The organism is Acinetobacter sp. 24-47-64 (assembly GCF_057737055.1).
Window position 1 is genome coordinate 2709594 of sequence record NZ_CM173215.1, and the last position, 115343, is coordinate 2824936.

General features: G+C 39.8%; 94 protein-coding genes, 1 tRNA gene and 5 pseudogenes (2 of these 100 cut by a window edge). 47 read left to right on the forward strand and 53 right to left on the reverse strand.

The window, feature by feature from the left end; genetic code table 11:
* Positions 1 to 419, reverse strand: the beginning of a protein-coding gene (dxs, locus tag AC1M85_RS12925; RefSeq protein WP_488213199.1) for a 1-deoxy-D-xylulose-5-phosphate synthase. The gene continues 1486 nt to the left of window position 1, outside the view; 419 of the gene's 1905 nt are visible here — the first part of the coding sequence; it begins with the start codon at positions 417 to 419; the stop codon falls past the left edge of the window.
* A gap of 317 nt (positions 420 to 736) precedes the next feature.
* Here dxs and ribA point away from each other — a divergent pair, with 317 nt between their 5' ends.
* Positions 737 to 1339: a GTP cyclohydrolase II gene (ribA, locus tag AC1M85_RS12930; protein WP_488213881.1), complete on the forward strand. Its 603-nt coding sequence runs from the start codon at positions 737 to 739 to the stop codon at positions 1337 to 1339.
* Between the two features lie 86 nt (positions 1340 to 1425).
* On the opposite strand, the gene hemN is transcribed toward ribA, so the two are convergent.
* Entirely contained in the window at positions 1426 to 2796 is a 1371-nt protein-coding gene (gene hemN / locus AC1M85_RS12935; RefSeq protein WP_488213200.1) for an oxygen-independent coproporphyrinogen III oxidase, read from the reverse strand.
* Between the two features lie 245 nt (positions 2797 to 3041).
* Between hemN and hemF the strand changes: the two genes are divergently transcribed.
* The 5 genes from hemF (at position 3042) to AC1M85_RS12960 (ending at position 8292) form a co-directional block, all read left to right on the forward strand.
* A complete protein-coding gene (gene hemF, locus AC1M85_RS12940) occupies positions 3042 to 3983 on the forward strand; it encodes an oxygen-dependent coproporphyrinogen oxidase (protein WP_179999238.1) in 942 nt (313 codons plus the stop codon).
* Positions 3984 to 4225: 242 nt separating this feature from the next.
* Positions 4226 to 4438: a hypothetical protein gene (locus AC1M85_RS12945; RefSeq protein WP_035265018.1), complete on the forward strand. Its 213-nt coding sequence runs from the start codon at positions 4226 to 4228 to the stop codon at positions 4436 to 4438.
* A gap of 84 nt (positions 4439 to 4522) precedes the next feature.
* Entirely contained in the window at positions 4523 to 5311 is a 789-nt protein-coding gene (gene aroE, locus AC1M85_RS12950; protein WP_481954805.1) for a shikimate dehydrogenase, read from the forward strand.
* A 380-nt stretch (positions 5312 to 5691) separates the two neighbouring features.
* A complete protein-coding gene (locus AC1M85_RS12955; RefSeq protein WP_488213201.1) occupies positions 5692 to 7515 on the forward strand; it encodes an acyl-CoA dehydrogenase C-terminal domain-containing protein in 1824 nt (607 codons plus the stop codon).
* A 171-nt stretch (positions 7516 to 7686) separates the two neighbouring features.
* Positions 7687 to 8292 (forward strand): SRPBCC family protein, encoded by a 606-nt coding sequence (locus AC1M85_RS12960; RefSeq protein ID WP_481610303.1) that lies wholly within the window; start codon positions 7687 to 7689, stop codon positions 8290 to 8292.
* Between the two features lie 59 nt (positions 8293 to 8351).
* Here the strand turns inward: AC1M85_RS12960 and AC1M85_RS12965 are convergent, their stop codons facing one another.
* The gene (locus AC1M85_RS12965) at positions 8352 to 8687 is read right to left on the reverse strand and encodes a hypothetical protein (protein ID WP_481586769.1); all 336 of its coding nucleotides are present in this window, start codon (positions 8685 to 8687) and stop codon (positions 8352 to 8354) included.
* Between the two features lie 205 nt (positions 8688 to 8892).
* On the reverse strand, positions 8893 to 10047 hold the full coding sequence (gene hemW / locus AC1M85_RS12970; protein ID WP_488213202.1) for a radical SAM family heme chaperone HemW: 1155 nt from the start codon (positions 10045 to 10047) through the stop codon (positions 8893 to 8895).
* 112 nt (positions 10048 to 10159) lie between these two features.
* Here hemW and AC1M85_RS12975 point away from each other — a divergent pair, with 112 nt between their 5' ends.
* The 4 genes from AC1M85_RS12975 to AC1M85_RS12990 all read left to right on the forward strand — a co-directional run bounded on the left by AC1M85_RS12975 (position 10160) and on the right by AC1M85_RS12990 (position 13792).
* Positions 10160 to 10621, forward strand: coding sequence for a DMT family transporter (locus AC1M85_RS12975; protein WP_035264998.1), 462 nt, complete (start codon positions 10160 to 10162; stop codon positions 10619 to 10621).
* A 99-nt stretch (positions 10622 to 10720) separates the two neighbouring features.
* A complete protein-coding gene (locus AC1M85_RS12980; protein ID WP_481609219.1) occupies positions 10721 to 12025 on the forward strand; it encodes an MATE family efflux transporter in 1305 nt (434 codons plus the stop codon).
* Positions 12026 to 12169: 144 nt separating this feature from the next.
* Positions 12170 to 13462, forward strand: a complete 1293-nt coding sequence (locus tag AC1M85_RS12985; RefSeq protein ID WP_481608175.1) for an ABC1 kinase family protein — start codon at positions 12170 to 12172, stop codon at positions 13460 to 13462.
* 78 nt (positions 13463 to 13540) lie between these two features.
* The gene (locus AC1M85_RS12990) at positions 13541 to 13792 is read left to right on the forward strand and encodes a type B 50S ribosomal protein L31 (protein WP_035264993.1); all 252 of its coding nucleotides are present in this window, start codon (positions 13541 to 13543) and stop codon (positions 13790 to 13792) included.
* A gap of 73 nt (positions 13793 to 13865) precedes the next feature.
* Here AC1M85_RS12990 and crcB read toward each other — a convergent pair whose 3' ends face one another.
* Positions 13866 to 14246: a fluoride efflux transporter CrcB gene (gene crcB / locus AC1M85_RS12995; RefSeq protein ID WP_488213203.1), complete on the reverse strand. Its 381-nt coding sequence runs from the start codon at positions 14244 to 14246 to the stop codon at positions 13866 to 13868.
* Between the two features lie 119 nt (positions 14247 to 14365).
* Between crcB and AC1M85_RS13000 the strand changes: the two genes are divergently transcribed.
* The gene (locus AC1M85_RS13000) at positions 14366 to 14698 is read left to right on the forward strand and encodes a HopJ type III effector protein (protein WP_035264987.1); all 333 of its coding nucleotides are present in this window, start codon (positions 14366 to 14368) and stop codon (positions 14696 to 14698) included.
* A gap of 24 nt (positions 14699 to 14722) precedes the next feature.
* Here AC1M85_RS13000 and AC1M85_RS13005 read toward each other — a convergent pair whose 3' ends face one another.
* Both AC1M85_RS13005 and AC1M85_RS13010 read right to left on the reverse strand, forming a co-directional pair.
* Positions 14723 to 15949: a TIGR03862 family flavoprotein gene (locus AC1M85_RS13005; protein WP_488213204.1), complete on the reverse strand. Its 1227-nt coding sequence runs from the start codon at positions 15947 to 15949 to the stop codon at positions 14723 to 14725.
* Entirely contained in the window at positions 15946 to 16611 is a 666-nt protein-coding gene (locus AC1M85_RS13010; RefSeq protein WP_488213882.1) for a class I SAM-dependent methyltransferase, read from the reverse strand. Before AC1M85_RS13010 ends, AC1M85_RS13005 begins: the two co-directional genes overlap by 4 nt.
* An 84-nt stretch (positions 16612 to 16695) precedes the next feature.
* Here AC1M85_RS13010 and AC1M85_RS13015 point away from each other — a divergent pair, with 84 nt between their 5' ends.
* Entirely contained in the window at positions 16696 to 16875 is a 180-nt protein-coding gene (locus AC1M85_RS13015) for a DNA gyrase inhibitor YacG (RefSeq protein ID WP_035264978.1), read from the forward strand.
* A gap of 362 nt (positions 16876 to 17237) precedes the next feature.
* Here AC1M85_RS13015 and AC1M85_RS13020 read toward each other — a convergent pair whose 3' ends face one another.
* The 5 genes from AC1M85_RS13020 to AC1M85_RS13040 all read right to left on the reverse strand — a co-directional run bounded on the left by AC1M85_RS13020 (position 17238) and on the right by AC1M85_RS13040 (position 21619).
* Positions 17238 to 17882 (reverse strand): MBL fold metallo-hydrolase, encoded by a 645-nt coding sequence (locus AC1M85_RS13020; RefSeq protein ID WP_481586765.1) that lies wholly within the window; start codon positions 17880 to 17882, stop codon positions 17238 to 17240.
* Between the two features lie 14 nt (positions 17883 to 17896).
* Positions 17897 to 18913 (reverse strand): ferrochelatase, encoded by a 1017-nt coding sequence (hemH, locus tag AC1M85_RS13025; protein WP_179999216.1) that lies wholly within the window; start codon positions 18911 to 18913, stop codon positions 17897 to 17899.
* Between the two features lie 125 nt (positions 18914 to 19038).
* On the reverse strand, positions 19039 to 20001 hold the full coding sequence (locus AC1M85_RS13030; protein WP_488213205.1) for a DUF4062 domain-containing protein: 963 nt from the start codon (positions 19999 to 20001) through the stop codon (positions 19039 to 19041).
* Positions 20002 to 20073: 72 nt separating this feature from the next.
* A complete protein-coding gene (gene murI / locus AC1M85_RS13035) occupies positions 20074 to 20958 on the reverse strand; it encodes a glutamate racemase (RefSeq protein ID WP_488213206.1) in 885 nt (294 codons plus the stop codon).
* 49 nt (positions 20959 to 21007) lie between these two features.
* The gene (locus AC1M85_RS13040) at positions 21008 to 21619 is read right to left on the reverse strand and encodes a DUF1285 domain-containing protein (RefSeq protein WP_092768147.1); all 612 of its coding nucleotides are present in this window, start codon (positions 21617 to 21619) and stop codon (positions 21008 to 21010) included.
* A gap of 183 nt (positions 21620 to 21802) precedes the next feature.
* Here AC1M85_RS13040 and AC1M85_RS13045 point away from each other — a divergent pair, with 183 nt between their 5' ends.
* A complete protein-coding gene (locus AC1M85_RS13045; RefSeq protein ID WP_481592064.1) occupies positions 21803 to 23515 on the forward strand; it encodes an electron transfer flavoprotein-ubiquinone oxidoreductase in 1713 nt (570 codons plus the stop codon).
* A gap of 289 nt (positions 23516 to 23804) precedes the next feature.
* On the opposite strand, the pseudogene AC1M85_RS13050 reads toward AC1M85_RS13045, so the two are convergent.
* The 7 genes and pseudogenes from AC1M85_RS13050 to tusA all read right to left on the reverse strand — a co-directional run.
* Positions 23805 to 24669 (reverse strand): annotated as a pseudogene (locus AC1M85_RS13050) (PoNe immunity protein domain-containing protein); the annotation flags it as partial.
* 28 nt (positions 24670 to 24697) lie between these two features.
* Positions 24698 to 25117 (reverse strand): annotated as a pseudogene (locus AC1M85_RS13055) (hypothetical protein); the annotation flags it as partial.
* A gap of 71 nt (positions 25118 to 25188) precedes the next feature.
* Positions 25189 to 25307, reverse strand: a pseudogene (locus AC1M85_RS13060) (IS5/IS1182 family transposase); the annotation flags it as partial.
* A 192-nt stretch (positions 25308 to 25499) separates the two neighbouring features.
* The gene (locus AC1M85_RS13065) at positions 25500 to 26288 is read right to left on the reverse strand and encodes a hypothetical protein (protein WP_488213207.1); all 789 of its coding nucleotides are present in this window, start codon (positions 26286 to 26288) and stop codon (positions 25500 to 25502) included.
* A 118-nt stretch (positions 26289 to 26406) separates the two neighbouring features.
* A complete protein-coding gene (locus AC1M85_RS13070) occupies positions 26407 to 27531 on the reverse strand; it encodes a DUF2515 family protein (RefSeq protein WP_488213208.1) in 1125 nt (374 codons plus the stop codon).
* A complete protein-coding gene (locus AC1M85_RS13075; protein ID WP_488213209.1) occupies positions 27531 to 30341 on the reverse strand; it encodes a type VI secretion system Vgr family protein in 2811 nt (936 codons plus the stop codon). Before AC1M85_RS13075 ends, AC1M85_RS13070 begins: the two co-directional genes overlap by 1 nt.
* A gap of 107 nt (positions 30342 to 30448) precedes the next feature.
* Positions 30449 to 30706, reverse strand: coding sequence for a sulfurtransferase TusA (gene tusA / locus AC1M85_RS13080; RefSeq protein ID WP_035264077.1), 258 nt, complete (start codon positions 30704 to 30706; stop codon positions 30449 to 30451).
* Positions 30707 to 30906: 200 nt separating this feature from the next.
* Between tusA and AC1M85_RS13085 the strand changes: the two genes are divergently transcribed.
* Together AC1M85_RS13085 and lnt are read left to right on the forward strand one after the other, a co-directional pair.
* On the forward strand, positions 30907 to 31746 hold the full coding sequence (locus tag AC1M85_RS13085) for a CorC family transporter (protein WP_035264074.1): 840 nt from the start codon (positions 30907 to 30909) through the stop codon (positions 31744 to 31746).
* Positions 31743 to 33302 carry an apolipoprotein N-acyltransferase gene (gene lnt, locus AC1M85_RS13090; RefSeq protein ID WP_488213210.1) on the forward strand — a complete coding sequence of 520 codons (1560 nt, stop codon included), beginning with the start codon at positions 31743 to 31745 and terminating at the stop codon, positions 33300 to 33302. The genes AC1M85_RS13085 and lnt overlap by 4 nt, the downstream gene beginning before the upstream one ends.
* Before the next feature lie 63 nt (positions 33303 to 33365).
* On the opposite strand, the gene AC1M85_RS13095 is transcribed toward lnt, so the two are convergent.
* The 3 genes from AC1M85_RS13095 to gspF all read right to left on the reverse strand — a co-directional run bounded on the left by AC1M85_RS13095 (position 33366) and on the right by gspF (position 35669).
* Positions 33366 to 33698, reverse strand: coding sequence for a hypothetical protein (locus tag AC1M85_RS13095; RefSeq protein ID WP_488213211.1), 333 nt, complete (start codon positions 33696 to 33698; stop codon positions 33366 to 33368).
* 281 nt (positions 33699 to 33979) lie between these two features.
* Positions 33980 to 34417, reverse strand: a complete 438-nt coding sequence (gene gspG / locus AC1M85_RS13100) for a type II secretion system major pseudopilin GspG (RefSeq protein WP_092767409.1) — start codon at positions 34415 to 34417, stop codon at positions 33980 to 33982.
* Positions 34418 to 34463: 46 nt separating this feature from the next.
* A complete protein-coding gene (gene gspF / locus AC1M85_RS13105; protein ID WP_179998831.1) occupies positions 34464 to 35669 on the reverse strand; it encodes a type II secretion system inner membrane protein GspF in 1206 nt (401 codons plus the stop codon).
* A 152-nt stretch (positions 35670 to 35821) separates the two neighbouring features.
* Between gspF and AC1M85_RS13110 the strand changes: the two genes are divergently transcribed.
* The 6 genes from AC1M85_RS13110 to AC1M85_RS13135 all read left to right on the forward strand — a co-directional run bounded on the left by AC1M85_RS13110 (position 35822) and on the right by AC1M85_RS13135 (position 42702).
* Positions 35822 to 38044: a primosomal protein N' gene (locus tag AC1M85_RS13110; RefSeq protein WP_481589131.1), complete on the forward strand. Its 2223-nt coding sequence runs from the start codon at positions 35822 to 35824 to the stop codon at positions 38042 to 38044.
* A 110-nt stretch (positions 38045 to 38154) separates the two neighbouring features.
* Entirely contained in the window at positions 38155 to 40035 is a 1881-nt protein-coding gene (locus AC1M85_RS13115) for a monovalent cation:proton antiporter-2 (CPA2) family protein (RefSeq protein ID WP_488213212.1), read from the forward strand.
* 50 nt (positions 40036 to 40085) lie between these two features.
* Complete coding sequence (gene hslO / locus AC1M85_RS13120; RefSeq protein WP_035264061.1) at positions 40086 to 40961, forward strand: Hsp33 family molecular chaperone HslO; 876 nt, start codon at positions 40086 to 40088, stop codon at positions 40959 to 40961.
* Between the two features lie 154 nt (positions 40962 to 41115).
* Entirely contained in the window at positions 41116 to 42039 is a 924-nt protein-coding gene (locus tag AC1M85_RS13125) for a DnaJ C-terminal domain-containing protein (protein WP_481593266.1), read from the forward strand.
* On the forward strand, positions 42036 to 42362 hold the full coding sequence (locus tag AC1M85_RS13130; protein WP_035264056.1) for a chaperone modulator CbpM: 327 nt from the start codon (positions 42036 to 42038) through the stop codon (positions 42360 to 42362). Before AC1M85_RS13125 ends, AC1M85_RS13130 begins: the two co-directional genes overlap by 4 nt.
* A 76-nt stretch (positions 42363 to 42438) precedes the next feature.
* Entirely contained in the window at positions 42439 to 42702 is a 264-nt protein-coding gene (locus AC1M85_RS13135) for an HP1242/YdcH family protein (RefSeq protein ID WP_481586754.1), read from the forward strand.
* A gap of 82 nt (positions 42703 to 42784) precedes the next feature.
* Here AC1M85_RS13135 and AC1M85_RS13140 read toward each other — a convergent pair whose 3' ends face one another.
* The 3 genes from AC1M85_RS13140 to rpsO all read right to left on the reverse strand — a co-directional run bounded on the left by AC1M85_RS13140 (position 42785) and on the right by rpsO (position 46723).
* Positions 42785 to 44017, reverse strand: a complete 1233-nt coding sequence (locus AC1M85_RS13140; RefSeq protein WP_488213213.1) for a magnesium transporter CorA family protein — start codon at positions 44015 to 44017, stop codon at positions 42785 to 42787.
* Positions 44018 to 44123: 106 nt separating this feature from the next.
* Positions 44124 to 46211, reverse strand: coding sequence for a polyribonucleotide nucleotidyltransferase (gene pnp / locus AC1M85_RS13145; RefSeq protein WP_488213883.1), 2088 nt, complete (start codon positions 46209 to 46211; stop codon positions 44124 to 44126).
* Positions 46212 to 46453: 242 nt separating this feature from the next.
* A complete protein-coding gene (gene rpsO / locus AC1M85_RS13150; protein WP_035264047.1) occupies positions 46454 to 46723 on the reverse strand; it encodes a 30S ribosomal protein S15 in 270 nt (89 codons plus the stop codon).
* Positions 46724 to 46972: 249 nt separating this feature from the next.
* Here rpsO and AC1M85_RS13155 point away from each other — a divergent pair, with 249 nt between their 5' ends.
* Positions 46973 to 48268 carry a serine hydrolase domain-containing protein gene (locus AC1M85_RS13155; protein WP_488213884.1) on the forward strand — a complete coding sequence of 432 codons (1296 nt, stop codon included), beginning with the start codon at positions 46973 to 46975 and terminating at the stop codon, positions 48266 to 48268.
* Between the two features lie 64 nt (positions 48269 to 48332).
* Here AC1M85_RS13155 and AC1M85_RS13160 read toward each other — a convergent pair whose 3' ends face one another.
* From AC1M85_RS13160 to AC1M85_RS13180, 5 genes are all read right to left on the reverse strand, one after another.
* Complete coding sequence (locus AC1M85_RS13160) at positions 48333 to 49793, reverse strand: S8 family peptidase (RefSeq protein WP_481613116.1); 1461 nt, start codon at positions 49791 to 49793, stop codon at positions 48333 to 48335.
* Positions 49794 to 49836: 43 nt separating this feature from the next.
* Positions 49837 to 50124 (reverse strand): hypothetical protein, encoded by a 288-nt coding sequence (locus AC1M85_RS13165; protein WP_035264045.1) that lies wholly within the window; start codon positions 50122 to 50124, stop codon positions 49837 to 49839.
* A gap of 606 nt (positions 50125 to 50730) precedes the next feature.
* On the reverse strand, positions 50731 to 52500 hold the full coding sequence (recD, locus tag AC1M85_RS13170) for an exodeoxyribonuclease V subunit alpha (RefSeq protein ID WP_488213214.1): 1770 nt from the start codon (positions 52498 to 52500) through the stop codon (positions 50731 to 50733).
* A gap of 87 nt (positions 52501 to 52587) precedes the next feature.
* Positions 52588 to 56307 (reverse strand): UvrD-helicase domain-containing protein, encoded by a 3720-nt coding sequence (locus tag AC1M85_RS13175; RefSeq protein WP_488213215.1) that lies wholly within the window; start codon positions 56305 to 56307, stop codon positions 52588 to 52590.
* Positions 56304 to 59972 (reverse strand): exodeoxyribonuclease V subunit gamma, encoded by a 3669-nt coding sequence (locus tag AC1M85_RS13180; protein WP_488213216.1) that lies wholly within the window; start codon positions 59970 to 59972, stop codon positions 56304 to 56306. The genes AC1M85_RS13175 and AC1M85_RS13180 overlap by 4 nt, the downstream gene beginning before the upstream one ends.
* A gap of 187 nt (positions 59973 to 60159) precedes the next feature.
* Between AC1M85_RS13180 and AC1M85_RS13185 the strand changes: the two genes are divergently transcribed.
* Complete coding sequence (locus tag AC1M85_RS13185) at positions 60160 to 60672, forward strand: hypothetical protein (RefSeq protein WP_035264037.1); 513 nt, start codon at positions 60160 to 60162, stop codon at positions 60670 to 60672.
* Positions 60673 to 60736: 64 nt separating this feature from the next.
* Here AC1M85_RS13185 and pap read toward each other — a convergent pair whose 3' ends face one another.
* Complete coding sequence (gene pap / locus AC1M85_RS13190) at positions 60737 to 62191, reverse strand: polyphosphate:AMP phosphotransferase (protein WP_488213217.1); 1455 nt, start codon at positions 62189 to 62191, stop codon at positions 60737 to 60739.
* A 195-nt stretch (positions 62192 to 62386) separates the two neighbouring features.
* Between pap and AC1M85_RS13195 the strand changes: the two genes are divergently transcribed.
* The 14 genes from AC1M85_RS13195 to AC1M85_RS13260 all read left to right on the forward strand — a co-directional run bounded on the left by AC1M85_RS13195 (position 62387) and on the right by AC1M85_RS13260 (position 78185).
* A complete protein-coding gene (locus AC1M85_RS13195; protein ID WP_035264035.1) occupies positions 62387 to 63097 on the forward strand; it encodes a DUF8198 family protein in 711 nt (236 codons plus the stop codon).
* A gap of 224 nt (positions 63098 to 63321) precedes the next feature.
* On the forward strand, positions 63322 to 64266 hold the full coding sequence (ubiE, locus tag AC1M85_RS13200) for a bifunctional demethylmenaquinone methyltransferase/2-methoxy-6-polyprenyl-1,4-benzoquinol methylase UbiE (RefSeq protein ID WP_488213218.1): 945 nt from the start codon (positions 63322 to 63324) through the stop codon (positions 64264 to 64266).
* 19 nt (positions 64267 to 64285) lie between these two features.
* Positions 64286 to 64942 carry a ubiquinone biosynthesis accessory factor UbiJ gene (locus tag AC1M85_RS13205; RefSeq protein ID WP_481589139.1) on the forward strand — a complete coding sequence of 219 codons (657 nt, stop codon included), beginning with the start codon at positions 64286 to 64288 and terminating at the stop codon, positions 64940 to 64942.
* 19 nt (positions 64943 to 64961) lie between these two features.
* Positions 64962 to 66581: an ABC1 kinase family protein gene (locus tag AC1M85_RS13210; protein ID WP_488213219.1), complete on the forward strand. Its 1620-nt coding sequence runs from the start codon at positions 64962 to 64964 to the stop codon at positions 66579 to 66581.
* A gap of 58 nt (positions 66582 to 66639) precedes the next feature.
* On the forward strand, positions 66640 to 67725 hold the full coding sequence (locus AC1M85_RS13215; protein ID WP_488213220.1) for a patatin-like phospholipase domain-containing protein: 1086 nt from the start codon (positions 66640 to 66642) through the stop codon (positions 67723 to 67725).
* A 91-nt stretch (positions 67726 to 67816) separates the two neighbouring features.
* Positions 67817 to 68599: a bifunctional phosphoribosyl-AMP cyclohydrolase/phosphoribosyl-ATP diphosphatase HisIE gene (gene hisIE / locus AC1M85_RS13220; protein WP_092767251.1), complete on the forward strand. Its 783-nt coding sequence runs from the start codon at positions 67817 to 67819 to the stop codon at positions 68597 to 68599.
* A gap of 163 nt (positions 68600 to 68762) precedes the next feature.
* On the forward strand, positions 68763 to 70256 hold the full coding sequence (locus tag AC1M85_RS13225; RefSeq protein WP_488213221.1) for a UvrD-helicase domain-containing protein: 1494 nt from the start codon (positions 68763 to 68765) through the stop codon (positions 70254 to 70256).
* A gap of 27 nt (positions 70257 to 70283) precedes the next feature.
* A complete protein-coding gene (locus AC1M85_RS13230; protein WP_488213222.1) occupies positions 70284 to 71651 on the forward strand; it encodes an AAA family ATPase in 1368 nt (455 codons plus the stop codon).
* Between the two features lie 314 nt (positions 71652 to 71965).
* Positions 71966 to 74803 carry a monovalent cation/H+ antiporter subunit A gene (locus AC1M85_RS13235; RefSeq protein ID WP_488213223.1) on the forward strand — a complete coding sequence of 946 codons (2838 nt, stop codon included), beginning with the start codon at positions 71966 to 71968 and terminating at the stop codon, positions 74801 to 74803.
* 3 nt (positions 74804 to 74806) lie between these two features.
* Positions 74807 to 75172, forward strand: coding sequence for a Na+/H+ antiporter subunit C (locus AC1M85_RS13240; RefSeq protein ID WP_092767259.1), 366 nt, complete (start codon positions 74807 to 74809; stop codon positions 75170 to 75172).
* Positions 75172 to 76983: a monovalent cation/H+ antiporter subunit D gene (locus AC1M85_RS13245; protein ID WP_488213224.1), complete on the forward strand. Its 1812-nt coding sequence runs from the start codon at positions 75172 to 75174 to the stop codon at positions 76981 to 76983. The genes AC1M85_RS13240 and AC1M85_RS13245 overlap by 1 nt, the downstream gene beginning before the upstream one ends.
* Before the next feature lie 3 nt (positions 76984 to 76986).
* Positions 76987 to 77511, forward strand: a complete 525-nt coding sequence (locus AC1M85_RS13250) for a Na+/H+ antiporter subunit E (RefSeq protein ID WP_416224323.1) — start codon at positions 76987 to 76989, stop codon at positions 77509 to 77511.
* Entirely contained in the window at positions 77508 to 77783 is a 276-nt protein-coding gene (locus AC1M85_RS13255) for a monovalent cation/H+ antiporter subunit F (protein ID WP_092767266.1), read from the forward strand. The genes AC1M85_RS13250 and AC1M85_RS13255 overlap by 4 nt, the downstream gene beginning before the upstream one ends.
* Before the next feature lie 15 nt (positions 77784 to 77798).
* Complete coding sequence (locus AC1M85_RS13260; RefSeq protein ID WP_092767413.1) at positions 77799 to 78185, forward strand: Na+/H+ antiporter subunit G; 387 nt, start codon at positions 77799 to 77801, stop codon at positions 78183 to 78185.
* 30 nt (positions 78186 to 78215) lie between these two features.
* On the opposite strand, the gene AC1M85_RS13265 is transcribed toward AC1M85_RS13260, so the two are convergent.
* The 12 genes and pseudogenes from AC1M85_RS13265 to AC1M85_RS13320 form a co-directional block, all read right to left on the reverse strand.
* Complete coding sequence (locus AC1M85_RS13265) at positions 78216 to 79106, reverse strand: metal-dependent hydrolase (protein WP_488213225.1); 891 nt, start codon at positions 79104 to 79106, stop codon at positions 78216 to 78218.
* A gap of 281 nt (positions 79107 to 79387) precedes the next feature.
* Positions 79388 to 80809: an FAD-dependent oxidoreductase gene (locus AC1M85_RS13270; RefSeq protein WP_035263992.1), complete on the reverse strand. Its 1422-nt coding sequence runs from the start codon at positions 80807 to 80809 to the stop codon at positions 79388 to 79390.
* Between the two features lie 72 nt (positions 80810 to 80881).
* Positions 80882 to 85357, reverse strand: a complete 4476-nt coding sequence (gltB, locus tag AC1M85_RS13275) for a glutamate synthase large subunit (protein ID WP_171076729.1) — start codon at positions 85355 to 85357, stop codon at positions 80882 to 80884.
* Between the two features lie 413 nt (positions 85358 to 85770).
* Complete coding sequence (locus tag AC1M85_RS13280) at positions 85771 to 86616, reverse strand: hypothetical protein (protein ID WP_035263987.1); 846 nt, start codon at positions 86614 to 86616, stop codon at positions 85771 to 85773.
* 14 nt (positions 86617 to 86630) lie between these two features.
* Positions 86631 to 87710 carry a 3-dehydroquinate synthase gene (gene aroB, locus AC1M85_RS13285; protein ID WP_035263978.1) on the reverse strand — a complete coding sequence of 360 codons (1080 nt, stop codon included), beginning with the start codon at positions 87708 to 87710 and terminating at the stop codon, positions 86631 to 86633.
* Positions 87711 to 87735: 25 nt separating this feature from the next.
* Positions 87736 to 88278, reverse strand: coding sequence for a shikimate kinase AroK (gene aroK, locus AC1M85_RS13290; protein WP_035263975.1), 543 nt, complete (start codon positions 88276 to 88278; stop codon positions 87736 to 87738).
* A 36-nt stretch (positions 88279 to 88314) separates the two neighbouring features.
* Positions 88315 to 90045 (reverse strand): annotated as a pseudogene (locus AC1M85_RS13295) (type IV pilus secretin PilQ); the annotation flags it as partial.
* A gap of 408 nt (positions 90046 to 90453) precedes the next feature.
* A pseudogene (locus AC1M85_RS13300) lies at positions 90454 to 90804 on the reverse strand (type IV pilus secretin PilQ); the annotation flags it as partial.
* Positions 90805 to 90823: 19 nt separating this feature from the next.
* Entirely contained in the window at positions 90824 to 91351 is a 528-nt protein-coding gene (locus tag AC1M85_RS13305) for a pilus assembly protein PilP (protein ID WP_035263973.1), read from the reverse strand.
* Complete coding sequence (locus AC1M85_RS13310; RefSeq protein ID WP_035263971.1) at positions 91351 to 92079, reverse strand: type IV pilus inner membrane component PilO; 729 nt, start codon at positions 92077 to 92079, stop codon at positions 91351 to 91353. The genes AC1M85_RS13305 and AC1M85_RS13310 overlap by 1 nt, the downstream gene beginning before the upstream one ends.
* Entirely contained in the window at positions 92076 to 92702 is a 627-nt protein-coding gene (locus AC1M85_RS13315; protein WP_035263969.1) for a PilN domain-containing protein, read from the reverse strand. Before AC1M85_RS13315 ends, AC1M85_RS13310 begins: the two co-directional genes overlap by 4 nt.
* Positions 92702 to 93760 (reverse strand): pilus assembly protein PilM, encoded by a 1059-nt coding sequence (locus AC1M85_RS13320; protein WP_035263966.1) that lies wholly within the window; start codon positions 93758 to 93760, stop codon positions 92702 to 92704. The genes AC1M85_RS13315 and AC1M85_RS13320 overlap by 1 nt, the downstream gene beginning before the upstream one ends.
* A gap of 168 nt (positions 93761 to 93928) precedes the next feature.
* On the opposite strand from AC1M85_RS13320, the gene ponA reads away from it, so the two are divergent.
* The gene (gene ponA, locus AC1M85_RS13325) at positions 93929 to 96454 is read left to right on the forward strand and encodes a penicillin-binding protein PBP1a (RefSeq protein WP_488213226.1); all 2526 of its coding nucleotides are present in this window, start codon (positions 93929 to 93931) and stop codon (positions 96452 to 96454) included.
* Between the two features lie 32 nt (positions 96455 to 96486).
* Here ponA and AC1M85_RS13330 read toward each other — a convergent pair whose 3' ends face one another.
* From AC1M85_RS13330 to AC1M85_RS13370, 9 genes are all read right to left on the reverse strand, one after another.
* Positions 96487 to 97293 (reverse strand): putative RNA methyltransferase, encoded by an 807-nt coding sequence (locus tag AC1M85_RS13330; protein WP_488213227.1) that lies wholly within the window; start codon positions 97291 to 97293, stop codon positions 96487 to 96489.
* 71 nt (positions 97294 to 97364) lie between these two features.
* Positions 97365 to 98483 (reverse strand): phospho-N-acetylmuramoyl-pentapeptide-transferase, encoded by a 1119-nt coding sequence (mraY, locus tag AC1M85_RS13335; protein ID WP_488213228.1) that lies wholly within the window; start codon positions 98481 to 98483, stop codon positions 97365 to 97367.
* Positions 98484 to 99887, reverse strand: coding sequence for a UDP-N-acetylmuramoyl-tripeptide--D-alanyl-D-alanine ligase (locus AC1M85_RS13340; RefSeq protein ID WP_488213229.1), 1404 nt, complete (start codon positions 99885 to 99887; stop codon positions 98484 to 98486).
* A 9-nt stretch (positions 99888 to 99896) separates the two neighbouring features.
* A complete protein-coding gene (locus AC1M85_RS13345; RefSeq protein WP_481590424.1) occupies positions 99897 to 101393 on the reverse strand; it encodes a UDP-N-acetylmuramoyl-L-alanyl-D-glutamate--2,6-diaminopimelate ligase in 1497 nt (498 codons plus the stop codon).
* Positions 101394 to 101400: 7 nt separating this feature from the next.
* Positions 101401 to 103230, reverse strand: a complete 1830-nt coding sequence (ftsI, locus tag AC1M85_RS13350) for a penicillin-binding protein PBP3 (RefSeq protein ID WP_035263956.1) — start codon at positions 103228 to 103230, stop codon at positions 101401 to 101403.
* Between the two features lie 9 nt (positions 103231 to 103239).
* Positions 103240 to 103584: a cell division protein FtsL gene (gene ftsL / locus AC1M85_RS13355; protein ID WP_035263955.1), complete on the reverse strand. Its 345-nt coding sequence runs from the start codon at positions 103582 to 103584 to the stop codon at positions 103240 to 103242.
* Complete coding sequence (rsmH, locus tag AC1M85_RS13360; protein WP_481590426.1) at positions 103584 to 104507, reverse strand: 16S rRNA (cytosine(1402)-N(4))-methyltransferase RsmH; 924 nt, start codon at positions 104505 to 104507, stop codon at positions 103584 to 103586. Before rsmH ends, ftsL begins: the two co-directional genes overlap by 1 nt.
* Before the next feature lie 184 nt (positions 104508 to 104691).
* Positions 104692 to 105708: a sulfate ABC transporter substrate-binding protein gene (locus tag AC1M85_RS13365; protein ID WP_481589159.1), complete on the reverse strand. Its 1017-nt coding sequence runs from the start codon at positions 105706 to 105708 to the stop codon at positions 104692 to 104694.
* A gap of 237 nt (positions 105709 to 105945) precedes the next feature.
* Complete coding sequence (locus AC1M85_RS13370; protein WP_488213885.1) at positions 105946 to 106920, reverse strand: sulfate ABC transporter substrate-binding protein; 975 nt, start codon at positions 106918 to 106920, stop codon at positions 105946 to 105948.
* A gap of 404 nt (positions 106921 to 107324) precedes the next feature.
* Here AC1M85_RS13370 and AC1M85_RS13375 point away from each other — a divergent pair, with 404 nt between their 5' ends.
* From AC1M85_RS13375 to AC1M85_RS13395, 5 genes are all read left to right on the forward strand, one after another.
* The gene (locus tag AC1M85_RS13375) at positions 107325 to 107639 is read left to right on the forward strand and encodes a hypothetical protein (RefSeq protein ID WP_092767291.1); all 315 of its coding nucleotides are present in this window, start codon (positions 107325 to 107327) and stop codon (positions 107637 to 107639) included.
* 127 nt (positions 107640 to 107766) lie between these two features.
* On the forward strand, positions 107767 to 109275 hold the full coding sequence (gene gltX / locus AC1M85_RS13380) for a glutamate--tRNA ligase (protein ID WP_481589160.1): 1509 nt from the start codon (positions 107767 to 107769) through the stop codon (positions 109273 to 109275).
* Positions 109276 to 109389: 114 nt separating this feature from the next.
* A tRNA-Glu gene (locus AC1M85_RS13385) sits at positions 109390 to 109465 on the forward strand.
* A 105-nt stretch (positions 109466 to 109570) separates the two neighbouring features.
* Positions 109571 to 109912: a zinc-ribbon domain-containing protein gene (locus AC1M85_RS13390; protein ID WP_035263946.1), complete on the forward strand. Its 342-nt coding sequence runs from the start codon at positions 109571 to 109573 to the stop codon at positions 109910 to 109912.
* 158 nt (positions 109913 to 110070) lie between these two features.
* Positions 110071 to 110376 (forward strand): SEL1-like repeat protein, encoded by a 306-nt coding sequence (locus AC1M85_RS13395; RefSeq protein ID WP_051586493.1) that lies wholly within the window; start codon positions 110071 to 110073, stop codon positions 110374 to 110376.
* A gap of 52 nt (positions 110377 to 110428) precedes the next feature.
* Here the strand turns inward: AC1M85_RS13395 and ettA are convergent, their stop codons facing one another.
* Positions 110429 to 112090 (reverse strand): energy-dependent translational throttle protein EttA, encoded by a 1662-nt coding sequence (ettA, locus tag AC1M85_RS13400; protein WP_035263944.1) that lies wholly within the window; start codon positions 112088 to 112090, stop codon positions 110429 to 110431.
* Positions 112091 to 112388: 298 nt separating this feature from the next.
* Between ettA and AC1M85_RS13405 the strand changes: the two genes are divergently transcribed.
* From AC1M85_RS13405 to AC1M85_RS13420, 4 genes are all read left to right on the forward strand, one after another.
* Positions 112389 to 113666, forward strand: coding sequence for an O-acetylhomoserine aminocarboxypropyltransferase/cysteine synthase family protein (locus AC1M85_RS13405; protein ID WP_035263942.1), 1278 nt, complete (start codon positions 112389 to 112391; stop codon positions 113664 to 113666).
* A gap of 241 nt (positions 113667 to 113907) precedes the next feature.
* The gene (locus tag AC1M85_RS13410) at positions 113908 to 114795 is read left to right on the forward strand and encodes an SDR family NAD(P)-dependent oxidoreductase (protein ID WP_092767298.1); all 888 of its coding nucleotides are present in this window, start codon (positions 113908 to 113910) and stop codon (positions 114793 to 114795) included.
* A 116-nt stretch (positions 114796 to 114911) separates the two neighbouring features.
* Entirely contained in the window at positions 114912 to 115211 is a 300-nt protein-coding gene (locus AC1M85_RS13415; protein WP_035263939.1) for a hypothetical protein, read from the forward strand.
* 113 nt (positions 115212 to 115324) lie between these two features.
* Positions 115325 to 115343 carry the 5' portion of a hypothetical protein gene (locus tag AC1M85_RS13420; protein ID WP_092767300.1) on the forward strand. Its footprint extends 299 nt past the window's final position, so 19 of the gene's 318 nt are visible here — the first part of the coding sequence; it begins with the start codon at positions 115325 to 115327; its stop codon lies off the right edge, out of view.

A 115343-nucleotide genomic window follows, 5' to 3' on the forward strand; every position in this document is an offset into this window, starting at 1 on the left:
AAAGCCATTCCCAAACCCGCTGAAATAGCAGTTGATGAGTGGCCCACACCAAAAGTATCAAACTCAGACTCTTCACGAGCGGGGAACGCCGCTAAGCCATTTTTTGCACGAATTGTTGTTAGTTGCTCACGACGTCCAGTCAAAGCTTTATGTGGATATGCTTGATGACCCACATCCCAAATAAGACGATCATGTGGTGTATTGAAACAATAATGCAAAGCAACAGTTAATTCGATTACACCCAGATTGGCACCGAAATGCCCACCACTTTGTCCAGCAGCATACAAAATAAATTGACGTAGCTCGTCCGACACTTGACTCAATTGTTCTTTGGCTAGTTGACGCAATTGCATTGGATGATCAATCGCATCCAACAAAGGCGTAACAGGACGTTGACTAGGTATTTCGGTATACAACATATGTGGCAATGCCTTCTAAAGCCTGGCAAATCCTAAGCTAGGTAAATGGGTTAGCTCGATTCTTCTTATTGATCGAGAAATCGAAAAAAAACACCTTAAATCAACCACATTTATATTGGTCCAGTGTTGAGCTTTCGCTAAACGGGCGTTGTTAGGTAGCTAGATTATCCTGAATATCGATGCTACTTATCAACTATTATCTTGTGCTTTGCAAAAAAAAGGAAATCTTCTGTGTAAATTTGCACAATGATACTCAACTATGGTCTGATCATTCAGCTATACTTTAGCCAAATTATGAACATGTAATGGAAGTCGCTGTGCCTATAGAGTTTGTTGCCACATCTAAATTACCCACTGCCTTTGGTGATTTTAAAATCACTGTTTTTCAAGATCCTAAAACAGGTGAAGAACACGTAGCATTGTCAAAAGGATTAGATACAGCACCCACCTCTCCTGTCTTGGTACGAATCCATTCCGAATGTTTAACAGGTGATGCTTTTGCTTCATTAAAATGTGATTGTGGCCCACAACTTCAAGCAACTCAAAAAATGATTAACGAAGCAGGACAAGGCGTAATTTTATATTTACGTCAAGAAGGTCGTGGTATTGGTTTAACCAATAAAATTCGTGCTTATGCCTTGCAAGATCAAGGACATGACACAGTGGATGCCAACCTGATGCTCAACTTACCCGCTGATGCGCGTAAATACGATATGTGCAGTATCATGCTGGATCACTTACAAGTGAAAAAAGTCAAACTGGTTACGAATAATCCTCTCAAAATTAAAGCTTTAACTGATTTAGGAATTGATGTGGTTGATCGTGTCCCGTTAACGGTCGGTTTGAATAAATTCAATGAAGAATACTTAAAAACCAAACATGAGCGCATGTCACATATGTATCAAAAGGATGATTTTTAACTACAGCATAATTTAATCGTTGTAAAAAATACCCCGATGCTTAGGGGTATTTTTTCACTTAGACTCAATCTAATTTGTGAAGATGACTATATCGTCATAGAAAATATCCGATTTTCAGGTTTGTTTCTTTTTAACCTTAAATCGAAAGCCATACAGATATTTCGTACAAATGGTTTTCCAGCTTCCGTTACCTTCAATCCATATTCACTCATCTTCACAAGTTGGTCATTTTGCATTTCAGCTAAATCTTCTAAAACTTGTGGTCGCTGTGCAAAATCCATGTCACCTTGCCAATTCGTCTCAAAGTGGCACATGAGATTTAAAATGTGTTTTCTGATTTTCAAATCTTCTTCTGTTAAAAGATGACCTTTAAAAACTGGAATTTCATTTTGTTCTAATCGAGCATAATAATTTTCAAGCGTCTTTTCATTTTGGGCAAAACCTTGCCAACAATCGCCAATAGCTGACATCCCTAAGCCAATCATCACTTCTGTTTTTGAAACGGTATATCCCATAAAATTACGATGTAACTGTTGGGCTTGAAATACCTGATACATATCATCATGCTCAAGTGCAAAATGATCCATTCCTATTTCATGATATCCAGCAGACAATAATTTTTGTTTTCCTTGCTCATAACACTGTCTTTTCTCTTCATCGCGCGGAACATCATGGTCTTTAAAACCACGTTGCCCATTGCCTTTGATCCATGGTACATGCGCATAACTGTAAAAGGCTAAACGATCTGGCTTAATTTGAATGGTTTGATCAATTGTGTTTAAAACATCATCTAAATATTGAAAGGGCAGCCCGTAGACCAAATCATGCGAAATAGAGGTATAACCAATTTCACGCGCCCATTCTGTAACCTGCTTTACGTGTTCAAAAGGTTGAATTCGGTGGATCGCTTTCTGCACGGTTTCATTATAATCCTGCACGCCAAAGCTAACGCGTCTAAAACCCAATTCAAACAGCGTCTTTAAATGATCGTAAGAAGTATTATTAGGATGTCCTTCAAAACTAAATTGATGATCTTCAGCTACTTGTGATAGCGCTAAAAGCCCATCAATCAACTGTTTAAGATGCTGAGGAGAAAAAAATGTAGGTGTCCCTCCCCCTAGATGTATCTCTTTAACCAAAGGACGCTCTACAAATAACTCACAATACAATTTCCATTCTTTTAACAAAGCCAAAATATAGGGCTGTTCCATTTCATGTTTTTTAGTGATTTTTTTATGACATCCACAAAAAGTACATAAGGACTCGCAAAAAGGTAAGTGAATATAAAGGCTAATACCACGTTGGCTATTCGATTTATCAAAACGTATTTTGAGTTTTTGCTGCCATAGTACTTGATCAAAAGTCGACTGCTCCCAATACGGAACTGTGGGATAGCTCGTATATCGAGGACCTGGAACATTATATTTTTGCACCAGTGAAACAACGTTTTCGAACATATCCCCACCTTTAAAATCACCACATATTAAAAGCTTAACTGCTTTCAGTCGTCCTATTTTGAGGAGCTTATTCTTTTAATTCAACCTAGTATCTTGGTCAGGATTCATAAGTAAATTCAAATCACAAAGTACGTTTACCCTGACTAAACTTAAATCTCGATCTGCTATATCGATAAAATCACCTTAATCTTTCATACAATTTATGTTTTGATGTAGCTAGTTTTTCATTGCCCAAGAGGCTTGGTATGTCACACCCGACTTCTGCAGATATCCAACGTGTCCGTGAATTTTTACTCGACTTACAAACTCGAATTTGTGCTGCGCTTGAACAACAAGAACAACAAGGTGGCGGTAATGCTCAATTTGAGATCGATGATTGGGAACGTCCCGAAGGTGGTGGTGGCAGATCACGCGTATTGCAAGATGGTACAGTGATCGAAAAAGGTGGTGTGATGTTCTCGCACATCAATATCTCAAAGTTACCAGCATCTGCTACCGAACGACATCCACATATAGCTGGCGCACGAGCACAAGCCATGGGGGTTTCTTTAGTGATCCATCCTAGAAATCCAAATGTGCCGACCTCACATGCCAACGTAAGACTATTTGTCGCAGAAAAAGAAGGACAAGATCCTATTTGGTGGTTTGGCGGCGGTTTTGATTTAACGCCATTTTATCCGAATGATGAAGATGTTAAATCATGGCATCAAACTGCGCACGATCTTTGTGCACCTTTTGGCGATCATGTCTACCAAGATCATAAAAAATGGTGTGATGATTATTTTTATTTGAAGCATCGTGATGAACAACGTGGTGTCGGTGGGTTATTTTTTGATGACTTAAATCAGTGGGATTTCGAAACTTGTTTTAAATACATGCAAGCTGTAGGCAATGGATATCTCAATGCGATTCTACCAATCTTCCAACGTAATCAAGATAAACCCTATAGTGAAGCTCAACGCGATTTCCAATTGTATCGTCGTGGGCGCTATGTGGAATATAACTTAGTTTACGATCGAGGGACGTTATTTGGATTACAAACTGGCGGTCGAATTGAGTCTATTTTAGTAAGTCTTCCTCCATTAACGGGTTGGAAATACAGACCTGAATGGGATGAAGGCTCTGCTGAAAAAAAATTAACCGACTACTATTTAAAACCGAGAGATTGGCTCGCTGAACTGCATTAAATGTAAATCACTCGCCCTGTTAAAACAGGGCTTTTTTGTTGAGCAATATATTCATCCCATTGTCTAACGAAATTGAATAATTCCATTACATTCTCTTAGAAAAAAAGGCACAATAGATAAAATTGATTAAATTTTGTCACACTTCTGACACAGCTCTTAAGTTTAATTTAAGCAAAGTACTGTACAATCAATTTTTACTTGTATTACTCATGGAAGTTTTTACTTCTGCATAAGGAATCGATATGCAACACAACTCTATTCGCGCACGTGTTGTCGTATTTTGGACACTGGTTATTGCTCTTTTGAGTGCAATCAGTACCACTATATTTTCAGAAACACTACTCAATGATAGCTTTGGTTTTAGCTTGATGGTGTTTGCAGCTGTTGGTCTACTGCTCAACATTGCGCATATTTTACTTCATACCCTATTTGAAATTTGTAACCCAAGTCATTAATACACTTCATTGAATATGTACATATTGGGAACTTTCTGCATTTGACGTATATTGTTTGCCACTTCTTCATCAGGAATTAGAGCAATGCGCAAACAATTTGCCGTAATTGGAAATCCCATTGAACAATCTCGATCTCCAGAGCTTCATCATGCGTTCGCACAAAAGACTGGGGTGCTCCTTGAATATAGCAAACGCCTTGCTCCTCTCGATGGTTTTACACAGAGTATCAATGAATTTTTTAAGACTGGTGGTATTGGTCTGAATGTCACGGTGCCATTTAAAGAACAAGCTTTTACACAATGTGATGTACTCACTGAACGTGCCAAAATTGCAAAAGCAGTAAATACACTATGGATGAAAGATGGTGTATTGCATGGCGACAATACCGATGGGCAAGGACTTGTTGCAGCCATTCAACATCTAAATTGGCCTCTTGAGCAAGCAAGCGTGCTTATTTTAGGCGCAGGTGGTGCAACACGTGGCGTGATTTATCCACTGCATAAAGCTGGTGTAAATAAAATCATGATTGCTAATCGAACGGTTGCTCGCGCAGAGCAATTGATTCAGGACTTACAACCTGCTGTCCCAGATCTAGAGCTAAACGCTTGTGGTCTTGATCACATAGCAGGTGAATTTGATATTGTTATTAATGCTACCTCGGCAAGCTTATCTGGCAATGCAATCAATCTACCTCAACAGTTAAAATTCAAATATGCCTATGAAATGGCCTATGGCAAACCTTCCACTTTCCTTGATCAAGCGAAACAGCGTGGAATTCCGACTGCAGAAGGATTTGGAATGCTCGTTGGACAAGCGATTGAATCTTTCGCGATTTGGAATGGTGTGCGTCCAGAATTAAAAGATTTTATTTAGTTTTTGCACACGTTTAGTGCCTTGTGAACCGTGCAATTTTTTAAATTGCACTTTTTTCTGTCTAGAATATCGATTAAATCTCTTCGAATTGATTTTAGTGACATATTTTTAGTGCATATTCAAATTGAATAAATTCAAATTAAACATATGGTCATCCATACAACAAAATCAACCTAAGCTTATGTATTAATAATATTATTTTTTCTAATAAACTTCTACTACAACAAATGAATTCAGTTTATATTCATTCAAGAGCCTAAACACTAATTCGCAATTCTGACATTTATTTCCGTGACTTACATCAATGTTTTTTTAGTGTTGTAGGTCAATAATCGGATCATCTAACAAGTATTTTCTCTATTCAAATTAGGAAAAGTTCAATGCCTGCATATAAAGCGCCCGTACGTGATATTCGTTTCTTAATGAACGAAGTTTTTGATTATCCTGCGCACTATAAAACTCTAAGCAACGGCGAAGCTGCTGACTCTGATACTGTCGATATGATTATCGAAGGTGCTGCAGATTTCTGTGAAAATGTATTATCTCCACTTAATCAGCCTGGAGATGAAGAAGGCTGTCATTTTAAAGATGGCGAAGTCAAAACGCCTAAAGGTTTCAAAGAAGCTTACGAGCAGTTTGTACAAGGTGGCTGGCAAGGTCTTTCGTATCCTGAAGAGTTTGGTGGTCAAGCACTGCCTATGTCGCTGAACCTGATCAAATCAGAAATGATGGGTACAGCAAACTGGTCTTTCACGATGTATCCGGGCTTAAGTATGGGTTGTATGAATACCATCATGCAATTTGGTACTGAAGAACAGAAAAACACCTACATGCCTCACCTCACTGCTGGTACATGGTCAGGCACAATGTGTTTAACTGAACCACAATGTGGTACAGACTTGGGGCAAGTTAAAACTAAAGCTGAGCCTAAAGGTGACGGTACTTATGCTATCACTGGTACTAAAATCTTTATTTCTGCGGGTGAGCACGATTTAACTGAAAATATCATTCATATTGTGTTGGCACGTCTTCCAGACTCTCCAGCTGGTACGCGTGGTATTTCTTTATTCATTGTTCCAAAGTTCATCCCAACTGCTGATGGTGGTATAGGCGAACGCAATCCTGTGACTTGCGGTTCTATTGAACACAAAATGGGGATCAGAGCATCTGCTACTGCCGTACTGAACTTTGATGCTGCAACGGGTTATCTGATTGGTGAAGTCAACAAAGGCTTACACGCAATGTTTACCTTCATGAATACGGCGCGTATCGGAACTGCTGTTCAAGGTTTAGCACATGCAGAACTTGCATTCCAAGGTGCATTACCTTATGCAAAAGAACGTATGTCAATGCGCGCACTCTCAGGTAAAAAAGAGCCTGAAAAAGTAGCTGACTCAATTATCCATCATGCTGATGTTCGCCGTATGCTTTTGACTCAAAAAGCGATTGCTGAAGGTGGCCGTGCAATGATCTATCATGCTGCACAGCTTGCTGACAAAATGACTGATGCTTTAGCTCAAGGTGATCAAGCGAAGTTTGATGATTACGATGATAAATTAGGTTTCTATACCCCAATTTTGAAAGGCTTCTTAACAGAGTTAGGTTTAGAAGCAGCAAACCACGGTATGCAAGTCTTTGGTGGCCATGGTTATATCAAAGAACATGGTATGGAGCAGATCGTTCGTGATGCGCGTATTTCAACGCTTTACGAAGGTACAACTGGTGTTCAAGCACTAGACTTAATCGGTCGTAAAGTACTGTTATCTTCTAAAGGCAAAGTCGTTCGTGACTATACAGCTGAAATCTTAAAATTCTGTGGCCAGCACGCACGCAATAAATACATGCGCCGTTTTGCTTGGGACTTAACTAAGATTTGTGCACAATGGAACGCATTAACTGTACGTATTATGCTTGCTGCACGCAAAGATCGCGACATCGTTTCAAGTGCTTCTGTGGATTACTTAATGTTCTCTGGTTATGCAATGATGGCATATTACTGGGCTCAACAAGCGGCAGTGGCATCAGCGAAGTTGGCATCAGGTGATGGTCAAGAAACTCCAGAATTCTACAAAGCGAAAATCAAAGTTGCAGATTTCTACTTTGAGCGTTTACTTCCTCGTGCTCAAGGTCATGCTGAATCTATGGTTAACCCTTCGAAAACTTTAATGTCTTTAGAAGCTGAACACTTCAGTTTTGATTACTAAGATTTCATAGAAAAAAGACCGCCAAGGCGGTCTTTTTTTATTGATCGAATAAACTATCTTACGTTAAGAATACGAAATTACATTTAGAGCAAGAATACAACAGTGGTATCTTGATCAAGCGATATAAATATTCCAAACGAGCTTTTATCAATATACAAAAAGGAAAATAATATGCATAAGACCTTGATCTCCCTCTCTTTACTCATTGCAGTCTTTTTCGCTACAAATAGCTTCGCTGAATCGGATATTAAACATCACCAAAAAACCACGACGTATTCAACAAAGAATTTGAATTACTCGACGAGTGGATCTGCTGAGGTCATTATTCATCGCCCTGTGAGTGAAGTCTTCAATATTTTAACCAATGTGAATCTCTGGCCAAAAATTAATTTGGGTGCAACTCAAGCCATCGAGCCTAAGAATATTCGCGTTCAAAAAGGTACGACTTTTAAAGAGTTTATTAGCAGCCCGATTCCAGGCATAAAAGATTGGAGTAATGAATGGCATGTGATTGAGTTTGAGAAAGATAAGAAGTTTGTTATCGCAACCATAGAGCAATTTGCTCAAGTCCCAATCCATTCAAAAATTACCTATGAATTTGATCGTATCAACGCCAATAGCACAGAATTTGAACGAAAAATTGAAGTAACTTTAGATGATAAATTTATTCAAGGCGCGACAAAACAAGAAGTTGAAGCCCTATATCGTTTTATTGGTTCTCAGTGGGAAATGGCCAATCATTTAAAAAAGTATGTTGAAGATCAACGCTCAAATTAAGGAATAAAAAAACACCTGATTAAACATCCAATTAGGTGTTGTAAATTAATGCATATATTTTAATGCTCACGGTACTCTTTAATCTCTATTGGCTTATCTTTCACGAGTTCGACTGTTCCCTCATTCAAACCATTGAAATTTTTAAAATGAATTGAAACACCATTTTCATTTGCAAGTTTCACACCACTTGCAGCAACCGCGTTCTTCAGGTGATAAACCGCATCCGAGTTATCCCTGAGTTCTGCCGTTTGAAAATTGTCATTTGTTTTTAGCTCTAATGTTAAATCCATTGGTCCAGTAAAATGGATCACCTGTTCACCTTCAGCACGAGCAACTTGATCAACAGGCGCTGAAGCTTCAGCATTTAAATGCGCTGGTCTCTCTTGTTCTGACATTTGCTCACTATTTTTGTTTTTTATCAGCACAACCAACGAATGCCAATCCCAAGATTGAAGCCACTAGAACTAATTTCATTTTTATTACCTATCTTGATGAAAACCATTAAAAAAAATCATCATTATTTTCACAGTAAAAAAGCGAAATAAATGTGGATTTAACAGTTTCGCTGTTAAAAATTACATTGGAGTTTAACTATAGAACTTACAGAAACTCCTCAAGCAATGAGTTCAAATATAAATGTCCTTGAGCAGTGCATGACAAACGGTTTGGATCATCTACAATTAATTTTCTGTCAATCAATGATTGAACTTGATCTTGGATTGATTGCAAAGATAAACCTGTACGAGCTTCATAATGTGAAGTTGGTACACCTTGATTAAGTCGAAGTGCATTCATCATAAATTCGAATGGCATTTCATCAGCTTCAATTTTCTTAAAATGCAAATGCTCTGCAGGGACTTTCGCTAGATAATCTTTCGGTAATCGTGTTTTTTGGTAACGATATACACCATCACTTAGCGTCACTTTAGCATGCGCACCAGCACCAATCGCTAAGTAATCGCCAAATTGCCAATAATTTAAATTATGTGCTGAGGGTTTTTCTTTACGCCAAGCCGACACTTCGTAGTTAGTAAAATCATTTTCGATTAAATAGGCCTCACCCTGTACCTGAATTTCTTCTAATACATCATCGACAGGCAATATAGGTTGAGTTCGAAAAAATACGGTATTGGGCTCAATGGTTAACTGATACCACGAGATATGTGTAGCACCGTGCTCCACGGCAAGTTTTAAGTCAAGTAATGCTTGTTCAAGCGTTTGTTCAGGTAAGCCGTGCATTAAATCAACATTAATTCGCTTAAAGCCTGCATCTTTCGCCAAACCAATTGCTGAAATTGCATCTTGGTTGGAATGAATACGCCCCAGTTTTTGAAGATGATTCGAGTTAAAGCTTTGGACACCTAAAGACAACCGATTGATCCCCGCCTTTAAATAATCTGCAAATGGATCATGTTCTACCGTTCCCGGGTTGGCTTCTAAGGTAATTTCACAATCATCCTCAAACGGAATCAAAGCGCTTAGCTGAGCAAATAGCCATTGATACCCTTGAGCAGAAATGAGAGAAGGAGTACCTCCACCTATGAACACGCTATGAATTTGACGACCCTGAGCAAAATTTATCTGTGTTTTGAAATCCTCAACCAATGCTTGTAAATATTCTTTCTCCAACGTCATGGACAATGCCCCATTGGGTACTGCATGCGAATTAAAGTCGCAATATGGACATTTACGCACACACCACGGCATATGAATATAAAGTGACAATGGAATATCTTGTGGATTCAAAGTAGCCAAACGTACAGCTCAAAACTTAAAAAACTTATTTTAACATGACTACACCATAACGCTCAGAACTGATTCAGTTTTTACTTTACACTCAATATAAAACAAGGACGTGGGTGCATTTATGTTTAAAGTCGCGAGCCAATTTTTATTCTTTATCCCTTTAGCGCTGGGGATAGGAATCGCAATGACCTTCCAAACTGCGATTAACACACAATTACGTGAATATTTATATTCTCCATTACAAGCTGCACTTTTATCATTTTTGATTGGTACAATAGTTCTCGCAATACTGGTTTTTTTTCAACAGACTGAAAAACCACAATTGAGCGAAATTGTACAAATTCCTTGGCATCTTTGGCTTGGCGGTTTTTTAGGTGTTTATGCCATCAGTATTAGTATTTATTCCGCACCTAAATTAGGTTTCTTAACCTTATCGGCATTAATTATTTTTGGACAGATTGTTATGTCCATGATAGTCGACCATTTTGGAATTTTAGGTACAGAAAAAATTGCCATTAATTGGCAGCGCATTTTGGGTGGCGTGGTGATTTTTATAGGTGTGCTTCTCACTTTACAACGCTAAACCTTCATTCTAAGCACATAAAAACGATGAGTAATTTTTGTGTCTAATGTGACTGCAACTTCCAACATCAGTTATGAATTAAAAAAACTATTTCATCTCATGATCCCAATCTTGATTACGCAATTTTCGCAAGCAGGATTAGGACTGATTGATACTATTATGGCAGGACATTTATCTGCATTAGACTTAGCGGCAATTGCTGTCGGGGTAGGTCTTTGGATTCCTGTCATGTTGCTATTTAGCGGTATTATGATTGCAACAACGCCGTTGGTTGCTGAAGCAAACGGTGCGAGGACTCCAGAGAAAATTGCCACTATTACACGACAAGCATTATGGGTAGCCTTAGTTCTCGGGATTATTGCTGGTCTAGTCTTACAGATTCTCCCCTATACCCTTCCCCTTCTTGGCGTTCCAGATTCACTTCACCCTAAAGCTGGCCTATTCTTACATGCGATTGGATTCGGTATGCCAGCGGTCACCATGTTTGCTGCACTACGAGGTTACTCTGAGGCGATTGGTAATCCACGCCCAGTGACTGTGATCAGTTTAATGGCCTTAGTCGTACTTATTCCGCTTAATTTTGTGTTTATGTATGGTCTAGGTCCAATTCCTGCATTAGGAAGTGCTGGATGTGGATTTGCAACGGCAATTCTACAATGGCTGATGCTGATCACGTTGGCATTGTATATCTTGAATAATCAGGCATATCAAAAAACCCAACCCTTTAGTCATTTTGAAAAAATTGATCGCTACTGGTTAAAACGCATCCTTGCTTTAGGTTTCCCAATTGGCTTGGCTATTTTCTTTGAGGTCAGTATTTTCAGTACTGCAGCAATTGTATTGAGTCCATTGGGTGAAATTACGGTAGCAGCGCATCAGATCGCCATCTCCATTACGTCACAATTATTTATGATCCCGATGTCTCTCGCGATCGCACTTACCATCCGAGTGGGAACGTATTATGGTGAAAAGGATTACCAATCTATGCGTAAAGTCCAATGGTTGGGTTTAGCAACAGGTACTGTACTGGCTGTAATGACCATGGTTTTATTGTGGGTCTTCCGCCATCAAATTGTCGCGTTGTATACCTCTGATGTATTGGTGACTCAAATTGCGGTTTACTTGGTGCTATTCGCTGTTGCTTACCAACTGATGGACGCTTGGCAAATCAGTGCTGCAGGATGTCTAAGAGGCATGCAAGATACAAAGGGTCCTATGTGGATTACTATGCTTGCCTATTGGGTGATTGCATTCCCTGTAGGCGTATATCTCTCTAGATTTACCAACATTGGCCCTGCGGGTGTATGGATTGGATTGATCGTGGGGTTAAGTATTGCCTGTGTACTCTTACTCGGACGTTTATATATGAATAATCAGCGGCTAGAGCGTAGTCAATCATCATGAACTATAAATCCCGAATGATCGGGATTTATTTTTTTATGCCAATCATTTACTTACAACTCATTAACAATTTCAAATATGCATCTTTTGATTTGTCGCCTATGATCAAATCAGAAGATGAAAATAATGAATCGAGGTTCTCAACTCATGGCAAACAAAGCGAGCTCTCCCGGCCGTCGTTTCATGAAACTCGCAGGTATGACTGCAAGTATTGCTACTAAAACCGTGTCCAACTCTATCCGCACCTTTAACGCAGATGATGATAAAAAAAATGAAGCACGCAGTAAGCTCTTTCAAGACATTGGTGTTCAAATTGCAGATACCCTTGGGGAAATGAAAGGTGCTGTAATGAAAGTTGGTCAAATTGCATCACAATATAAAGATATTTTCCCGCCTGAAGTCGCGAAGGCTATTGCTAAATTACAACGTCAAGCCCCTGCGATGCCCTTCCAGCAAATCAAGCAACAAGTTGAAAAAGAACTTGGTCAGCCACTGTTAGATGTTTTTAAAACATTTGATGAACAACCTTTTGCAGCAGCTTCGATTGGGCAAGTTCATAAAGCAACCTTAAAAAATGGCCAAGAAGTCGTTGTAAAAGTACAGTACCCAGGCGTAGATGAAGCATGCGAAAGCGATTTAAAACAAGTCCGCTTGGCTTTACGTTTGATGGGTGTATTAAAAGTCGATAAAAAATTACAAGATCGATTATTTGCAGAAATTCAAGACAGCTTACACGAAGAGCTCAACTATGAAATTGAAGCGCAAAATTTAGAGGTATTTAGAACCTTCCATCAAGCATTGGATTCTAAAATTATTATCCCACAAGTTTTCAAAGATTATTCCAGCAGACGAGTTCTTACATTGAGCTTAGAAGCAGGTGACAATATTGAAACAGCAAGCACTTGGCCGCTTGAAACACGTAACGAAATTGGTCGTCGACTAATTCAGGCTCTTGGCCATCAGATTTTCTATCTAAAACGCTTTCATTGTGATCCGCATCCTGGCAATTTTGCTTTCCGCTCCGATGGTAGTGTCATCATCTATGATTTCGGTGGTGTTAAAACCTTATCTGCTGAACTGGTGGATCGATTTAAAAAATTAGTTCGCGCTGGTCGTGCTGAAAATATCCAAGAGATTGAACAACATCTATTCGCGTTGGATGCTCTTGCTGAAACAGGAAAATTCCCTGAGGAACTTTACAAACAATGGTTAGAAGTGTTGCTCAGACCCCTTACCACTCAATACAATTTTGCTGAAAACTCATCTCATCATGATGGCGTCATTTTAGTGAAAAAATCACTTAAGTATTGGGATACATTTAAGCCCTCTCCAGACACATTAATGGTCAATCGTACGATTTCTGGACACTATTGGAATCTGATTAACTTAAAGGTCGATGACAATCTCAATGATTTGTTTGAAACACTCGTTCCGATTTGAAAAAATTAACAAGACCTTACAACCCTCATTATTGTTATGTTATATTATAACATTATATAAATAATTCGGAGTGTTTTCATGCGTCCCAATATTCATCCTGAATACCATGAAGTACTATTTCATGATACCAACGCAGATCAGTATTTCATCATCGGTAGTACGATTCAGTCAAAGCAAACAAAAGAATATCAAGGGAAAACTTACCCCTATGTCACGCTAGATATTTCAAGTGCTTCGCACCCTTTCTATACTGGTGAGGTCCGTCAGGCCAATAATGAAGGTCGTGTGGCAAGTTTCAATAAGCGTTTCGGTCGCTTTAAACGTAAATAATAAAATTTTCGACTCTCACTATTTTTAAGCCTAAATTTACTCCTCCAATTTAGGCTTTTTTTTATTCTTATCGTTATTTATTGGCTAAATAAAATTGAGTAAAGGTAAAACTAAAGATCAGTCCTAAGAGTCCAATCATGATACTACTCACAACATACATCAGTGCCAAATTGTATTGCCCAGATTTTATCAATTGAAAAGTTTCCAAGCCAAAACTTGAGAATGTGGTAAAACCACCTAATATGCCAACCATAAAAAATAGGCGAGCCTCATGTTGTAATACAGGATATTGTAAACTGAATGCAAAAAATCCCCCTGCTAGAACACAGCCCAAGATATTCACAATCCAAGTTGCCCATGGAAATTGATCTGCATTTTGCATGAACCACATACTGGTCATATATCGAAGTGTTGCACCAATCGCTCCACCACATGCTACCCATAACCAACTCATATTATGTCCGTTCTCGTGTATTGATCATATTTCCCCCTTAAAAAGTAACGAATTATTGTCTTGGATTCACGCGTTTTTTCGTTAAGATGTAGCAAATTTAAACGTGTAAGGACTCAATTATGGCTCAAGCATTATTGGAACAATTAAAAAATGGCGAAGCAAAATTTGCCGACGTAATTTCATTTATTGAAGCAGGTTATACACATACGCCAACCGCATTTAGTAATGGTCAACAATATAATGCCAGTAATGAAAATCAAGGGAGTGCTAAAGTTTTTTCCTTTGCTAAATTAAATGGTCTTTCTCAAGAACAAACATTACAGCTTTTTGCAGAACACTACGCTTCTGTTCTGGCGACACCTGAAGCATCAGATCATCAAAATATCCGTCAATTCATGATTCATGGATGGGATGGCATTAAATTTGAAGGAAATGCACTCACTGCGAAATAATCATAAATAAAGACTAGCGCTTGGCTAGTCTTTTTCAACAGTTTTATTTAGGTATTCAATTACACCTAATCCTGCTGCTCGACCTGTTGCAAAACATGCTGTAAGTAAATAACCACCTGTCGGGGCATCCCAATCCAACATCTCTCCACAGCAGAAAACAATTGGATTACTTTTCAACTGTAACTGTTTAGTCAAGGCAATTTCCCGTACACCACCTGCGCAGCTAATGGCTTCTTCAATGGGTCTAAAACCATCTAGTTTGATAGATAAATGTTTAATATGCTGAGCCATTTTCTCTGCAAACGCCCAATCATGCTTTGGGGTCAATTCACGTAATAAATTTGACTTTGCAGTGTCTAATCCCAATTTTCGCCAAACATTATTTATGCTTTGTTTCTTAGCATTCTTAAGTTTAGAGATGATTTCATGCTCAGATAATTCTGGCAGTAAATCTAAATTTAAAACCATGAAATCTTGATATTGCAATTGTGTTCGAAGTGCCCGACCATGCTTATAGACCAACCCACTCTCCAAACCATAGTGGGTGATCACGATATCACCCTTAGCTTTGGGCTGATGATCCACCCAAGCTTCAACTCGTTTGAGTGGCGAGCCAAATACAGGTTCCATATACGAAGACCAAGCTCTGACTACACCAGCATTACTCGGGGAAAACGCTTTTAACTCTTCTTTAGCTAACCATGACTGCCAAGCCCCATCACTACCCAACTGTGCCCATGACACAGCGCCACACGCCAATACAATCGCATCAAATTGCTCAGTTCGTATTGAATTGGATTGAGTATCAAAAACTGTCAGTTCATTTTGATTAAGCGCGGTAATTTGATGCCGATAATGAAAATTGACCTTGGTATCTACTAAACTTTTTAACCAAGCACGCAGTAATGGAGCTGCTTTCATTTCATTGGGAAATATACGACCAGAGCTTCCAACATAGGATTCAATCCCTAGGTTTTTCATCCAATTTCGAATCCAACGCGCATCCCATTTTTTTACCCAAGGTGCAAGCCATTCGGCATGATCATAACGACCAATAAATTGATCGATAGGTTCGGCATGAGAAATATTTAAACCTGTTTTACCTGCCATCAAAAATTTACGTGCAGCTGAAGGCTTTTGTTCAAAAATATGAACTTCAAATGCAGGATGAGCAGATAAAACTTCAGCAGCCATTAAACCTGCTGGACCTGCGCCTACGATTGCGATTCGCTTTGAATATTCCAAATTCATAGATTATTCGTTTGTTGATTTTCAGAAGAGAGCGGCATTTGCCCCTGCAGAGGCATAAAGTGATCGAAGCGAGTTTGGTACGCTTCAGGTTTTTGAATAATCAACTGCTGGCATAATTCACCACGCTCTAGATACTTTACTTCAAAATGCGTTCTTGCCGAAGTTGAAGGGATTCGTTCTTTAACATAAGAAAGGTTCCAAACATTAAGCAGTTGTTGCTCTGCCTCGTCAATATAATCAGGAATATTGCTGGCTAAAGTGATCGTACCATTCGGTTGCAATCGAGACAGTAAAAATTCAAAAAAAGGCATATTCAACCAACGTTGCGCTGGATTATGAGGTTCAGGATTCGGATATAAAATAAAAAAATCTTCAACTTGCTGTGGAAATAGCGCATGTACGATCCAAGGGATTGCATCTGCATGTACAGGTCGCAAATTGGTTTGTCCCTCTAGTTGATGCTGTTTTTGCATCGCTAGAAATTTTTCTCTAGTTCGTTCAATCGCGATTAGTTGTCTTTGCGGATTTTGTTGCGTAAACAATAAAGCATGTTTACCTTTACCCGCCCCAATCTCAACACATAGTGGTTCAGCTAGAATCGGTTGAAAATCGCGTGGCGCATGCATACGCTGTGCTTGAAATTGACGAATCGGCATAATCAGATCAAACTTATGAAAACGCGACAAGTCTAGCAACTCTAAATGCTTTTGCCTATTTTAGCTGTTTTATTTTACTAGGATTGATTTATGCCAAAAACATTTCCGTGCCCACGCTGTGGACAGCCTAGTCAATGGACTGGCAATGAATTTCGTCCATTTTGTTCTGAACGATGCAAACTTATCGATTTAGGAGCTTGGGCAAATGATGAATATCGCCTTCCAACACAGGATTCTCCTCAAGCTGATCAAGGGGAATATCATGAATAATGCCAACATTGCTCAATATTAAAAGAATAATTCAATTATATTTACACAAACAAAAAAATTAGCTTTTTTAAGAAAACTCAATAAATGTGATTTTATTTAAGTTTGTGCTGTGATATTGTGATGACAATCACATTAAAACAACAATTCTACTTTCATAAATACATGAGACTTTATAAATTCACATTCATACTCAGTATAATTTTAACTTGCCTAGGCCTCCTTTTTGCAGGTCTAGGCATTTATCAACATGATTTCGTCTTGATTTTAATCTCTGCATTATTTGTGTTAGCTGCTGCCCTTCTATTTTTGGAATTGAATGACATCAATCGAGATCACTTTTTTCGTTTTTAATTAATTTTTAATTAACCAGCTTTACCTGCCACAAAAGGGTTAAACTTTTTCTCATATCCAATAGTGCTGATTGGACCATGCCCTGAGATAAACTGTGTTTCATCTGGCAAACTAAAACATTCTCTCTCAATCGAATCTAACAACTGTTGATGATTTCCCTTTGGAAAATCTGTTCGTCCAATTGAACCCTTGAAAAGAACGTCGCCAGTCCATAACAAGCCATAATTAGCATTATAGAACATGACATGACCAGGCGTATGACCAGGAGCGAATCGAACCTCAAAGGACTCTTCTCCTAATTTTAAAGTTTCACCACCTTCAAGCCACTGATCAACCACAACAGGCTCTGGAATCGGAAAACCATATCGTGCTGAAACTTCCTGAATCATATCTAACCAAAATGCATCTTCTTTATGAGGACCAATTACTGGAATACCCCACTCTCGCGCCAATGCTCCAACCGCGCCAGCATGATCAAGGTGACCATGAGTTAGCCATAACTCCTTCACGGTTAAGCCTAACTCTTGCACAACTTGCATAATTTTTTCAGGCTCGCCACCTGCATCAATTAACACAGCTTCTTTGGTCTCTTGATCCCAAACCAATGAACAATTTTGCTGAAATGCTGTCACAGGAATAATTTTAACTTGAAGCATAGGAACCTTTAAATTTATGCAGAATGTTGAAGGGTAATCTTGAGTGCATCCAGTTGAGCTTCTACTAAATCGACCAACAAATCAATATGTGCTGCATCAGTGTTTAACGCTGGAATATAGGCATAATCTTTCCCGCCAGCCGTTTTAAAGGTTTCGGCATTTTCCACAGCCAACTCTTCTAAAGTCTCTAAGCAATCTGCTGAAAAAGCAGGGCTGAGAACATGGACAGATTGAACTCCTTGTTGTCCCCATTCAGTCAGCAACGCATCTGTATATGGCTTGACCCACTCTTGTTTACCGAATCGTGATTGGAAACTGATAGCCCATTCATCGTCACGTAATCCCAGAGCCTCTGCGACTTTTTTCGCTGTAACTCTACAACGGTCGGCATATGGATCACCTTTATCTGCATAAGGCTGAGGAATCCCATGGAAAGACATTAATAATTTTTCCGCTTTACCGTGTTGCGCTTGAAAAACCTGAACACTCTTTGCCAAAGCCTGAATAAATTTTGGATGTTGATAATAATCGCGTATTAAACTTAAGCCAGGTAAATTTCTCTGCGTTAAAACCCATTTCGCCAATGCATCATACAAAGGTGCTGTAGATGTCGCTGAATATTGAGGAAAAAGTGGAAATAAAATGACGTGATCTTGCGGTGTCTGAGAAAGTTTTTTTAGAACCTCATGAATACTAGGATGACCATAAGTCATTGCAGGAACGACCTGAACATCAAAATCTGGGTAATCTTGAATAACTTTTTGACGGATTAAATCTGTTTGCTTCAACAGAATTTCACGCATAGGTGAATCTTCATTCCACACCTGCGCATATGCTTCAGAAACATGCTTTGGTCGAAATGGTAAAACAAAACAATGCAAGATAATTTTCCACAAGAAAGATGGAATTTCTATCACACGCTGATCAGATAAAAACTGTTTTAGAAAAGTTCGTACCGCAGGCACTGTCGGGGCATCTGGTGTTCCCAAGTTGGCAATAATTACGGTGATTTTCGGCTTTAACTCAGACATCTGATCCACATCAATTCACTGTTTAATTGAGAAATACTTTATCAGAGTCTAAGTAAATTCGGCGTGATTTTATGATTGCTTTTTAAAATGTGAATGACAGAGAAAAACTATCATATGAATTTGATCTATTTATTCATACATTTCCATAACATCCGCTGACGATCATCTCGTCCTACAGGAACGATCCATTCATTATTACGCATTTGTTGCTTGATGGTATGCAATGCACGTACATTAATCTGTGCTCTAGATACCATATGTGCCTTAGGAAGTTGCAATTGAGCATCAACCAGCCCCGTATCAGTTAAATACTGATTCAACACTTTAGAATAAAAATCCTCTGGTGTTGCTTGGGAAAATTGAGACTCAAGAACAGCATAAATTTCATGCCATCGCATGGATCGTATACAAATAATTTCTTTAAAATGACTATCAACATAAGCATGCATACGATAATCAAAACTGAATTGATCATCCCATTCTATTCTAGGCAAAGATAGAAAAGGATCGACTTCAGATTTGGCTTGTTCCATTTTTGCTTGTGCCAGCTGAGCTCTTAATCGATCAATCTCATCTTGTTTTGCTTGAATGCTTTGTGGTCTTACCCAACCCAAAACAGGGTAACGCTCAAGCATTTGAGGCATATGAGACCTGAGTGCAAGCTCTAATTCACGAGCACTTTTAAAACATACGACCTGATCAACTTCTTGAATGATCTGTTGACGGAAATTTTGAAAGCGCTGTTGAAGATCCACTTCATGCTCTCGTAAATGCTCCTCACGCGATTCTGGCTGTTCATGCATAAATACAATAATGGGCTTTTGCTTCGTCACTGCATAGATATATTCCAAGTGCATGTAACTAATACCAGAGACAGATTGCTCGCCATACTGGCTTCCTAAAAGCAGAAGTACATAATCACAATCATCAATTTGACGGCGTGCAAAAGCGGTTGTTACAGGTGTTCTTTGTTCTAAACCCCATGAAAAAAAACCCATACCGATCAGCGTTTGAGACACAACCATACGCTCTGGCTGCATCTCTTTACCAGAAGTTGTAATAAACACTTGGTAACGCTTATCTAGCATGCCTTAATCCAATCCTGCATCTAGGTAAAAATGCCCTATTCATAAGGCTTAAAATGTATAGCTTGATATTGATCATTCTTCTTCGAATGTATCAGTTAAATTTTCAATTGACCATAGTATTTCATGCCCGATCATATTTTGAAGTACAGGCTGAAGTTCAAGCGCATTTCCGCCACTGACGACACAACGCAACTGCACTGATTTGTCATATGGTTGAGTAGCATTGAATTTATTTTTGATAAGGACTCTTGCTGTTTGGCGTGCAACAGCAAATCCAGAATCAACCAAAGTCAGTCGCTCTGCATAAAGATGCTCAATTGCAGATTTTAAAAATGGATAATGCGTACAACCCAACACCAAATAATCGGCTTGATCTTGCATGACGGGATCAAGTATCCGTTGTAATGTTGCAATACAGGCTTGCGAATTTTGTTGCCCAGCTTCCACGAAAGGAACCAAATCCAAACTGGTGACTTGATGAACTTTAACACCTAAAGGATCTGCAAAATTCTGCATTACATCCTTGATTAACTGACCTCTAAAAGTCGCTGGAGTCGCCAATACAGCCACCACTTTAGACTGTGTCTGTAAAACTGCAGGTTTTAACGCAGGAACCAATCCAATAATTGGAAATCGCTCACCATAATGCGCCCTTAAGTAATCCAGACTAAAAGCTGAGGCCGTATTACACGCAACAACCGCAACTTTACATCCTTGACGATACAACCACTCAATTGCATGTGCTGTGAGCTGACGAATATCTTGATCTTCGCGCGGACCATAAGGGACATGAGCTGTATCTGCATAGTAAAGGATATGCTCATTGGGTAAATATTTTGCTATTTCCAATGCAACTGATAAACCACCAATACCCGAGTCGAAAATCCCAATAGGGGCATGTTCAAGTGCATGAGGCATAGGCTCATTAGAGCTCGGTTGGGGTAAAATTGCAGACATCTCAACGACTACTTTTATAATGCTTAAATGAATGGGCTAAGCTTAAACCTCAAGTCCCTAATTGCAATAGCAGATTACCACTTTTTAAATTCAAAACTGATTCACCTTGCTCATTTTCGCTCAACTCCCCCATTTCAACTAAATGAAAAAAAGCTGAACGTTGTATCAATGCGTTGATGCCAAAGCGCACATGCACATAAGGACGCATCTCTCCTTGAAAATCACGCATAAAGATCGGATGATCTTGATCCACAATAATGAGATCTTGAGTGGTCGTTGTTAGCTGTAGATAGGAAAGCCCTTGAATCTCGACTTGATCTACCTGATTGACCAATAAAGGTTCATCTTCGACTTCAATTTCGATTTGCTCAACGGGTGTTTTTAAGTAAAATTTGTTGTCTTCTTTCCACAGTACTGTCGAGAATAGGTCAATGAGGCTTTGTCTTTTAATCAATTGACCTTCGTGCCACCATTCACCATTCGCTTTTACTTTCAAATCCATTGAGCCACAATGCTTTGGGTTCCATTGTTCAAGAGGTGGGATTGACCTTTTGTGACTTGACTGTGCATCTTTTAGATATTGTACGATATTGATTAAGTTTTTATCATCAGGTACAAGTGAATCAGGCTGTGCTGTTATAGAATCATTTTGTTTTACCATGGTTTATGCCCTGCTGACGGAAAATAAAGCGACTCAGCCAATTGGCTTGATCAAGGTTTGAACCTATACTAGCGCAAAATATATAAAAGGTACGAGAGCAAAATTGTACCTGCAACTAAGAACACTCATGGCAGCACCGTCGGAATTATCGGTTGCCACCCTTTACTTTATGAGGAGTCCTTTATGGAACACATCGAACGTGAATCGATGGAGTTTGACGTTGTAATCGTTGGAGCGGGCCCTGCGGGTCTTTCAGCTGCGATCAAAATCCGTCAACTTGCAATTGAAAACAACCTCAACGATTTATCTGTATGTGTCGTTGAAAAAGGCTCTGAAGTAGGTGCGCATATTCTTTCTGGTGCAGTGCTTGAACCACGCGCTATTAATGAATTGTTCCCAAATTGGAAAGAAGAAGGTGCACCTTTAAACGTACCTGTTACAGAAGATGAAACATACTTCCTTCTTTCAGATCAAAAATCTCAAAAAATGCCTCATGCTTTTGTGCCTAAAACAATGCACAACGACGGCAACTATGTTATCTCTCTGGGTAACGTCGTACGCTGGTTAGGACAAAAAGCTGAAGAGCTTGAAGTATCCATTTTCCCGGGCTTCGCAGCAGCGGAAATTCTGTATCATGCTGATGGTACTGTAAAAGGTATCCAAACAGGTGATATGGGTATTGGTAAAGATGGTGAGCCAACACATAACTTTACCCCAGGCTATGAGCTCCATGCGAAATACACGTTATTCGCTGAAGGCTGCCGTGGTCATTTAGGTAAACGCCTAATAGCTCAATTCGGCTTAGATAAAGACGCTGATCCTCAACATTACGGTATCGGTATTAAAGAACTTTGGGAAATCGATCCAGCGAAGCACAAACCAGGTAAAGTCATGCACGGTGCGGGTTGGCCTTTAACTGAAACTGGTTCATCTGGTGGTTGGTGGTTATATCACGCTGAAAATAACCAAGTATCATTGGGTATGATTGTCGACTTATCTTACCAAAACCCTCATATGTATCCATTCATGGAAATGCAACGTTGGAAAACACATCCATTAATTAAAGATGTATTGGAAGGCGGTAAACGTATTTCTTACGGTGCACGTGCAGTAGTTAAAGGTGGTTTTAACTCTCTTCCTAAATTCACCTTCCCAGGTGGAAGCTTAATTGGTGATGATGCTGGCTTCTTGAACTTTGCAAAAATTAAAGGTTCACACACTGCTATGAAATCAGGCATGTTATGTGGTGAAGCTGTATTTGAAGCAATTAAAGCTGGTGTAGAAAAAGGCGGCGACCTTGCAATTGCTCGTGTAACTGAAGGCGAAGATTTCTTTGCTAAAGAGTTAACGTCATATACAGAGAAATTTAACAACAGTTGGTTAAAAGAAGAGTTATATAATGCTCGTAACTTTGGCCCTGCAATGCATAAGTTTGGTACATTCTTCGGTGGCGCATTCAACTTTATCGATCAAAATGTATTTAAAGTTCCGTTCACTTTACGTGATTTGACACCTGACTACAGTGCTTTAAAAACTGTTGATGCTGTGAACTTCAAACCAAACTATCCAAAACCAGATGGTAAGCTTACATTTGACCGTTTATCTTCAGTATTTGTTTCAAATACAGTACACGAAGAAAACCAGCCAGCGCATTTAAAATTAACTGATCCATCAATTCCAGTAAACGTTAACCTTCCTCAATGGGATGAGCCTGCTCAGCGCTACTGCCCTGCTGGTGTATACGAAATCATGGAAAATGATGATGGTTCTAAGCGTTTCCAAATTAATGCTGCGAACTGTGTTCACTGTAAGACTTGTGATATTAAAGATCCGTCACAAAATATTACTTGGGTTGTACCTGAGGGTGCGGGTGGTCCGAACTATCCGAATATGTAATCTCGTTTGAGATCAAAAAACCCGCGAAAGCGGGTTTTTTATTAAACTTCGATAAATACGAAAGTTTCCCCTTGAGCGATATAGTTTTATTCTTCTCCATCAAAATACCAATATACTTGACCCCAATCTTGTTCTAAAAACGTTGGTAAAATCTCACCTTTATTAAATTGCAGACGTTGATTTGGATGAGCAGGTGTCGTTCAATAACCTGTTTTTGGACATTTATCCCCACCTTTGATTTTGATTTTTTCTACCGAATCTTGTGCTTATACTTTTTCTGATTGTGCTTTAGAAAAATCAACTAAATCTTTCGGATAAAATTGATGCTCTCGATAAATTGTGTCATCAATATTTAGTAGCCAAGTGACAGCTGCGGCTTCCCATGACCAATAACCAAAATAACTGATACCTGATCTAATATCAGCTTGTGGATGTTGATTATAATAAGGTTCATGATGACTTGTTTCATACCAATCTTCTAGGTATCGTAGCATTATTGCTGATCGGTTTTCGGGGGTTGCATCAAAAATTTTAAGGAGTCTACGATATGGAAAATGTCTACGAGCATATTTCGGTGGAGTACCACGATCTTCCACAAACGGTGCAACCAATCGCTCGATTAAGCCATCTTTTTCTTGTCCTTCAGGCGTTGCTTCGGTGTAGTCGATAATCGGCATAATCCGATTCATTTGATCTGCATAGCCTGTCAGTAAACCAAAGCATATCAATCGTAAAGCAATATACCAATAATCTTCAGTTCCCAAGGAAATATGCCAGACATAACGGCCACCTGCATCAGGGCTTAAATTATAAAGATGACTCGTTTCAGCATATTCTTCTGTCCAATGAAGAAGATACGGGTAAAGTTCTTTTATAAAATTTAAATCACCACCTGCTGAATATTGTAAGGACATCAAATCTAATGCATCAATAATCCGTCTTCTTCCAGAAGCAATATATCCACCAAATTTAGAATCATTTTTATAATGGCTAAATCCATCAACAACTGTATATAACCCATTAACAAATGTATCAAATCTTCTGTGATACATTTCTTGCTCAAGCAAATTATCTCTAAATAAACTTGTATCTTTTACTTCTAAACTTAACCATTTTTGCCAATCTATTTCTTGATCATCTACTTGTGTTGACATACTTTCATCTCTCCAACATCTCTTTTGGTTAAACAAATTCTAATTTTATTCCGTGTGCCGTCACTGTCCGTGTACACTTAGGTTTATTTAAGCCTTTACATTTTTCATGATGATCGAATTTATCACCAGTAATAGTGACCAAACTTCGATCATATGGGCATCGAATTGCGATGGTTTTACCTAGTTTTCTTTCTGTGGATGGTTTGAATTTAACTCGTCGCCAATCTTCTATTTTATCCAATAAATTGTCATGTTTTGATACTATTTTGGCTGAATCTATTTTACTAGCAATCCATAAATGCGGCATCTGCACACCATCACTCACCGTTGTACCGACTGAACGCTTAACCTTATCATCTTGGTGTGATGCCATATAAACATCGAGACCCATTTTCAATGCCATCATGGCTGCTTTAGGCGTCATCAGTGTTCGATGACTCAGAGCATTCTGTCAGCTTATCTCTATTTGATGCAATGCATCTTGGTTTCCACCAAACTGCGACGGTGATAACCCAACCATTATTTCCATATGGTTCTGCCTAAACCTAAACAGTGAATTATTAGAAGTAACTCATTACGCTCTAGGAACTCAGTTTTATCTTTCCAAGGTTTGTATTTTTTCTTAGCGGAACTACTGCAGTAATTTTGTGCACCATTGAGTCTGAAGATCGAAACAAATCGAAATATTTCCACGATTAATTAAAACTTTTTATTGTAATTAGGCCAGTTGGATGTCGAATAGATTTTAGGTGTGGGCTTACTCGTCTCACAATTATATTGCTAAATGAAACCTAACAAACAACTTTCTAAAACAAAGCCCACCAAATATCCTATTTCATATATTGCCAAACATCAGGGTCTACATAGCTGTCATCAATATGATAGCCTTCCAGTTTAATTTTTTCTTCCTTAAATTTACGATCTTTTTCATTGTCTCTTCTTTCATCTAAAAAGGCTTGTTTTAACTGTTCTGCTGTCATTTCATCTGAGTTAGAAATAGCATTAAAACCACTATATCTAAAGTGTTCAAAACCATATCTAACAACATATTGTTCTTTTTCATCGTCTTTATGAGTTCTAGAAAGAGATATCCCCAAATTAATATTACTATTATATAAATTAAAATACATATGGCCATTAGTCATATTCATCATTTCTTGCCACTCTTTAAAACTTAAAATATAGCTAGGGTCAATAACCGCTCCCATGTTTTGACTCATATATTTTAAATTATCTTGTTTATCTATACGTTCCGAATAAGGTAAAAAATACTGCTTCCAGTTTTTCTCACTCATTTGCTTCATAAGTTTTACATAAGCCTGATATGCATCTTCTCTAGTCGTATATTCATTAGCATGTAAACTAGCGGTTACATCCATAATCAAAACACCATCATTGCCCATTCGTGCAATTTGCGTCCCCATTACACTAATAACATTATCAATTTCAAAATTACTTTGTTCAGTTACAATTTTAACCTGTCCCAGTTTGGGCGGTCTCCAATCTAGTGACAAAAAATTCATCCCCGCAGGTTGGCGGTCTATTGGCGCATTACTATATTGAATAAAATCTTTTAATCCTTGCTGTCCAAAATGTAAAATAGCACTTTGTGGTGGCATGATTTCATTTCCTTTACTTTTCGTATTTGGAGTACAAGCCAATAATAGGCAACATATCGAAAATCCAAAAATTAAACTCAGATAATTTTTCATATTGAAACTTTTGTTAAAAAAATCGTTATTTTTTCCCTTCATTACTACTTGGATGTATTCCAAAGAGAAAGTTTGCTTTGCTCTGACTCCACCCCGTTATTGTTTTTAATTCCTGATGTAAAAAGGCACGCCCTTTATCATCCAACATTAAACGGTGATACTTTTCAGCGGCTTTTTTAATCCAAATCATACGACTATCGTAATTCTCCGCCTTTGTATCACTAAAAGGTGAAATATAAACTTCTTCAGGCAGTTCGCTAGCTCGCTTAGCCTTATCACTACTAGAGAACCAGCCCTCTTTAACTTCATCCACATCATAATCACTTGATAAAACTAAGGTTGCATCTGGCATAGCCCAGCCCATATACCAGCTTCTTTGTTTCTCTGCTCCCCATTGCGCAGAAGCCTTATTCCAAACAACCGTTTGCAAGATATTAAATTGCTCTTGAACTGCAATAAAAATTAAGTGATCAAATAAATATCTCTTAGCTGCATTGTATTTTCCCTTTTCTGTTCTTTCTCCCAAAAAGATTTTTTCTATTTGAGGTAACAAAGCAAAGGCATCTTTGATTTGTTCTGTACTTCCTAAGTATTTAATCTCTGGCAAACAACTTGACCATGGTAGACTCATGACTTCTTTTTTTATATGAGTAAATTTTGAAATATTTCTTTGGGTTCTACAACTATCAAATGTTTTTGATGAAGCACTCCAAGCATAATGCCAAGGGGCAATATCCATAAATAGCCACAAATTCCCTAATGCAAAAAGATCGATTGGTTCTTTTATAGTATTTACAATAATAGGAGCAGAATAACCGGTCTGACTTCCCCAATGATCAAAAACATTAGCAACTGTTTTAGATGCAAATGCACCCAAACCCATCCAGTAATAACGACCTTTTAAATTTACATTACCATTTATCTCTTTTTCTAAGAAAATTTTAGCGTATGCTGCCGCTATTCTTCTTGCTCGTGCTTCATAACCTTCTTCAAGTCTATATAAGTTTTGTTTAGCATCTTTTAAATTTGAAAGACGCTGCATCGCTACTTGCTGATATACTTCCCAAAAAGTCAAACAATCACACTGTGCTATTTTGCAACTATTTTCAGTCGTATTGGTATTACTTTTCCAGTCTAGATCACCTCCCATTATTCCACATCTCCTTCGCTCTCAACTACCTCTAAAGTCATCCAGTTTAAATTCAATGTTAAACCTTCTTCGCCTTTGGTATTAATACGTTTAGATTTACCTTTATTATCCGCTTGTGCAATAAATTCTTGATCACTCGTAGACACCTTATAGTCAATAAACTTCATAGGCTCACCCGACGGCAAAAGGATTTGGAATTTTTCATTATATATTTCATATGCAGGTAGTCCTTGCATATTAACTCCAACGTCTGCTCCCCCCACAAATTGATGCTGCCCTGCCTTCACCTCAAACTTGCTTGCAGTCGTAGGAAAAATCCCCGAAGCATTTATTTTTAGTTGCGAACCGCCTGCGGTCAGTACAATTTCTTTCGCACTGGTGATGTCGACATTTGCCTCCGTGGAAATAATCTGCACCCCCTTTCTTGCAATCAGATCAGCACCATCTCCTTGGGCTTGAATCTCGATCTTGCCTTTGCCTGCATACAGTCGTGCCCCTTCTTGCGCGGCAAATAAACTGATCTTTTTGCTGGCATGTCCGATGATGCTGTCTTGGGTGCTGGTGTTGATGCTTCCTTGTGCAATTTGGTTGATCTGTCCATCTGCACTGAGGTGGATGTCTTCGTTACTTTCTAGGGCAATTGAACTTGGTGAAGCCAAGAGCATGATCGCTTGTTTGAAAGCTGCGGCTTTGCTTTGGTCTTCACTCTCTAAGTTCTTGAGGTAGCCTTGTAGGTTTTCGAGTAAGCTCAGTGGATCAGTTTGTTGATTTTTTGCCACTTCACTCAAAGCTTTGGCGTTGTTTAAGCTACTTTCGAGTTGTTGTTTGGCTTCGCTTGCATCGAGATGGTTTGCTTTGGCTTGTTCTTGTTTGTAGGTGGAGATGAGTATGCCTTCGCCTGCTCGTACTGCACCCCATTGGTCAGTTCTAAGTTCGAAACCTTCGCCTCGTCCTTCACTTTCTGCGGTTTCTTTGGGATGACTGAGATTCCCTAGGTTGAGTTGGCTCGCCCCGTGGGTGTTTTGCAGTTGGGTGGAGATTTGTCCTGTGGTGTCATCAAAGCGGAGTTGTCCATAGCCTTCGCCTTGGACTTCTTTACTTTTAATCCCTGCGAGTTTTTTGGTGTCCGGCAGTTGGCCTTGACTGTCGAATCGGGTTGGGCTGCGTTGGGCTTCATGTAGGCGGCCCACCACAAAGGGACGGTCGATGTTGCCGTCAAAGAAGTCGATAACTACGATTTCATTGATTCGAGGAAGGAAGCGTGCGCCATAGCCTTCGCCTGCCCATGGGGTCAGTACATCAACCCAAGCTGAATCGGTGTCGTTGTTGTTACTGCCTGCACCACCATCAAATTGGTGGTCTTCTGCTCGGGTAAACAGGAAGCGTACTTTGATACGTCCCCATTCATCGACATGGATTTCTTCTCCTGCAGGCCCCACCACTTTGGCGCGTTGCGGATGGGTGCTAGGTCGATGTTGTAGTGGGTTGTATTCGGGTACGGTTTTGATGTTGCGTCGTTGTAGGATAAGTTCGCTGGCTTGGCGTTCTTGGTCCGTGTGGGTTGCTTGGTTGGTGTTTGTCTTGTGTTTTGGCGTCCATTGGCTGCGTTGTAGCAGTTGTTGGACTTGTTGGTCTAAGTCTTTGGGTAGGTTGTTTTGGTTGTAGTAGCGTTTGCCTACAATGAGGAATTCTTGGTCAGCTCCGCTGTGTTGTTCAATTTCTGGATGGCCATCGAGTTTGAACCAGTAGCCGACCTGGCTGTCTCTGACGCTGGCTTTGGCGATGAATTGTTTGCTTTGTCCAGCATAGTAGTCGCTGAGGTGTTGGTTGAGTTTTTCGACTTGGCTGTTGCCTGAGGCGGTGGCTTGATCTTCACCTTTGAGGTCTTGGATCCATGCAGGGCTGATGTGCCATGCTTGTTCGAGGCCTAGGCTGGCATTGTCTTGGTGGTCACTGTGTTGGTGTTTGCTTTGGACTGAGCCTGCGCCTTCTTCTTGTTCGAGGGCTGTGGCTTGCCAGCGTTGTAGGTGGACTGCGGTGGGTTGTAGGCTGCGTTGTCCGATAAAGCTGGTGATGCTATCAAATTGTTCTGTCGCATCACTACGATGATAGCGGATGTTGCGTCGGTTAAGGGCTTGGTATTGGCTGTTGTCGTCAATCAGGCGGAGCTTTTGTGCTTCGATCGGGCTGTTGTTGCTCGGTACAATCGGTTGGGCTTCATCAATGAGCCAGTTAATGCCTTCACTGCGTAGTAAGCGAGTCAGAAAGTCGTAGTCGCTTTCGTTGCTTTGCATGATGAAGGGGCGGATGTCGTATTGTTGTTGCAGCCCACTGTGGTCTAGGCTGAGGCTAGAGGCAAAGAGTGGGCTTTTGTTTTGCCATTCTTCAAAGAGGATTTCCACCACTTCGACCACGGATTTATTCATAAATACGCGGCTGTTGCGGCGTTTGTGCCAAAGTGAAGTTGCATCGTTAAGCCTGAGTTTGTAGAGGGTCAGTGCCCCATCGCTTTGTCCTTGTGAAGCTTCGGTGATGATGCCGGTGGTTCTAAACAGGGTTCCTTGATCGGTGACTTGATCGACGGCAACTTGTGTGCCGATGAATTGTTTGAGTGGAATTAAGGCATTGGTGGAGAGACAGATGAGTTCTGCTTGCACGCCTTCGTTAAGGACATGGCTGCCATCGATGCGTTGTAGGAAGACTTGGCTATTCAGTTGTGAATGACTGAATTGGATGTGGAGGGCTCTGTTTTGGGCGGTTAGGCCGAGCTGTTCAATCGCACGCTGAATATTATTGATGAAATTCTTCATGTCAAAATGAGTTAATCATTATTATTTAGATATTCTTAACCCAAATTGTACACGAAAAAATCAATTTTAAACGATATGAATTGTTTCAATCGTTAATTCACGACGGGCTAACCTTTTTTTACCAAATAATGAAATTCTTTGTTCCCATTGTCATCTAAACGTTCTTCTTGCAATAGCAATTCATGACCAAGATGCATACAGAATTTAGGAATATCCCAAGAAGTTGAATTATCTGTTGCAAATACTTCCACCACATCACCAGACTTAGATTTACGAATGGCTTGATGTAACATCATCACCGGTTCTGGACAACGTAAACCACGAGTATTCAACTGGATTTGAGGTTGAACTTGAGAATCAGACATTCAATATCGCCCTAAAAAGATTGGGCGATTATTTTATCATAATTCAATCTTTTCACTCCCAAATTCAGAAAAAGACTCCAAATACAGTGGTCTATGATCAAATAGATCATTAGGAATCAAAATTTTACCAATAGACAAGCGTATTTTCTTCGGTATGATTAAAACTTATTTTTTCAATTGAAGAGTCTTTAGGAAAGATCATGCAAGAGGAATCAGGTACATCGTGGGGTATGCGTGGCTTACGCAAATGGTTAGGCACAGCCCCAGAAACCCGAGATGAACTGTTAAAAATTGTACAAGATTCACGTCGACTACTCGAACCAGATACAGTAGCGATGCTCGAAGGAATCTTTGACCTTCCAGCGACTAAAATTCGTGAAGTCATGACGCCACGAACTTCAATGGTTAGCTTACAAGAAGATGATGAGTTATTGGATATCCTTGATGTTCTCATCGAGTCAGCGCACTCACGTTTCCCTGTATTTTCAACAGATCAACCTGATAACGTCATTGGTATCCTTTTGGCAAAGGACCTCTTACCTTTCTTAAAAGATCGTGATTCGAAAGTAAATGTACATTCGCTGATGCGCCAACCGATCTTTGTGCCTGAAAGCGCGCGTTCTGATCAAGTGCTCCGAATGCTAAAAAACACTCAAACACATATTGCGATTGTGATTGATGAGTACGGTTCTACTTCGGGTTTAGTGACACTTGAGGATATTCTTGAAGAAATTGTGGGTGAAATTGAAGATGAACATGACAATGTCGATGAAGAAGCCAATTTCATCGTTCCAGATCAAACCAGCGACAGTAGTAACACGTGGTTAGTTCAAGCACTTACACCAATTGAACATTTTAACAATGTTTTAAATGCTGAATTTTCCGATGATGAAGTGGAAACTGTGGGTGGACTATTACTGCAAGAAATTGGTTTAGTCAGCGATCTTCAAGGCCAAGTGATTGAATTGGGAGATTGGGAATTTACCATTGTGGAAGCAGATGTCCGTACTATCCATCTGATTCGAGCTGTGCGTAAATGAGAGCCTATTTTCAAAAATTATTGAGTCCTTCAGAAAAACAAAAATCATTACCTTTCATTTATCCACTCCTTATTGCTTTAACAGCAGGTGCGACTTTTAGTCTCGCACTTGCACCTTTTTATTGGTGGTGGCTGGCAATATTATCGCCAGCATTGCTATATGCCACACTCAGTAAGAGAAATACTAAACAAGCATTCCTCATCGGTTGGACTTACGGTTTTGGTTTATGGTTTGTTGGTGCATTCTGGTTATACACTTCTATCCATGTGTATGGTGATACATCTGCGTTTTTAAGTGTCATCATGATTGCGATTATGGCCTTGGTGATGGGGCTATTTACAGCAATACAAACTTGGATATATCGTCGATTCTTTCCAGAAACACCACTTACTTTTGCCCCTTTATGGGTATTCTTTGAATGGGCAAAAACTTGGGTATTTACTGGTTTCCCTTGGTTATTTGCAGGTTATGCTTTTACCGAGCGCTTCTTAGATAGCTATGCACCTTTATTTGGTGTATTTGCCGTTTCTTTCGTGGTCATTCTCATTGCATCTGCACTTGTTGAACTCCTACGAAAACGCTACTTTTGGGCTATTCCAGTTTCAATTGTATTACTAGGTGCATGGGGCGCATCCTATTTAACTTTTGTTGAAGAAAAAAAATCAGCACCGCTGAGCGTTTCTTTAATCCAAGGTAATATCCCTCAAGATTTAAAGTGGTTAACTGAGTATCAAGTAAAGACACTTGAAATCTATGCACAATTAACACGATCAGAATGGGGACGTGACTTGGTGGTTTGGCCTGAATCATCTATCCCAATGTTTCAATCAGATATCGAACCATTTTTAGATGCAATGGATCAGCAAGCCAAAAGTACCAACACAGCTTGGGTAACAGGCATTCCATATTGGGATTTAAATGAATCTAAGGCATTGGGTTATCCGCGTTATTATAACTCCATGATGGCATCCGGTGATGAAGCTACAGGCTTATATAAAAAACAGCGTCTCGTTCCTTTTGGTGAATATATTCCGCTGTCTGGCCTGTTAAGTTGGGTGTTACCTGCGCTTCAAAATGATCCTTCAATGAGCGGTTTTTCACGTGGTCCGCAGGATCAAGCTCCATTTTCAATTCACAACCACAAATTAGCTGCTGCGATTTGTTATGAGGTTGCCTATCCGAACCTAACCCGACGCAATGCACTAAATAGTGATTTCCTCGTCACCGTTTCAAATGATGCTTGGTTTACTGGTACGGCTGGTCCGTGGCAACATTTACAAATGGTACAAATGCGAGCAAAAGAAAATGGACGCTGGTTTATTCGTGCAACCAATACAGGTGTGACTGCTTTTATCAACCACAAAGGGGAAATCGTCAGCCAAGCCCCAATTGATCAAAAAGCGGTTCTTCGTGGTGATCTACCTGCAATGGAAGGGCAAACTTGGTATACGAGATTCAGTGATTGGCCAATATTGGGATTGTCATTGATTTTATTGGTGATGGGTTGGTTCTTTAGACCACGTGTTGTCGATGTCAGTTTTAAATCTCGTCGATAACACTTGGTTCAAATCAAATATACGTTCTATATCAAAAAAACCGAGCAAATATGCTCGGTTTTTTTAAATTTTTGTTGTGAGGTAAGACAGCATTGCCATCAAACTTAACATGGGAATAGATCGATAAATTTTAATGAGCAGCGCTTCAAATGTTGAAGATATATCAGACAGCATCAAAACAGATGCCTTAAGTGCACTATAAAAACTTAAAATCGTAATCGCACTAAATACACTAATCGCCATAAATCCGATCATGATTTGACTGCTTGCATCTGCATTTGACCAAAGATCAATAAATAGATGACTAATAGGCAATAAGCTCAAAATAAGCAGTGCAGACTTGAGCACAGTCCAATGAAATAAATTGATTTCATCTGACAATATTAATGCTTTCATCATTCCCCCTTATTATCAAGCTAAGCTGTTGGCTCCATTATGCAGGGAAAAATTAAAATAAAAAGCCTAATTTTCTTCATATTTTCTGTTTCTTGTAACCATTAAATATGGGAATAATTCTTATTATGAATCTCAAAAACCAATTATTTATAAAAATTATAATTATCAAAAACTTAACCAGATAAAATCAAATAATAAAGATTATCACTTCACTCAATATTTATTAATTCGATTAAGTGAAGTGATTAATACCATGAATAGTTTTTAATAATGATTGTCATTTATGGTGTGTAAAAGATATCAGCATCATTTCCTTCGCCACCCTGCTTTCCATCTGCACCGAATGAATAAAGATCATATGCACGACCTTCCGAACCGGGAATCACATATTGCAAATCATTATCCCAGCTATCTTTAGGATAACCACCCTTCACATAACCACCAGGTAACCAATTTTTTGCTGAAGCTGGTTGATTGACCAAGGCATCCAAGCCACCATCTTGCATGGATGGATATTGGTTGTTGTCTAATTTGTATTGATCTAATGCACCTGCAACACCTTTCAGCGTAATGATTGTGGTATCAACCTTCGCTTTCTCACCACGACCCATGACATTAGGCACAATCAGTGCTGCAAGCACACCTAAAATCACAATCACCACCATCACTTCGATCAGGGTAAAACCAGATTGTTTTCGCATTTTCATCTTGTTTCGCATGTTTTCACTCGCTATTTCATTCATTATTAGAATTTATTGAATCTATTTAAATCATATTGTTCATGTTGACGATTGGCAACATGACAGCAATCACGATCACCAATACAATCGCAGCCATTAACACCAACATTAGTGGTTCCAACAACGCCAATAATGTTGAGATCAATGTAGTAACCTCTCGATCTTGCATCGTCGAAGCTCTTTCTAACATTCGATCCAACTCACCCGAGGCTTCACCACTTTTGATCATTTGCACCATCATCGGTGGAAAATAACCACAGCGTTCAAGTTGCGTCGCCAAATTTCCACCCTCTGTGACCTTTTCAGCCGCGACATTGACTGCATCTCGAATAACCCAATTGCTACTTACTGCTGCACCAATTTTCAACGCGTCGACCAAAGGAACACCAGATTGCGTTAAGATAGATAAGGTACTTGAAAAACGGGCGGCATTAATACCTCGTGATAGTTTTCCAAATAATGGCAACTTCAATGTGAGGCGATCAAAAGCATAATGTCCTGCGGCAGTCCTTAAAAAACGCACCAATAGAAAGAATCCCAACGCCGATGCAACCAATACAAATGGCCAAGCTTGACGTATAAAATCACTGGCTTTCATTAAAGCAACCGTAATCCAAGGTAGCGCATCTTTACTTTGGTCAAAAGTTTTAACGATGTCTGGTACCACATAGGTCATGAGTCCCATTACGATACCGAAAGACATCAACATCAAAATAATAGGATAAATCATTGCACCTTGAATCTTCTTTTGCATCGCAAAGCGATTTTCAGTGTAATCAGCCAATTGATCGAGAATAAGATCTAAGTGTCCTGATCGTTCACCAGCAGCAATCGTTGCAATATAAAGTTCAGGGAATCTGCCAGATTGTTGCATCCCTTGAGCCAAGGAATGACCTTCTAAAACCTTTGATCTTACAGATAACATCAAATTTTGCACGTGAGCTTTTTCGCTTTGTTTGGCAACTGCTCTTAATGCTTCCTCAAGTGGGATCCCCGCAGCAACTAATACGGATAATTGGCGAGTCATCAAAGCTAAGTCATAAGCTGTAAATTTTTTTTGAAAAATACCACCAGTTCGATGCTTGTCTTTTTGTTCTACAGCATCAACTTGTACTGGAATCCATTGTTTATCCCGAAGCTGTTGTCGAATCTGTCGGGCTGAATCACCTTCTAGCACACCCTTTTGCTGCTTTCCTGAAGCATCGATGGCAGTATATTGATATGCGGGCATGATAATGCTCTAATTTTCCTAATTATGATGTCTTAAGAGTTGCCTTAGACCGTTCTCTTCATTCATATTGATCACTTGCAACAACTTGAACACTCTATCACAAGCATTGGTTATCCACGATAAGTTTTCACCATATTGATTGACGACTATATATGACAAATATTTCAGAATTAAGCCAAATTGTTTATCGAGTGCGCATCGCGGTGCCAGTTTATCTATATGATTGTTTTGATTATGAAGTTTCTGCAGAACAATACCAAACTATACACATAGGTTGCCGTGTTCTTGTTTCGTTTGGTCGTCAAAACTTAGTCGGAATCGTACTTGAAAAGATCGCACCGGAAACGCCATTAGATCCGAAAATCAAACTGAAACCCATCACTGAAATCTTGGATCTGCAACCCATACTCAATGCTACGATCATTCAGCTCGCGCAGTGGTCTGCTCAATATTATCAATTCCCCATTGGGGAAGTCATGCATACCACTTTGCCGACATTTTTAAGGCAGGGTAAACCCTATAATTTATTAGCTCACTCTTGGAAAGTTTTAAATTTAGACGCTGAAAAGAAAGTGGCTCGATCTTTAAAACAACAAGAGGCTTATAAAATATTAAAGTTACATCCGCAAGGGACTGCCGAGACAATACTGAATTTGAGTGGTGTGGAAACAGCAACATTAAAAGCGCTTGAAAAGAAAGAAATCGTCGAATGCAAATTGATTCAGCAGGACTTTAGTCCTGAACCTGTACAGCTGGCTCAAATGCCATTGACTGCAAATGATGATCAAAAAAAAGCAATTCAATCCATTTTAAAAGCACAAAATCGCTATCAAGCATTTTTACTCGATGGTTTAACTGGAAGCGGAAAAACTGAAGTTTATTTGCAAGTCATGCAAGAGGTTTTACAAAAAGGTCAGCAAGTATTGGTACTGGTACCAGAAATTGGCTTAACCCCTCAAACTATCAGTCGATTTCAATCTCGCTTTCACTGCAATATTGTCTTGTTGCATTCCGGACTGAATGACACAAAGCGCCTCCAAGCTTGGCAATATGCTCAAACAGGGAAGGCCTCCATTATTCTTGGTACACGCTCTGCGATTTACACCCCCATGCCAAATTTAGGGCTCATTATCTTAGATGAGGAGCATGACCTGTCATTCAAACAACAAGAAGGTTTTCGCTACCATGCACGTGATGTTGCTCTCTATCGCGCTTATTTAGAGCAATGCCCTATTGTCCTTGGCTCAGCAACACCAAGTATTGACTCATATCATTTGGTGGAGCAAAAAAAATTAACGATTCTGAAACTCGATGAACGTGCCGCAGGTGCAAGCTTACCTAAAATTCATTTAATTGATCTAAAGATTGCTCAAAAACAGCATGGTATAAGCGAACAACTCATTAAAGAAATTCAAAAAAGACTCAATCAAGAAGAACAGGTACTGATCTTTTTAAACAGACGTGGTTATGCACCTGTCCTGATCTGCGAAAGCTGTGGATGGCAAGCCAATTGTCCCCATTGTGATGCACATTTTACGCTTCATAAAAAACCATATGAGCACCTGCATTGCCATCACTGTGGGACAATTAATCGACTGCCTGATCAATGCCCCTCTTGTCAGCAACACACCTTGAAGCCTATTGGAATGGGCACGGCAAAAGTTGAAGAGAATTTACAACTTTTATTTCCAGACTTTCCTGTGGTCAGGGTAGATCGTGATTCCACGAGCCGTGTCGGGAGTTGGCAAAAAATTTACGAGCAAATTCATCAAAGTAAACCGATGATTTTACTTGGTACGCAAATGTTAGCCAAAGGTCATCACTTTCCGTATGTAACCTTAGTTGCAATCTTAGATATTGATAGTGGCCTACTCAGTGTTGATTTCAGAGCAACGGAACGAACAGCCCAATTGATTGTTCAAGTTGCAGGTCGTGCAGGACGAGGTGAAAAAAAAGGTGAGGTTTATCTACAAACTTTACGACCTGATCACCCTCTACTCAACACGCTCATTAATAAAGACTATCGTGCTTTTGCTCGTGAAACACTTCATGATCGTCAAGCTGCTTTACTCCCTCCAATGCGCTATGCAGCATTAATACGTTGTGAATCGCGTAGTCAGGAAGAAAATCTCAATTTTTTAACCAATATGACACAATCGCTCCAACAACATACTGGTGAGCTGATCGAGATTTGGGGTCCAATTCCTGCGCCAATGGAGCGAAAGGCTGGGCGTTATCAGGCACATGTGGTTTTATTGTCATCAGATCGTGCAAAAATGCATTTCTATATACGAGAATGGTGGCCATTCGTGCTTCAACAAAAACCTTCAACGATGAAGCTCAGTATTGATATAGATCCTCAAGAGCTAAGCTAATCATGAATAGAGTTAAATTATCAAAGTCGAAGACCTGAATTAAATTTACACAGCTAAAGCAGACACGATTACAATTTCATCAGTCCAACATTCCACTTTAGGGAAGGCCAATGCCATTGTTGTTACAAATCACAATTTTTCTAGCTGCCGCATTAATTTTTGTTCCGCTCGGAAAAAAAATTGGTATTGCGACAGTCTTAGGTTATTTGTTTACAGGAATATTACTTGGTCCAAGTGCATTGAATGTGACCAATGATGCCGAAACATTAATGAAATTAGCTGAGTACGGCGTGATTTTTTTGATGTTCTTAATCGGCCTAGAATTACGCCCTCAGCGCTTGTGGAATATGCGTCACTCTATATTTGTGATTGGAAGTGCTCAAGTCTTGATCACAGGTATAATTCTTGTCGCAACCATTTGGCTGTTCTTCCAACAGCATCTTGCCGCTAGTGTCGTAATTGGTCTTGCCCTTGCTTTATCATCTACAGCATTTGTCATGCAATTACTTGCAGAAAAGCAGCAGCTGAATACCGCGCATGGTCAGCAATCTTTCTCTATTTTACTGTTTCAAGATATTGCCGCTATTCCTTTACTCGCCCTGATTCCCCTACTCGCGGGAAATCAGTCTACACATCATGGTATTGCTTATTTTGCCGCTGTTGTTGCAACGTTTACTGGCTTATTTTTATTTAGTCGCTATGTAATGCGACCATTTTTTAGATTCATTGTACAGAGCGGTGCAACTGAACTCATTACGGCTGCTGGACTCTTCATTGTTTTAGCTGTCGTTCTGTTTATGGATATGCTCGGATTAAGCACCACGCTCGGTGCTTTTCTGACAGGTGTGTTACTCGCGGATTCTGAGTTTCGCCATGAACTGGAATCGAGCATTCAACCCTTCAAAGGTTTATTACTCGGTTTATTCTTTATGAGCGTAGGCATGATGACACCGATTGATCTCCTCGTAGATCAGCCGCTATTCATTTTTGGTGGGGCATTCGTGCTGATCATCATAAAAATATTAAGCATGGTTGCAATCGCACGATATTTTAAATTTCAATGGAAAACCAGTGTATTGATTGCCATTTGTCTTGCTCAAGGAGGAGAATTTGCTTATGTAATCTTAGCTGTTGCGAATACCGAAGGTTTAATTACTCAAGCAGTGTTATCCCCTACGATTCTGATCATTGCAATTTCGATGGCACTCACCCCTGTCATTTTCTGGCTTGCACAACGATGGCTCATTCCATATCTTGATCGAAAGACTGATAGCGCTGAAGATGTCCCATTACCAGACACTCATTCAACATTAATCATTGCAGGTTTTGGACGCGTCGGACAAATAGTGGCGCGCGTTGCTTATCTCAATCATGTCAGCTTTACAGCCATTGATAATAATTTAGAAAAAATTGATTTTGTGAGAAAGTACGGTGGTAAAATTTATTATGGAGACGCCTCCTCCCCTGATTTATTGAGATCTGCAGGCATCGAGCATGCTAAGGCATTTGTACTTGCTGTAGACGATGTGGAAATGTCGATGAATATTGCTCGCCATTTACGTTTGAATTATCCAATGCTCAAACTCATCGTCCGTGCCCGTGATCGACATCATATGCATTTACTTAAAGACTTAGGCATTGAGCATATTTGGCGTGAAACTTTTCTATCTTCACTCGGTATGGCATTTCGCACCTTAACCGCGTTAGGTTTAAGTCAAGAACATGCTCAACATAGTATTGAAATATTTAGGGACTATGATGAGCGTCTATTAGCTGAGCAACAACGCATCTATACGGATGATCAAAAAGTCTTTGAAAGCTATCGAAATTTCTTAGCGGAACTCGAACAAATTTTTGAAAATGATGCGCAACAACATCAACCACTTTTAGAAAGTTTAGATGAAACCATTGATTCTGAAGTAAGTTCTGTAGAACGACGCGCTAAGCACTCGCAAAACCAAATTAATGTTTGTCGAGATGAAGAATTTTAACTTGTGATTTACAATATCGTCACCATCTAGACAGGGATTTGGAGAATTTTATGTCTGATTTACGTCAACGTTTTTTTATTGATAACAGCCCTGTTCGTGGTGAAGTCGTACATCTTGAAGATACGCTTAAAACAATTTTAGCGCAACGCGCCTATGCACCTGCGATTCAAATTTTATTGGGCGAAATGCTCAGTGCAACTGCATTGTTGGCCAGCACACTTAAAATTAAGGGACGTATTAGCCTCCAAATTCAAGCTTCTGGCACCTTAAAATGGGCTATGGCTGAATGTAATCACCTCGGTGAAGTACGCGGATTAGCTGAATATGAAGCTGATCCACGTTTTGAAGAAGCATCAGACAGCAGCATCGTTCTGAAAACTTTGGTCAGTCCAGTTTTATTTATTAATATTGAACCTGAATTTGGCGAACGCTATCAGGGTATCGTGCCTTTAGATCAGCCGAATTTAGCTAAATGCCTCATGCAGTATTATGATTTATCTGCCCAAATCCCAACCAAGATCGTTTTAGCTAGTACTGCTCAACGCGCTGGTGGTCTTTTGATTCAATTATTACCGCGTAACAATGATGAAGAGCAGCAAAAGGTTGATGAAGATATCTGGCCTCGTCTAACCATGCTCACTGAAACTTTAAAAACAGATGAACTTACTGAGCTGGATGCGCAAGAAATTTTGTATCGCTTATATAATGAAGAAGAAGTCAGACTACCTGAAGCTGAACAACTTCAATTTGGCTGTACATGTTCTAAAGAGCGTTGCTCTACAGCATTAATTCAGGTGGGTGCTGAATCTGTGCGTGAAATTTTAGAACAACAGAACCCTATTACCATGGACTGTCAATTCTGTAACACTCAATACAGATTTACTGCTGAAGAAGCTCTTGGTCTATTCGGCGAGCACCTCAGTTAATCCTAAACAGTTCTCTTCGAAAATCAGCAAGTTTTACTTGCTGATTTTTTTTTGTTGTAAGAAATTGAAACAATTATTCACCATCTGAACATATTGTAGTCTTCGAAAGTCTGCTCATAATGATTAAAAGTTAATCAACGGTTATTTTTGCTTAATGGCAAATAATTATTATGAGGAACTCGGACTAGATCGCGATGCGAGTCCTGAGGAAATAAAAAAATCATATCGAAAACTGGCTCGGAAATACCATCCCGATATCAGTCAAGCACCTGATGCCGAAAAAAAAATGCAGGCGATTAATACGGCTTATGACACATTAAGTGATCCTTTAAAGAAACAAGAGTACGATCAACAACTCGATCAGTTGAATAGTCAGTCTCCTTTCTCGGATAGTGAAAACCATACAAATCATGAATTTTCTGGCTTTGAAGATTTGTTTGGGCGTTTTGGAACAGGTTTTGGTGGAGGTTATGCACAGCGCTCACACCAATATAAATCCCAGCCGATTCGTGGTGAAGATCAACATGCCAGTATAGAAGTGCCCTTACAAGTCGCTTTTGAAGGTGTCACTCAATCCATCCAATTGCGTATACCCACTTTTAATGCATATGGACAACCTGAAGTTCAGCGAAAAACCCTTGAAATTAGAATCCCGAAAGGGATGAAAAACGGTCAACAAATTCGACTCAAAGGTCAAGGACAAGCTGGTTTATCGGGCGGTGAAAATGGAGATCTTTATATACAGATCCATTATCAAACCACTGACAGCATATATGTCGATCAGGCAGACATTTACTATCACATTAATATTAGTCCTTGGGAAGCTGCTTTAGGCCAAGACATCGAGCTAAAAACTCCCTCTGGAAAGATCAAAGTCAGCATTCCTCAACATACAATTTATGGCAAACAACTCCGTATTAAAGAAAAAGGGATTCCCTCTTCACCCCCGGGACACCTTTATCTAATCCTGAATATTGTTTATCCAAGAGCAGAATCCCCGCAGCAAAAACAGGCATATGAGCAATTTGCTCAAGCATTTACACATTTCAACCCTCGTGATGAAGGAGGTGAATCATGACAACGATTCAGTACCGAGAAGTGTACAAAAATGGATATTTAGAGGCTGAAATCATTGATGACCAATGTATTTTTGATTTAAAGCATTTTGCCCAAGCATGCGGACAAAGTCCTGAATGGGTTTTGCAATTACTTGAATATGAGATTCTACCTGCTCGTTCTGAGCAAAAAATCCATCAATTTTTTGGTGAAGAACTTACTCGAGCACGGAGAGCTTATCGCTTGCAACGGGATTTTGAAGCAAGTCTCCCTGCCGTCGCCATGATGATGGATCTGATAGATGAAGTACAACAATTGCGCAAGCAAGTGAAATACTTCAAATAAAGCAAGCCCACATAAATGCATGTACTGTTACATGCATTTATTTTTTATTGATTAGAATGAAAGGATTAAACCATCAATGAAAGTTAAAGAATGCAATAAAAAGCTGAAAAACCTTTTCCCTGAGTTCCGTGAACTTATTCAGCCTTTAAGAGAAGAAAACCCTCACTTCGCTAAAATTTTCGAGGAACATGAAACGCTAGATCATGAAATTACGCATTTGGAACTAAATCCAGTTAATGTAATTAATGATGATATTGAGTTTCTAAAGCGAAAAAAACTTAAATTAAAAGATGAAATGTATCGTTTGCTCAAACAAGCGCAGATGAACCTTACCCAGTAATTTCAATTTAATATTATAAAATAACGGTGAATCTGGCACTTATCATTCTGACTTAAAGCATAAGTGCCTTATGTGACGTTGACTATTTTAATCGAGTCCAACGTCCCATTTCTCGGAGCGTACCTTTCAATGTTTTTTGAATCGGTTCATACTCCAAAAATGCAAACAAACCGAGTTGTTGCTGCTGGTTTTGTTGAGCCAACAATTCCATCACACTTTTTTCACCGCGTCCGACCATTTGTCTACGATAAAAATACCAAATTAACAAAAGTGTTGTCACACACATGGCTGTGAGCATATACCAAAAGCCATGCGGTGAGTTTAATCCTGGAATAAATTCAAAATTCATTCCGTAAATACCTGTAAGAAGAGTCAGTGGTGCAAATACAGCGGTGATAATTGCTAAAATTCTCATATTTTCATTGGTTTGATTGGCCACTGCTGAAAAGTGCAAATCGATAGCGGCTTGTACTGCATGGTTTAACCGAACACTGTGCTTTTGTATTCTTTCAATATGGCTAATTAAATCATCCATTCGGACGAGCATTAAATTTTGCTTCTCTGCCTTACGTTTAGCTTTAATATGATGATAATTTTCGACAACTTCATCTCTTAATTCTTGTAGGCATTCAACCTGTTCTTCACACAAATTTTCAACTTGTTGAAAAGCCGTGATCTCTTGCAGCAGTTGATTCCATCGATTAAATTTTTGATTTCCTTGTAATAGTTCTCTTTGCCAAAATTCCACACGTTTGGTTAGTGGCACACGTAAACCTAAATAGCCATCCACCATCATATTCAGTAATCTAAGCACAATATCTACAGGGCTCTGTGCTAATTTTCGTGGAATATTTTGTTGCTCTATAGGTCGTGTTTGAATCGCCTGCACTCTTTCAAGATATGTTTCAAATACACGATTACCTCGTTCATGCACTGTGATTAAAACATTTGATGTCATGACAAAACTTACCGGCGTTGTAACAATGTCCGCAGTTTGTTGTTCAGCTGAATGACCATTCTGAATTTGAATGTGGTCATCTGGGGTGATTAATTTTTTAAATATCAATAAATCATAATCATCCAATGCATCAAATACGCAAGGATGCTCAATGTTTTGAATATCTTTAAGATGAAATTCGTTCAACAGAATTCCAGTGTTCTCAAAAATATATCGTTGCCACGTCTCTGTATTTTGAATCAATTCGTGGCGTTCAAAACTCAACCATATAAATTCTGCATCAACATCAGTCGATAATTCTTCACTCAGATAAATATACCCGTCACCTTGATGATAATAATAATTAAACTTTTGCATTTTAGTTATTTTTAAATGAGAACATTTTGATCATGCCATAAAAAAAGCCTTGTGTAACACTCGTTTAAACGAAGCACCACACAAGGCTTAGAATTAGCTTAAATGATTAAGCTTGTTCAATGTCTTTCATTGTAAGTTTGATACGACCACGGTTATCAACATCCGCAACTTGTACCTTAACTTCTTGACCTTCAGTAAGAACGTCTGTCACATTCGCAATACGCTCGTTCGAGATTTGTGAAATGTGAAGCAAGCCATCAGTACCAGGAAGGATATTGACGAACGCACCGAATTCAACGATACGAATGACTTTACCTGTGTAAATTGTACCTGGTTCAATTTCTGCTGTAAGCGCTTGGATTTTCGCTACTGCAGCCATTGCCGCTGCTTTAGTTTCACCAAATACACGTACTGTACCGTTATCTTCGATATCGATCGCTGCTTTGGTTTCTTCAGTGATTTGACGAATAGTTGCGCCGCCTTTACCAATCACGTCACGGATCTTATCAGGATTGATGCTGATCACTTGGAATGTTGGTGCGTGCATTGAGATTTCAGGACGAGCACGTGAAATCACTTGATTCATCTCATTCAAGATATGCATACGACCTGCATACGCTTGATTCAATGCAACTTCCATGATCTCTTCAGTAATACCTTCGATCTTGATGTCCATTTGAAGTGCAGTAATACCGTTTGCAGAACCTGCTACTTTAAAGTCCATGTCGCCAAGGTGATCCTCGTCGCCTAGAATGTCTGAAAGAACTGCGAAACGTTCACCTTCTTTCACTAGACCCATTGCAATACCTGCAACTGGCGCTTTAAGTGGAACACCTGCATCCATAAGTGATAAAGAAGCACCACACACAGACGCCATTGAAGACGAACCATTCGATTCAGTGATGTCAGATACGATACGAATCACGTACGGGAAGCGATCAGCTGGTGGAAGAACTGCTTGAACACCACGACGTGCCAAACGACCATGACCAATTTCACGACGTTTAGGACCAGATTCACGACCAGTTTCACCTACAGAGTATGCAGGGAAGTTGTAGTGAAGCATGAAGTTATCAGTCTTCGTACCTGCAAGGGTATCCACCATTAATGCATCACGCGTGTTACCCAAAGTTGTTGTTACAAGTGCTTGAGTTTCACCACGTGTAAACAATGCAGAACCATGAGCGCGATCTAATACGCCCACTTGTACGTCGATTGCACGAACAGTTTTAGTATCACGACCATCAATACGTGGTTTACCAGACAAGATATTGTCACGAACTGTACGATATTTAAGGTCTTCAAATAATTCGTTAACTTCGTCAGCAATACCTGTTTCGTCATTTTCTGGAACGAATTGAGCAACCGCTTCAGCATGAAGTGCATCAAGTGCTGCATAACGGTCTTGCTTAACCGCAATCGTATACGCTTCAGAGATTTTCGCTTCAAAAGCTGCTTTCAATTGACTACGAAGGTCTTCGTTTTTCGCTGGAGCAACCCAGTCAGATTCCTTCGCGCCAGCAGCTGCAGCAAATTCTTTGATCGCTTGAATTGCAATTTGCATTTCGTCGTGACCGAACAATACAGCACCCAACATTTGGTCTTCTGAAAGTTCTTTCGCTTCAGATTCAACCATAAGAACAGCAGCTTCTGTACCTGCAACCACAAGGTCAAGGTCAGATTGAGCAAGTTGTTCATGACTTGGGTTAAGAACGTATTCACCGTTAATTAAACCAACGCGTGCAGCACCAATTGGACCACGGAATGGTGTACCTGCAATTGCGAGTGCAGCAGAGGTACCTAACATTGCAGCAATATCAGCTTCCATAGTTTTGTCAGATGATACAACTGTTGCAGTCACTTGGATTTCGTTGTAATAACCTTCTGGGAACAACGGACGAATTGGGCGGTCGATCAAACGTGAAATTAAAGTTTCAGCTTCAGATGCACGGCCTTCACGCTTACCATAACCACCTGGGATACGACCTGCAGCATATTGTTTTTCTTGGTAGTTAACAGTCAGTGGGAAAAAGTCTTGACCTGCTTTCGCAGTTGGTTGAGCAACAACAGCAACCAATACAGTCACACCACCCATGGTAATCACTACTGTATTTGCTTGACGCGCCACACGGCCTGTTTCAAGCACAACTTGGTGCTGACCGAATTGGAATTCTTTACGAATAATATTAAACATCGACATGTTCTATTTTTTCCTGATTTTATTCTAGTGGAGACCCCTAAGGTTTGGCATTCACAACACAGGTTTTAAATGACAAAGCTTAGAAGCCGACCTCACTAGAAACACTATTTTTAAACACAAAGAAGGAGCGAAACTATTCGCCCCTTCCCCATGATCTAGTCGAAACTAGATCGCCTTTAGTTTTCAGCAATACAGCATTCAACATGCAATAATCCGAAAATAAAGTTTAAATCGAATTAACGACGTAAACCTAAAGCAGCAATCAAATCGCTGTAACGAGTAGCATCTTTACCTTTAAGGTAGTCAAGAAGCTTACGACGTTGGTTAACCATACGGATAAGACCGCGACGGCTATGGTGGTCGTGTTTGTGCTCTTTGAAGTGACCTTGTAAGTCATTGATTTGAGCAGATAAAAGAGCTACTTGAACTTCTGGTGAACCAGTGTCGTTTTCAGCGCGAGCAAATTTAGCAATGATCTCTGCGCGATCTGCGTTTGTTAAAGCCATTCGATTTCTCCGAGATGCTTATTTAAAAGTATTTGATACAAATCAATGACGCTCTTCAAAGCGGAATTGACTGCCGTGCATCACTACAGCAGCGTGCTATTTTAAAGGAACCCCCCTCAAAAAGCAAAATTATCCGCTCAATAACTTCTGGCAGAAACAATCATCAATTCATGTCGTTAAAGATACTGACTTTTGTTTTTTGGCAGGGCAAACTTGCCTGTTATAAAAACAATGAAATATGGAATGAACGTGAAATTACTCTCTACAAATACGTGCATAGCACCAAAAGACTTAACTACGATCACTCGTCATAAAGACGAAGTTGCGCCAGAACTTGGGGGAATGACGCAACATCAAATTGATAAAATTTGGCACAGTGTTGAAGCACTTTATCGTACTGGCAATCATCCAATGATCAGTATGTGTTTACGTCGCAAGGGTCAGATATTAATTAATCGCAGTATTGGTTACACAGAACTTGGTCCAAACTATCAAACAGACCCTTCTAAAGTTGCGACACCAGAAACACCGGTCTGTATGTTTTCTGCCTCTAAAATCGTTAATGCCATGTTAGTGCATTTGTTAGATCAACAAGGGAAAATTAACTTACTTGATCCAGTGAGTCGCTATATTCCAGAGTTTGGTGTTAACGGTAAACGACGCGCCACCATATTTCATTTGTTATCACACCGTGGCGGTATTCCTAAAATTGAAACTGAGGTCACTCCAGAGCTTTTATTTGATCGTCAAGGGATCCTGGAGCATCTTTATGCAGCAAAACCGATTGCACCCGTAGGCTCGCAACTCTCTTATCATGCTGTAACTGCTGGATATATTTTAGGAGAATTGGTTGAACGTGTAACAGGACAAGATATTCGTGATTACTTGCACGAACATATTGAAAAACCAATGAATTTACCTTTCTTCAACTATGGTTTAAAACCAGAACTACGTCATTTAGTTGCAAAAAATTATCCAACTGGGATTCACCCTGTCTTGGGGACTGACCTATATCTCAATCGTGTATTAGGCGGAGGACTGCAACTGGCAGTGGATGTCACCAATGATCCCCGTTTTATGGATACCGTCTGTCCAGCAGGAAATATTTACACCAGTGCTGAACAAGCCAATCGCTTTTTTGAAATGTTACTCAATGGTGGTCGTTATCAAGACCAGCAAATTATCAATTCAGAAACGGTTTTCAGAGCAACACTCCCTACATCCAATACAACAATAGACCGTAACCTTTTAGCACCTATGCGTTATGCACTTGGTCCGATGTTAGGCAGTAATCCAATCGGTGTATTTGGCCCAAATACTGGACAAGCTTTTGGTCATCTAGGTTTCTCGAATATTTTATGTTGGGCAGATCCTCAACGGGATATCAGTGTATCGTTCTTAAATACAGGGAAATCTGTGTTAGGCACACATTTAGCCGCTTTAGCAAAAGTGCTATATCAAATATCCAACCAATGCCCAAGTATTCCTAAGGAAAAAAGACGCGCGTTATTTGGAACTGATCAATCTGAAACTGAACGTGTTTAATATCAATGTAAAAAAGGCATCATTTAGATGCCTTTTTTTAAAGTTTTAATCTATTAGCTATTAATTAACCACTACAGATTGTCACAAATAAGAAAGTACGACAGTTACGTTGTGGTGCTGGAGTTGGTGTTGGCGTAGGAGTTGGCGTCACTACAGGTGGCTCAACCACAGGGGGTTGTGGTGCTGGAGTAGATGGAGCACCATTTAACGCAGCAATTAAATTCAAACGAGGTGTGCGAATTGAGTTACGATGATCCGTAACCAAAGTTCCCGTAGACGTCATACGTGCAACAATTTGATCCAATGATTCATTCGGGAAAGCATTATTCGCACGTAACACAGCAACAGCCCCAGCGACGTGAGGTGCAGCCATTGAAGTACCATCCATTGTATATCCGCCAGCGGTAATACGTGAACCAGGCGCCAATAAAGTTAAATTACGACTCGAGTTACTGAAACAAGTTACTTTGTCGCTATAAGTTGCACTGTCAGAGCAATTTTTAAATCCAATTGAACCTACATTAGCATCATAAACCGCTCCTACACTGACCGCACCCGCAGTACATGCTGGATAGGATATACCACTCAGATGGCTATCATTACCAGATGCAACAACTGGTAATACCCCATAGCCTCTCAACTTCGAAAAAGAATCTGTAAGTACGGAACTAGTACAAGTTGAGGAATAACTACGTCCATTACCAATGCTTAAGTTTACAGATTTAATGTTTTTGCTTTGGGAGTGGTTCGCCACCCAATTCAAGGCAGCCACTAGATCATAATCGTATGCTGGCCCCCCATCTCTAGAGGTACTACCAGTGAAGACATCAAGCATGACAATTTTTGCACCTGGTGCAACTTTAGAAGCAATTGCTGCAACGTTAGTTCCATGTCCATTAACATCTAACTGATAGTCTTCTCGAGCAACCTCGACAGTTTCTAAAACTTTACAAGTCGATGATGGTACACCTGGCGCTGTACAATTACCAAAATCTGAATGTCGGTAATTAATACCTGTATCTAAGATAGCAATTGTTGTCCCCTCACCAGTATAACCTTGCGCAGCCGCAGGTACTTGACCAATTAATGGTAGACTTTGAGATGCTGTCGTATAAGAAACATTATTTGGATAAACTGCTTTTACATTCGGGTCATTCAATAAGCTTACGAGCGTGTCACGCTTTTGAACGCGATGAAAGCTATATGGTAAAGCATTATAATCACGTAGTAATTGAATACCACCTAAACGTATAAACCGCGATTGAATCGATTGCTTCTTTTGAGCAAGATGTTCACGAAGTTGAGTGCGATTATTTTCTAAATGATTAGTGTCAACATGATATTCAACGATTAAATCATTTGAACTGTTGTTCAGTAATGCCGACAGATTAATACCACCTTTCGACACTTTTTGTTTTGCCTGATTGTTCAATTGAGCGTTAGCTGCTACAGGACTCATCTGAGCCATCGCAGTTCCGACCATCAAAACACTCAGACATGCGCTTAATGATAAAGTTTTAAACATAATTATTCTCCGTTGTTATGTTTTTAGTGCGCAGGGTAAAAAGTTACACTTGATTGGCTGGATCAGTTTCTGGATCAATAGGCTTAATCGAAAAATCGCTCTTCGGATCTACTAAATCTGGAGAATCAGTAACAGGCATCTTCTCAGACTCATTTAAATCTTCGACTTGATCTTCGTTAGGCGATATTGGCGTTTGCTGTCCACTCTCAGGAGCAGATAGAGAATCAATCTGAGCGACTGAGGAAGTATTTTGATCTGCAGGCTTAAAACATTTATACAACCCAAACAGAACAACACTCACCAAAATGATTAAAATTATGAATTTTTTCATGGTTTTTTTGTAAAGTGATAATTTTTACGCACTTTAATAGAATCGTTAAGTCAAAACAAGTATAAAGATGCCTAAAAATTAAGATTAAGATAAACGGTTAAAAAAGGCCCTATGACAAGTCATAGGGCCTTTTTTGCGCTGTAGATTCTTATATTTTAGTTATGATTCTGTTATTTATATTTTTATTGTAAGTGCTGCACACACATTTATTATTAATACGGTCCTTGTTCTTAAGGTTTCATTTCCTTATATGACTATTTTGCCAGATTCATTATGCAACACAAGTCGCAGTTTTCTGATCTTTATGTAAGAAATTGCGTACATTATGTAATCAATTTAATCTTATATGTATATAAAAAAGCCCTGTAGTCTCTCCCAAAACTACAAGGCTTAGCGGCTGTAAGTTTCCTCTTTTATCACTTACATCATTGTAAGTTCGCAGTCTCTCGACTATAAATTATTGTAATTATGCGATATTGCTCAACTTTCCGTGTTGAACCTTTTATGCAAGCAATCATCGCAAAAAATTGTACGAAGCTCTATGCGCCAATTTCTCGAATCCTTGTAAGATATTTCCTACAAAGGTTTTCTATTTTCAACCAATCGTTAAATATTAGATATAAATAAAGTGTTTAATTTATTCAATAAACCTGTTTTTCTTATTGTTTTAATGTTTATTGCCTCAAATAAAGCATCAGTATCCACCAATAAACTGACTGCTTTTTTTGCCCTCGTAATCGCGGTATACAATAATTCTTGGCTCAATAGACGTGACGCAAACTCATCTAATACAACTGCAGTGTGTTTAAATTCAGAACCTTGCGACTTATGAATGCTCAGCGCATAACAGGTTTGCATTGACTTTGGTAAACGTGATGCTGGAAACCATTGGTCAAGACTTGGAAAATATACTTCAAATTGATCAGCAAACTGGCGATGTCTGAGACATATCCCAATATCACCATTAGAAAGCCCGAGTTGATAATCGTTATATGTCATCATGACAGGGCGACCAATATACCAATGGTCGTGTCGTGATATCCGCATGTGCTGAAATAGCTCCCTTTCAATTTCATCATTCAAACGATTCAATCCCAAATGTCCATGTCTCACTGCAGCTAAGATCCTATAATCATCAAATTTTTGGATAATTTCAGCCACATCCTGCTGCTGATATCCATTTCTGACATAAAGGTTGAGTGCTTTAAAGTAATCCTTAAACCCCGAGCTTAATTTAAGATAATAGTCTTTTAAATCTTGATCTGAATATGCTTTATTCAAATACTCTAGTTGAACAAGATCCTCTTGAAGCTCAGCTAAATTAATCTGTTGGATTTCAGATGCTCTACAAATCTCCTTCTCAAATTTAGCCAATACCTCAACTTTAGAGCTTTGTGGTGAGCATTGATGTGACTGGATGAACCTTGCCAAATCACCGATTTTTGCACCTGCTTTGAATCTTCGACTGGTCACTAAATTGACGTGATGGTCTTTAAGCGCTTTTACTTGTTGTAAATCCGCCAATACCATCCCCACATCAACCGAGGCCAACTGCTGTGCATCCCCTAACAAGATCAAACGACATTGGTCTGGAATCGCTTCAAAAAGCATCGTCGCGAGATTGAGATCAAGCATTGAGGCTTCATCAATCACCACCACATCATAGGGTAATGGCTTTTTCAGACTGTATTTAGGTTGAGCGCTATGCCCTAAACCTAGAAGACGGTGAATTGTTAACGTATTTTGCTGCTTTAAGTGGGCAATATCCAAACCCATATTGAGCATTGCATCGTCATTTAATGAGTTTTGCAATGCTTCTTTCATTCGCTGTGCAGCTTTCCCTGTCGGTGCAGCCATTGCGATTCTTAACTGATGATTCGACTCATTTAATACAGCAATAATACGCGCTAGAGTATACGTTTTCCCTGTACCTGGACCACCCGTAATCATACTCAGCGCTTGCCTTGATACCATTTCCAGAGCTTGCTTTTGAAATGGATCGGTTAATAATTTTTCATATTTTGTGCAATCTACAGGCACTATCGTTTGCTGCTTTAAACGATAAACTTGTTGAGCTAAACGCTGCTCTAATTGCCAATAGCGATATAAATACAAATAGTTCTGATCATAAACAAAAGGCGCGACCTGTTGCTCTGCAAGCTCTGCGCTCACGAGTAGCTTACTCAGATCTTGGATAACATCCCCTTTCAAATCAATACAACTATCGCCGACAGTAGATGCCATCAGAACTTGTTCAATGGTGTTAATGGATTGTTCATTTAAATCATCTGATGAAAGATACTGATTTAGGATATATTCAGCCCAAGTTGTTACCCATTGAGGAACATCAACTTTTTCATTCTGATTAATTTCCACACAGTTATCCTCATAGTTATCTACACATTTATCATCAATATTATCCACAAGATAAATTAATGATTAATAATAAATTCATTTAAATATTCATGCTATTTTGCTGTTTTTATCCTCAGAAAAATAGCCCAATATTGCATCTAATCTTAGAATAAATTCTGAACTAGGACGCCAATAATTAAAACCATATTGGTCAGTGCCATTCATCCCACGTAAATATAAATAACTGGCACCACCAAGATCTCGATCGATGTTGTAGTCATCAATATGAATACTTAAATAGCGATGTAATGCCACCAAATATAGGGCTGCTTGTAGCCAATAACTTGCATGCGTCATGCTCAGCTGAATAGCTTGAGCTGAATAGTCTTCCACATGATTTCCGAGATAATTACTCTTATAGTCGGCAATGTGATAGCGCTTCCCATCATAATAAACCAAGTCAATTGAACCATTGAGGTAACGTGCTGAATTTGCAGCATTGAATTCGGGCATATTAAGCCCAAACTCTAAAAATAATTGCTGAATACGCTGAATACCAAATATTCGGTCTGCTAAAGCCAAATAGAATGGAAATTCAGCCAAATGTGCTTCAGGTACTAATTGTTTGAGTCGAAATTCAGGTTGAATAGGTGTCTCTAAAACCTCTGCTAACCATTCAGCCATCATTTCTAACAGATGTTGCTCGGCATCATGATGTTGAGGAAAATCTGATTGAAATTTAGCGAATAATTGCTCCCATAAACCTGAATAGGCATTTTTAAAACGGCGGCGAATTTCTAATGTCCAATCTCGGCGATCTTGAAAATCGATATGTTCAAAAATTTCATGTAGGAAATTTCCAGCTAATGTTCCCATCGGAAAATGAGCACGAATCCAACTCAAAGGTTGTTGATGATCCAAATCCTCAAATTGATATGGAGTCATGAGCGTCACAGTATTGACCTCATCACTCGCATGATGTTCGATCATATCTTGAGCCGCCATACGATCTTTAATTTGTTGATGACTCAAATGTTGTGCGAGATAACTAAAACTGGTTTTGGCTCTAGGATAAAAATGAACTTGAGGATATTTCTGCGCAATCATTTGAACAGTATGATGTTCTTTTTTTGCGATTATTTTCTCAGGGCATTGCTCTAAACATGGCTCATCTAAACTGAAAGCATGCTGAAATTGGTTCGCACCATGACCACGCCAATACGCCAAACCATAAATAGATTGCCCTTTTTGATCACTCATCATTGCATAAACGCGGTGTTGTGCTCGAGTTAAGGCCACATACCATAATCGTCGATGCTCTGCCAAAGCACGTTGGTCATGTTGCTCAACCTCTAATGGTTCCAATAATTCTTCACGCTTTAACGCCACGACACGTTGTGCGACGGACTTTCCAGCTCCATGATCCTGCACTTCACGAATTGAAAAGTTAAGTTCGCTTCGATCTGACAGTTTACGATCTGCGCCAAGCAAGAATACAATCTTAAACTCCAATCCTTTAGATTGGTGAATAGTTAAAAGTTGAACGCCTGCTTGATTACTCAATTGTCTTTCAATTTCCCACTCTCTTTCCATCGGATTTGAAAGCTGTCGCATATACCAATGATAAAGGGTATGCATACCTCTTAACTCATCACTGTTTTGGCTCAACAACTCTGAAATGTGTCGAAGATTGACCACTTCGCGTTCATTGTCATAGCTGAATTGCTCAACCAAGTTTGTCCAAACTTTGAATTCTGTGAGGAAACTTTGCCATGCTGTTAAAAAGCCTTGACCCATCCACATTTCACGAATTTCTTCAAATTTTGTGATAAATAAACTTAAGCCATCTGCTTGAATTTGAAGTTGCAAAAAGCGATGTAAATTAAAACCCATCAATCGTGTAAGTAAAGCTCTCTTTAATTTAGCTTCATCAAATGGATTAATGATGGCTGTCAAAATTGCACCAACATCTCGAGCAATTCCACTTTTGAAGACACTTTTTCGTGAAGGTCGATTTACAGGAATGCCTAACATCAATAAGTGATGATGAACTTTATCTAAATCAGGATTGTTACGAGACAAAACAGCGATATCATCTGCCTGAAGCTCAATACGTTGCTCCTTCTTTTCGAAATATAGCTGACTTTGGGCAGCCTGATTGAGCAAATCCCGTATCTTCCAAGCAACCTGCTCTAACTCGTGTTCCTTATCATTTACTTGAATCCAACGAAGCGGAGCATAATTTTTTAAATCGGATTGGATCAATACTGGATGCGGTCGAGTACCTGCTGTAACAGGCGTATATTCAACTTGTTCACCAAAATCCATTTGTTGTTGAAACAAAGCATCGACGACTTCGACCAATGGTTTCACTGAGCGATGATTATGCACAAGTTGGTAAAAACGTCCTGCTTTAGTTTCAACATCTTGATATGCTTTTAGGAACGTGAGCATGTCTCCACCGCGGAAACCGTAGATCGCTTGCTTACGGTCTCCCACCATAATCATACAACCCTGCTTCACTCGACTTGGATGTCTCCAAATCTGCGCCAACATATCATCTTGATCTTGGTTGGTATCCTGAAACTCATCCACTAAAATAAGTGGGTAACGCGCGTGAACGTACTTTGCAAACTCCTGACCTTGCGCTCCCTGCAATGCTTCGGCCAAAGTTCGAATTTGCTGTGAAAATGTGGTTTCGGATTTTTGCTGTAGCAATTCTGGCAGACGTTGTTTTACTTGCTGCGCTAAATAATATTGTAAATAACTCTCCAAATGCTCGAGTTGTTGGTTGAGCTTATCAAAGTGTTTAAAAAACTCAGCAAGTTCAACAATAATAGGATGTTGCTCAAATGCCGCCAAAACATCGACGGGACATTTATTGAGAACTTTTTTTCTCAATTCATTCAACTGACTAAGATGAGTGCTGAGATGCGACGCAAAAATGACTTCAATGCCTTGGGATTTAACTTGATCAAGGAATTCAGGCAACAACTGCGTGAGTGTAATTTTTAATTTATCTTGATCGCGCCACTTCTTTGCGACTACAGCATAATACTGCCCTTCAGGATCATAAAAGTCTGTTAATGAATCTAGCGTTTCAAGCTCGATCTGTATGAAGCGCTCTGCATGAGTTCTGAAAGCGTCTACATCTATGGTCGGCGCTGGCACTGCTTTGAAATAAGCAGAGGAAAAATTCAAACTCGTTTCAATTAAATCGATATAAGCATCTTGTGACTTAATTTTTTTCTTAAGCAGCAAATAATCTACAGTTGATTGAGGCTGCTGTTGAATCCATGCCCGTAATTCATCATGAATTAACTGAACCGTATATTGTTTAGCATCATTGGTGATTTGCATTCGTTCAATTTTACCGCTCTCAAATGCAAATTCACGAAGAAGCTTTTGGCTAAAGCTATCCAAGGTCCCAACAAAGAGCTCTTCAAGCTGATCTATTACCAGTTTTAAACGTGCACACGCATGTGCAATCAAGCCAGAAAATTGATTTAAAATCATTTGATATAAAATATCTGATTCTAATTTTGCACGCGCCTGAACTTGATCTTGAGTTAGCTCACGACATGACTCTAAAAGTCCAAGTACCTCGATTAAACGTGCACGAATTCGACTTTTCAATTCAGCCGCTGCTTTGCGTGTAAATGTCGTCGCAATAATCTGCTTTGGTAAATATTCTTCTAATAAAATTCTGACCATGAGGCTGGAGAGCGTATACGTTTTTCCAGTTCCTGCAGATGCCTCAATCCAATGCAATCCAGTGAAATGCATATCCACAATTGGCTGATATGAGACTGTAGGCTTTTGACTCATATTTCAGCCTCCGATTGATACATATATATCGGCTGATATAAGACATAAGCAAACTGACCACACGCTTGTTTTAATAGGTACTCAGCATCTAAATCTTGCAAAATATACTGCCAATCTCGGTGCAAATGACTTTCTTCGCTGTCATTTAAACTATAACTCAGAAAGGCATCGCTTTTATTCCACTCATTTAATAGCTTATCGAAGTTGTTTAACTGCTGATGACCCTCTTCATCAGTGACCCATTCTAATGCTTTTCCATCTACCGCAAGTTTCATCAGCAATGCTGCAGGTAAAACGAGAGGCTCTATCTGAGCTTGTTTATATGCCTGAATCCATTGGGAAAGCATATCCTGAGCTTGTTTCGTCGTCAGGCCAGTACACATGATGGTTTTATCGCTAAAGATTTGGATGCGCTGCATTTCAGTTGCAAGATGATCTGGTAAGTCTCGATAACTTAACCAAAGTAAGTATTCTAACCATACATGTGCTCGTCGTTGTGCGCGTGCACTGGATGTTGAAACACTCACCCAACTCGTCTCATCCTCTTGAGGAACGGTCACTTGAAGCTGTATATCATCTATTGCTATGACGCGCTGAGTGATTTTGGTCGGCTCATCAACATAGCACTTTTGTCTTTTTAATAACTGTTGATGCTCTAACAGACTCATTTTCAAACTGACTTCTTGTAATTTGCCGACAGGAAGCTGGTCACTGAGTAATTCAGTCTGAAGCTTCGAAACATTTGGCTGCTGTTGTAAAAAGTCACGAATAGAGTATCGCGCCAATCCATCTAATAACAACGGCTCATTCACCTCAGGTAAATCCTGATCCTTTAAATTAGATACGCCTACGGTTTTTAAATAAAGACGCGCAGGAAAACAAATATCTTTGATCCATTGTTCAGCATCCAAGACCATGATGTCCTGATTCAATTCAAGCGTGGTATTAATCCAAGCCTCTCTATGACCACGTTGATCCTGACGATTGAGGTTAGAAGCCACGGCATACCATTCATCTTCATAGCGCTGATGCTGTTGCTGAAAACCATCAGGATCAAAAGGTTGCAAAGGATGCACCGTATAGAGTGTGCTCAAATTCTGATGAACTTGAATGCCATCAATATCAATGAGAGGATTCGAGGAAGATTGATCTGATGTTTTTATGATCCACGCGAGATGTTGGAGTAATTCCTGAACACTACTCGATGGATCTCGTACTTCACCATCGGCTACATCAAAACCATTATAGAATAGCCAGAGATTATCTTTGGCCAATAACAAAGCGTCTAAAAAAGCACCTTGATCATCATCTAAACGTGATCGATCACCAATCATGGGCTTGAGTAAATCCATTAAATCAAAAGGTAAATGGCTCTCCCGATTTGGAAACTTCCCGCCATCTAAATTCATCATGACAATTAACTTATACGGTATTGGCCGAATCAAACCAATTTGACTAAATGTAATTTGTCCAGTTGGCAATGCATAATCAAGTTGCGATTCAAGGGTGCTTTGGATTTCAGTCAGAATATAGCTCAAAGGCAAACGTATGTTTTTAAGAATGGCTTGATCATGTTCTTCATAGAAATTTGCCAGCGTTAGCATTCTTATTTGCTTTTGAATAATCTCTTTAATCATCTCTAACGAGCTTACACCAGCGCTTTCAAACTCATTAACTTCTAAAATTAAACGATTGAGCCAAAATTCAACATGCTCTGACGTCTCTTGATCATTTTCGATTTCAATCGTCGTGAGCCAATCTCGACGCTCTACAAAGTGCTTATATATTTCAATGAGCGTGGCAATTAAGTGAAAATCACCCGAGTCCACTACATGAGAACTTAAGGTCTCCTGAAACATCGCATGAACTGGAACAGCCACACCCAGCGCCAAACGATCTAAGGCATACTTAAAACTGAACCGATAGTCTTGATCATACTCCGCCAATGTTTTTTGCAGATGTTGTTTATCCAAACCTCGTCGAAATCCCGCTTGTCTTAACAAAAATAAGATGCGCTCAGTACCATTAATGTCTAAGCAATATCTCACTTGGGTCGCTGCTAAGTTCAACCAATCAGCAAAATCATCAATGGTAAATCGACTTTGTATCAGTTCAATTCGCCCTAACACTGAACGCCATGCCAATACTGTATCTAACTGCGTGATACCAGCTAGCTTTACTGGCAGATAAACACCTGTTGCAGTATTTTTTTGCGGAAACACACTCCGTATCAAAGGCTCAATTTGTTTCAGATCAGGCGCAAGAACTAAAATATCACTCGGACGGCGTGGTGCTTCTGCTGTTGACTGAGCAAGCCATCGGGTCAATTGATCTTTTAATACTTCAAGCTGTCGTACAGCGGAATGACAAACATGAATGTGGATTGAATCGTCTGCTGGATCTAATACATAACTTTGAGCTTGAGGTTCAACCAAATGTAAAATATCTGATTGCAATTGGCTCAGTAAATGTTGCGGTGCTTCATCCACAAAAGCATCTATCCATTGCCCCTCATCACCAGAGGAAAGGTTAGACAACAGAGAAAAGTGATCACGTGCCTGCTTGCCCATTCGTGTTAATAAGGGATGTCTGGACTCACGTGCCAGCCCATTAAAGCTCAGACTAAAATTCTCAAAAAACTGCTCAATTTCATTATCAGCTGGTTTTCTTTGATGCTTTTGCTGAAACTTTTCGATATATCGCTCTTTAAGCTTTAAGTCATATTGTTTTTTCCAATTCGGATCGACACTATCCGCCCAATATTCTTGTGAGGGATTGTAATGCAAAATCAACACATCAATGTACTGACCCAAACGGCGCAAAAACTGTAATTGACTTGGTGGTAAATCCAAGAGTGTAAAAACGATCAGTTGCTGTGGTAGTTTTTTGAGGGCTATTTTCTGTTGCTGTTCATCACGAAGTACAGCCCAAAAATCATGATCAATACTTTGCATTTCAACAAAGTCTTCATGAAAAATATTGAGCCATAACCAACGTTGCCAAGCCTCTAATTGTTGTGCCTGCGAAAATTTAAAACTGGAATCTTGATCGTTTAAATATTGTAATTGTTGTTCAATATTGAGTGCTTCATTACGCCCCCATACCTGAATCCAATTTTCAGGACAACGACAATCATATTCACATGCTCGGCGACAATCTGCTCGATAAATCATGTAATTGCTGAACAATTTTGACACTTGATCAGACACCCAATACAACATGCTCATTTTTTTTCGATATTGTTCATTTGACTGTTCAATACGTGCTGCGCTGTCATAGATACGTGTGATTAATGGGAATAAAGGATGTTCAACCTCAAGCTGATTATGCGCACGCTGTATAAAAGGTTTGAGTGCTTGGAAAATACGCCACTTCATAATCAGACGTGGAATATTCGCTTTACGTACTTTATCTTTGTCACTCAAAATTTGCTGGTAGGCATACCATTGAAAGCCACGAATACGTTGATGGAAAAATGTATTTGCACTGATGCCTTGGTGCTCAGATAACCGTTGGGTTAACCACTCTTGCATTGCCGCAGAAGGCACCACAAAATGTTGTTGCTGTAGGACTGCAAATGGGTTGTTCGTGGGACGCTTTTGAGTTGTGATGATGCCTTGTACCAAAACTTCAATGCGCTGACTTTGAATTACATGAATTCCCATAAGGTCCCTTTCACCATACAACGAACACGTTATGAAGTTGTGTGAACAAAATCATAAACATAAATTACTATACATCTTAATCTGACTATGTCACTTTTACTTTATGACTTTAATAAAACTTTCATCTCGCGCTATGTTCATCATGTGATGGATCGAGAACCATAGACTTTGATTAGGTGATAAATAAATGAAAATTGATAAAATTCCAGAAACAATCGACCCAAATTTAAATTTAGAACAAATTCGAGATGAATGTCTTGAACTCGTCAAAAAACGCTCTTATGTTTCAGCAGGTGTTGCTGTCATTCCTGTGCCCTTTTTAGATGTTGTGATTGACGTAGGTATGTTGTCAATTTTAATTCCAGAAATTAATGCTCGCTTTGGCTTAGCTCCTGAACAAATCAGCGTCTTTGATCCTCAAACCAAAAAAATCCATTGGAACGAACTACGCAAACGCGGTTTCGAGTTTTCTGGTCTAGTCGTGGCTCGTACTGCCGCTAAAGCTTCGCTAAACAATATGGCAGCCAAAGTGTTGACCAAGCAAGTGACTAAGTTTATTCCATTGGGCGGTTCAATTATTGCAGCTAGCTTGGGTTATATTGTCATGAAAAAAGTGGCTGAGGCTCATGTTGAAGAAAGCTATAAACTTGCCAAAAGCATTCAACAAAAACAACAAGCAAATGTTGTGAAATACGCTTAACCCATAAAACCTTATACGTATAAATAAAGCCCTGTAAGGGCTTTATTTATACCTCTCACCAGCTCTAAACATCTACTTTTAATTGTTTCAAAATTGCCTTCAAAATTTCAAGGCGTGCAGTATATTTATCATTGGTAGCAATGATATACCACGGCGCATCTTCGGTATTTGTTCGGTGGAGCATGTCTGCTGCAGCCAATAAATAATCATCCCAACGTTTGCGATTACGCCAATCTTCAGCCGTAATTTTAAAACGCTTATGCGGTGTTTCCTCTCGTGCTTTGAAACGATTGGCTTGCTCTTCTTGACTGATGGCCAACCAAAACTTAATAACGACTGTTTGCGTATCTACTAGATCTTTTTCAAAGCGATTAATCTCATCATATGCACGTTTCCACTCCACATCCGTTGCAAAACCTTCAACTCTTTCCACCAATACACGACCATACCAAGAGCGATCGAAAATCGAGATTTTTTCATCTTCAAGCAGTTTATTCCAAAAACGCCAGAGATAAGGCCGCGCCAATTCATACTTTTCGGGCGCAGAAATGTTATAAATTCCATATTCTCTTGGATCGAGCTTTTTCACAATACGCTTGATCGCACCACCTTTACCTGCGGCATCCATCCCCTCAAAAACGATCACCGTTTTTTGTCCTTCTGCGCGTAATGCTTCAGCGACCTTCTTGGTCAGTTTCTTGAGTTCAGCCTTATACTGATCTTTTTCAAGTACTGCTTCATTGGGGGACGTTAAAATTTCTGGGATATCCGCTTGATGCCATTTTTGGCGCATTTTTTGAGGATGATTTGGCAAATCTTTCAGTCGCGCTAATACAACTTCTGCGAATTTCTGATCACGACATACTTCATCTTCACAATCGATAATGACCCAGTCTTGGGTAAATTTTTGACGCAATCGTTGTACATTTTCATATTGTTTTTTATTGCGCCAATCCAGCCCATGCAATTTATGCCAACGCTGCTCCGAAGGTTCAATTTTATCTAAACGCTTCTGTAATGATTTCCACGATAAATCAAACCAAACTTTCACGACATCAACATGATTATTTTTTAAATCCTGCTCAAAGCTTTGCATTTGCTGCAAATAATTTTCGAACATGGTTTCATCAAATGGTTGTGAAACATGTAAGGATGTGGCTAAAAGATCACTATACCAATTTCCAAACATGACGATCATTTGTCCTTCAGCAGGAATATAACGTGCATAAGGTTGCCAATATGGGATATTCGGCTGAATAAGGTGAGGAGGGTCAGCTTTGACTTTCAAATATCGTGGATCAACCCATTCTCTTAATTGCTTAACCGATTCTCCTTTACCTGCTAACTCAATGCCACTTACCAACACCACTAAGCTTTTAGCATTTTTCTTACCACGTGTATCTTTGAGAGCATATTGCGCTTCAATTAAGTCTAAATTGATCTGATCTGCATCAAATATTTTGTTCTTATCTTCGGGTTGATCAGTATTTTTATCAGATTGTTGTTTTGGTTCAGACATAGCCCACTCAAAATTATTGTATTTTCGACAGTATACGCAAGGAACAGTATCAACTTAAATCTTCAGGTACAATTTATTGCAATTGTCTTTTCATCCATGACTGACCTGAAAGGTTTTATTTTAGATTTCAACAGTCATAGTCGAGCGCAATCCAACCTATTATGCTTTTTTCAGTCCTTTTAATTGAGCTAGAACATGTCCAAACTTGCTGCATTAGATCAACTTTTAGAACAATACAAACAACTCAATTATCATCAGGATCCGGCACTTAAACAAAGGTTAAATGATGCTCAAAATTGGCTAAAACAGCGCATACTTCACACACATGCTGAGTTATTCGCTGAAGACAAAAATAAGCTGATGGCTCAATATTTTATTAACCGTCTTTATGGTGGCCCTGAATTTGATGACCTAGCATTGCAAATCGAACGTTTACTAAAATACGCACACAAAGCTGAAAAAATCATTCCAGAAAATGCCATTAAAACTGGGTTAAAATCTGTAGGACTGGCGGTCTTGGCGATGCAACTGGATGAACAAGTTGCACAGTATTTACTCCAACATTATCCAAAAGACCAACCAATTACTGATGAAATGATGCGTGAAACTTTAGTGGCTTTAGATCAAGAGCAAGCGCGCCATGAACAACTCAATCTGTTGGATGAGCTCGGTCTGAGTCTGGACAAATACATGCGTTCATTCATCATGCACACAGCGTTTAAAATGTGTAAAGGTGCAGCAAGCAAATATAATTTTGAACTGATGTATGACTTTATTGGTGAAGGCTTTGTCGCTATGAAACCAATGAAATCGGCTGCGACCTTTATTCGGAGTTTTACAGAAAAAGAGCGAATCATTGTAAATAATGTCCACTCAGGGAAAGAAAATCCCTTCCAAATCGCTTAATTAGAAATCATTAGCAAAGATTCTGATCAGCCGAAAAAGCGTAAAAGCGTCTGGTCAGAATATCGAAAATAAAAGAACATCTTCTCATTTCATGGATGAAACTTCGCTTTAATTCTGTATATTATTCATATCAATTGCATAATCTAGACTGAAAAAAACTGAAGAATCTGTCATTATGCAGTTTAATTCAGATTTAATATTATTTGTGTTCAGGAGTGACTCGAATGTCTAATGAAAATCAACAGCCTCATGCTCAGGTTGAGCCGGCAAATAATAAAGACAACGTGAGTCCTTTTTTAACAGATCCATTACCAACTGGCGCACCTCAAGGTCAGCAACAATCGCTACAAAAGCAACTGACAGATACGCCAGTACATTCTTCAGTGCCGAAATATAATTTGCCACGTGGTGCGAATACTGGAAACGTTGGACCAACGACACACTTCGGTTATAAAACCGTAAATTCTGAAGAAAAAGCGCAAAAAGTCGCTGAAGTTTTCCATTCAGTTGCCGCGAAATACGACATCATGAATGATTTAATGTCATTTGGTATTCATCGTTTGTGGAAACGTTTTGCCATTAATATGTCTGGCGTTCGCCGTGGGCAACGCGTTTTAGATATCGCTGGTGGTACTGGTGATTTAGCGAAAGTATTTAGCCGTGAAGTTGGTCCTACTGGGCATGTTGTATTATCTGATATTAATGAATCCATGCTGGATGTAGGTCGCGACCGTCTGATCGACGCGGGTTGTACCAACGTTGATTTTGTACTGGCGAATGCTGAAACCCTCGAGCCATTCGAAGACAACAGTTTTGATTTACTCACTATCAGTTTTGGTCTACGTAATGTAACAGACAAAGATGCAGCGCTTGCAGCAATGTATCGTGTACTTAAACCAGGTGGTCGCTTACTTGTATTAGAGTTTTCAAAACCAGTCTTTGAGCCTTTCTCAAAACTCTATGATTTGTACTCATTCACTGCTTTACCAATCATGGGTAAAATTGTGGCAAATGATGCTGAAAGCTATAAATATCTTGCTGAATCAATTCGTATGCACCCAGATCAACGCACATTGAAAAGCATGATGGAAAATGCGGGCTTCCAAAACTGCGATTATCACAATTTAACAGGTGGTATTGTTGCAGTTCACCGTGGATTTAAACTCTAACCGCAGGTAGCACTTCGTCATGTGGTCAATCTTAGCACTGGGTGCAGTTGAAAAAACCATACATCATTGGATTAATTTGGATGCGATTACTCGTATCCAATTTAACCAGTTACAAGGGAAAATGCTTCGTGTTGTGATTGATACACCACAACTTTCCGTTGATGTGTTTTTTGATGAAAATAAAGTTCGTTTAGAACCAACAGTAACAGGTCATAGCACTCAACCCTCTATTTTCGAACAGCGGCCTTGGGAGCAAGCTCACACGATTACTGAAGCAGATTCCACATTGCATGTTAATAATGTGGTCGACTTGTGCAAACTATTTCTAGCAGATGACATTGGCAATATCCCCGTTCAAGGTGACTATCGCCTTCTGCAAGACATTCAAAAAATTATACAAAATGCTGAGCCAGACCTCGCTTCGCAATTGAGTGATTGGATCGGACCTAATCTTGCAAGTCAAATCGGCAAGGTTCAATTAGCACCACAACATTTAATTAAGTCACTTCAATCTCATCTTTTTTTTGCGGAAGACTTTTTAAAAGAAGATACCGGACTATTCGCACCACGTTGGCAAATGGACGATCTTCTCCACGGAACTCGCCAGCTTAATCAAGATATTGATCGACTAGAAGCAAAAATTCAGCTTTTAAAATCAAAATTTAACCCTTCGTAGATTTCAGGTAATTGCATATATGATTCCGCACATTAGACGTTTAATCGAACTTTGGCGTATAGCTGCGCACTATAGACTCGACACGTTGGTTCCTGCGGAAGATATTCCTGCAAAGGTTCGCCCCCTGCTGAATCTTATACGTTTGCATCCTGCTGCACTTTCTAGTCGAGAACGTAAAAATCCTTTAAAGCTTAAAGAAGCTTTAGAAGAAATGGGGCCACTCGCAATTAAATTAGGGCAGCTCCTCTCTACGCGTCGCGATCTAATTCCACCAGAAATATTACAACAATTGGTGTTATTACAAGATCGTGTTAAACCTTTCGATCTTGGAGTGGCTAAGCAAAGAATTCAAGATTCGCTTAAAGCAGATGTTTCCACATTATTTGCGCGCTTCGATGATAAGCCGCTAGCTGCTGCTTCAATTGCTCAAGTACATACCGCTGCTCTTCACGATGGGCGTGAAGTTGTCGTGAAAGTAACTCGCCCGAATATACGTGCTCAAATTATTCAAGATTTTGAAATTTTAGAATGGCTTGGTCACTATTTAGAAAAAAGGCTAGAAGCTGCCCGTGCTTTGCATCTATCAGAAATTATTCAAGATTATCGTCAAATCATTTTAAATGAACTCGATTTGACTCTTGAAGCCGAAAATACACGACGTATGCGCCATTATTTTACTGGCTCAAGCATGATGTATGTGCCTGAAGTATATATGGATAGTCCGGATGTAATGGTGGCAGAGCGTATCACTGGTGTGCCTATCTCAGATACTGCGACCTTTGATCGTTTAGGAATGAATCGTGCAGACTTAGCAGAAAAAGGCTTAACAATCTTTTTTACTCAAGTGTTTCGCGATAATTTTTTCCATGCAGATATGCATCCGGGTAATGTTTTCGTAGAAACGATTAATCCGCAAAACCCAAGATTTATTGCGCTCGATTGCGCCATCATGGGCGAGCTTTCCAAGCATGATCAAATGACGATAGCACGTATGTTGCTGGCAGTCATGAACAGTGATTTCATGCAATTGATTCAGATTGTGCATCAAGCAGGCTGGATTCCACCAGGCACGGATCAAGATGCTTTAGCACGTGAAATGCGTCGTACAGTAGGACCTATGGTTTCGAAACCGATGCATGAGTTAGATTTCGCAGGCATATTGATCCAAGTGATGGACATCGCTCGACGTTTTCATTTAGAAATCCCACCGCAACTGATGTTATTGCTTAAAACCTTAGTGCATGTTGAAGGCTTAGGTACAGACCTTTATCCTGAATTAGATATTTGGAAGTTAGCAAAGCCAATTCTAACGGATTGGGTTAAAGCCCAAATGAATCCTCAAAAAAATATTAAAGAATTAGGACAAAAAATCCCAGACTTGTTATTGGGCGCTCAGGATTTACCGACTTTACTGATTGACAGTCTTAACGGTTTAAAAAATCAGTCTGCATGGCATGCTAAACAATTGAATGAACTTCAAACGCTGCGCTTGCAAATGGAGCATCAGCAAAAGCGTAGTTGGATTTTCGGAAGTGTAATCGCAATTCTGCTCTCAATCGCTGTGATCGCACCATGGTTTGTTTCCATGATTTTAATTGTATTGGCATCCTTTATTGCTATTTGGCGTATGGTGAAATAAGTTCACTATCTCATGTCAAAACTTGCTACCTCAATAGGTTTTAGTCGCTGAATTGCTTATGATACAGATCCTCAAGACCACTCAACCTTGCTTGAATATTCATGTAGGTTATAAAGCAAAACAGATCATTCAAGAACAAGGTCTACAAGCCAGTGCGGTTGATTTTGTTCCTGGAGCAGCAGGTGGTCCCAAAGGTATTGGAATTCAAGGATTGGACCTAGCTGTTTTTGGTGAGTTCTTTGCTCAAGCACCCAAAAAGCGGACTCTAATTGGCTCATCCATTGGGAGTTGGCGTTTTGCAAGTATTGCAGCGCATGGTGCACAAGCAGGCACATCCAAATTAGCAGACTTATATACCCATCTTGAATTTCGACCTAAGATGAATATTATTGAAGTTGGAGACGTCTGTCGCGGCATGCTTAAAGCCCTCCTTCAAGGTAAAACCAATCAAATTATTGATCATCCCGACTACCATTTGGCTATTTTGTCAGTAAAGTCATCGAAAAAATTTCAAAGTGATCATCCTCTTATGCTTGCCCGTGCAGTTGCTGGCATTATCGGTCTCAATACTTTTTCGAGAGCTAAAATTGGGCACTTCATGCAACGTACAATTGCCCAACCACACAACGCTTCACGACTTTCACTCATCAAAAATGAATTCGAACATCTTGATTATGCGTTGACTGAAAAAAATTTAGAAGATTGGTTAATGGCATCTGCATCCATTCCATTTTTGATGCCGGCGGTCAGAAATATCGAAGGTGCAGATGTCGCTGCTTATCGTGATGGCGGGCTAATCGATTATCATATTGATCTACCTTTACCGAGTCATGGGATTGTCCTATACCCTCATTTTACAGATCAAATAACACCAGGTTGGTTCGATAAGTTCCTCAAAAAACGTAGATCTAATGCTGAATATCAAGCACGAACCGTATTGATTTCACCCTCTGAGTCTTATTTAAGATCACTTCCTTTAGGACGTCTTCCTGATCGCAAAGATTTCACACTGAAAGGGCTTGATCAAAAAAAACGAATCGAGCTTTGGAAACAGTCTGTAGCTGAAAGTCAACGATTAGGGGATGCATTCCTAGAAATGATCCATAAGCAAAACTTTGAAGAATACATGCAAGATCTTAAATAAATTAATTTCTACTCTCCCCTACAAAGATTTATTCGCTTAAACTAATGACCTACAATTTTGTAGTGTCTCATTTAATTCTGGTGAAATCCTTATGAACAATACGCAATGGCTCGATGAAGTAAAATTTAACGAACAAGGTTTAATCCCTGCCATTGCTCAGCATCATCAAACAGGTCGAGTGTTGATGGTGGCTTGGATGAATCGTGAGTCTTTGGCACTTACAGCAGAAAAAAATCAAGCTGTTTACTACTCTCGTTCACGCAGCAAATTGTGGCATAAAGGCGAAGAATCAGGTCACTTCCAAACTGTGCATGAAATTCGTTTAGATTGTGATGCTGATGTGATCGTTCTTCAAATTGAGCAACATGGTGGCATTGCTTGCCATACGGGACGTGAATCATGTTTTTATCGCCGCTTAACATCAAACGGTTGGGAAATTGTAGACGCTCAATTGAAAGATCCGAACCAAATTTATGGCGAAAAGTCTGAGAATGCGCATAGTAAAGTGATGAATGCATCAACAGCTCAAGCTGAGCAAGTCGATGTATTACATTATCTTGGTCAAATGATGGCAGAACGTAAATCTGCAGATCCTGACTCTTCTTATGTGGCAAAGCTTTATCATAAAGGTCTCAATAAAATATTAGAAAAAATTGGTGAAGAAAGTTTTGAAACGGTAATTGCTGCTAAAGATTTCAAACAAGAAGCGACGCTGGATCACCAAAATGATTTAATTTATGAAGTTGCTGATGTTTGGTTCCATACCATAGTCATGCTGGGTTACTTCGATCTTGATATTCAACTCGTTTTAAATGAGCTTGCACGACGTCAGGGTCTATCAGGACTTGTTGAAAAAGCGAATCGCACGCATTAATTTACTCTTATAAAGCCATGTTCAAACATGGCTTTTTTATTTAATTCGGCTTTTTAAGTCGCCGAAGACTCCCCATCCAAAAAGAAGAAGATTGAACTCTCCCCTTTGTAAATTCTTGCTATACTCACTGATCATTTTAAAACCATTGAAGATTTATTAACCTGTGTCTGTCATTGTCAAACCTACCTTAGAACAAGAAATTGCGATTCAACAAGCGCAATCTGGTCAATCCTTCAAAGTGATTGCCTATGCAGGTACAGGTAAAACAACAACGCTTAAATTAGTCAGTGATGCGATGCAACAGCGTCGCGGTATGTATCTTGCCTTTAACAAAGCGATTGCCAGCGAGGCTCAACAAAAATTTCATCAGCGCGTGGATTGTCGTACATTCCACTCTTTAGCATTTCGAAGCGTTCCACGTGGAGTGACTGATAAACTTAGACTCCCACGCTTGAGCCCGAGCTTTATTGCCAAAGAATACCGTTTGCAACCCATCACATTACGCCGACTCATGGGGGGGCGTTACGAAAAATATGCGCTTATGCCTAGTCGTTTGGCGGGCTTAGTTGCAAATGCTGTCAGTTATTTCTGTTCAACAAGCTCGCAATATCCTGCACCCCGCCATATTCAAGCACCAAGTTGGCTACATGCTGACGATATTGCGGTATTACAGCAACACCTTTATCCTGCAGTCGAACGTCGTTGGTTAGAATCAATCGACCCTAATCATCAGGCTGGCATTGGGCATGACATCTATCTCAAATTATGGGCTTTATCAGATCCTTTTATACCCGCAGACTATGTATTGTTTGATGAAGCACAGGATGCTGACCCCCTGATGCTGGGGATTTTACTCAAGCAAAAAAGTACGCAAGTCATCTATGTCGGCGATGCACATCAACAAATTTATGCATGGCGTGGGGCAGTCAATGCGATGCAACAAATGCCTTTACCCGAATCGCGCCTAACCACTTCATTCCGTTTTGGTGATGATATCGCTGAAGTTGCTAATCACTTATTAGGCGCACTCAATGAGACTGTTCCATTGATTGGCAACCCCGAACTCCAATCAAAAGTCGTCAACAAGCCTCATACCAAAATGCGAGATGCGATTTTGTGCCGTACTAACGCACGCGCGATGGAACTTTTACTCTCAGGATTAGTTCAAGGAGAAAAAGTGAGCCTGCAAGCCGATCATGCGAAATTAAATCGCTTTGTTGATGCTGCAAGCTTACTTAAACAAGGTAAAAGAGTAACGGACGTTCCAGAGTTAGCTTGGTTCAACTCTTGGCATGATGTGCATGAATATTGTGAAACAAATGATGGTAGTGACATCAAGCCTTTGGTTAAATTGGTCGATGAACATGGTACAGACCCACTTAAACGAGCACTTGCCAAAATCACACCCATTGAACAAGCGGACTATGTAATCTCAACCGCTCATAAAGCCAAAGGTTTAGAGTGGAATCGTGTGCATTTAGAAGATGATTATCAATTTAAAATTAATGGACTAGAACATAAAATTAGCGATGAAGAATTACGTTTACTTTATGTTGCATGCACACGAGCAAAAAGCAGCTTAAATATTCATCATATTTATGATTTAATACAACAACTCAAACTTAAATCCACGATTAAAACGAAAGCAACAGCATAATCCCCTACGATAAGTTGCAGGCAAAATATGAAAGTTCAATCTATTCAGTTACGTCACTGTTATCATTTTTCAGATATAAAAATTAAATTTGATCCAACTCAACGACCAATATCTATTATTTTAGGTGATCAGGCCTCTGGTAAAACTGCGATTATTAAAAATATTTATCAAGCTTTAACGTGGTTTGCTGCACGTGCCAAAGATTTAAGAACCGCTGGTGTAGTCATGCTTGATTCTGATATTAAGCACAAACACATTCAAGCCAAAATAGATATTTGTGTTCAATATCCCACGGATATTGGATCTATTGAACAGGCTGCGACTGTGCAACACAATGAAGATGGTTTGTGCGAATGGCAACTCTATAAAACATTAACCAGTAAAGGTGTAGGTCATAGTAAAGCGCTAACGACTCAATTAGAATCACTCGTTCATCTTTATCAACAAGCGATCAAACAAGATCCTGCTCAAGGCATGCCTATGGTGGCCTACTATCCTTCTGATCGCTTTATCAACGAAGTGAATTTGCTAAGCAAAAATAATCCTGCTGTATTACAAACACACGCAGCCTATGAACTTGCAGCACTCCCTTATACAACCTTTGCTCGGTTCTTCGAATGGTTTCGTGAAATTAGCGACATCGAAAATGCACGATTAGCACAAGTTTTTCAAAAAATTCAAACCAATCAAAAATTATCCTCTCATCATGACCAAGAGGATTTAGTTGCAAAATTATTGAATCTTGAAGCAGAGATGCAACTACCATCACTCAAAGCACTCAAGAAAGCCATCCAGACATTATTCCCATCGATCAGTGACATTTATATTGAATACACGCCCAAGATCCAATTGATGCTGGTACAAAATGGTCAAGAAATTCCTTTTTCGCAATTATCTAATTCGTATCGTCAATGGTTGTGTTTAGTAGGTGATATTGTCAGACGACTTTGTCTCCTGAATCCTCATAGTATTGACCCATGCCTTGATGGTGAAGGCATTCTATTAATTGACAATATTGATGCTCAAGTAGATGAAGATTTTGTGCAAAACGTACTCAGCCGTTTGCATGAAGCATTCCCACAAATTCAAATTATCGCATCTGCATGCTCTGAATTGATTTTAAACAATGAAGTAGATGTACAATATTTTAAGTTAGAAAATCGAAAAATTGTTGAAGTAGAACAAAACCAAATCAGGGAACAATATGATGAACTATTTGCTCAACTCATGGCTAATGATTTACAAGATGATCAAATCACTGAAGTGAGTCGATCTACTGATACGCTTGATGGCTTGCGTTTGTTTGAATACTTCAAAAATTTATCAGTGTCAGAAAAACAGCGCTTTATTGAGTATCTCCAAGCTGGAGATTTATCAAGTATTTCATCCCCCTAATTGATTGGAATTAGATGAATTAATCGGGTATGACTCACTCAATTTAAACAGAAATTTAAGCTTTTTTTCGCTATAATTCTGAATTGTGTAGCTAAAAAGTTTGATGTAATTTTATACATGTAATAAAATCTACTCATTCATTTTTTAATCAAAAAATGTCTATTTCTTTGCATTAGCTTTCCAAGTTGCGCAACACAACTTGTTTTTGTTTTTAAAATTCGTTCGGCTTTCAAAGCTTAAGTAGTTGGATGACTCTTTGCCATCCTCAAGCTTTTGAAAGATAAAACTCATCATAGGTTCCGGCCTACAACTCTATGGATACGAGTGTGCTACCGATTATTATATTGTTACCATTAATACTTGGCACTTTTCTTGTCCTCTGGCTGCAAAAAATCTCTCGCGGGGCGACAGCATTAGGGGCAATTGGAGTCAGCTTAACAAGTTTTATCTTGTTGCTGACTCAAGCCAAAGACGTCTTTCAAGGTCAAGTCCTCTCTGAACATTGGTCATGGTTACCACAATTTGGTATCGACTTAAGCTTTAGACTTGATGCATTAGGCTTGATCTTCTCCCTCCTTATTACAGGGATTGGGACGCTCATTTATATTTATGCTTATTATTATTTAAATCATAAAAACTCTCTAAGTAAGCTATATTTCTTACTGATGCTGTTCATGGCCGCCATGCTCGGCATTTCACTTTCTAATAATTTACTTATTCTTCTTGTCTTTTGGGAAATGACCAGTATTTCGTCATTCCTTTTAGTGGGTTATTGGAGTAACTACGAAGCAGCACAGCGTGGCTCAAGAATGGCCTTAACCATCACGGGTATGGGTGGTTTAGCCATGCTCGGTGGTTTTATTCTATTAGGTCAAATCACTGGCACATATCAAATTGATCAAATCCTCAATATGACGGCGCAGATTCAATCGAGTCATTTATTTGTGCCAGCCTTGCTCCTTATTCTTTTAGGTACATTCACCAAAAGTGCTCAATTCCCTTTCCATTTTTGGTTGCCAAATGCAATGGCTGCTCCAACACCCGTGTCAGCTTATTTGCATTCAGCGACAATGGTTAAAGCCGGAATTTTCTTACTGGCGCGCTTAATGCCGATCTTTGTTGGTTCTGCTCTGTATCATAACCTCGTCACATTCATTGGTTTATTTACCTTATGTATGGCCGCATTCTTTGCCATTTTTAAGGAAGATCTAAAAGGTTTGCTCGCCTACTCCACCATTAGTCATTTAGGCTTGATCGTTTGCTTACTGGGGATTGGTTCACCACTCGCTGTGGCTGCAGCTATTTTTCATATCATTAACCATGCGACCTTTAAAGCAGCATTATTCATGATCGCCGGCATTATCGACCATGAAACAGGTACCCGTGATTTAAGAAAACTCAGTGGGGTATGGCAGTTACTTCCATTTACAGCGACTTTAACCATGATCACAGCAGCCTCAATGGCTGGTGTACCACTGACCAATGGATTCTTATCCAAAGAAATGTTCTTTACTGAACTATTAGCGAATCTCTCAGGTGGTATAGGTGTCTTCGCAGCAATTATTGCAACACTCGCGGGTCTGTTTGCTGTCGCGTATTCTGTTCGTTTAGTTCATGGCGTATTTTTTGATGGTGATTTAGGCAAAGCGATTCCAAATAAAGATGCGCATGAACCACCAATTGGTATGCGTGCACCTGCAATTTTATTAGCTACATTATGTATTGCAGTGGGTCTATTACCAGCGCTCTTAGTAGGCGATATCGTCAATGCTGGTGCACGAGCAAGCACCAACCTTCCAGCTTTTGAAGGCGTACATCTAGCAATCTGGCATGGCTTTAACGTGCCTTTATTGATGAGTGCGATTGCATTGATTGGCGGTATTATTTTTTATTTTAGTCTTGCGAAGAACAATAGAATTCGTGACATTGACCTTGATCCAATACTTGGCAAACTTCAAGGTAAAGTCCTGTTTGATCTCTTTCTCAAACATTTGCTCTTAAATTCGCGAAAATTAAAAAGAGCAACAGAAACAGGTTCTCTACAAAACTATTTATTGTGGATATTAATTTTTGCTGTTGCTTTAGTCTCCATGCCTCTCATTGGTCAAGTTATTTATGCAGGTACACGCGAACTGACGCATGCACCATTGGTTGCAATCGTGCTTTGGTTATTACTGTTTTCAGCGTGCTGGATGATGCTTTGGTTTCACCATGAACGCATTAAAGCCGTTCTTATCAGTGGAGCAATCGGTCTTGTCGTGACGATGGTCTTTGTTACGATGTCAGCACCAGACCTGGCACTCACACAAATCACAGTCGATGTTGTCACAACTGTTTTACTTCTGATGAGTCTGTCCCTCTTACCACAACTTACGCCTTATGAATCTTCACGCACTCGTCGTTGGAGAGATGCGCTGATTGCAATCATCGGAGGCCTAGGAATCGGTTGGATCACTTGGATGATTCTAACGCGTGATCACAATTCAATCTCATGGTTCTTTGTTCAACAATCTCTACCGCTCGGTGGTGGTTCAAATATTGTGAACGTAATTTTAGTCGATTTCCGTGGATTTGATACCTTTGGTGAAATCACAGTACTGGGTATTGCTGCGATTGGGACACTGTGTTTAATGGATGGAATGCGTGCTCATGGTACGACCATTACACAAGGCTTAACCTATCGCTTTAATCCATCACCGTTGATGTTCCGAATGACCGCATCTTGGGTCCTTCCGATTGCCTTAGTCGTCAGCTTATATATTTTCTTACGCGGACATAATCTTCCAGGGGGTGGCTTTATCGCAGGTCTCATTACATCAATGGCGCTTGTGATTCAGTACATTGCACTAGGTCAAGATCACACTGAACAACTCTTACGAGCAAAGTCTGGGCGTCTTTATGAAATTTGGATTGGTACTGGCTTAACTATTGCTGGTCTGACTGGGGTCGCTGCGTGGTTCTGGGGTCGACCATTCCTGACCAGTGCTCATATTTATGTAGAGCCGATCATTCTCGGAAAAATGCATTTGCCATCTGCTGCAGCATTTGATGTTGGTGTCTATGTCACAGTCGTTGGTGCAACAATGCTCATGATTTCCGTTTTAGGCGACTCACGCAACTCAAGCATCACCGGCCCTGTACCGAAGGAGTAAAGAATGATTAGTTTAGAATTTTTACTCGCCTCCGCTATTGGATTATTGGTTGCCACTGGTATTTATCTGATTTTACGTGCCCGCACTTTCCCTGTGGTACTAGGCTTGGCCATGATAGGGTATGCAGTCAATTTATTTCTCTTTGCAATGGGGCGGATTCAATTAAATTCACCTGCGATTTTAACCAATGCCACTCAAGTTACAGATCCATTACCTCAAGCACTTGTATTAACGGCAATTGTAATCGGTTTTGCCACAACTGCTTTTATCGTGCAACTAGCATTGAGAAGTCGTTATGAATCGGGTACTGATCATGTTGACTCTAAAGAAGAAATAATCAATACAGACCCAAGAGAGGATGAGCCTTAATGATGAATTTTTATGATTTATGGCTCACCCACTCGCCAATTTTAAGTATTTTAATTCCGACATTTACTGCATTTATTTTAGTGCTATTGGGTAATCCAGGTTCCGGATCTTTAGCGCATGACTGGCGTCAACCTTGGCGTCGTGGAATCAGTTTAACATCGGTTTTTCTTGGTTTAGCGACTGCAATCATTTACTTAATTCAGGCGAACTCTGGTCAGATCTATGTGTATAGTTTAAGCGAGTGGTCAGCTCCTTTTGGCATTGTACTTGTAGTAGATCGTTTGGCAGCCTTTATGCTCGTGCTCACCTATGCTCTTGCGACACCAATTATTTGGTTTGCAAGTAAAGAATGGGATGAACGTGGACGCTATTTCCATGCAATGAGCCATTTTTTACTCATGGGATTATGTGGTGCATTTCTAACAGGCGACTTATTTAACTTGTTTGTTTTCTTTGAAGTGCTATTGATGGCTTCATATGTATTGCTTCTACATGGTCAAGGCAAAGCACGTTTCCAACTTGGTATTCACTATGTAACGATCAACCTATTAGCGTCTGCATTCTTTTTGATTGGCTTAGGGATGATTTATGGTAATACTGGTAGCCTGAATATGGCTGATGTGGGTCGAATTGTACGTACACTTGAAGGTGATCAGTACAATATGGCAGTTGCAGGCGGATTAATGCTGTTTGTAGTCTTTGGTATCAAGGCTGCAATCCTCCCTGTCGGACTATGGCTACCTAAAACTTATGCCGTCGCCACGACCCCTGTAGCCGCATTATTCACCATCATGACCAAAGTGGGTATCTATGCCATTTTACGTGTGAATGGAACCGTATTCACCGATGAGCTTTCGCGAGAAATTCTCAGCACTTGGCTGCTTCCAATTGGTTTAATTACGACTATTTATGGTGTAATTGGTGCGATTGGTGCAGAGCGAATGCGTCGTTTTGTTGGTTTCATGATCCTATCGTCTATAGGAACGATTGCAATCGCCCTTTCTCTGATGACTGCAGATGCTTGGGCTGCAGCGCTATATTACCTCGTGCATAGTACGATTATTACCGCTGCATTCTACTTGCTATGCGGTTGGATTACTTCGCAGCGTGGTGCATTCAAAGATCATCTAAAAATCGCACCAATCATGAAACAGCAGACGCTAGTTTCGATTTGCTTCTTCATTATTGCACTCATGATGGCAGGGCTTCCACCCTTCAGTGGATTCTTTGGAAAAGTATTTATCCTTCAAGCGGCCTCTGTATCTAGCTATCAATTGCTCATTATTATTGTCATTCTGATTGTGAGCTTGCTTAGTATCATAGCTTTCACTCGTTTAGGATTCGTTATTTTATGGCGTTCAACTGTACCAGAAAATGACCCTAATCAAGAGTCTTATCATGAATATCAAAAGTTACCAAGCAAGGCACCTCCACGTAATGACACCACAATTTTTGTCTTTATTATAAGTTTAATCGCTTATGTGATATTTGCTCATCCAGTCACACAGTATATTCAACAAACTGCAAATCAGTTAAATGATTCAGAACAATATATTACTGCTGTTTTAAAAATGGATGAACGTGGTGAAGTAATTAGTGTACAACCATTTGATCCCAATTATCTTCCAGAAACAAAATACGGCGGAGAGTTTGCAGACCCAAATGCACATTATATTCCACATGTTATAAGTGAAAAATCACTTGAGGGCGAACACATCTCAGAGTTCAAGCGCCGTCAAATCAAAGAACAAGAATTGAACCAGCGACAACCTGAAGAAGCCCAATCTAAGCTTCAACCGATGGAGCAGTAAATGATACAAAAGAGCTCTCTATTTGATCGAATCATGCCACATCCTTTTGTTTCAGTTATCGTGGCTATCAGTTGGCTGATGTTGGCTAACAGCGCAGCGTTGTTTGATATATTGGTTGCTATTCTTATTGGTTTAGTCATTCCTAAGCTAGTACAACCTTTTATCGTTCGTACACCCAATATTCATTGGGATTTAGCAGTTAAACTGGTTTTTGTTGTGTTATGGGACATTATCATCAGTAATATTCGTGTTGCTAAACAAGTTCTAGGACCTACTGATCGTCTACACCCTAAGTGGTATCGGGTACCTCTAGATACGGATCATGACCAAGTAAACAGTTTACTGGCAATGATCATTACGACTACTCCTGGTACAGTCAGTGCTGGAATCGACCAAGAACGTGGAGATATTCTTGTTCACTCGATTAATACAGACAATCCAGAGGCTGATATTTTAGAAATCAAACAGCGCTACGAAGCGCCTCTCATCGCAATTTTCCATGTAAAACAGCAAGGAGATTCTCAATGATCATTCTTCCTTATGTATTGGGAATTAGCTTAATTGGAATTACGATTTCAATGTTGCTCTGTCTAATCCGTCTTGTAATCGGTCCTTCAATGGTTGATCGACTACTTGCATTAGATACTTTATTTCTGAATGCTACGTGTTTAGTTGTGGTTCTAGGAATTTATTGGGCTAGCACCTCTTTATTTGAAGGTGCACTATTGGTAGCCATGCTCGGTTTCGTATCGACAGCAGCATTAGCTCGCTATTTTACGACAGGCCATGTGGTGGACTAGGAGAAAACTATGAATATTCAGCTGATTATGGAAATCTTAGTTTCCTTCTTCCTGATCAATGGTGCCTTTTTTACACTTGTAGGTGGAATTGGAATGGTGAAATTGCCTGACCTTTTCATGCGTCTGCATGCCCCTACAAAGTCGAGCACATTAGGCTTAGGTAGTTTTTTAATAGCAGCTATGATTTATTCAGCCTTTCATAGTCGCTTAGGGTTTGCTGAACTACTGATTACATTACTTGCCTTTATTACGGCGCCTGTATCGGCAAATTTAATTGCACAAGCTGCATTACATTTACGTTTACGCTCTACATCAGGTGATGTTCCTGAAGCACTCGACCGCCCCCTCCCTTGGCAGCGCCAAAGAAGAATGCGTCAGTTTAATCAAGATTCATCTAAGTAATAAAAAACCTAGCTTTCGCTAGGTTTTTTATTAGCTATACCGTACAGGTTGGGAATGCTCTTGGAAGCCTTCCACTTGATATTCTTCAGCTAATTTGGCCTTCCAATGATTCACGATATCCGTATAGTCAATTTCAGAAGGATGAAAATCCTCTTTGTAATATGATAGATATTCTGGAATTAGTTCGATCATCATTTTAGAAATTAAGTAAATACCATATAAGTTTCCACTGACCTTCGGTAAGCTTTTTCGACGATCTTGCCAAAATAATCGAGTTGCTGAATAAAAGGTAAGACTCGCAAAACCTGTGGTTACGCTACGCATAATATTGCGGCGCACTTTGGTATCTTTATATACCGCTTGGTAGACATCAAATGCAACTGCTCGATGCTCGATTTCCTCAATTGCATGCCACACCCAAAGCTTAGTTGCATCTTCATCTAAGGTCGACAGCACTTCAGGATGACGAAGAATATAACCACCCAATAACGCTGTAAAATGCTCAAAAGCACAGGTAATTGCTAACTGCAATTTTGGATGGGTAGTACGAATAAATTCATCGCGTCGCGCTAACCATGCTTGAAAGTTATCAAGTTGATAATCATCACGGCGCCAAGCGTCATTAAATTCCGCATGTGCTTTTGAATGCATCGCCTCTTGACCAATAAAGGCTGCAATCTGCGCTTGTAATTTTTCATCTTTCACTTTATCTCGTACATTACGAACACTATGAACAAAAAATTGTTCACCAATTGGAAAGGTAGAAGAAAGTGCTGTCAACAAATGTGACATGACTGGAGAATTCGCGAAAAAATGGCGTCGAATGGCTTTAGGATTATAATTTAAACGTCGTACGGTAATCCCAATCGCTTTTGGACGATTTAAATAAGATTTATCTTTGGCGATTTGTGTAGTTGTCATTTTAGAGCCTATATGGATATAGCATTTCTTATTCATACTGTCAGAATAAATCAGATTTAATATTGCAAAAATAACCACACAGACAAATAAATTATATTTTTTGCCAATAAAGTCGCAAATTAAATTACAACTCCATTCTCTTTTTTAATTTAATTACATGATTCTTAAGATAGTTCTTGAATTGGATACTTTTGAATATTCAACAAGAGATTGTCAAACAAGTCATGCATATAAATGAAAAATCCTACCGAAGTAGGATTTTTTGTAAGGCATGTTTTCGTTTAAACATCAAGATAATCTAAAATACCTTCAGCAGCCTGACGTCCTTCCCAAATCGCAGTTACGACCAAGTCAGAACCACGCACCATATCTCCACCGGCAAAGATTTTCGGATTAGAAGTTTGGAACTTGTATTGTTGATGCTCAGGAGCAACGACACGACCTGAACCATCTAAATTAATACTTACATCATTAAACCATTCTGCAGGGCTTGTACGGAAACCAAAGGCCAACAGCACTGCATCAGCAGGTAAGATTTCCTCTGAACCTGGGATCGGTTCAGGACTGCGACGACCACGACTATCAGGCTCACTGAGTTGAGTCGTCACAAATTTAACACCTGTGACCTTTCCATTCTCACCCACGATTTCGATCGGCTGACGATTGAACTGAAATTCAACACCTTCTTCTCGCGCATTTTTAACTTCACGGCGTGAACCTGGCATGTTTTCTTCATCGCGGCGGTATGCACAAGTGACAGATGTTGCACCTTGGCGGATTGAAGTACGGTTACAGTCCATAGCAGTATCACCGCCACCGAGTACAATAACTTTCTTACCTTCCACACTGATAAATTCTGAAGGATCTTTTTCCCAACCTTGGCAACGATTCACATTGGCAATTAAGAAATCAAGGGCATCATAAACACCTTCCAAATCTTCACCTGCGAAACCACCTTTCATGTATGTGTATGTTCCCATACCCATGAAGACAGCGTCATAATCAGCAAGCAATTGATCAATGGTGATGTCTGTGCCAATTTCTGTATTTAAACGGAATTCAATCCCCATGCCTGTAAAGATTTCACGACGACGTTTCATCACGTCCTTTTCCATCTTAAACTCAGGGATACCAAAGGTCAGCAAACCACCTATTTCTGGGCGCTTATCAAATACGACAGGTTTAACACCATTGCGCACCAAAATGTCCGCACAACCTAGACCTGCAGGGCCTGCACCAATAATCGCGACTTTTTTATCTGTCCATTTGACATGAGACATGTCAGGACGCCAGCCCAATGCAAATGCCGTATCATTAATATACTTTTCAGCATTTCCAATGGTCACCGCACCAAACCCATCATTTAGTGTACATGCACCTTCACACAAACGGTCTTGAGGACAAACTCGACCACACACCTCCGGTAGAGTATTGGTTTGGTGGCAAAGCTCTGCTGCTTGAAAAATACGACCTTCAGCAATCAGTTTTAACCAGTTTGGAATATAGTTATGTACTGGACATTTCCATTCACAGTAAGGGTTACCACAACCTAAACAGCGATGTGTTTGGTTTTTCGCAACTTCAGCTGTAAAGGGTTTATAAATTTCCACAAACTCAGCTTTGCGGACGTTGAGATCTTTTTTCTCTGGATCTTGGCGTGCGACATCCAGGAATTGAAAGTCATTATTAAGGCGTTCTGCCATGTCTCTCTCCGTGGGTAGATGCAGTCTATTGTTAGTTCAGCTGCATCTGCCTATATATCTGCAGTAGTGGAATTATTGAGGATCAGCTTGAGTTGTTTTTAATAAAGTCTGCAAGTTTGCAGCTTTTGGTTTCACCAACCAGAATTTACGGCTGTAGAAATCAAACTCGTTACGGATCTTGTACGCCCAAGCACTACCAGTTTCCTTAATATGCTCATCTAAAATGCGGCTTAAGAACTCTTTATGTTCTTCCATTGATTCGGTCGAAATACGATTAAGCTCGATCAACTCGTGGTTATAATGATCAACAAAGTCATTATCTAAATCAAGTACATAAGCAAAACCACCTGTCATACCTGCACCGAAGTTATGACCAACTTTACCCAGTACCGTCACAATACCACCTGTCATATATTCACAACAGTGATCTCCAGCACCCTCAATCACCGCAAACGCACCTGAGTTACGAACAGCAAAACGTTCACCAGCTGTACCTGCAGCAAATAATTTACCGCCTGTTGCACCATATAAACATGTGTTACCAATGATCGCTGTTTCTTGTGTTTGGAATGGAGAACCCTTCGGTGGGAAAATTGAGATACGACCACCCGCCATACCTTTACCCACATAGTCATTCGCATCACCTTCAAGCTTGATATGCAGACCACCCGCATTCCATACACCAAGTGATTGTCCAGCAGTACCTGTCAAATTCACTTTAACAGGGTGTGCTTCCATACTTAAGTTACCATAGCGACGAGCGATCTCGCCTGAAACACGTGCCCCAATAGAACGGTCACAGTTACCAATGCTAAAACTGTATTCACCACCTGTACCAGCTTCAATCGCAGGCAATATTTCTGCAATCATAGACTCAGCCAAAACACCTTTATCAAATGGTGCATTTCCTTCGACTTCGCAATATTGAGCTTTGCCTTCAGCAGCTGGATGTGATTCAAGTAAAGCACTTAAATCTAGGTGAGCGTGCTTATCTGTTTCACCAGGTAGCATTTCTAGTAAGTCGGTACGACCAATCAAGTCTTTCAAACTTGATACACCTAATGCAGCCAACCACTCACGTGTTTCTTCTGCAATAAAGGTGAAGAAGTTAATGAGCATTTGTGGTTCGCCGATATAGTGCTCTTGACGCAAATGATCTTGCTGAGTCGCTACACCAGTCGCACAGTTATTTAAGTGGCAGATACGGAGGTATTTACAACCCAACGCAATCATTGGTGTAGAACCAAAACCGAAGCTTTCCGCACCTAAAATAGCTGCTTTCACGACATCTAGACCCGTTTTTAAACCACCATCCGTTTGAACGCGAACTTTACCACGCAAATCATTTACACGAAGGGCTTGATGCGCTTCAGAAAGACCAAGCTCCCATGGCGAACCCGCATGATGAATCGAAGACAATGGCGATGCTGCTGTACCACCGTCATAACCAGAGATGGTAATAAAGTCAGCATAGGCTTTTGCAACACCCGCAGCAATCGTCCCCACACCTGGCTCAGATACCAGTTTTACAGAGACCATCGCTTGAGGGTTAACTTGTTTTAAATCAAAAATTAACTGCGATAAATCTTCGATTGAATAAATATCGTGGTGCGGTGGTGGAGAAATTAATGTCACACCCGGTACAGAGTAGCGTAAACGTGCAATTAAGCCATTCACTTTACCACCTGGCAACTGACCACCTTCACCCGGTTTTGCACCTTGTGCCACTTTAATTTGCAGTACTTCTGCAGAAGTTAAGTAAGCAGGCGTTACACCAAAACGACCTGATGCGATTTGTTTGATTTTTGAGTTCCGGATTGTGCCGTAACGCGCTGGATCTTCACCACCCTCACCTGAGTTCGAACGACCACCAATTGTATTCATTGCAATGGCAATCGCTTCATGTGCTTCTGGTGATAATGCCCCTAAAGACATCCCTGCAGAGTCAAAACGCGGAAGAATCGCTTCTACAGATTCAACTTGATCCAGTGGAATTGAATTTTCTGTTTTGAGTTTAAATAAATCACGAATGGTTGCCACTGGACGATTATTTACAAGCTCAGCATATTCTTTGAAATCTTCATATTTCCCAGAACGTACAGATTTATGTAGAGCATTAATTACATCAGGATTAAAAGCGTGATATTCCTTATCAAATACAAATTTCAGCAAACCACCTTGCTCAATTGGCTTACGTGATTTCCAAGCGGTTTCTGCTAATTTTTTCAAATCATTTTCAAGATCAACAAAAGTTGCACCTTTAATACGGCTTGGAACACCTGTGAAGCATTTATTAACAACTTCTTCAGATAAACCGACAGCTTCAAATAATTGTCCACCACGATATGAAGCAACAGTCGAAATACCCATTTTTGAAAGGACTTTCAGCAATCCTTTTTCGATCCCTTTACGGAAATTCGCTTGTGCATGAATCGGATCACCTAACAACTCACCTTTCGCAATTAAATCATTAATGACGTCATATGCAAGATATGGGTAAATTGCTGTTGCGCCAAAGCCAAGCATTACGGCAAATTGGTGTGGATCACGCGCTAAAGCTGTTTCAACAATAATGTTTGCATCTGTACGTAAACCTGCATGGATGAGGTAATGGTGGATAGCACCCGTTACCATCGCTGCATTAGCTGGTAAGAACCCTTCACGGATTTTCTTATCAGAAATCACCAATAGGGTTTTGCCATCACGAATTGCTTGCGCTGCTTCTTCACAAATACGTGTAATCGCGGCTTCTAGACCTTCAGTCTCTGCATAGTTTAGATCAATATCTGCAATCTCGTAGCCCTTACGACCTAAAGTGCGAATTTGATGCATTTTAGAGTTTGACAGTACAGGACTTGAAATAATTAATCGATCCGCATGCTCTGGACCTTGTTCAAATACATTTTGTTCACGACCCAAACATGTTTCTAAAGACATTACGATCGATTCACGTAATGGATCGATTGGTGGGTTAGTTACCTGAGCAAATTGTTGACGGAAGTAATCTGTTACATGGCGTACTTGACGAGACAATACTGCCATCGGCGTATCATCGCCCATCGAACCTACCGCTTCTTGACCACTTTCAGCGATTGGACGTAATAACTGATCTCGCTCTTCAAATGTCACCATAAACATTTTTTGTGCCGCTTTTAAAGCATCGCCTTTTAAGCCTTGATCACATAGATATTCTTCTAGCTCTGGGCTGCCTTGGATACGCACTGAATTTTCACGCAACCATTGACGATAAGGACGCATTTTTTTCAGATGATTACTGACGTCTTTAGTATCCAGCAATTTACCAGTGAAAGTGTCAATGACTAAGATCTGACCTGGTCCAACACGACCTTTAGAGACCACATCTTCTGGTTCATAACCCCAGACACCAATTTCTGATGCAAGTGTGATGTAACCATTCTTAGTAATTACCCAACGTGCAGGACGTAAACCATTACGATCCAGCATACAAATCGCATGGCGACCATCTTGAATCACAAGACCTGCTGGCCCATCCCATGCTTCCATATGTTTAGAGTTAAACTCATAGAATGCACGCAAATCAGCATCTAAAGTTTCAACGTTTTGCCATGCTGGTGGAACGAGCATGCGTAGTGCACGGAATAAATCCATACCTCCACCAACCAAGATCTCGAGCATGTTGTCTAAACTTGAAGAGTCAGAGCCAGTACGGTTTACGATTGGGTTAAGCTCGGTTAAACCTGGTAAGAGCGGGTTTTCAAACTTTGGTGTACGTGCCATCGCCCAGTTACGGTTTGCTGTAATGGTATTAATTTCACCATTGTGCGCTAAGTAACGGAAAGGTTGTGCCAATGGCCAACGCGGTAATGTATTGGTTGAAAAACGCTGATGGAACACCACAATGTGAGATTCCAAACGTGGATCAGCTAAATCTGTATAAAAATCTGCAATCGCTTCAGGCATCATTAAGCCTTTATAAGAGATCACAGTTGAACAAAGTGTTGTAACGTAGAATGAACTATCTTGACTTAATTTTTGTTCAGCACGACGTCGAGCCAAGAATAACTTACGGTTAAACTCAACTTCTTCAACACCCATTGGACAGTTAACAATTACTTGTTCAAAAGCTGGCAAAGACTGCATCGCAATTGAGCCTAATGCTTCATTATTGGTTGGCACTAAGCGCCATGCAATTACACGCAAACCTTCTGATTCGATTTCTTTAGTCAGCACTTGTTTTGCATGTGCAGCAATTGCAGGATCTAGGCTAAGAAAAACTGTACCTACTGCAAAAATTTCACTGAGTGTAATATCACTTAAACGTTTTGCTTCTTCACGGAAGAATTGCTTAGGCATAGCCAACAGTAGACCACATCCATCACCCGTCTTACCATCTGCAGCAATACCACCGCGGTGCGTCATACAACTTAAACTATGAATCGCGGTCTTGACCAAGTCATGACTTGCATCACCTTGCATATGGGCGATTAATCCGAAACCACAGTTATCTTTAAACTCATCCGGTTGGTATAGACCTTTAGCGGGAGCTACAGTATTAGGCGATGGCATGTGCATAGCGTACCCTTCTTCAACATGGCCCTCATTGGGCAAAACTTATCTATTCTTCAAATACGATTTCTTTATAAAACAAAGACATGATTCTGTATGTCTTTCGTTATTGAACGTCTTTTCTGATTTAATTTCACAAATGTACGAGACGATTTGCACTCATTTAAAGCAGATCAATTTGACTAAATCGCACACTAAATTAAGGTCTTCGCTCCAAAATAGGGACAATTTACTTAATCAGTGCACCAATAAAGCAAAATCTATGCCAATATTTATTTATTCCGTGCAAGCGTTTTATTTCAATTATTTTGTCATTATTAACCGAAAAGGCACCAAATTAGAACCACTTTATCGCACCAATGATGTGCAAATTTATTATGCTTTCGTTTAATTTTGCGCCATTTTATACCATTTTAATTAAATGGATCACTAATTTGAGCCTCTTGATTCCGTTTATCCGTATTATTCTTTGAATTATCGCTCGAAATAGGGTCAACATTCGATTGCGAACGTCTCACATCAACCACATTTCCTGACTGATCTTTTCTTGTAATAGTCACATTGGTTGTTGCCTTAGCAGGATCAGCCACAGGGGTTGGCTTAGGACGAACCAGCAATGACTCATCAATCAATGGTACCGCTGCAGGTCGTAATTTAATTTCGTATAATTTTGCAGTTGTTAGTTCTTCAGAACCCATGTCATTGACTTGACCCACAAACTGATTAAAGCCAGCAACTTTAGGCGCTACAGAAGGTGGTAACTTTAAATCCAATCCATTTAAAGTTGTCTTGGCAGCACCTTCCCCCATAAACAGCCCATAACCCAAAATGTACTGTTCAACTTGATCCTCACCACTCAAACGAAAATAAATGTATGGTTTACGATCAGTTTGCTTATTAAGAAAACTTTTAATTACATCTTCATTGGTAACGCGAAATAGTTCGATAAAATAATTATTTTTATTGTCTTGAATAAACTTTGTGCCTCTAAATTCAGGCAAATGGTTTCCTGAAGCCACTTTACGCGCAGTTAATTCCAAAGGTCGCACTTGATCAGTCAGCCCGCCCAAATAATTTGTTGCTGCCACCTTTTCAGGTTGAATCTGGACTTGAGTTTCTTCAATTTGCTTAGACTGAGTAACCAACTCTTTGCTATCAGTCAAAATCCAGAATACAAAAGATGCGACTAAAAACAGTATGCCACCGATCAACCAAATATATTGTTGCGCTGTGCGTGGGGATGAGTGGCGTACCGTCATGAGAAAACCTAAGATTATGCTTGATTACGTAAAATCGCTTGTTTCATTAATTCCACATCAAACTCTTTGGTAATTACTGCTTGCCCTAGCGACTTCAAGAGCACTAAACGTAATTGACCATTCAGGACTTTTTTGTCATGAGACATATATGCCAAAAATTCATCAAGTGGAATTTGAGGACATTTTATCGGTAATTTCGCACGTTGAATGATAATTTTTGTACGTTCAAGGTCAGCTTCTGTGATCCACCCCATTAAATAAGATAAATCTGCCGCCATCACCATTCCCGTCGCCACAGCCTCACCATGTAACCACTCACCATATCCCAGATAAGATTCAATCGCATGTCCAAAGGTATGACCTAAATTCAGTAATGCACGCTCACCCTGTTCTTTCTCGTCATTGGCCACAATTCGCGCTTTGTGTGCACAAGAGCGGTACACTGCTTCAGCAAGTAATTCTGGATGTTGTGCAACGAGACCATCCATGTTTTCCTCAAGCCATGCAAGAAAATCAACATCTCCTAATAGGGCATACTTAATGACTTCAGCCAAACCTGCTGATAACTCACGCTCAGGCAATGTTTTAAGTTGCGCCATATCCGCAAGTACGACCTGTGGCTGCTGGAATGCGCCAATCATGTTTTTGCCTAATGAGTGGTTGATTCCAGTTTTACCGCCAACGCTCGAATCGACTTGCGATAGCAGCGTAGTCGGGACTTGAATAAAATACACTCCGCGTTGGAAACAAGCTGATGCAAATCCAGCCATGTCACCAATCACCCCTCCACCCAAGGCAAGCACTGTACAATCTCGGTTAAATCCTGCCTCAAGCAAGGCATCAAAAATTAAATTCAAATGTTCAATATTTTTATAACATTCACCATCAGGTAGAACACATGTCTCAACTTTTTTACCTAAACCTTCCACAGCTGATACATAGTGATTTAAATACAACGGTTTAACCGTTTCATTGGTGACAATCATGACCTGTTGCCCATGAATATAGGGTTCAAGTAATTGTTGCGGATCTAAATCACTACCAATGAAAATAGGATAACGGCGTTCACCGAGTTCAACGAATAAGGTTTGCATGATGTTATAAGCCAATAAAACAAATTTAATTCAATTCTTTTGCGACAATCACATTAAGAATACGTTGTGCCAAATCACGCGCAGCACCTTGATTCGTTTCAATAATATGATGTGCAACTTCACGATACAGCGGATCACGAATATTCAATAATTCACGTAATTTCTGTTCAGGATTTTCGACTTGTAATAAAGGTCGATTTTTATCACGGTAGGTTCTTTGAAGTTGTATTTCTACGGGAGTATAAAGATAAATCACAATACCTCGATCTTTTAGATAAGATCGATTAATCGACTGAGTAACTGCACCGCCACCCGTCGCAACAACTAAATTTTGTTTTGATGTTAAATCATCAATTACCAGTGATTCACGATGTCTGAATCCCTGTTCACCCTCTTTCTCAAAAATCCATGGGATGGTCGCCCCAGTTTTTCTTTCTATCTCATGATCACTATCAAGAAACTCTCGATGAAGTAAATCTGCAAGATGTCGACCAACGGTTGTTTTACCAGCTCCCATGGGCCCTACCAAATAAATATTCGGTAGGGTTTCAAACTCTTTGCTTGGCAAGGAGTCACCTATTGAATTGCTTTCATTGAAACTATATTAATTGTTTCTAGTTTGCCTGTCATTAACAATTCTTGGTGTCACAAAGATTAATAACTCACGCTTATTCTCTGTTTTACTGTCTTTACGGAATAGACGACCAACAGCAGGAATATCACCAAAGAAAGGCACCTTGGTTTGGTTAAAAATCGTTTCTTGCTCGAAAATACCACCTAGCACCACAGTTTCACCGTTATTCACAAGCACATTGGTATCAATTTGATTTTTATTCAAAATGATTTCCCCATTCTGTGCATAACCTGCTGGTGAATCACTGGTAATGTTCAATTTCATTTGAATTTTACCATCAGGCGTAATACTTGGTGTTACCTCTAAGCTTAACAACGCTTCTTTAAAGGAAGTCGTCGCCGTTGCAGCACCACCTGCAGTTTCAGTGGTTTGGTAAGGGATTTCCTGACCTGAAGCAACTTTCGCTTGTTGCTTATCAGCAGTGAGAACTTTTGGGGTAGAAATAACTTCACCGTAGCCATCAGCTTGTAGTGCCGACAACTCAAGGTCCAGCATAAAATCAGACATATTGATTAAACCAAATGCAATTTTACCTGCAGCCCCAGCCACACCTAAATCCACATTTAAGTTATCAGGACGTTGAATATTATAACGACCATCCTCACTTGGTGATTTTAAATCCCACAGCGTTTGATCACTACCACCAACCAAAAGATCATTATTGGTTGCAACACCTTTCGATACTACACCCCATTTCACACCCATTTCTTTGGTGAAATCTGTTGTCGCGCGTACAATACGAGCTTCGATCATGACTTGTTTTACAGAAACATCCAGTAAATCAATCATCTTGCGAATTTGATCAATTTTTTGAACTGTATCGTTAATGATCAATGTATTGGTACGTGGATCAATTGAAACTGTACCACGTGGACTTAATAATGACCCGACACTGTCCCCCAATGGGTCAGTTGTTGAATTTGTATTATTACCATTAGATGAACGGCTGTTACGACCTTCAGTAATCAACTTTTCAATATCTTCAACTTTGGCATAGCTCAATTGAATATATTCGGTTTGCAATGGTGCCAACTTCACACTTTGTGCAATGGCTTTCGCCTCTTCTTCTTCGGCTTTAATCAATTCTGGAACAGGTGCAATCCAAATCACGTTTCCGTTGCGACGCTTATCCAAGTTCTTGGTTTTCATTACAATATCAAGCGCTTGATCCCAAGGCACATCTTTTAAGCGTAATGTAATATTCCCTTGAACTGAATCCGAAGTCACCATATTAATGCCGGTAAAATCAGCCAACAATTGTAATACGCGGCGCACTTCAATGTCTTGGAAGTCGAGAGAAATCTTATTACCTGTATATTTCGGTGTACGATTTTGGCTGCTTAAGCCTTTTTTCTCTTCTGGGCGTTTTAGACTGATCGTTAACTTACCATCTGTTTGATAAGCCATATATTCAAAGCTACCACTCGACTGAATGGAAATTACACCATTCGACTTATCATTATAAGCGTCTACTGTAGAGACTGGCGTGGCAAAATCATTAACGTTTAAACGGCGCACCAAATGCGATGGAATTTTGTTACCGAGGAAACGCACCACAACTTTGCTACCTTGCTGTTGTACATCTACTGGTGTATCTGCTGTTTTTAAATTCAGTACAACTTGTCCCTCACCTGCACTACCGCGCTCAAAACCAATATCTTGCAGTCCTTGTTGTACTGCTTGATAAGCGACAGGTGCTGGTGGTGTATACGCAACAGGCTGCTGATAAACAGGAGCTACTGGAGGTGGTACAGGTGCTGCAACTTGCTGACGAACCACTGGTGCAGGTGGAGCGGCAGGTCTTAAAACCGTAGGCGTTGGTGCAGTTGGTTTCAATACCTGCTGTGCTGCAACAGGAATCACAGGTGTTGGCGTTACAGGTGTCGTTGCCACAGTTGTAGCCGCAACAGGTGTAACGTTATTCGTCAGATTAGGACGTATGACTGGCTTTAAAACACTTGTTTTAGGCGCTGGTTCTGCTGCTTTGGCTTGTGTAACCACTGGCGCCGCTGGTGTTGCCACTTTCGCAGAGTTTGGATTATTTATTTTTAAAATAAAGGTATTGCCTTCAACACGTGTCGTGTAGCTCCCCTTCTGCGTTAAATTGACAGTTAACCGTGAACGCTGATCATTAGAAATGACTTCAACTGAGTTTGCTTCAGTGGTCGACACAGGTATTTTAGTATTCGCCAGTGTTTGACCTGCCTGCATAAAATCCAAAACCAGTCGAGATGGATTTTCCAATTGATACGACTGTGGCTGTGGAGGTAATCCGTTAAACATGACACGGATTTCTGTTCCTTGACCTGGCACCTGCAAAGGCACAATATTGGTCATCGTAGTTTTAGCCGCCGCTGCCTGCATAACAGCTATAGAAACAGTGGTCATAGCGAATTGACGAAGAAAACGGTTCATATACTGTCGATCCCCACCCCAAAAATTTTGCATACTCTTTTTCATTGTTATTCCTTAACTCGTCTTAACCAACAGGCCCAAGCAACACTAAGCTTCTCGGTCTTTCGATATAACCATCTCGACCATCTGAAACAATTTCAATCAGATCGATTTGAGTCGGCGTTATCTTCACGATGCGCCCTTGGTTCATCCCCATGTAATTACCACGTTGCACACGCTCAATCTCACCATCAGGGGTTTGAATCAAAGCGAGAATCTGTCCATTGTTACGTTTTAAACTTCCTTTAAAGTTTAACGTTTCCAATGCATAGCTTTCTAAAGGCTGTGGTTGACGATTAAAATTAGGATAAACACGTTTACCCGACATGATTCTTAGCTCTGTTGCCAATGAGTTTGGCAAGAATGGACTTCGAAGTTGATGCGCCGAGTAAAGAAAATTTGGAACTGGATTAAATACAGGTGCCGGTTCTATCGGTAAAGGTGGTTGGCTACGAATATTCGCCATTTCTTGATTGACCGCATCAATACGCGAATCACATCCCACCATAGTCGCTGCAATAACTAATCCGCACAAAAGCTTAAATGATTTCATTATTGTCCTCCTGCTGGCATATCAGCTGGTGGAACAACCGCTGAACCTACCGTATCTTCAGTCGATGCAACATAACGATATGTTTTGGCTTTTAATGAATAATTGATCAGTGGAATATCAGATTTTTTATCTGTACTTGGCGTCGCTGTAATCACAAAATCATGTAAGGTTACGATACGCGGTAAAGACGCAATTCCACTCACAAAACGCCCAAATGAATGATAATCACCTGTCGTTTCTATCGAAATTGGCTGCTCAATAAAGAATTCTTGAGCCACTTCATTTTCGAGACGGATATTTTTAAATTTGAGCCCTGAATTCACACCTGTTAAGTTGATGTCCTCAACTAAACTTGGAATTTCTGTTTCTTTTGGCAATTGTTGTAATTGCTCATTGAAATTCATTTCCATTTGTTGCAACTGTGCTTGGTATTGCTGCAAATTACGGAGCTTAGAATCCTTTTCTTTAAACTCTGTCAGTAAATTTGCCTCTTGTGCTTTAGCAAGATCAATGGATTCAAGTTTTGGTTTAATCACCAAAAAGTAACCAATAGCACAAACAAATAGGAAAATAAAAATCCAACAGGTAATTTTTACAGACAGTGGCCAACTACCGTAGTTATTGGAGTCCAAAGTATTAAATTGCTGAAAGAACTTTTCAACAGTCATGGACTTCTTTTTTGGTGCAGTGACATCTGAATCAAAGTCATTTAAATCATTACGACTCATGGTGCACCTCCCACATTATTCGCGTCCATCTCTGATGTCGGTTGAGCAATTGCACCCAAGTCGACAGTCACGATAAATGTACCGTATGACTCTTCAACTCGAGGGATTACCGAACTTGGTGCTTTTTCCTTCACTTCTGGCGCAGCCAAGAATGAATTCATAAATGCATTTCGGTACCACTGGGAAGCTTCTAAACCACGTAATAACTCTGCTACCGCATTCGGACTTTCTGCTTTACCTTCGATGGTAAATTTATTACCAGTACGGGTAAATTTCGTCAGATACACCGTTTCAGGAACAACACGTACCAATTCATCTACTAAACGCACAGTAACAGGTCGTTGACCTTCAAGACCTTGAATCAGTTTCATCCGCTCAATCACTGCATTTCGACGTTCTTGCAATCCTTCCAAGGATTTTAATTGAACGTCTAAACTTTGATTGGTGCTTACAATAAGTTGGTTTGCTTGTTCTTGGTCTTGCAATTTATGATTCAAGAAGAACCAAGCTGCTAAAACCGATAAAATCGCAAGTAATACTACTGCGATACAGATATAAACAAATTGCTTTTTTCGCTGTTCTCTTAGCTCTTCGCGCCAAGGGAGTAAATTAATTTTAGCCATTAATCAAAACTCCTCAATGCCAAGCCACACGCCACCAATAATGATGGTGCATCATTTTCTATTTTTTTCAGGTCGATTTGAGGAGAAAAGCCCATTTGTAAAAATGGATTAGCAATAGTGACACGATATCCCAATTTTTGTTGCATCATTTTTGCAAGACCTGGGATATTGGCATTACCACCCGCCAATAAAATATGATCAATCTCGTTAAATTGAGAAGAAGAGAAAAAGAACTGTAATGAACGCGCTGCTTGTTGAATCACTGCATCAAGGAATGGCATTAAAACTTCTGTTTCAAAGTCATCTGGTAAGGTGTTGTCTTTTTTAGCACGCCCAGCTTCATCATAAGATAAGCCATAACGATTTTGCACATCTTGAGTCAATTGCTTACCGCCAAACACTTGTTCGCGCGTGTAAATAATTTTGCCATTTTGCATAACTGATAAAGTCGTCATGGTATGACCAATATCAAGAACACCAACAAGATTTGCACCAATCGGCAATGTATCTGCAAAGACTTCAAAACTACGTTCCAGTGCATAGCTTTCAACATCGGCAACTTTTGGGGTAAGCCCGACCAAATCCAATACTTCAATACGAGAGTCCACGTTTTCAGTACGTGTCGCAACGAGTAAAACGTTCACTCTGTTTGGATTGTTTAATCGCTCAGGAAGAACTTCAAAGTCTAAACTGACTTCGTCAAGTGGGAATGGTATATATTGCTCAGCATCCATACGAATCTGAACTTCACGCTCATCATCGCTCATGTCGGCATCCATCTCGATGACCTTGTGAATCACCATAGACGTAGGCACTGCAAAAGCAGCATTCGTTGATTGCGGATTTGCAATATTAATCGCGCGCTCTAAAGCATCAGCCACGTTATCCTGATTGAGGATGTTTTTTTCAACAACACTCCCATCAACCAATGGACTTAACCCGTAACTTTCAACCCAATAGCGACCGTTTTTAACTGATAGCTCTAATAGCTTAACAGAGGTCGAACTAACATCTACCCCCACTAACCCCTTATTTGGCTTACGATATAGTCTAAGCACAATGCAATTCCTATTATTTTTTTGTCCCCAACAACAGCACAATACAAACTAACTACACTTGGTCTAATTTTTTTGCGGATATAATAACTCAACTAACATTCTGTTAAATGAGAAGCTATACTGACCTTCTATTAGTTTGCCTTTAGCACCTATTAAAACTTACTTGTTATGAAAAAGCTATCTTGTTGTGGACAGATTCACCCTTTTTTTTTGCTGATTATCATTATCTTAGTCACAATTCCAATGGGTTTTTATGGAATGTATCTCTATATTGCACCATCTTTGCCAGAGATGACTGCTTTTAAGAAGGCTCCATTATTAAAACCGCTGCAAGTTTATACAGCAGATAACCAATTAATCGCAGAATATGGTGGCAAACTTTCTGTTCCAGTTGAATATGAGCAAATCCCACAAGATTTTATTCATGCTTTTTTAGCTGCAGAAGACTCTTCTTTTTTTGAGCATAGCGGTATTAGTTTTAAAAGTTTAGGACGCGCAGTCAGTGAATCGATCACGGGTTCTGACATTCAAACTGGTGGTTCTACAATTACCATGCAGGTGGCTAAAAACTATTATTTAACACCAGAACGAACTCTCAAGCGCAAACTCACCGAAATTTTCTTAGCACGTAAAATTGAACAAAAATTATCAAAAGAAGAAATTCTAACTCTCTACGTCAATAAAATTTTCCTCGGTAAAAATGCCTATGGTATTGCCGCAGCAGCAAAAATTTATTACAACAAGAATTTAGACGATCTTTCAATTGCCCAAATGGCAATGATTGCAGGATTACCTAAAGCACCCTCTAAGTATAATCCTGTGGCCAATCCTGAACGTGCGTTAGAACGTCGCAATTGGATTTTAGGTCGTATGCTACAGTTGGGTTATATCAGTCAAATTGAATATGAAGATGCAGTATCAGAGCCTATCGCTTTGGACATGCCTGATCGCGGTATTAACAATAAATTCCCTTATGTCGGTGAAATGGTTCGTTCTGAACTCGTCAAAAAATTTGGCGATCTCGCGATCGATTCAGGATATAAGGTTTACACCACTATTGATTACAATCGTCAAGCCTTTGCCGAAGAAGCAGTTCGTGTTGGTTTAGAAAATTATGACCGTCGTCATGGCTGGCGTGGCCCAGAAGCTCATGACAAACCCTTAAAAGATTTTGTGCCATTTGCAAACACCTACCCTGCTAAAGTCACTAAAGTTTTAAGTAATTCTTTTGAAGCAACTTTACAAGATGGTTCATCAGTCACTGTTCCTTGGTCTGGCATGTCTTGGGCGAGACGCTATCGCAATGCCAATAGTGTGGGTGGTGCACCGAGCAATGCCTCACAAATTGTAAAAGTCAAAGATATTGTTCGTCTACGTCCAAATCAAAATCGTAGTATGTGGTCCTTGGTACAGGTGCCTCGTGTACAAGGTCAGTTAATTGCACTTAACCCAAATGATGGTTCCATTGTCGCGATCGTTGGTGGATATAATTTTTATCAATCGAAATTTAACCGTGCACTGCAAGGTTGGCGTCAACCTGGCTCTATTATCAAACCATTTGTCTACTCGCTTGCACTTGAACGAGGTATGACGCCGCATACCATGGTTAGTGATAATCCCATTACCATTGGTAAATGGTCACCACGCAATTCTGATGGGCGCTATCTGGGGATGATTCCATTACGTCGGGCTTTATATTTGTCACGTAATACTGTCTCTGTTCGCCTTTTACAAACAGTCGGTCTAGAACGTACTCGCCAATTGTTTATGGATTTTGGTTTGCAGGAAGATCAGATTCCACGTAACTACACGATTGCATTAGGAACACCTCAAGTACTCCCTGTGCAAATGGCAACAGGCTATGCCGCAATTGCCAATGGCGGTTTCCGCGTGCAACCTCACTTCATTAGCCGTATTGAGGATGCTTACGGCAAAGTGATTTATCAAGCCAATCCAGAATACGCATGTATTTCATGTATTAAATCTCAGAAGCAAGATACAACCTCTGCTGAAGCAACAACACCAGACGACGAAATTATTGAAGTTACCAATCAGTCTTTAGAGGATAAGCAACCCACTTTAACTGATGAAGAGCGTAGCCAATATCGTCAAGCACATCGAATTTTAAAATCCAGCTCAGCATTTGATATGGCGAATATTTTACGAGACGTAATTCAGCATGGTACTGGTCGCGCAGCATTAAAAATTGGTCGTGGTGATTTAGGAGGTAAAACAGGAACAACTAATGATGCAAAAGATGCTTGGTTCGCTGGCTTTAACGGCAATTTAGTCGCAGTTTCATGGGTAGGTTTCGACCAACCAACTACACTAGGTCGTCGTGAATATGGGGGTATCGCTGCTCTTCCAATTTGGAGTGACTTTATGGAGAAGTCTCTTGCCAATACACCATATGCTTGGGTAAGTTTAGATAAAAATGCAAAAGCTCCTTTAACTCGAGAACAACGTGGTCGTGTACATACATTAAACCATGAGCAAAAAGATAAAACTCCACCTTTAGCTCGTCCAATTTATCGCCCTGCTCCAGTGGTAGCACCAACGAATGATCGCGATTTTGATGATCTACCAGATAACGATCAACCGTTAACGCCGACGTCGTCGACACCACCGGATATGAATTCAACACCACAAGTTAAACGAGATTCAATCGAAAATTTGATTAATCAAGTTCAATAACCAAAATAAAGCCCTCTAAAAGAGGGCTTCTTTTAACTTTTCTTTTTTAAAATATAGATCTGAAACTCTGCACTCAGTTCAAATTTTTCAACTTGCTCTAATTGGTCACGCCGTTCAGGTTTGGCCTTATAAGCATATGGCGTCATTGCGATAAGACACTTTAGGTCATTTTGGTTCAACACCAATGGTGCCTGAATTAAGCTTTCATCAATTAACTCAAAGTGCTTGCTCAACTGTGCTACAAATTTATGTGGCTCATGTGCCTTTACTTCTTCAAATAGTGCTTCTCGCATTTTATATAAATGTTGTGGACCTGGGGTAACAACCATTAAATACCCCGATGGTTTTAATACACGTAATATTTCCGCCTCGGGAATAGGACTAAATAAACTGGTACATAAATCGATAGTCTCGCTTAAAACAGGCAACACAGCCCCCGTACCCACAACCCAAGTGACATTTTGATTTAATTTTGCTGCTACCTGAACTGCAGTTTTAGCAATATCCACCCCCACAACTTGTATCGCTTCAGCTTCCATTGCATTGGTGTAATATCCTTCACCGCAACCAATATCTAAAAGATTTTCAATACGTAATTCTCGGATTTTAGCAACGACAGCTTGCTGTAATGGCGCATAAAATCCCGCTGATAAAAACGACCGTCTAGCTTGAACAGACTCAGGGGTATCCCCTGGATTTTTACTATGTTTATGCTGTACGACATGCAAATTCACATAACCTTGCTTTGCAATATCGTAACTATGATTACTCTTGCAGCGCCATGTTTTCCCCTCAAGTGCCAATGCCTCGCGACAAACAGGACACATCAACAGATTCATCATTTTCTCCAAAAAATTTTAGCGATGAAAAAAAGTCGGCATAAGCCGACTTGATCTCATTTGATTCTTGCTTAGCGCAATTTTAAGGTCATTAGACCTAAAACTACTAGCATAATTGTGATAATCCAGAAACGGATGACCACCTGTGTTTCACGCCATCCTTTCTTTTCATAGTGATGATGTAACGGCGCCATAAGGAAAACACGTTTATTTCGCATACGAAGCGAACCGATTTGTAAGAATACAGAGACTGCTTCGACTACAAATACACCCGCCATAATTGCAAATACAATTTCCTGACGTACCATCACCGCAATAGTTCCCAACATCGCTCCAAGCGACAAGGCACCAACATCCCCCATAAATACTTGTGCAGGATGCGCGTTATACCAAAGGAATGCTAAACCTGCACCTATCATTGCAGCACAAATAACAACGAGTTCAGATGAATATTTCACATAGGGAATATGTAAATAATTTGCAAAACGAACATCACCCGCCAGATAAGCAAATACCCCTAAGCCCGCCGCAACCAATACAATTGGCATAATTGCAAGACCATCTAAACCGTCAGTCAGGTTAACCGCATTAGACGCACCATTAATCACTAAATAAGTAAATATAATATAGCCGATCCCTAAAGGGATTACCGATAAAGGAATTGTAAGATCTTTAAAGAAAGGGATCAGCAAATCCAACATATTCGCAGTGTGTACAGGATTAGTTTGCTGAGTCGCAATTACGTAGAGTGATATCCCTGCACCTAGAGAAGCGACAGATGTCCAAAAAAACTTCTTACGTGCTGGCAAACCTGCATTGTCTTTATAACGGATTTTAATCCAGTCATCCGCCCAACCTACGGCACCAAATATCACCATCACGCCAAGCACAATCCAAACATAAGGGTTTGAAAGGTCTGCCCAAAGTAAAGTTGAAATCCCAATAGAAAGCAAAATAAGGAGACCACCCATGGTTGGTGTTCCCATTTTTTTGGCATGGTTTTCCGGAGCGAAAGAACTTACCGCTTGGCCATATTTTAAAGCTTGTAACTTACGGATCATAACAGGACCAAGAACTAGGCCTATCGTGAGTGCTGTCAAGACACTGAGCAGCGCACGTAATGTTAAATAACGAACCACTTGGAACGAGCTGTGATAGCCGGAAAGTTGTTCAAATAACCATAACAGCATTTAGAGTTTCTCCATCAAATCTGCCATCAACGTTTCCATATGGGTATAACGAGAACCTTTGAATAAGAAACTCATTTTTTGCGGTTGATGTGTTTCGATTAGACTAATTAAAAATGGTAGAGCTTGCTCTTGATTGAGGAAAGCTTGTAACTTTTTCCCGTACTGAGTACTACGTGCGCCTTCCTGTGTTGCTGGTGCAAACTCACCGACAGCAACAACAAAGTTGAGTCCGCGAATCGAAACCAAATCTCGCCCGAGTAAATAATGTTGTTGAGCAGCAGTCGGACCTAACTCACCAATATCCCCAATCACCATGACACGAATACCTTCTTGCTGTGCAAGCACTTCACCCGCTGCACGCATCGACGTCGGATTGGCATTGTATGTATCATCGATAAATAAAAAATCATTTTTTTGAATAAAATTCAAACGCCCCTTTGCACCCACAGCTTGTTCTAAACCCGTGACAATATCATCCAAGCTGATATTTAATGACAATGCAAATGCAGCAGCTGCCAAAGCATTTTGAACATTATGCTCACCAGCAAAAGGTAAATCCACGGGTTGGACACCTACAGGCGTATGCAATTTAAATTGTGCACTTTGTGGATTCAGCTGAATATCTGAAGCATAGACATCGCCACCTTCTCCAAAACTTAAGATTTTTATTGTTTTTACACTTTGACGGATCTGGTCTATATAATCATCAGCTGCTGGCACGATCGAAGTTTCTGAAACATGACTATAGATTTCAGATTTAGCTTTACAAATTCCGTCACGCCCACCGAACTCACCAAGATGAGCTGTACCAATATTAATAATACCCGCAACATGAGGTTGAACGAGCTTCGAGGTATAGTCAATTTCTCCTTGATGACTTGCTCCGAGCTCCATCACTGCATATTCATGATCTGGTCGAAGCTCCAATAGCATCATAGGCACACCCAGATCATTATTGAGATTACCTCGCGTGATCAATGTCGGTGCTTTGCGAGCAAGAATACTACCAAGCATTTCTTTAGTCGTGGTTTTGCCGCTACTACCAGTCAGTGCGATAACTTTTAATTGCGCATGTTGAGCGCGACGAAATGCACCAAGCATACCTAATGCTAATCTCGTATCTGTTACCACCAACTGACAAATATCAATGTCTAAAGGCCGCTCAACAATCGCAATCTGACAGCCTCTTTCAGCCACTTGTTGAACAAACTCATGCGCATCAAAACGCTCACCTTTCAGGGCTAAAAAAGCATCCCCCGACTCCGCATGACGTGAGTCTGTCAAAATACGCTTTACTTCTCCAGTCGGTTTTTTATCATTCAACCAATACCCTTGAGTTGCAGCAACAAGATCAGACAAAGTCCATGGGACAAGTGTCGCAGTACTTGTAGTAGATGTGTGCATAATGATTCCTTAGTCTGCTGGATAAGATGCTGGCTCAGTCGCATGCTGACCTTTAATGGCTGCTTGGACTTCTACCACATCATCAAACCAATGACGAACACCATCAATCTCTTGATAATTTTCGTGGCCTTTGCCTGCAATCACAACAATGTCACCTGCTTTTGCTGTTTTCACTACAAACTTAATCGCTTCACGACGATCATGAATTTCATGAACCTCTCTGTTCGAAAATTCAATTCCAGCCTTCATGTCAGCAAAAATTTGTTCTGGGTTTTCAGTACGTGGATTATCTGAGGTGAGCAATACAACATCTGCATGATCTAAAGCAGCCTGTGTCATTAATGGTCGTTTACCGCGATCACGATCACCACCGCACCCAAACACAGCCCATAATTGCTGTGAAACATGACGTTTTAATGTTTGAAGAACCTGAATTAATGCATCAGGAGTGTGCGCATAATCCACGACAAACAAACGATCTTGATCACGCAATACTTGCATACGCCCTGGCGCGCCTTTTAGCTGAGGAACTAAAGCGACTAACTGAGATAAATCTAAACCTGCCTGTTCAACAGAGATTAAGCTCGCAACCACATTTTCAATATTAAAATGACCCAATAACGGACTATGCACTAAATAGCTTTGGGTCTTGGTCACCAATTTAAAATGAACACCGTCTAAACTATATTGAATCTCTTCAACACGGTAATCCGCGGGTCGAGTGGTGGAGTAAGTCAAAATTTTAGGTTTTGCTGAATTTTGCTCCGCCGCTTTAAGCATGATATTTGCGTAAGCATCATCGATATTGATGATTGCAACTTTAAGACTCTCAAACTGAAATAAGCGTGATTTAGCTTCTGCATAGGCCTCTAAAGTCTTGTGATAATCCAAATGATCGCGACTTAAATTACTGTAAGCTGCAATTTCAATTGCCGTTCCATTGAGACGCCCCTGTTCAAGACCATGGGAGCTTGCTTCAATAGCAGCAAACTCAGCTCCCTGCTGAACATAAGTATGCAATTGATTTTGCATATGCAACGCATCTAACGTGGTATGTGTAGATGCTTCAAGGTGAGGTAAAATCCCATTCCCTGTCGTCCCCATCACCGCGCATGGGTGTTTGCTTAACACCAATAGCTCTGCAACAAGCCTTGAAATGGTCGTTTTACCATTGGTTCCCGTGACAGCCAATACTCGAAGTGGATTTACTGGCTGTGTCTGTTGCAAATAATCTTTCTGCCATTGTCCCATGAGCATACGCACATTCGGAACGATCAAACTTGGCGTTAAACCTAAATCTTGTTCTGAAATAATAGCCAAAGCACCAAGATCCAGTGCCTTCTGTGCATATTCTGCAGTTTTTTCAGGTTGAGAAAGACTGGTCAAAGCAATAAACACTTGTCCCGCTTCAACTTTACGACTATCCAACTGGAAGCCATTAAATGCTTGTTGCATCCATTCTGCTGGATGATCTACAGCGTAGATTTGTTGAAATGTAATCGACATTCATCACCTATGGAATGGATTTTGGAGTATCTAAGGGTTTATCCAACGGTACGTTTAATAGTCTCAGCGATTCCTGCATTACTTTTGCGAAAACAGGTGCTGATACAGTTCCACCATAATATGTGCCTTTTGGATTTTCGACCACGACGACCATCGCCAAACGTGGATCACTTACAGGTGCAACACCTGCAAATAAAGCTCGATATTCATTGGTCGAATAACCTTTACGGTCAGCACGTAATTTGTGTGCTGTACCCGTTTTACCTGCAACGCGATAACCTGGTATTTGAGCACGAGTCGCTGTACCGCCTGGTAATGTTGCTGTCTCCATCATTAACAAGACTTGATCCGCAATTTTAGGATCAATCATTTGTTCACCTTGAGGAGCCTCATCCAACTTGTACAAACTTAAAGGGACTTTCTTCCCTTTATTTGCCAGCATGGCATAAGCGTCTGCCAATTGCAGTACCGTGGCATTGAGACCATATCCATAGGACATGGTTGCAACTTCTGAAATATTCCATTTACTTGGCGGTAAGATCAGACCTGGGCTTTCACCAGGGAATTTAACAGCCGAACGCTGTCCAAAACCAAGACGCTTATAGAACGTTGGTAAAGTCGGATAAGGCAAAGATAAGGCAATTTTCGCTACACCTACGTTGGAGGATTTTTGAATAATGCCACCTAAAGTAAGCGCTCCATAATTATGTGTATCACGAATCGTATGATTACCGACACGCATCGACCCTGGCGTGGTATTAACGACTGAGTTTGCAGTGTACTTACCACTTTCAAGCGCCATCGCCACCGTTAATGGTTTCATCGTCGAACCTGGTTCAAACGAATCAACTGCACCGCGATTTCGCATTGCATCTTTATTGGATAAACTTTTTTTATCATTCGGGTTATACGACGGCCAACTGGTCATCGCTAGAATTTCACCGGTTTTGACATCGACCGCAATTGCTGTAGCAGAACGTGCATTATTTGCCACGCCTACCGCGGTAAGCTCTCGATACATAATGTATTGCAATCGAGAATCAATACTCAGTGTAATATTTTCCCCAGCTTCAACTTCTTTAATAACTTCTGGAACTTGAACACGGTTACCATGCTTATCACGTACAATTTTCTGTTCGCCATTGACCCCTGCAAGCCGCTTATTCAGCTGCATCTCCAAACCTTCAATCCCTGTTCCCTCGGTATTGGTTAAACCAATGATTTGAGAGTTGGGTTGTGGTTGTGGGTAATAACGTTTATATGATTTTTCAGAATATACGCCAGCAAAATTGCGTTGTGCTAACAGAGCCGCTTGAGCAGGTGGTACTTCTTTTTTCAATACTAAATAACGTGAACGAGCTCGATCTTGAACACGCTTTTTGAGGTCAGCTCGATCCAGCCCAACTGCATCTGCTAGCTCATCTAAATTCAGGTTTTCCTGTGGTAACTGATTTTTTAATTTTCGACTGGTTGGATTCTTTTTTAACTCTTCAGTGATTTCATCAAAAGTTGCTTTAGTTTCAAAATAATGTTGAGGATCAATCACCACCTTCATAATCGGTGTACTAATTGCTAATGGCACACCATTACGGTCGCTAATAACCCCTCGCATCGCACTTAATTTTTCAGTACGTAAAATTTTTGCGTTGGCTTTATTTTGCAAAAAGTCTTTGTTCACAATTTGAACATAAAAGGCACGTGCAACCAATACCACAAAAAATGTCAGGACTAAGCCCCACATTAAATAGAAACGCCACATATCTACAGCAACGGTTCTTTTCTGTGTAATGGGCTGCTGTTTTTTACGTGTTTGTTTTGTTTTGCTTTTATCAACCATTCAGCGTGCCTATTGATTTTTCGCGGTTTCAGCAGGAAGTGAAATCACCACAGTCTGTGATGTTGGTGGTGAATACATACGTAATTGTGTCACTGCACGTGTCCCAATCTGTGCAGTCGCTCCAAATGTCTGTTGCTCAATAAGTAGACGACCCCATTCAGCATTGATGTCTTCAAGCTCACGCATATGCGTATTGAATTCACGAAAATCTTGACGATAAGAATAGACCTGATAGACCACCATAAATGCGCTCACCATGACCATAGCGGTTAAAATGCTATAAATCAGTATTTTTTTACGCACCAAGGGCGTTGCTACAGGTTCCTGTTGTTCTACGTCTTTTTCCTTTTTCATTATTCGCCTTTAAAATTTATACGCTCTGCAACTCGCAACCAAGCACTTCTAGAACGCGGATTTTGTTTCACTTCTTCTTCACTCGCGCGTACGCGATCAATTTTTTTCAAACGACGAGTTTCTTTAGGTTTCTGAGGTAAGCCCCAACCATCATCCTCAGCTAAAGTCGACTCTTTTTGAATAAATTGTTTAATAATTCGATCTTCTAAGGAATGGAAACTGATGACCGCTAATCGACCTCCATTATGAAGCATCTCCAGCGCTTCAGGTAAAAAAGCATGCACATCTTCTAATTCTTTATTGATTTCAATTCGAATTGCTTGAAATGTACGTGTCGCAGCATGCTTATTTTTTTCCCATTTCGGATGGGCAACTTTTACAATTTCAGCCAATTGACCTGTCGTCTCAATATAACCTGCTGCTTTAATCGCTTTCGCAATGCGGCGGCTATATCGTTCTTCGCCATACTGAAAAATAATATTCGCTAAATGCTCTTCATCTACTTCCACCAACCATTGCGCTGCAGTTAGGCCCTGAGAGTTGTCCATTCGCATATCCAGTGGACCATCTTTCATAAAGCTAAAACCACGTTCGGCCTGATCAAGCTGTGGCGATGACACACCCAAATCTGCCATAACACCATCGACAGTTTCAACACCGCGTTGATTTAGGGCTGTTTTAATATCTGCAAAACTTGCATGAATAATGGTAAATCTTGGATCTTCTTGTTCTAACTGAGCAGCCACAGCCAAAGCCTGCGGATCTTTATCAAAGGCATAGACACGAGAATGTTCATCTAATTTAGACAAGAGAAGTCGAGTATGACCTCCTCGACCAAAGGTGCCATCTACATAAATCCCTGTATTACGCCCACCCAATAGAGCATCTACAGTTTCATGAAGTAATACAGAAATATGCGACATAATAACGTTTCAGAACATCTAAAAATTTAACTGCACATTATTACCTTGTTTTAATAAAGCTCCAAACGACTTTTTGTAGGTAAATTTTACTTTCTATAGGCAAAACCGTTTCATTCACTGGAATGTTCAAATAAAAAAGCCTCACTTGGAGGCTTTTTTATTAATTTTCAATTACTTCAGTATATTAACGACGACTGTTATAAATCTGATCAAAAATCGCACCATTCACAAAATGTGCTTGTTGTGCTTTTGCCCAACCACCGAAAACCTCATCAATGGTGAATGTTTTTAACTTAGGAAATTGTTTTGAGTATTTTGCTAACACTTCAGCATTACGCGGACGATAGAAATGCTTAGCAGCCATCTCCTGACCTAATGGTGAATATAAATAGTTGATATAGCCAGTTGCCAACCATTTATTGCCATTTTTATCTACAGTACGATCAACGATTGCAACAGAAGGCTCTGTCAAAATAGAAATAGATGGATAAACAATATCAAACTGATCTTTGCCCAAGGCTTTTTGAGTGACCAGTGCTTCATTTTCCCAAGTGAGCAACACATCGCCAATTTTACGCTCAGCAAATGTCGTCATAGAAGCGCGCGCCGCAGAGTCCATCACTTTGACGTTATGGTACATCTTACCGACAAAGTCTTTTGCTTTCGCTTCATTACCACCTGGTTGTTTGAGTGCATAACCCCAAGCTGATAAATATACCCAGCGTGGTAGACCACCTGTTTTAGGGTTTGGTGTGATGATTTCTACACCCGGCTTAACAAGATCTTGCCAATCCTGAATTTTTTTAGGGTTACCTTTACGCACCATAAAAACAATAGTTGATGTATAAGGTGCAGAGTTATAAGGGAACTCTTTTTGCCATCCTTTATTGATTTGACCCGATTTTACAATCTCTTCAATATCATTTGCCAAAGCCAAGGTGACAACGTCGCCTTTCAAGCCATCAACCACAGAGCGTGCTTGTTTACCTGAGCCACCATGAGATTGTTTAAAGTTGACTTTCACTCCAGTTCTTGACTGCCAATATTGACCAAATGACTGATTAAACTCATCATAAAATTCACGAGTCGCATCATAAGATACATTCAGGAAATCACGTTGTGCTGCTTGAGAAGATACGCTGAACGATAAACCTGTTGCGAGTAAGCCCGCTGTAAGCAAGGCTTTAAATTGAGTTTTCATAGTCAAAAAATCTAGATATACATAATTAGTCTAAATATATGAAATAAAATCATATTCATCAATTTAATTTGGAGATGTGATTTACGTTATATTGCCGCCATTTTCTCTTTCAAGCTTATGAATTAATTCATAAATCGTCTTAAATACAGCCTATATTCAAATATATAATATTTTATGTATTCCTTAAAAAAAATGGATAGCATGTCGCGATCCATTCACATAAGTTCTAAAAATAGATTATTTTTCTGCTGAAATCTGGTCGTAAATCGCGCCATTTACAAAGTGAGTTTGTTGCGCTTTCGCCCAACCACCGAACACTTTATCGATGGTAAATAATTGTACCTTTGGAAATTTAGCACTGTATTTAGCTGCGATTTTTTCATTACGTGGTCTAAAATTATGTTTAGCTGCTAATTCCTGGCCCAAAGGTGAATACAGATAGTTAAGATATCCTTTTGCGAGACTACGATTCCCATTTCTATCTACGGTTTTATCTACGATGGCAACAGAAGGCTCAGCTAGAATTGAAATGGATGGATAAATAATTTCAAATTTATCTTGCCCCAAACCTTGCGTCGCTAAGAGCGCTTCATTTTCCCAAGACAGTAAAACATCACCAATTCCACGTTCAGCAAAAGTCGTGAGTGATCCACGGGCTCCTGAATCTAACACTTTGACATTTTTGTATAATCGTTTGACTAACTCACGAGCTTTGGCATCATTTCCAGCAGGCTGTTTAAGTGCATAGCCCCATGCAGATAAATAAATCCAACGTGGCGCACCACCTGTTTTTGGGTTCGGGGTAATGATCTCAACACCTGGTTTGACTAAATCATTCCAATCTTTGATATTTTTTGGATTGCCCTTTTTTACTAAAAAAACAATGGTAGATGTATAGGGTGCTGAATTATTTGGAAATTCTTTTTGCCAATTTTTATTGATATAACCTGCTTTTACAATTTCTTCAATATCATTTGCAAGTGCCAGGGTCACAACATCTGCTTGTAATCCTGTTGCTACAGCACGTGCTTGTTTCCCAGATCCCCCATGAGATTGCTTAAATTGCACGTCTTGACCAGTACGTTTTTTCCAAAACTCACCGAAACTTTGGTTATATTCTTGATAAAATTCGCGAGTGGGATCATAAGAAACATTTAAAAATGATGTATTCGCCTGTGCAGTCATACTGAACAACAATGCTCCAAGACTCATTGTGCCCAATAATTTATTGAAAAAGTGCTTATTCATTAAAATCTCTTTTTTATTACATTTATGAATTGCACTATATTTTTTATATACTTCAGTCACAATGTATTCAATAGACGAATTAAATCATTGTAAATATCTAAATTTAATATATATTTTCTTCATAAGAATTGCATTTTTATCACTTAAATTTTCTTTAAAATTTACCGCATAACATCATATCTTCACCGAATCTCCATATTTTATTGATAAAAAGAGGCAAAATTTATTTCAGCTACAGGTTGAGTAACTTAAGGATTGTTGAATAAAAATTGTAAGAAAGTGTGATGCATTTGTACTTTTGTGAATTTTATGTTTAAAATGTAAACCTAATTACTCTTACAATAAATTCAAAATAGGGGAAAATTGAAATGAATTTGTGCTATTTACAAGCGTTAAGCTTAACTTTATGTGTTTTTGGTATGAGCCAGACACATGCAGCAGCGTTACAAAACCCTGCTAAATCACTACAAAACTCTAGTGTTGCTGAAAAGTCTTTAACACCTATCGAACGCGCATTGACTCAACAAAAACGTGAACGTGCTGAGAACAAACCTTCTTCAGAGATGGATCAGATTAAAGTGATCACCTCTATTAAGAATGCTCCAACGCAAAACTTTCTAGCATCGCAACACCAACAGTTTTCGCGTTTTTTACAAAGTTTATTTCCTCAGCACACATCTTAAGCACCATTTTTCTCAATCTCCCCAATTGAGCCAAATTTAGCCCAGTCCGATTTAATGAATTAATCATTAAGCCACTGGGCTTTTTGCTATAATAAAACCAATTTTTATTTGATAACTTTTTCTGGCTATGACAGTTCGTACTCGTATTGCACCATCTCCTACAGGTTTCCCCCATGTAGGTACTGCTTATATCGCATTATTTAACCTATGCTTTGCTCAACAGCATGGCGGTGAATTTATCTTACGTATTGAAGATACAGACCAACTCCGTTCAACACCTGAATCAGAAAAAATGATTCTCGATTCATTGCGCTGGTTAGGTTTAAATTGGTCAGAAGGTCCAGATGTGGGTGGCCCTCATGCGCCATATCGTCAATCTGAACGTATGGATATTTATAAAAAATATGCGTTAGAACTGGTTGAAAAAGGTCATGCATTCTATTGTTTTGCCACTGCTGAAGAATTAGATCAAATGCGTGCAGAACAACAAGCACGTGGTGAATCTCCTCGTTATGATGGTCGTGGTCTAAAACATACGCCAGAAGAAGTTGAAAGACGTTTAGCGGCTGGCGAACCGCATGTTATTCGCATGAAAGTACCTGAAGAAGGGATTTGTAAATTTAATGACTTACTGCGTGGTGAAGTAGAAATCCCATGGGCACAAGTTGATATGCAAATTCTGCTGAAAACCGATGGCCTACCAACTTACCACTTAGCAAACGTTGTTGATGACCATTTAATGGAAATCACTCACGTGATTCGTGGTGAAGAATGGATTCCATCTGCTCCTAAACACCAATTGCTTTATCAATATTTTGGTTGGGAAATGCCTGTGCTTTGCCACATGCCACTTTTACGTAACCCTGATAAATCAAAACTATCTAAACGTAAAAACCCAACTTCAATCAATTACTACAAAGATATCGGTGTATTACCAGAAGCATTATTAAACTATTTGGGTCGTATGGGTTGGTCAATGCCAGATGAACGCGAAAAGTTCAATTTGGCTGAGATGATCGAGAATTTTGACATCCAACGTGTATCGCTTGGGGGTCCAATTTTCGATGTAGAAAAACTCAATTGGTTAAACGGGCAATGGATCAAAGCACTTAGCCCTGCTGAGCTTTTAGATACTTTATTGGCGTGGAAGGCAGATCGTGCCAAGTTAGAGGAAATTGCGGCTGCAATTCAACCACGTATTAACCTATTGTCTGAAGCAGTGAATTGGTCAGCACATTATTTTAATCACTTCCCTACACTGTCTAAAGCACAATTCGAAAGTAAAAAGTTATCTGAAGAGCAAGTTCGTCAAAGCCTACAATTTGCAATTTGGCGCTTAGAAAGCTTATTTACTTGGAATAATGACACTGTTAGCCAAACGCTAATGGATTTAGCTGCACAAATGGAAATTAAATTACGTGACTTTATGCCTGCGTTCTTTATTGCCATTGCGGGTTCTACTGCTTCAACGCCAGTGATGCAAACCATGGTGACCATTGGTCCTGATTTGACTTTTGCTCGCCTGCGTCATGCACTCGAAATCGTTGGCGGTCCAAGTAAAAAAGAGCTTAAAGTATGGGAAAAATTGAATGAAAGCTTAAAATTGCCGAAAAATGATGCAGTTGATGAAGCTTAATTAAATTTTTTATTGACGCATGAGTGTTATATCCCTAATATAGCGCTCACACAGATTGAGCACTTAGCTTGATACCTAGATTGCTTTTATAGCATTAACTGTGTTGCCTCATAAGTCCCTATCGTCTAGAGGCCTAGGACATCGCCCTTTCACGGCGGTAACCGGGGTTCGAATCCCCGTAGGGACGCCAAATTCTAAAAAACCACTGACCTCGATCAGTGGTTTTTTTTCATCTATACATTTTTGATTTTAGTTTCGATGTTATAGAATTAAGCAAAAGAAATACGGAGCGCTCATGCAGTACCAATGCCCTAAATGTCAAAGTCGTAAAATTCTTCCTTTAGCAAGTGCCAATGCACCTGCTGTACGACCAAATGTTCCTAAAAGCTTAATCATCCTCGTACCCACTCTATTTTTACTCCTATTATTGGTGATTATTAGCGTTGTACTGATGATTTTTAGTAATGGTGCTGGCGAGACACTTCAAATTGCAACTGTGATCGTATTTTTAATTGCAGTGATAGCGGGTGTGATGTTCTGGAAAGATTTACCAGATTTCAAAATTTCGATGCAAGCCTTCATGCAATCTCAAAAGAAATGGAAATGTCGTGAATGTAATCACGAATGGGAAAATTAATTGTTTATTTTCATCAGTCCTAAAAGCTCATTTGAACTTTTAGGACTTAAAATTAAATAAATTTAAATTTTATATATGAGTAGTAGACAAAACCTTCAAAAGAGCATAATTTAATGAAATAGATCTCATTTTCGCATGGATAAGCAAGGAGAACCATAATGATAATAAAACTATTTCAATCACTATTCTTTGATCTAAAACGTACTCGAACGGCTAATTTATCCAATCTCGAGCCATCCACATCCTTAAACCCTCGAAATCAAATGTGGTTATACCTACGTGATGCATTACGTGGGAATGCTGAAGCACAATATCAATTAGGTCTGAGTTACTTAAATGGTGAACTAGGTTTGGATCGAAATTATCAAATTGCTGAAAAATGGCTGAACCAATCAGCGAATGCTGGAAATGAAAATGCAAAAAGAACTCTACTTCAAGCTTATAGTCTTTTAGCATTTTCATAAAATTAATTCATAAAAAAACCAGCCTGAAGGCTGGTTTTTTTATTAGATGGAATTAACCACCAATTTTGCGATATTTTTGGCGCTTAGCCACTAGATCATCGCCATCGCGTTTACGACGGTATTCTTCGAACTCAGCATAGTTTCCTGTGAAGAATTCTGGTGTTTCACCTTCGAATGACAAGATGTGCGTTGCAATACGGTCTAGGAACCAACGGTCATGCGAGATGACCATTACAGTACCTGGGAATACTAAAATTGCATCCTCAAGCGCACGTAAAGTTTCGATATCCAAGTCGTTCGATGGTTCATCGAGAAGGATAACGTTTGCGCCCATTTGTAGAATTTTCGCAAGTTGTAAACGGTTACGCTCACCACCTGACAATTGACCTACACGCTTCTGCTGATCTTGGCCTTTAAAGTTAAAACGACCAATATATGCACGTGATGCGATTTCATATTCACCAATACGTAAGATATCTAAACCGCCAGAAACTTCTTCCCAAACCGTTTTATTGTTATCTAAGGTGTCACGAATCTGACCCACGTAAGCCACTTTAACTGACTCACCTAGCGTTACCGTACCTGTATCAGGTTGTAATTCACCTGTCATCATACGGAATAGTGTGGTTTTACCCGCACCGTTCTCACCCACGATACCCACGATCGCACAAGGTGGAACAACAAAAGATAAATCTTTGTAAAGTGTACGATCACCAAACGATTTGCTGATACCTTCAACTTCCACAACCTTGTTCCCTAGACGTGGACCAGGTGGAATGTAGATTTCAGACGTTTCGTTACGTTGTTGGAATTCACGAGAGTTAAGCTCTTCAAAGCGTTCCATACGTGCTTTATTTTTCTTTTGCTGACCTTTTGCATTAGAACGAACCCATTCAAGTTCTTTCTTCAATGCTTTAGCAAAAGATTCTTCTTGCTTCTGTTCTTGCTCTAAGCGGGCATTTTTCTGCTCTAACCAAGAAGAATAATTACCTTGATAAGGGATACCCATACCACGGTCAAGCTCAAGAATCCACTCAGCAACGTTATCCAAGAAATAACGGTCATGCGTAATCGCAACGATTGTACCAGGGAAATCTTTTAAGAAACGTTCCAACCATGAAACAGATGATGCATCCAAATGGTTCGTCGGTTCGTCAAGAAGCAACATGTCTGGTTTAGACAAGAGCAAACGGCAAAGTGCCACACGACGGCGCTCACCACCTGACAATTTAGTGACATCAGCATCCCAAGCTGGCAAGTTTAACGCTGCCGCTGCTTGTTCAAGCTGGTTATTTAAGTTATGCGCATCCCAAGTTTGAATAATTGCTTCAAGCTTTTCTTGCTCTTTTGCAAGTGCATCAAAGTCGGCATCTTCAGCTGCATATTCAGCGAAAACTTCATCAAGACGAGCTAATGCATCAAGTGCTTCACGAACGCCATCTTCAACGTTGCCACGAACGTCTTTTGTTTCATCTAATGGCGGCTCTTGCTCAAGGTAGCCGATCTTGATACCTGGTTGTGCACGAGCTTCACCAGAGAAATCTTTATCTACGCCAGCCATAATACGAAGCAAGGTAGATTTACCTGCACCGTTTAAACCAAGAACACCAATTTTAGCGCCCGGGAAAAATGATAAAGAGATGTCTTTAAGGATTTCGCGCTTAGGCGGAACCATCTTAGACACACGGTTCATCGTGTAAATATATTGGGCCACGTAGGACTCCTCTATAAAAAAAACAAAATCCGCTGTAAATACAAATCGCGGACAAATAATTAGGGAGCATTATACGATGAATACGATAAAAACATAAGCCATACGCCCGAACTTGCAAGGAATGTTACAAGTTTATTTTTTCATCAAACTTACCATTCAAAGTGCACAAGAATATCGCTTTTAAATGAGCAACATATGAGAATTTTAGATAACTTTTTCAATATTTTATAAATTTTATAATATGATTAGGGTGCTATATTCTCATTGAACAATTTTTAAACCACAAGAAGATCTCAAAATGACATATAAGGACGAAACCCTCGCCATCCATGCTGGATACTCACCTGAACCAACGACTAAAGCAGTTGCGGTACCCATTTATCAAACGACGTCTTACTCATTTGATAATACGCAACATGGCGCAGACCTATTCGATTTAAAGGTCTCTGGGAATATTTATACACGGATTATGAACCCAACGACTGCTGTGCTTGAACAACGTATTGCAGCACTCGAAGGTGGGATCGGCGCATTAGCACTTGCATCAGGTATGGCAGCCATTACCTATGCCATTCAAACCATTGCTGAAGCTGGGGACAATATCGCTTCTGTATCTACACTTTATGGTGGTACATATAATTTATTTGCACATACGCTACCAAAACAAGGGATCGAAGTGCGCTTCTTCGATTATCAAAATCCAGAAAGTTTGCGAGCACTTGTTGATGAAAAAACTAAATTAGTCTTCGTTGAGTCTATTGGTAATCCACTCGGCAATATTATTGATTTAGAAGCGATTTCTAAGCTTGCACATGAACTTGGCATTCCTGTAATTGTGGACAATACAGTTGCTACACCAGTGCTTCAAAAATCTTTTGAATTTGGTGCAGATATTGTTGTTCATTCTCTAACCAAGTACATCGGCGGACATGGTAATTCGATCGGCGGTATCATTGTTGACAGCGGTAAATTCCCTTGGGGTAAATATCCAGATCGTTTTAAAGCGTTAAATACGCCCGATCCAAGCTATCACGGCGTGAACTATGTCGAAGCGCTTGGTGAAGCAGCTTATATTGCACGTGCTCGTGTCGTGCCATTACGCAACACAGGCGCAGCGATTAGCCCACAAAATGTTTTCTTAATCCTGCAAGGTTTAGAAACATTAAGTTTACGTATGGAACGTCATACTGAAAATGCTTTAAAAGTTGCTCAATATTTACAAGCTCATCCAAAAGTAAAATGGGTAAATTACGCAGGACTACCTGATCACCCGCAACATGCTTTAGCTCAGAAATACGTTAAGGGCAAACCTTCAGCAATTCTTTCATTTGGTGTACAGGATGGCTTAGCAGGCGGAACTCGCTTTATAGATGCCCTACAATTATTCACACGATTGGTGAATATCGGTGATGCAAAAAGCTTAGCATGTCACCCAGCAACTACAACGCATCGCCAACTGAATGAAGAAGAGTTAAAAGCTGCTGGCGTTTCTACGGATATGGTTCGCTTATCTATTGGAATCGAACATGCTGACGATTTAATCGCCGACCTAGAACAAGCGCTCGCTCAAGTTTAATCTTGGTAATACATTAGAAATAAAGCCTCATGACTGGGGCTTTATCCTCATTTACCATATCGTCTTTTTCAATTATTTTATTCGTATTACCACAATAAAAAATTAGAGCATTTACTCTAATTTTTACAATAAATTCATAAACTTATGCCATGGTTTATTTTCATTTTTCCACTATGCTGATTTGTATGACACGTTTAAAAATACGTGTTCCACAATTCATTGCATTTACAGGGAGAATGAAGTGAATAAAAAATTAGAACAGCGTTTTAAAAAACGTGTCCATGGAAAAAATATTCTGATTACAGGCGCGTCCAGTGGTATCGGTTTAACTGTTGCACATCAATTGGCTGCGGCAGGTGCGCATGTATTATTGGTGGCACGAACTGAGGAAACTTTACAACAAGTAAAATATGAGATTGAGCAAAAAGGGGGAAAAGCTGACATTTTTCCTTGTGATTTGAATGATATGAGTTCAATCGATGCTGTAACGCAACAAATCTTCAATAGCGTCACACATATTGATATTTTAATTAATAATGCAGGTCGTTCGATTCGCCGTGCAGTCCATGAGTCCATCGACCGTTTTCACGATTTTGAACGCACGATGCAACTCAACTATTTTGGTGCTGTTCGCCTCATTTTAAATATCCTTCCACATATGATAGACCGTGAACGTGGACATATTATTAATATTAGTTCAATTGGTGTATTAGCCAATGCTACACGCTTCTCTGCATATGTCGCTTCAAAAGCTGCATTGGATGCATTTAGCCGTTGCCTATCAGCTGAAGTCCATGCGCATAATATCGCTATCACCTCGGTCTACATGCCTTTGGTCAGAACGCCGATGATCGCTCCAACTAAAATATATAAATACGTGCCAGCACTTTCACCGAATCAAGCTGCAGATTTAATCGCTGGTGCTATTGTGAACCGTCCAAAAAAGGTAGCGACTGGTCTTGGAAAGCTTGCATCAATTACTTATGCAATTGCACCTGATATTAATAATAAATTGATGTCGATTGGATTTAATTTATTTCCAAGCTCTACTGCTTCTGTCGGTCGCCAAGAGAAATTAAACATTGTACAGCGTGCATATGCCCGACTATTTCCTGGCGAACATTGGTGATCGAACAAGTTAATTTAAGTACTTTGTGAGATGATCTTGTTACATTTTCACTGTGTGATTTTAATTATTCTTTAAGAATTAAATGCCATGATCAAAACATAAAATAGGAGTTTGTCATGGCTCAAATTTATTTTTTTAGATTATTTTTTCTAGCAGTTGCTGTTTTGATTTTTACTCAAATCATGAGCATGATTATTCAGCAACATTACTCATTCGACACCTTATTACAGCTAGGTTTATTTTTAATTTTGCTTGAGCTGGGATTCAACATAAAACCAGCCGATGCTCAAAATAAAACTGAATTGGATCAACAGCAGATGAATCATGCCAAAGCACCAAAGTCTTATGCATATCATTTGTCAAAAATAGGTTTAGGCACTATTGCATTCAGCTTGATCTTACCGAATCTTATTTAGTGCTAATCATGATTGGGTTCAAATCTAGGCGTAAAAAAAATTTTGAGATCATTCGTTAGGCGGCAGAGTTATGTTATAAACCTTGCATCTTATTGATTTTATGCTTTGTACTTATGCGTGGTTTAGCTTTAG

What these genes read in the sequence shown, in the direction of transcription:
- AC1M85_RS13175 (WP_488213215.1), bottom strand. Translation starts at nt 56,307, where the DNA reads ATGAGTCAAAAGCCTACAGTCTCATATCAGCCAATTGTGGATATGCAT.
- AC1M85_RS13070 (WP_488213208.1), bottom strand. Translation starts at nt 27,531, where the DNA reads ATGGGAGGTGATCTAGACTGGAAAAGTAATACCAATACGACTGAAAAT.
- AC1M85_RS13160 (WP_481613116.1), bottom strand. Translation starts at nt 49,793, where the DNA reads ATGTTTAAAACTTTATCATTAAGCGCATGTCTGAGTGTTTTGATGGTC.
- AC1M85_RS13395 (WP_051586493.1), top strand. Translation starts at nt 110,071, where the DNA reads ATGATAATAAAACTATTTCAATCACTATTCTTTGATCTAAAACGTACT.
- AC1M85_RS12945 (WP_035265018.1), top strand. Translation starts at nt 4,226, where the DNA reads ATGCAACACAACTCTATTCGCGCACGTGTTGTCGTATTTTGGACACTG.
- pap (WP_488213217.1), bottom strand. Translation starts at nt 62,191, where the DNA reads ATGTCTGAACCAAAACAACAATCTGATAAAAATACTGATCAACCCGAA.
- AC1M85_RS13230 (WP_488213222.1), top strand. Translation starts at nt 70,284, where the DNA reads ATGAAAGTTCAATCTATTCAGTTACGTCACTGTTATCATTTTTCAGAT.
- AC1M85_RS13365 (WP_481589159.1), bottom strand. Translation starts at nt 105,708, where the DNA reads ATGAAAACTCAATTTAAAGCCTTGCTTACAGCGGGCTTACTCGCAACA.
- aroE (WP_481954805.1), top strand. Translation starts at nt 4,523, where the DNA reads ATGCGCAAACAATTTGCCGTAATTGGAAATCCCATTGAACAATCTCGA.
- AC1M85_RS13185 (WP_035264037.1), top strand. Translation starts at nt 60,160, where the DNA reads ATGAAAATTGATAAAATTCCAGAAACAATCGACCCAAATTTAAATTTA.
- hemN (WP_488213200.1), bottom strand. Translation starts at nt 2,796, where the DNA reads ATGTTCGAAAACGTTGTTTCACTGGTGCAAAAATATAATGTTCCAGGT.
- AC1M85_RS13020 (WP_481586765.1), bottom strand. Translation starts at nt 17,882, where the DNA reads ATGCTTCAAGTTAAAATTATTCCTGTGACAGCATTTCAGCAAAATTGT.
- aroB (WP_035263978.1), bottom strand. Translation starts at nt 87,710, where the DNA reads ATGCAAACCTTATTCGTTGAACTCGGTGAACGCCGTTATCCTATTTTC.
- gltX (WP_481589160.1), top strand. Translation starts at nt 107,767, where the DNA reads ATGACAGTTCGTACTCGTATTGCACCATCTCCTACAGGTTTCCCCCAT.
- AC1M85_RS12955 (WP_488213201.1), top strand. Translation starts at nt 5,692, where the DNA reads ATGCCTGCATATAAAGCGCCCGTACGTGATATTCGTTTCTTAATGAAC.
- AC1M85_RS13390 (WP_035263946.1), top strand. Translation starts at nt 109,571, where the DNA reads ATGCAGTACCAATGCCCTAAATGTCAAAGTCGTAAAATTCTTCCTTTA.
- AC1M85_RS13000 (WP_035264987.1), top strand. Translation starts at nt 14,366, where the DNA reads ATGGCTCAAGCATTATTGGAACAATTAAAAAATGGCGAAGCAAAATTT.
- AC1M85_RS12975 (WP_035264998.1), top strand. Translation starts at nt 10,160, where the DNA reads ATGTTTAAAGTCGCGAGCCAATTTTTATTCTTTATCCCTTTAGCGCTG.
- hslO (WP_035264061.1), top strand. Translation starts at nt 40,086, where the DNA reads ATGTCTGATTTACGTCAACGTTTTTTTATTGATAACAGCCCTGTTCGT.
- AC1M85_RS12960 (WP_481610303.1), top strand. Translation starts at nt 7,687, where the DNA reads ATGCATAAGACCTTGATCTCCCTCTCTTTACTCATTGCAGTCTTTTTC.
- crcB (WP_488213203.1), bottom strand. Translation starts at nt 14,246, where the DNA reads ATGAGTTGGTTATGGGTAGCATGTGGTGGAGCGATTGGTGCAACACTT.
- AC1M85_RS12980 (WP_481609219.1), top strand. Translation starts at nt 10,721, where the DNA reads ATGATCCCAATCTTGATTACGCAATTTTCGCAAGCAGGATTAGGACTG.
- AC1M85_RS13015 (WP_035264978.1), top strand. Translation starts at nt 16,696, where the DNA reads ATGCCAAAAACATTTCCGTGCCCACGCTGTGGACAGCCTAGTCAATGG.
- AC1M85_RS13205 (WP_481589139.1), top strand. Translation starts at nt 64,286, where the DNA reads ATGTGGTCAATCTTAGCACTGGGTGCAGTTGAAAAAACCATACATCAT.
- ftsL (WP_035263955.1), bottom strand. Translation starts at nt 103,584, where the DNA reads ATGAAAAAGGAAAAAGACGTAGAACAACAGGAACCTGTAGCAACGCCC.
- AC1M85_RS13180 (WP_488213216.1), bottom strand. Translation starts at nt 59,972, where the DNA reads ATGGGAATTCATGTAATTCAAAGTCAGCGCATTGAAGTTTTGGTACAA.
- AC1M85_RS13065 (WP_488213207.1), bottom strand. Translation starts at nt 26,288, where the DNA reads ATGCCACCACAAAGTGCTATTTTACATTTTGGACAGCAAGGATTAAAA.
- AC1M85_RS13235 (WP_488213223.1), top strand. Translation starts at nt 71,966, where the DNA reads ATGGATACGAGTGTGCTACCGATTATTATATTGTTACCATTAATACTT.
- AC1M85_RS13270 (WP_035263992.1), bottom strand. Translation starts at nt 80,809, where the DNA reads ATGGCAGAACGCCTTAATAATGACTTTCAATTCCTGGATGTCGCACGC.
- tusA (WP_035264077.1), bottom strand. Translation starts at nt 30,706, where the DNA reads ATGTCTGATTCTCAAGTTCAACCTCAAATCCAGTTGAATACTCGTGGT.
- AC1M85_RS13340 (WP_488213229.1), bottom strand. Translation starts at nt 99,887, where the DNA reads ATGCACACATCTACTACAAGTACTGCGACACTTGTCCCATGGACTTTG.
- gspG (WP_092767409.1), bottom strand. Translation starts at nt 34,417, where the DNA reads ATGCGAAACAAGATGAAAATGCGAAAACAATCTGGTTTTACCCTGATC.
- AC1M85_RS13165 (WP_035264045.1), bottom strand. Translation starts at nt 50,124, where the DNA reads ATGAAAAAATTCATAATTTTAATCATTTTGGTGAGTGTTGTTCTGTTT.
- AC1M85_RS13005 (WP_488213204.1), bottom strand. Translation starts at nt 15,949, where the DNA reads ATGAATTTGGAATATTCAAAGCGAATCGCAATCGTAGGCGCAGGTCCA.
- mraY (WP_488213228.1), bottom strand. Translation starts at nt 98,483, where the DNA reads ATGCTGTTATGGTTATTTGAACAACTTTCCGGCTATCACAGCTCGTTC.
- AC1M85_RS13085 (WP_035264074.1), top strand. Translation starts at nt 30,907, where the DNA reads ATGCAAGAGGAATCAGGTACATCGTGGGGTATGCGTGGCTTACGCAAA.
- AC1M85_RS13315 (WP_035263969.1), bottom strand. Translation starts at nt 92,702, where the DNA reads ATGGCTAAAATTAATTTACTCCCTTGGCGCGAAGAGCTAAGAGAACAG.
- AC1M85_RS13115 (WP_488213212.1), top strand. Translation starts at nt 38,155, where the DNA reads ATGCCATTGTTGTTACAAATCACAATTTTTCTAGCTGCCGCATTAATT.
- AC1M85_RS13370 (WP_488213885.1), bottom strand. Translation starts at nt 106,920, where the DNA reads ATGAGTCTTGGAGCATTGTTGTTCAGTATGACTGCACAGGCGAATACA.
- AC1M85_RS13255 (WP_092767266.1), top strand. Translation starts at nt 77,508, where the DNA reads ATGATCATTCTTCCTTATGTATTGGGAATTAGCTTAATTGGAATTACG.
- AC1M85_RS12965 (WP_481586769.1), bottom strand. Translation starts at nt 8,687, where the DNA reads ATGTCAGAACAAGAGAGACCAGCGCATTTAAATGCTGAAGCTTCAGCG.
- AC1M85_RS13280 (WP_035263987.1), bottom strand. Translation starts at nt 86,616, where the DNA reads ATGACGGTACGCCACTCATCCCCACGCACAGCGCAACAATATATTTGG.
- hemH (WP_179999216.1), bottom strand. Translation starts at nt 18,913, where the DNA reads ATGTCTGAGTTAAAGCCGAAAATCACCGTAATTATTGCCAACTTGGGA.
- AC1M85_RS13210 (WP_488213219.1), top strand. Translation starts at nt 64,962, where the DNA reads ATGATTCCGCACATTAGACGTTTAATCGAACTTTGGCGTATAGCTGCG.
- AC1M85_RS13240 (WP_092767259.1), top strand. Translation starts at nt 74,807, where the DNA reads ATGATTAGTTTAGAATTTTTACTCGCCTCCGCTATTGGATTATTGGTT.
- AC1M85_RS13405 (WP_035263942.1), top strand. Translation starts at nt 112,389, where the DNA reads ATGACATATAAGGACGAAACCCTCGCCATCCATGCTGGATACTCACCT.
- AC1M85_RS13330 (WP_488213227.1), bottom strand. Translation starts at nt 97,293, where the DNA reads ATGAATCTGTTGATGTGTCCTGTTTGTCGCGAGGCATTGGCACTTGAG.
- gspF (WP_179998831.1), bottom strand. Translation starts at nt 35,669, where the DNA reads ATGCCCGCATATCAATATACTGCCATCGATGCTTCAGGAAAGCAGCAA.
- ubiE (WP_488213218.1), top strand. Translation starts at nt 63,322, where the DNA reads ATGTCTAATGAAAATCAACAGCCTCATGCTCAGGTTGAGCCGGCAAAT.
- AC1M85_RS13215 (WP_488213220.1), top strand. Translation starts at nt 66,640, where the DNA reads ATGATACAGATCCTCAAGACCACTCAACCTTGCTTGAATATTCATGTA.
- hemF (WP_179999238.1), top strand. Translation starts at nt 3,042, where the DNA reads ATGTCACACCCGACTTCTGCAGATATCCAACGTGTCCGTGAATTTTTA.
- AC1M85_RS13030 (WP_488213205.1), bottom strand. Translation starts at nt 20,001, where the DNA reads ATGCTAGATAAGCGTTACCAAGTGTTTATTACAACTTCTGGTAAAGAG.
- AC1M85_RS13415 (WP_035263939.1), top strand. Translation starts at nt 114,912, where the DNA reads ATGGCTCAAATTTATTTTTTTAGATTATTTTTTCTAGCAGTTGCTGTT.
- AC1M85_RS13345 (WP_481590424.1), bottom strand. Translation starts at nt 101,393, where the DNA reads ATGTCGATTACATTTCAACAAATCTACGCTGTAGATCATCCAGCAGAA.
- AC1M85_RS12990 (WP_035264993.1), top strand. Translation starts at nt 13,541, where the DNA reads ATGCGTCCCAATATTCATCCTGAATACCATGAAGTACTATTTCATGAT.
- AC1M85_RS13125 (WP_481593266.1), top strand. Translation starts at nt 41,116, where the DNA reads ATGGCAAATAATTATTATGAGGAACTCGGACTAGATCGCGATGCGAGT.
- AC1M85_RS13075 (WP_488213209.1), bottom strand. Translation starts at nt 30,341, where the DNA reads ATGAAGAATTTCATCAATAATATTCAGCGTGCGATTGAACAGCTCGGC.
- AC1M85_RS13310 (WP_035263971.1), bottom strand. Translation starts at nt 92,079, where the DNA reads ATGAGTCGTAATGATTTAAATGACTTTGATTCAGATGTCACTGCACCA.
- AC1M85_RS13195 (WP_035264035.1), top strand. Translation starts at nt 62,387, where the DNA reads ATGTCCAAACTTGCTGCATTAGATCAACTTTTAGAACAATACAAACAA.
- AC1M85_RS13245 (WP_488213224.1), top strand. Translation starts at nt 75,172, where the DNA reads ATGATGAATTTTTATGATTTATGGCTCACCCACTCGCCAATTTTAAGT.
- AC1M85_RS13130 (WP_035264056.1), top strand. Translation starts at nt 42,036, where the DNA reads ATGACAACGATTCAGTACCGAGAAGTGTACAAAAATGGATATTTAGAG.
- AC1M85_RS13375 (WP_092767291.1), top strand. Translation starts at nt 107,325, where the DNA reads ATGAATTTGTGCTATTTACAAGCGTTAAGCTTAACTTTATGTGTTTTT.
- AC1M85_RS13135 (WP_481586754.1), top strand. Translation starts at nt 42,439, where the DNA reads ATGAAAGTTAAAGAATGCAATAAAAAGCTGAAAAACCTTTTCCCTGAG.
- AC1M85_RS13045 (WP_481592064.1), top strand. Translation starts at nt 21,803, where the DNA reads ATGGAACACATCGAACGTGAATCGATGGAGTTTGACGTTGTAATCGTT.
- pnp (WP_488213883.1), bottom strand. Translation starts at nt 46,211, where the DNA reads ATGTTTAATATTATTCGTAAAGAATTCCAATTCGGTCAGCACCAAGTT.
- murI (WP_488213206.1), bottom strand. Translation starts at nt 20,958, where the DNA reads ATGTCTGCAATTTTACCCCAACCGAGCTCTAATGAGCCTATGCCTCAT.
- hisIE (WP_092767251.1), top strand. Translation starts at nt 67,817, where the DNA reads ATGAACAATACGCAATGGCTCGATGAAGTAAAATTTAACGAACAAGGT.
- AC1M85_RS13110 (WP_481589131.1), top strand. Translation starts at nt 35,822, where the DNA reads ATGACAAATATTTCAGAATTAAGCCAAATTGTTTATCGAGTGCGCATC.
- ftsI (WP_035263956.1), bottom strand. Translation starts at nt 103,230, where the DNA reads ATGGTTGATAAAAGCAAAACAAAACAAACACGTAAAAAACAGCAGCCC.
- AC1M85_RS13265 (WP_488213225.1), bottom strand. Translation starts at nt 79,106, where the DNA reads ATGACAACTACACAAATCGCCAAAGATAAATCTTATTTAAATCGTCCA.
- AC1M85_RS12985 (WP_481608175.1), top strand. Translation starts at nt 12,170, where the DNA reads ATGGCAAACAAAGCGAGCTCTCCCGGCCGTCGTTTCATGAAACTCGCA.
- lnt (WP_488213210.1), top strand. Translation starts at nt 31,743, where the DNA reads ATGAGAGCCTATTTTCAAAAATTATTGAGTCCTTCAGAAAAACAAAAA.
- gltB (WP_171076729.1), bottom strand. Translation starts at nt 85,357, where the DNA reads ATGCCATCGCCTAATACTGTAGCTCCCGCTAAAGGTCTATACCAACCG.
- AC1M85_RS13140 (WP_488213213.1), bottom strand. Translation starts at nt 44,017, where the DNA reads ATGCAAAAGTTTAATTATTATTATCATCAAGGTGACGGGTATATTTAT.
- rsmH (WP_481590426.1), bottom strand. Translation starts at nt 104,507, where the DNA reads ATGTCGCATATTTCTGTATTACTTCATGAAACTGTAGATGCTCTATTG.
- rpsO (WP_035264047.1), bottom strand. Translation starts at nt 46,723, where the DNA reads ATGGCTTTAACAAACGCAGATCGCGCAGAGATCATTGCTAAATTTGCT.
- AC1M85_RS13305 (WP_035263973.1), bottom strand. Translation starts at nt 91,351, where the DNA reads ATGAAATCATTTAAGCTTTTGTGCGGATTAGTTATTGCAGCGACTATG.
- AC1M85_RS13095 (WP_488213211.1), bottom strand. Translation starts at nt 33,698, where the DNA reads ATGAAAGCATTAATATTGTCAGATGAAATCAATTTATTTCATTGGACT.
- ponA (WP_488213226.1), top strand. Translation starts at nt 93,929, where the DNA reads ATGAAAAAGCTATCTTGTTGTGGACAGATTCACCCTTTTTTTTTGCTG.
- AC1M85_RS13040 (WP_092768147.1), bottom strand. Translation starts at nt 21,619, where the DNA reads ATGGTAAAACAAAATGATTCTATAACAGCACAGCCTGATTCACTTGTA.